Genomic DNA, 111,320 nt, shown 5'->3' on the forward strand with positions numbered 1-111,320 from the left:
ATGATCCGCCAGCCGCCGCGGCCCTCCGGCACGCCGTCGAGCGGTTTGTGCCGCAGCGCGCGGTACCAGCGCTGCACCACCAGCGGGAAGGCGAACAGCAGCGCGCCGAACAGCGCCGACGAGTGCGCCGCCAGCAGTCCGACGGCGGTCAGCGCGAGCACGTAGCCGGTGTCGAGGCCGGGCCGCGCGAGGAACCGGGCCAGCGCGACCACGGCCAGCGGCGTCAGCACGATCCCGAGCGCGAACGGCAGCAGCCCGCTGGACACCGACTCGTACGCGCCGGTGGTGGCCGCGGCGGCCACCAGGGCCGTGCAGCCCGCGAACACCGCGCGCCCGCCGAGCTGGCGGATCAGGGCGACCATCGACAGCGCGAAGATCCCGGCGACCGGCATGGTGATGGCGTTCAGCGTGACCGGGATCGTCGTGCCCGAGATCGAGTACACGAGCGAGCCGACCAGGTGATACGCGTTCGGGTAGAACGAGCCGTCCGGGTACCAGTTGACGGTGCCCATGCCGGTCAGCGAGCCGTCGCCGGTCTCGGCGATGTAGCGGATGCCGTTCGCGTGGAACACCGTGTCCCAGCGCTGGAACACCGCCGTCGTCCCGCCGCGGGCCGAGAGCACCACGAGGATCGAGATACCGACGGCGAGCGCGACACAGGCCGCGACGGCGTAGTGCGCGCGCGGATGCCACTTCGTCGGCGGCTCCTCGGCGCCCGGCTTGATCCAGCCGCGGCTCTGCCCCAGCTTGCGCAGGCCGAAGCCGATCCCGGCCAGCACGGCAGTGACGCCCGCCACGGTCAGGGGGTTGTACGACACGCCAGCGAGTGCCAGCCACGGACCGGCCAGCCCGGTTACCGTGTAGGACAGCAACGGGGCCAGGCCCGCCAGGGCCCAGCCGCGCAGGCCCGCGGCCCGGCCGACGAGTCCGCCGGGGACGGCCAGCACGGCAAGGTACGTGATAGTCGCACCGAAGTACGACCAGAAGGTGTCCGGAGTAGGCACTGCTTCCTAAAATGTGTCTGTCGAAGGTGAAAACCGGTGCTCGGTGCAGGGCACGGAGGTGACCTGCGTACCCTCGATGCCCGTGAGCGCGCACACGAACCCCGACAAGATTACTGAAGCCGATTTCGCCGGCTACGACCTCATCGTGGTCGGGTCCGGATTCTTCGGGCTGACCGTGGCCGAACGGGCCGCGGCCGAGCTCGGCAAGAAGGTCCTCGTGCTGGAGCGGCGCCACCACCTCGGTGGTAACGCCTACTCCGAGGCCGAGCCCGAGACCGGGATCGAGGTGCACCGCTACGGTGCGCACCTGTTCCACACCTCGAACAAGCGCGTGTGGGAGTACGTCAACCGCTTCACCGAGTTCACCGGCTACCAGCACCGGGTCTTCGCCAAGGTCAAGGACCAGGTCTACTCGTTCCCGATGAACCTCGGCCTGATCAACGAGTTCTTCGGCAAGTCGCACACGCCGGACGAGGCCCGTGAGCTGATCGCCAAGCAGTCGTCGGAGTTCGAGACCGCGAACGCGCAGAACCTCGAAGAGAAGGCGATCTCGCTGGTCGGCCGTCCGCTGTACGAGGCGTTCATCCGCGGCTACACGGCCAAGCAGTGGGAGAACGACCCGAAGAACCTCGGCGCCGACATCATCACCCGGCTCCCGGTCCGCTACACCTTCGACAACCGGTACTTCAACGACACCTACGAGGGTCTGCCGGTCGACGGCTACACCGCGTGGCTCGAGAAGATGGCCGAGCACGAGAACATCGAGGTGCGGCTGAACGTCGACTACTTCGACGTCCGCGAGCACATCCCCGCCGGCACCCCGACCGTCTACACCGGACCGCTGGACCGCTACTTCGGCTACTCCGAAGGCCGGTTCACCTGGCGCACGGTGGACTTCGAGTCCGAGGTCGTCGAGACCGGCGACTTCCAGGGCACCTCGGTGGTCAACTACAACGACGAAGAAGTGCCCTACACCCGGATCATCGAGTTCCGGCACTTCCACCCGGAGCGCAAGCACTACCCGAACGACAAGACGGTCGTGTTCCGCGAGTACTCCCGGTTCGCCGGCGAGGCCGACGAGCCGTACTACCCGATCAACACCCCGGAAAACCGCGAGAAGCTCGAGGCCTACCGCGAGCTCGCGAAGACCGAGGCCAAGGAAAAGAACGTGCTGTTCGGCGGCCGTCTCGGTACCTACAAGTACCTCGACATGCACATGGCCATCGGCTCGGCGCTGTCCGCGTTCGACAACAAGATCGCGCCGCACCTGACCGATGGCGCGCCTCTCGATGGGTCCCTCGATGCTTGAGAAGGGCGCTCCCACCGGCGAGGTGGCGGTTCTGTCGAAAGCTCAGGGCGTCCTGAAGAGCGACGTCACGGTGAAGGCGGCACGGGGTCTTTCGCACTTCGGCGAGCACAGCGCGGGATGGTTCGCGCTGGGCCTCGTCGGGGCCGCTGTCGACAAGAAGCGCCGCAAGGACTGGCTGGTCGCGGCGGTCGGCGTCGTCGGCGCGCACGCCGCGTCGATCGCCGTGAAGCGCGTGGTCAGGCGGCCGCGACCGGACCACCCGAGCGTCGAGGTCCTGGTCTCCACGCCGAGCAAGCTGAGCTTCCCGTCCTCACACGCGACCTCCACGGCGGCGGCGGCGGTGCTCTACTCCGGATTGACCGGGCGTAACCTGGTCCCGGCCCTGGTACCGCCGATGCTGGCCTCCCGGCTCGTGCTCGGCGTCCACTACCCGACCGACGTACTGGCCGGAGCGGCCCTTGGGGGCGTAATCGGCGGCTTGATACGTAGGAAGCTGAAGCGACGATGAGTGAAACGACCGAGAAGGCAGATTCGAAGCCCGACGACGCAGATCCCGTGGCCGGGGCCGCCGAACCGAAGAAGATCGCCGGCGGTCTCGTCGGCGGCATCATCAAGACGGCACGCCCGCGCCAGTGGGTGAAGAACGTGCTGGTGTTCGCCGCACCGTTCTTCGCCTTTTCGAAGTCGACGGACCGGACCGGCCTGCTGGTCGCCGCACTGATCGCCTTCGCGGCGTTCTCGCTGGTGGCCTCCTCGGTCTATCTCATCAACGACGCGGTCGACGTCGAGGCGGACAAGGCGCACCCGACCAAGCGGAACCGGCCGATCGCGGCCGGGATCGTGCCGGTCCCGGTGGCCTACGTCTCGGCGGTGGTGTTCTTCGCCCTCGGTCTCGGCATCTCGTTCTTTGCCAGCTGGCAGCTCGCTGTCGTGCTGGCGGTCTACGAAGCCGTCCAGCTCGGTTACTGCTTCGGGCTCAAGCACCAGCCGGTGGTCGATCTGGCCATCGTCGGCTCGGGCTTCCTGATGCGGTCGATCGCCGGTGGTGTGGCCGCCGGTCTCGCGATGTCGCAGTGGTTCCTGCTGGTCACCGCGTTCGGCTCGCTGTTCATGGTGGCGGGCAAGCGCTACGCCGAGATCATGCTCTTCGAGCGCACAGGGGCGAAGATCCGGTCTTCGCTGAAGAAGTACTCGGCGAGCTACCTGCGGTTCGTCTGGGCGACGTCCGCGGCGATCCTGATCATGTCGTACTGCCTGTGGGCGTTCGAGATCCGCCAGGTGGAGCACGACTCGGTCTGGGCGGTCGTCTCGATGGTCCCGTTCGTGGTCGCCGTCCTGCGCTACGCCGTCGACGTCGACGGCGGCAACGCGGGCGAGCCGGAGGAGATCGCGCTCAAGGACCGCGTGCTCCAGGTGCTCGGCGCGAGCTGGGTGGTCACGCTGTTCCTGTCGTTCTATCTCTGATTCGACAGCTTCGGCACAGCGCATCCACAGGTTGCGCACGCATCCTCGGTGATGGGAGCGGGCAGTGCGCCCGCTCCCATCGACCTAGGAGCGAAAGATGAGTGACCCGCAGCGGCCGTCCGAAGACGAGGACAAGACGGTCGAGCAGCCCGCGGTCGGTGACGAGACCGCGAAGAAACCCGTCGAAACCCCGGCGGAGACCACCGCCGAGACTCCTGCCGCCGCCCCAGCCGGGCCGCCGCCGGGCTGGGTTCCGGCTCAGCAGGCTCCGCCCGCGAAGGGTGGATTCCGCCGCTTCGTGGGGCACCGCGCGACGCAACTGGTCGCGGTCGGCCTGATCGGCTTCCTGCTCGGTGGGGGGATCATCGGCACCGCCGTCGGTCTCGCCGTCGCCAGGCACGACGACCGGCCGGGGATCTCCCGCGATCACCGTGGTCCGGGCGGTCCCGGAGCGCACCGGGACTTCCGCGACGGCCCCGGCGACCGTGGTTGGCGTGACGATTCCCACCGAGGGTAGATAACGGAATCATCACGGCACCGTGTACGGTGCTTGTGATGCGAAGCGCCTCCGCTGAACTTCCCCAGGCTCCCGGTGCGCTGCCGGGAGTCGCCCTCCTCGCCCGCCCCTGGGTCCTGCCCGCCGGGGCGGCGGTGGCTTCGGCCCTGGTGTTCGTGCTGGTCAGCGGGCATTTGATCGACGACACGTACATCACGCTGTCGTATGCGAAGAACCTCGCCTTCCACGGCCATTGGGGCCTGATCGAAGACGGCACCGCCAACACCGCGACGTCGCCGCTGAACGTCCTCGTGCTTGCGCTGGTCACCTTCATCGTCCGTGACGCCGTCTTCGCCGCCGGGATCGTCTTCGTCGCCAGTCAGGTGGCGCTCGTCCTCGGTCTGCGCCGGATCGGTACCGCGACCGGTCTTCCCGGCGGGTTCGCGCCGCTGGCGCTGGGCCTGCTGCTGGTGAACCCGCTGCTGCTGTCGTCGGTCGGCCTCGAAGTCGCTCTCGGCGCGACGGCTGTCGTCTGGCTGATGGTGTTCCTGCACGAACGCCGCCCGGCCGCCGCGGGGGCGGTGATCGGCCTGATCGCGCTGATCCGGATCGACCTGCTCCTGATCGCGTTCGTGCTGTTCCTCGCGCGCCGCGAATTCTGGGTGGGCATCTGGCGCATGACGTTCGCCGCGCTCGCGGTGATGCTGCCGTGGTTCGGGTTCAGCTGGCTGGTGCTGGGTTCGGCCGTGCCGGACACCCTGGTCATCAAGATCATGCAGCGTTCGTGGGGACCGTTCAGTTTCACCAACGGCCCGCTGCTGTACTGGCGCAACTTCCCGCTCGAGGCGACACTTTCCTTTCTGCCGCTCGTGATCGGCGGGCTCGCCGGTCTACTGTGGACGTTCCACTACCGGCGCGGTTCGGATCGGGCGAAGCGTCTGCTGCCGTTCGCGACGCTCGCGATCGCCGGTGCGGCGCACTATCTGGCGTACTGCTGGCTGAACGTCCCGCCGTACCACTGGTATTACGCGCCGAGCATCGTCGGCGCGACGGTCTTCCTCGCCGCGGCCGCCTGCGCTGTCCCCGGCCGGGCCCGGCTCGGCGCGGGGATCCTCGCCGGCGCGTTCCTGCTCGCGAGCGTCGTCTCCTACGCGACCCCCGAGCTGCCGCGCCGGTTCGCGCCCATCACCAGCAACCACGCCGCGTCCGACGAATACCGCCAGATCGGCACGCAACTGGCGCACCTGATCAAGGGACGCAAGGTCGAAAGCGCGGGCGAGGTCGGCGCGCTCGCCTACGCCTGCGACTGCGACATCGTCGACCAGTTCTCCGACCGCGGCTCGGTCGACCCGGCGATCATCGAGACGAAGAACCGTAGCGGCGAACTCGGCAAGGCGCTGCTGGCGGCGAACTTCCGGTTCTTCGACCACAGCGTCCCGCCCGCGACCCCGGACCTGGTGCTGACCACCACCCGTAAGACGCCGCCGTCGAACGCGCTGGCGACCTGGACGATCCACTCACCGTGGATGGGCACCCAGAAGCTCTACCTGCTCCCGGCCCGCTGACCTCGCTAGCGGCGTGAGTGGGCGCGGTCGGCTCGCGTGACCGCCAGCAGGTCCCGCTGGTAGACCACGGAACCGTCGGCGAAGACGAACTGAAGCACCGGCCGCGCCGGGAAACTCCGCCCCAGGTACTGCGCGGACACCGAACGCACCGCCCCCGACGGCATTTCGTCGTAGGTCCGAAAAGGCTGGGCGGGATCCTCGCCCTCCAGCAGCTTCGCCGGATACACGACGGCCAGCCGCCGGTCGGACAGCGTCAGCCGCGCCTCGCCGTGACCACCGGCGAGATGGTCCGCGAGACGCACGGCCGTCTGGTCCGCGGAGCGCGCGACGGCCCAGTAAGCGATCGTCGGGTCGTCGGTCCAGTCGTCTTCGAGGACGTCCGGCGCGGGCAGTGGCCACCGTGTTTTCCCTGTCACCGCAGGGGTTTCTCGCGACGGCGTATAGGGCAGCGTGAGCTCGCCGTCCAGCAGGAGACCCACGTAACCGTGCGCGGGCGGGCAGCCGACGATCAGGCGTTCCCCGGGCGCGAGCCAGAACTGGTGCAGCTCCCGTTCGACGATCTCGTCGACGGTCTTCGCGGTCAGCGGCGTGTTCTCCATCAGCTCACCGTCACCGAGTGCAGCCAGGCGAACTGCCGCGGATCGTCGCAGTCGAACAGGAAATCCATCCCCGATCCGTCCATAAAGGACGCGCGAAGACACGGGCGCCGCTTCTTGCCGTGCTCGGCCACCGCGAAACCGGCGATCGACTCGCGCGGGATCTCGGTGCGCGGCACCATCTCGTGCCGCGCGATCGGGACGCCCTCGGCGTTCTCGCCATACGTCTTCGTCGTCATGATCGCGGCGATCTCCTTGCCGGTCTTCACCACGCCCTTGCCGAATCCGATCGCCTTCGACATGAACGTCTTTTCGGCGGGCTTCGGCGGTTCCGGCGGGACGACCTTCTCCAGCACCAGCAGCCGCGTGCTTGTCAGCGCCCAGAGCCGCGAAAGCGAGCCGCTGGTGGACAGCTCCCGCACCGCCGCGTGCGCGATGCCGCCCTGCTCACCGAGCACGATGACTTGCGGTGACGGCGGATTCGACGCGCCACTGTCGTCGCCACCGCCCAGCGCGGCGCCGACCATGTCGCCGGCGAAGTTCGCCGCGCCCGAGCCGAGTTTGCCCAGCACGCTCTTCTTCGGCACACCCCAGGGATCGAGGCCGCGTACGTCGTAGTTCAGCGTGCGGCCGTACGCGGCCCACAGCAACCTTTCGCCCGGGTGCAGCGAAGGCAGGGCCTGCGACGCGGCCCCGAGCGGGTAGCCGAGATTCATTCTTCGATCGTGAACCCTCTGTCGGTCGCCGCGCGGCGCTCTTCTTCCGACGACGAATCCTGCGACTCGTTGTAGCCGGCCTTGACGCCTTGCTCGACGCCCAGTTCGCCCAGGTTACCGGCACTGCCGCGGAAGGCGGCCTTGCCGACGCTGGTCGTCCCGCTCATGCCCATCGCCCGCAGCCCGGCCTCGGTGAGGTTCGTGGTGAGGGCGTCCGAGCCCTCGCCGCCGACGCCGAACCGGTCCGCGAACTTGTTGGCGGTCTTGGAGGCCCCGGTCGCCGGGTTGGCCTTCGTGACGATCTTGGCGAGGGGGTTCTTGTCGATCTGGTCGGCGAGCCGCTTCTGCAGCCAGTTGCCGTCTCGCAGGCCTTCAGCACGCTCGACGACCTTCTTGAGCGGCCCGTTGCGGAGCATCTTCAGGATGTCTTCGAGCTTCTCGATCAAGGGCTTGAGCTTGCCGAGCAGCTGCTTGACCTTCATCCCGAGCCGCCCGCCGGTCACCGCGACCTGACCGGCCGTGGCCGCGCCCGCCGCGCCGACCGAGGCGCCCGCCGTGATCCACGAGGCGGCCAGCGCGGCCAGCCACTCGATGATCAGGCCCATCACCAGTTCTTGGATGATGTCGATGACGATCTCGACGAACGCGTCGAACAGGTCGGCGGCGATCTCCAGGATCTGCTGCAGCCCGCGGACGTCGTTCGCGAACGCCTTGGCGCCGCCCGAGAACTCGGTCATCTGGCCGCGGAAAGCATCGCCCGCGTCGCCCTTCCAAGGCTCCTTGGTGGCCTCGGCCCGCTTCTGCTCGTGCTCGGCGACGCCGTCGAGCCATTTCGCCGTCTGTTCCCAGCCCTTGGCGGTGCTGCGCATCTGCTCGGGGTCGCCGATCGCGGGCTCCAGCACCAGTTCGACCAGCGGGCTGATCACGATCCCGATCAGGAAGCCGAGTCCGTTGTCCAAAAAGGACTGTCCGGGGCTCATCACGAGCTGGAGCTGTTCCATCCGCGCGTGTACGGCCGCGATCGCGACGTCCGGCGGGCTGCTCGCCCTGGCGACCTCCGAAGACGTGCTGACCCACGAGCTGCCGTAGCCGCCGTTCTGCTCCCAGTACCCCTTGCGGCCGGAGTCGCCCGCGCTGTTGAGGTCACCGAGGCTGCCGGGGCCGCTGCCGCCGTCGTCCAGTCCGGCGCCGAGCCCGGTGATGGCTTCGGCGGTGCCCTGGTTGTGGTCGACGTAGGTCTTCGCCGCGGTGGTGGTCTTGTCGGCGATCTGGTCCATGAAGGACTTCGCCTGCTCGGCGAGGTCCTGGCACTCCTGCAGACCCTCGAAGTACTTGAACGCCATCAGCTCGCCGAGCGGGCCGAAGCAGTCGTCCGAGACCCTGGCCTGCTCCAGCAGGCTCGCGAGGCTGCCGAAGTTCCCCGATGCCTCTTTGGACCCCGTCGCGTGCGCGGTGAGGGCGTCGGTCTGTACGCCGAAGCCGGTCATGAGTCCCTCCGCAGGATCGGGCCGCCGAAGTCTTCGTCGTCGGAGGGAGCGGGGCGCGCCGGACGCTGGGTGCGGACGGGCTGCTGTTGCACGGGCGAAGCCGGTCCGGCGAGGGATTCCGCGGGCGGGGGAGCACTCGGCCCGAGCGGTTCGACATGGGCGTTGAACGCCTCTTTGAACTGTTCCGCGCGGTCGCCGAGGATCGGCTGGACGGCCTGCTGCATCGCGGCCGCCGCCTGCTGCGTCGCTTCCCTGATCGCTTTCAGGATGTCCTGCTGCAGCGCGGTGTGCGTGCGGTTCATCGCCTTGGGGGACAGCTGGAGTCCCAGCAGCGCGCCGGACGGGGCGACGGTCACCGTCACCGAGCCGTCGGCGTTGCGCGCGGAACCGCGCAGCCCGGCGATCTTGTCCTTCAGTTCCGCTGCTTTGGCGGCCTGCTCCTGAAACGACCGGATGGCCGCGTCGAGCTTGGCTTCCTGGTCAGCCATCAGTTCCTCTCAACCCGGGGACGGACGGGATCGTGTCCGTGCACCCGGGTGAGACGAAGGGGGTAGTGCGCTCGTTCCCTAGATCGGCAGTTTCCGGAAGATCGGCCGGGGGATGTGCCGCAGGGCCGACATGACCAGGCGGAACGGCGCGGGCGACCACACCAGTTCCTTGCCCGCGCGGGAGGCGGCGACCGAGGTCTCGGCGACCTGCTCGGCGTCGACCGTCAGCGGGGCGTCCTTGAGGCCTTCGGTCATCTTGGTCCGGACCTGGCCGGAGCGGACGACGGTGATCTGCACGCCGAACTCGGCCAGCGCCTCGCCGAGGCCCAGGTAGAAGCCGTCGAAACCGGCCTTGGAGGAGCCGTAGACGAAGTTCGACCGGCGGACCCGCTCACCGGCGACCGATGACAGCGCGATGATCTTGCCGTGCCCCTGCTTCTTGAGCTTGTCGGCCAGCGCGACGCCCACCGAAACCGCGGCCGTGTAGTTCACGGTCGCCGCCTCGACGGCCTTCGCATGGTCCTGCCACAGCTCTTCCTGGTCGCCGAGGAGGCCGAACGCGACGACGGTGACGTCGATGTCGCCGCCCTCGAACGCCTTGTCCAGCACGGCGGGGTGGGTGTCCGTCGCCTTGGCGTCGAAGTCCACAGTGGATACCTCGGCGCCCTTGTCCTTCAGGCGCTGCGCGGCCGCGTCGAGCCGGGAGGACTGGCGTCCGGCCAGCACGACCCGGAGGGGGCGCTCGGCCAGGTACTTCTCCGCGATCGCGAGCGCGATGTCGGAGGTGCCGCCGAGCAGCAGCAGGGACTGGGGGTTGCCCACAGCGTCGATCACAGTTCCAACCTTCGGGACATGTCAGAGGCGAAAACGCCTTCGGGGTCAATGGAAGCGCGGACCTTGCGCCATTCCTCGAGCCGCGGGTACATCTTCGCGAAGTTCTCCGCGGAGGTGCGCGAGTCCTTCGCCGTGTACAGACGGCCGCCGATCGCGAGCACGTCTTCGTCGAGTTCCTGGCAGAACCGGCTCAGCCCGTCCTTGATCGGGAAGTCGAGGCAGACCATCCAGCCGGGGTGCGGGAACGACAGCGGCGCCGCGTTGCCCTCGCCCATCTGCTTGAACACGTTGAGGAACGACACGTGCCCGGAGTCCGCGACCTTCTGGATGATCCGGCGCAGCGGCTCGTGCGCGTTCAGCGGCGTGCTGAACTGGTACTGCAGGAAACCCTTGGTGCCGTACGCGCGGTTCCACTCGCCGAAGAGATCCAACGGGTGATAGAACGCCGTCAGGCTCTGGATCTGGTCGCGCGCGTTCTTCGCGGTCTTGCGGTAGTACAGCTCGCCGACCATGGAGAACGACAGCTTGTTCGCCAGCCCGTTCGGGAACACGTCCGGCAGGGTCGCGAGGGTGCCCGGGTTGAACTTGAGCGGGTCGGCCCGCAGCTTGGGCGGCAGTTCGTCGAGTTTGGCGAGCGAACCGCGCTGGAAGGCGGCGCGGCCGAGCTTCGCACCTCGGGAGATCGAGTCGAACCAGCCGGACGAGTACGTGTAGTTGTCCTCGGAGCCGTCGGTGACCAGCGCCAGGGTCTCGTCGAGGTTCGCCGTGCGCTGGATGTCGGCCTTGAAGTAGGCCGTCTCCGTCTTCGTCATCTGGATCTTGGCCCGGACGATGATCCCGGTCAGGCCGATGCCGGCGACGGTCGCCCAGAACAGCTCCGAGTCGGGGCCGTCCGGCGTGATCGTGCGCACCTGCCCGTCGGCGGTGACCAGGTCCATCGACACCACGTGGTTGCCGAAGCTGCCCGCCGAGTGGTGGTTCTTGCCGTGGATGTCGTTGGCGATCGCGCCGCCGATGGTCACCTGGCGCGTACCCGGCAGCACCGGGACCCACAGGCCGTACGGCAGGCCCTCGCGCATCAGCTTGTCGAGGCTGACCCCGGCGTCGAGGTCGACGATGCCGGAGTCCGGGTCGATCGAGTGGATGCGGTCCAGCGCGGTCATGTCGACGACCAGGCCGCCCGCGTTCTGCGCCGGGTCGCCGTAGGACCGGCCGAGACCGCGCGCGATGACGCCGCGTTCCCCGGCCTGGGTCACCGCCTTGGCGATGGCCTCCACGTCGGGGGTGCTCAGGACGTCCGCGATGCTCGGCGACGTCCTTGCCCAGCCCATGAGCGACTGCCGCTGTGTCGTTGGCCGCTGTGTCTTGGGTGATTGGGTCACGCCGACCAGGGTAACCACGCCGAACACTGCCCGGAACGTGACCCTGAAGTGCTCGCTTCTACACTTTGGGCACCAGCCCCAGCAGTTTATGAGGTAGAGCAGTGGTGGCGACCGACCCGCAAGCCGGTTCGACGGCGGCAGCGCCGTCCTCTCCTGGGCTGCTCGGGCAGCTCATCCGCTTCGCGCTCGTCGGCGGCTTCTGCGCCCTGGTCGATTTCGGCGTCTACCAGGGGCTCCGTGCCCTGGGAATGGACGCGACGCCGTGGGTGGACGTCGCCCGCGCGTTCAGTTTCATCGTGGGCACCACGACGGCCTTCTTCCTGAATCGCAAGTTCACCTTCGCCGGTGGACGCCAGGAAGGCGCACGTCAGATCGGTAGCTTCGTACTCCTGTACGCCGTGACTTTCCTCGTCGCAGTCGGCGTCAACCGCACGATGCTGCACGTTCTGCCGGACTCGGCCTGGAAGGCCACTTTCGGTTGGGTCGTTTCGCAGGCAACCGCGACCGTGATCAATTTCGTCATGCTCAAGTGGGTCGTTTTCCGTGAGCCCCGCGCCACCGCCATAAGCACAGAGGAGAACTGAGGATTCATGCCCGGTAAAGCCGCCGTCACCGGAGAGGCCCCGAGCGCCATGGTGAGCACTATCGACGACACCCGCTTCGCGGAACGCACCCCGCAGGGCCGTCTCACCGCGCAGCGCGGGCTCTATGCCGGCCCGGCCCCCATCGTCAGCAAGGACCTCTACGCCGAACTCGAATGGGGCAGTGCCGTGCGCGAACGCGCGGGCATCGCCATCGAGCCGGCGTCGAAGGTGTCCGGCAACACCTACTTCGGGCGCTTCCCCGCGAGCTACTGGCAGCGCTGGACCGACGTGACCGAGGTCGCGGTCGAGGCCGTCGTCACCGGTGACGGGCAGCTGTCCGTCGGCGCTTCCGACATCGAGGGTGACGCGCGTGTGGTCGCCGCCGAGATCGTCGCGGGCGCGAAGCAGCGGAAGGTGACGCTCACCGCGAAGCTCGACAAGTTCTACGACGGCGGCGCGCTCTGGCTCGACATCGAGACCGAGGGCGGCCAGTCGCTGCGCGTCGAGAACGTCCGCTGGACGGTCGAAGCGCCGGAGAAGATCCGCCCGACCGCGGTGACCATCTGCACGATGAACCGCGCCGACGACTGCCTGTCGAACCTGCAGGCGCTCGCCGCCGACGTCTCCTCGCTGGAGACGCTCGACGCGATCTACGTCGCCGACCAGGGTACCGACCTCGTCGAGTCGCGCGATGGCTTCGAGCAGGTCACGAAGGACCTCGGCGACAAGCTGCACTACATCAAGCAGCCGAACCTCGGCGGCGCCGGCGGGTTCACCCGCGGCCTCTACGAGGTCGCCGGGCACACCGAGACCGAGCACGCGAACGTCCTGTTCATGGACGACGACGTGCTGCTCGAGCCGGATCTGGTGATCCGCATGACCGCGTTCTCCAACCGCACGGTCAACCCGGTCATCGTCGGCGGGCAGATGCTGAACCTGCTGCACCCGAACCAGCTGCACGTCGGCGCCGAATACGCCCGGCTGAACACGCTGGAGCCCGGTCAGCCGGTCACGCACTCGCTCTCGACCGCCGACCTGCTCGGCGTCGACGAGGAGACCCTCAAGCCGAACCGCCAGGAACGCCGCCTCGACGCCGGGTACAACGGCTGGTGGTCGTGCCTGATCCCGTACGAGGTCGTCAAGGCCACGGGCTACCCGCTGCCGTTCTTCTTCCAGTGGGACGACGCGGAGTACAGCTACCGCGCACGGGGCGCGGGCTTCCCCACGGTCACCCTTCCGGGCGCCGGCGTCTGGCACGCCGACTTCCACTGGAAGGACTGGGACGAGTGGCACCGCTACTTCAACCTGCGGAACTCGATCATCACCGCCGCGCTGCACTCGCCGTTCAACCTGAACCTGCTCTCGCGCGTGCTCATCGCGCAGCTGGTCCGGTACCTGCTCGGCATGCAGTACGGCCTGTCCGCCACGCTGATCAAGGCCGTCGAGGACTTCCTCGAAGGGCCGGAGGTCCTGCGTGACGGCGGCGTCGCCGCGATGAAGGAGATCCGCCGGATCCGCGACGAGTACCCCGAGACCAAGCGGCACAAGGCCACCGACGTCCCGGGTATCGCGTCGAACGACATCGGCATCATCAACAGCGCGCCGCGGCCCAGCATGCAGCGTCTGGTGCTGATCAAGCGGATCCTCGACCGGGTGCTCGGCCGCAGCCGTCACTCGCTCGGCGCGATCCCGATCGACGAAGCGCACTGGTGGCACGTCGCGACCTTCGACACCGCCGTCGTCACCGACGCTTCGCAGGAGGGTGTGCGGGTCCGCTCGTACGACCGCGTGAAGATGTTCGAGCTGGCCCGGAAGGGTGCGAAGACGATCCAGCGCCTCCGCAAGGAAGGCGCGGCGGTGCAGGAGCAGTACAAGCGCTCCATGCCCGAGCTGACGTCGCGGGACAACTGGAAGCGGCTCTACGAGCTTTAGTCCGCTTCGCTTCAGCGAGTGAGATGAACGGGACTTTCATGGCAAAATTCGCCATGAAAGTCCCGTTCATCTCGTTTTTGGGCACCCCACGGCAAGGTGAAGTAAGGGTAGCCTTACTCGTATGACGGATCCGGTCGCCCGAGCCCAAGCCCTCGCCGATGACGTTCTCTTCCCGGCAGCCGCCGAAGTCGACCTCAAGGGCGAAGTCCCTTCGAGCCACTTCGACGCCCTCGCCGCCGAAGGCTTCTACGGCCTCGCGGCACCCAAGGAAGCCGGCGGCCCCGGCGTCGACCTCCCGACGATCGTCGGAGTCCTCGAAGCCCTGGCGGGCGGCTGCCTCAGCACGATGTTCACCTGGGTCCAGCACCACGGCCTGGTCGCCGGGCTGTCTCTCACCGACCGCGCGGACCTGCGCGAGCGCTACCTCCCGGCGCTGATCGCCGGCGAACTCAAGGCGGGCGCCTCGTTCGCCGCGGTGATCCCGACCCCGCCGAGGCTGCGCGCGGAACGTGTCGAGGGCGGCTACCTGCTCGACGGCGAGGCCCCGTTCGTCAGCGGCTGGGGCGTCATCGACCTGCTCCAGCTCTGCGCCAGGGACGGCGACACCGTCGTCAGCGCGATCATCGACCCGGTGGCGGGGGAGCAACTGGAGGTCCAGCCGCTCGACCTCGTCGCGGCGCAGGGCACGTCCACCGTGCACCTGGCCTTCACCCGCTACTTCGTGGCCGACGACCGCGTCTACGGAAAGACCCCGCACGCCGACTTCGTCGCGGGCAACACCTTCCCGTCCCGGCTCAACGGCTGCGCGCCGCTCGGCCTGGCCGCCCGCGCCGCCCGGCTCGTCGAAGACCTCGGGAAGGCCGACGTCGCCGCCGGGATCAGGGCCGAGATCGTCGCCGTCCGTGAGCGGCTCGACGCGGCCCTCGCCGACCCGCCCGCACTGCCCGCGGCCCGGGCGGCCGGCGCGGAACTCGCGTTCCGGGCCGCCGGCGCACTGGTCGCGGCCAACGGCAGCACGTCGGTCCTCGCCGGACGACACCCCCAGCGGCTCGTCCGGGAAGCCACCTTCCTGCTCGTCGCCGCCAGCCGCCCGGAGATCAAGTCGGGACTCCTGGAGCTCTTCTCGCGGGACTAGTGGAGCCCGAACACCCGGGTCTTGCGGTTCAGGTCGTCGATGTAGGCGGCCGCGACGTGGGTGAAGTTGATCGCCACCTCGGAGTCGTCACTGGTCTGGATCGTCTGGACCGAACCGGTGCGGACGAAATGTGAGAGGTCCTTGGTCAGCCGTTCGGTTTCTTCCGTCGTGAGCGCGAAGAGCAGCGGCTCCCCACCGGTGGCGAGATGGAGCACGAGCGCGGGTTTCTGGTCTGCCATGAACCCATGGCACCAGCCTTGATCACGGCCGGGCAAGCGGGTTCGCTCCGGGCGTACCGGGCGCGTGGACTACGTTCATCCCGACGAACAAGACACCCGCGGGGGGAAAAGGCGATGCCGCATTCGTTCTCGCTGTCGCTGGCGGCGGTGGACATCCTGCTCGAACACGGCCGGTTCGGCCCGGCGCCGGTCCCGTTCGACGTCCCGCACATCGGCACCACGACCGATCAGCGCGCGCTGGTGCGCGACGCTGTCTTCCGCGATCTCGAAGGCCGCGGCCTGATGCGCGGCGGCAGACTCGACGCCGACGTCGAACTCGCGATCGCCACGTTCGTCAAACCGCAGCTCGCCGTCTGGGCGGTCGCGCAGCTGGAGAAGGACAAGCAGCTGTTCGCGAGGTCGGCGACGAACGGCCAGTTCGCGGTCGTCGTGCGCCAGGAAGAAAACCTGCTCGTGTTCGAAGAGACCAGGCCGACCGCGATCGTCGCGTCGATTGTCGACCTGCTGCCGCTCACCCCGGCGGGACCGGGCCAGTCCGTCACCATCGCGAAGCCGGCGAGCGCGCCGAAGCGGCCTCGCAACGACGACGCGTACGACCCCTTCGCCAAGGTCAGCGGGCCCCGCTCCCACGGGTCGAACCCGCAGCAACGCCACGTGGAGCGGATCTTCGAGAAGTCGAAGACGCGGGTGGGCCAGTTCAGCGTGTTCATCCGCGGCGGCCAGGTCTTCCCGCCGCTGGCGTGGTTCGACACCGAAGCGGGCCGGTTCATGATGACCTCGCGACAGGCGGCCGACGGGCAAAGTTGGCTGACCTATGCTCCGGCCGACAACGCGAGGATCGCGCAGCAGCTGTATGCCCAGCTCGAAGGCCAGTTCTGAACCAGCGGGAACCGGTCTGACGACCGTTTCGTCACAGTTCGGGCGCGTACTGCGATGATCGGCGAATAGGCTCGATCCTCGTTGCGCTGAGTGTTCGGCTAGTAGACTGCCGGGCGGTACGCACGGGCGAGCAGACGATGCAGTGGGGCGGACGATGGCTTTCGAAGCGGACGGCGGACAGGCGGCACCGAACTTCTCGATCGGCGCGGCCGTGGGCGCGGCGGCCAACTACGTCGCGGCGGGTGGCCTGAACCAGGCCGCGATCGCCAAGGTCAGCGCCGAGACGCAGAAGCTGGTCTCGGCCGCCAAGAGCGGCGGCTTCAAGATCAGCGAAGAGGGCGTCAAGCCGCTTCGTGAAGCCCTGGCGAACATGTCGGAAGAGCTCAGAGAGCTGAAGATCAAGACCATGGCGCTCAACGACGCGCCGCAGCTGGGTGGCCACCCCTACGGCAAGGCTGTCGCTGCCCACGACCACAAGGGCGCCGCCCAGTCGGCCAACTCCGCGAGCGCGGTCATCGGACAGTTCGAGCAGGTGGTCAAGGACGCCGACGAGGCGCTGGCCAGGGCCGCCGGACTGTACAAGGGTGTCGAAGACCAAGCGATCGACGCCACCAAGAAGATTCAGGCCTGAGGACGATGAAGAAGCTCTACGTGGTGCCGCTCGCCGCGGCCGCCCTGGTACTGACCGCGTGCTCCGGCGAGAAGCCGGGGAACGCCAGTCCCGCGCCGTCGGTCCCTCCCGCGCAGTCGAGCGCGTCCAGCGCCCCGGCCACGTCCGGTGGGAACACGGCGTCGATCGACCCGTGTTCGCTCGTCAGCGCGGCGGACTTGGCGTCCTATGGCACCTTCAAGCCGCCGACCAGCGAAAACGCGGGCGGGGCCCGTCTCTGCACGCTGAGCAAGGAAGCGGCGACAGTCGCCGAAAGCCTTTCGATCGGTGTCGGTGTCCGTGACACGCAGGGTCTCGACACGGTGAGCGACGCCGGCAACGGCAAGACCAACGGCAACGTCAACGGCCGCAAAGCGGTACTCGCACCCAGGCCTCCGGGTGGGTGCCTGATGGCTCTCGAACTTACGGCGTCGGCGCGGGTCGACGTCCTGATCGCGGGCGAAGACACCGAGAAGGCCTGCGGGATCGCCGAGAAGGTCGCAGACCTCGTCGAACCGAAGCTTCCGAAGGGCTAAGGGGGAATCAGGATGACCACGAAGACACCGAACCTGAGCGAGAAGCAGGTCTCCGACCTTTCGCCCGCGGCGCGTGACACGTACTTCCAGCAGAAGGCCCAGGAGGGCGTCGACCCCAGCGACGGCTGGCTTTTCGGCGCGGTCAAGCAGTTCATGGCCTCCGGGAAGGCGCACCAGCAGTCCCAGGAGGTCGGCGACAAGAACGTCGATCAGCTGACCAAGGACGGCGAGGTCAAGTACGTCGAGGGGCTGGAGCCGTCGAACGCGGATTACCAGGGCTACGACCACGACAAGCTCGAACAGTTCGTCAACAGCAACTTGAACGTCGAGCAGGTCACCGAGGTCTCCACGGCGTATCACGACCTGCACAAGGCGTTCAACACCTTCTCGACGACCATGGACAAGGCGGTCGGCTCGTCGCAGGGCACCTGGGAAGGTGACGCGGCGGGCAACGCGCAGGGCTACTTCAAGAGCCTCAGCAAGTGGTCCGAGGCGAACTCCCAGAACGCGAAGCTCGCCTCCGAGACGATCTACGACCAGGGCACCGCGGCTTCCACCGTGAAGAACACGATGCCCAAGCCGATCCCCTTCAACTGGAAGGAAGAGGTCGGTGGCTGGGTGACGTCGAACCCGTTCAACCTGGGCGACAACATCGACAAGTCCATCCAGAAGCAGAAGGACAGCCAGGACGCGCACACCGAGGCCGCCTCGGCCATGCACAACTACGACAAGGCCCTGTACGACGCCGCGTCGAAGCAGCCGTCGTTCGCCGAGCCGCCGAAGTTCGGCGTGGACGGCGGCGGTAACGGTGAGGACCCGGGCAAGTCCGGTCGCTACGAGGTGCCGCCCGGCTCGAGCACCCCTGGCTCCAACCACCCCGGCAACACCTACATCCCGCCCGGCAGCGGTGGTGGAGGCAACGGCGGCGGTGGCGGCGGAGGCGGTGGCTCCGTCATCCCGCCGGGCTCCGGCAACATCCCCGGCCCGGGCAGCAGCACGGGTGCGGGCAGCATCCCTTCGAGCACGACACCGTCGGGCTTCCTGGGCAACCAGCCGCCGGTCAGCACGCCCGGCCCGAACAACAACATGAACGGCATGCCGATGAGCCCCATGCCGATGTCGCCCATGATGGGCGGCGGCATGGGTGACTCGGAGTACAACGGACGAGGCGGCCGGAGCGGCGGCGGTAGCGGCTTCGGGCCCGGTGGCGGTTCGGGCTCGACGCCCGGTTCGGGTTCCGCGTCCGGCGCGGCCCGTCCCGGTGGTGTCGGCGCCGCCGAAGCGGCGGCAGGCCGCGGTATGGGCGGCCTCGGCGGTGGCGCCGCCGGCCGTGGCGGACCCGGTATGGGCGGCGGCATGGGTGGCCGCGGTCAGCAGTCGGAAGGGGACGAGGACACCGAGCACCAGCGTCCGACGTACCTCGTCGAGGGCGACCCGGACGAGGTCTTCGGCACCGACATGCGCACCGCGCCGCCGGTCATCGGCGAATAGACAGACGAAAAAGGGGCCCCTCGCACGAGCGAGGGGCCCCTTTTTCGTCTGACTCAGTAGCGGTAGAACTTTTCCTTGCGGCCCTGGCGCACCAGCTTCAGCCACTGCAGGAAAGCCTTGGGGTCCCGCTTCACCCCGACGAAATACAGCCCGAACCGCACCACTTCGAGCGCGCCGATCTTGCGCATGCCCGGCTGCGACAGCAGGTATCCGCGGTTGCGGTAGGTGTAGTAGCGCTTGACCTCGTTTTCCGGGTCCTGCGCGTGGAACCGGCCGCCCAGCATCGGCTTGAACTCGTCCGAGCCGTCCGGGTGCAGGTACGCGGTCTTCAGCGAGGTGCCGAACGGCAGCCCCGAACGCACCAGGCGCCGGTGCAGTTCGACCTCGTCGCCGCGGAAGAACAGCCGCAGGTCCGGCACGCCGACGACGTCCAAAGTGGACGCACGGAACAGCGCGCCGTTCATCAGCGAGGCGATGCCGGGCAGGAAGTCGACGCCCAGTTCCGACGACGAACGCTTCCAGGTCAGCCCACGCCGCAACGGGAACGCGAGCTTGTCCGGCGCGTCGATGTTGGACACCACGGGGGAGATCTCGGCCAGATCCCGCTTTTCGGCCTCGTCCAGCAGGATCGCGAGGACGTTCTCGTCGGCGGGACGGCCGTCGTCGTCGGCCAGCCAGACCCAGTCCGCGCCCAGCGAAAGCGCGTGCAGCATGCCGAGCGCGAACCCGCCCGCGCCACCGAGGTTGCGGTGCGAAGGCAGGTACGTGAAGGGAAGCGGGTAGCTCTCGACGATGTCCCGCGCCGACTTGTCCGGCCCGTTGTCGACCACGACGAGGTGGTCGACCGGCCGCGTCTGCGCGGCGATCACCTTGAGCGAGTCCGCGAGCAGTTCCCGCCGATGGCGCGTGACGACCACGCCGACGACCGCGCCTTCGGGCAACTGCCGGGTCTCGCTGGTCATCCTTGACCGCCGTTCGTCAGCGACACCGTCTCGGGTTCGACGCCGAACCGCTCCAGCGTCTCCTTGCTCATGTTCTCGAACGGGTCGCGCCCCTTGTAGCCGGTGAGCACGTCACGCAGCGAACCGCGCTGCTTGACGTGTCCCTCGTCCATCCAGATCGCGGAATCGCAGAGCTCGAAGAGGAACTCGTCGGAGTGGCTGGCGAACACCAGGATGCCGGACCGCTTCACCAGATCCTTCAGCCTGTCCTTGGCCTTGTTGAGGAACGCCGCGTCGACCGCGCCGATGCCCTCGTCGAGGATCAGGATCTCCGGGTCGATCGAGGTGACCACACCCAGCGCCAGCCGCACGCGCATACCCGTGGAGTACGTCCGCAGCGGCATCTGCAGGTAGTCGCCGAGTTCGGTGAACTCCGCGATGTCGTCGATGCGGGCTTCCATCTGCTTCGCGGTCATCCCGAGGAACAGACCGCGGACGATGATGTTCTCCAGCCCGGAGATCTCCGGGTCCATGCCGATGCCGAGGTCGAAGACCGGCGCGATCTTGCCCGAGATCTTCGCCGAGCCGCGGGTGGGCTCGTAGATCCCCGACAGCAGTCGCAGCAGGGTCGACTTCCCGGCACCGTTGTGGCCGACCAGTCCGACGCGGTCGCCCTGCTTCAGCGAGAGCGTCACGTCGTGGAGGGCTTCGATGATCGGCACCTTGCTCTCGGTGCCGATCTTGCCGCCGACCTTGCCCAGCACGCGCTTCTTCAGCGAGCGGGTCTTCGCGTCGAAGATCGGGAAGTCGACGTAGGCGTTGTGCACATCAATGCTGACCATCTGTCACACCCAATAAGAGACGCGGGAACGGTAATTGCGCATCGCGACCAGCGCGAGGATCCAGCCGATGACGGTGATGCCGAGCACCACGTACCAGCTGTTGATGCTGACTTCCTGCCCGATCAGCGGCGCGCGCACGATCTGGATGAAGTGGAACAACGGGTTGCCGTGGACGAACGGCAGCGCCCACGAGGTGTTCGCACGGGCGCCGCCCGCCAGCAGTTGGTCGATCGGCCACACGATCGGCGTCAGGTAGAAGAGCAGCTGGATGATCGAGCTGATCACCTGCGGGATGTCGCGGTAGCGGGTCGAGATGATGCCGAGCAGCAGCGTGACCCAGCCGGCGTTCAGCGCGAGCATGAAGAAGCCGGGGATCGCGGTGAGCGAGTACCAGCCGATGCCGGGGTGGCAGATGCCGGAGTAGCCCGGATTGCAGTTGCCGGTGTTCAGTGAGTACGGATGGTTGAGCGCGGTGTAGAAGATCGCCACGACGATCACGTAGACGATCAGGTTGTGCATCAGCATCAGGGTCTGACGCCACACCGTGCGCAGCACGTAGACCGACAGCGGCGCCGGGAGCTGTTTGATCAGCCCCTCGTTGGAGATGAAGGTCTCCATGCCCTCGGACAGGCAGCCGCTGATGAAGCCCCAGATGATGAACCCGGTGCTGATGTAGGGCAGGAACGTCGCCGTCGGCATGCCGAACAGCTGTGAGTACAGGAGTCCCAGGCCCAGCGCGATGACACCCTGGCTGATGGTGATCCAGAACGGGCCGATCACCGAGCGGCGATAGCGCTGCTTGATGTCCTGCCAGCCGAGGTGTCCCCACAGCTCTTTGGCGGCGAACCCGGTCTTGATGTCGGCGAACGCCCGCGAAAAGGTCTTGCTGTCCGAAATCGGCGGAACCGAGGTCGGCGCAGCACCGTCGGGGGCGTGAACCGTGCTGGTGGCATGCACGGGAACGAGGGTACCGATGGGGCCGATCGGGCCTGGGCCGCCCCGTCCCGACCACGGAAAGCTACCGTCGGCTTCGCACCCGAACGCGGTGCGTGTGCTGGTACTTTGTGCCCTCATGACTGCTGCACTCGGCGACGCGAGCCTGATGGTCAATCTGCTCGCCGCATACGCCGACCGGCCGGAGCCCCGTTCGGTGGCCGTGGTCGGGAATCAGCCGCTGCCGCCGGACTCCCGGCGGGCGAAGGCCATCGACGCCTGCGACCTCGTGATCAGGGTCAACGGCTTCGTCGTGGACGAGCCAGGCGGCCCGGAAGCCGTCGGCAGCCGGGTGCACGTCGTCGTGTTCAACCGCGCCGTCCGCGCCACGAAACACGTCTTCCGTGACTACCGCAAACGGCTCTATCTGCTGGTCGAGCCGGGGCGGATGCACTGGGAGCCCGAAGACCTCCCGGGCTGGTGGCCCGGCGACCTCGGTTACGTGCCGGTGCCGAACCGCGAGGTCGTCCTGCCGCTCTCGGACGCGCTCGGCCTGCCGAGCCGCGAACAGGGCCTGTGGTCGACCACCGGGACGCTGGCCGCCTGGATCGCGCGCACGTCGTTCCCGCACGCCAACCTGGTCCTGTCCGGCTTCTCGTTCATCGACAACCCGGACCAGACTCACTGGGAGCACGCGGCGGGCGATTCCTGCATCGTCGGACCCGAGCACCAGATCGCCGCCGAGGGCAGGCTGCTGGACTCCTGGACGAAGACCGGCGAAACCGAACTCCTGCGCTGAACCGCAGCCAGCTCACCCCGAGAAGGAACCACCCATGGCAGTGCAGAAAATCCGCAGCGGAGTGATCGGCCGGATCGCCCGGCTCATCGACTTCCGGATCGACGAGCGGCTCCGTGACCTCAACGGGCGCGTCAACGACCTCGAACACGCCACCGCGGACCACCGCCGACGGCTCGACGGCGCGGAGGGCAGCCTCGAGCACACGCGCGGCGACCTGCGCTGGACCCGCGCCGAGCTGGACCGCCTGATCCCGAGCGTCGCGGCCCAGGAGGCCCAGCTGGAGGACCTGCGCGAGTCGCTGTCGCTGCCGGCGCACGCCGACAAGCCCGAACTGGCCGAGGCGCGCAGCCTGATCCAGGAGATCCAGCGCCAGCACGCCCAGATCCGCGTCCGGCTGGCCGGGATCGCCCGCTACGAGGACCGGCTGCGCCGTCTCGAGGATCAGCAGCGCGAGACCGTCGACCAGGTTCAGTGACCGTGCTGGCCCGCGAGGCCACGGAGGCCGACGCCGGGCTGCTGCTGGACTGGCGGAACGACCCGCGCACCCGCCAGGCCTCGCGGTCGACCGGCGTCATCGCGCTCGACGAGCATTCGGCCTGGCTGCGCGGTGTGCTCGGCTCGGCCGAAAGGAAGCTGTACGTCGTCGAACTCGACGGGATCCCGGTCGGCACCGTCCGGTTCGATCGCGAGGACGACGGCGTCTGGGAGGTCAGCATCACCCTCGCGCCGGAAAGCCGGGGCCGCGGGTTGTCGGGCTCGGTCCTGGCGGAGGGCGAGCGGGCTTTCACCGCCGGTCACCGAGCGCGGGTCGTGGTGGCGGCCGTGCACCAGGACAACGCGGCTTCGGCCGCACTCTTCGACCGGGCCGGATACGCCGAGACCGCGCCTGGCGTCGACGGTTTCCGGCGGTTGAGTAAGACTGTGTCCTGACCAGACCGTCGTCAGGGAGGCGTTTCGTTTGATGTCCGCACAGGAAGTCCGGATCGGCGCGCACCGCATCGGAGCCGGGCATCCGCCGTTCGTCATCGCCGAAATGTCCGGTAACCACAACGGTGAACTGGACCGGGCCCTGGAGATCGTCGACGCGATCGCCGAAACCGGCGCGCAGGCGGTCAAGCTGCAGACCTACCGGCCGGACACGATCACCATCGACGTCGACACCCCCGCTTTCCGGGTCAGCGACTCGCATTCACTGTGGGGCGGCGAGAACCTCTACAAGCTCTACGAGCGTGCCCACACCCCGTGGGAGTGGCACGAGCCGCTTTTCGAGCGCGCCCGCGCCCGCGGTCTCGAGATCTTCTCCAGCCCGTTCGACCCCACCGCGGTCGACCTGCTGAAGTCGCTGGACGCGCCCGCGTACAAGATCGCGTCGTCGGAGATCGTCGACCTGCCGCTGATCGAACTGTGCGCGAAGACCGGCAAACCGCTGATCATCTCGACCGGGATGGCGAGCGTCGCCGAGATCGACGCGGCCGTCCGGACGGCGCGTGAGGCGGGCAACGACCAGCTCATCGTGCTCGGCTGCACCGCCAGCTACCCGGCGTCGCCCGCCGAGAGCAACCTGCGTGGCCTGCCCGTCCTGGCGGGCGTGACCGGAACGCTCGTCGGTTTGTCCGACCACACGCCCGGCATCGGCGCCCCTCTCGCCGCCGTCGCGCTCGGCGCCGTCGCCATCGAAAAGCACGTGACGCTGGCCAGGAACGACGGCGGCGTCGACTCGGAGTTCTCGCTGGAGCCCGCCGAGCTGGCCGCGTTGGTGACCGAGTCGCATCGCGCGTGGGAGGCGCTGGGCGCCGCCGTGATCGGGCCGCGCGAGAGCGAGAAGGAAGGCCTGCGGCTCCGGCGTTCCCTTTACGTCGTCGAGGATGTGCGCGCCGGGGACACCGTGACGCGGGAGAACGTCCGCTCGATCCGGCCCGCCGGTGGGCTGGCGCCCGCCGAGATCGTGAACGTGCTCGGCCGCACGTTCGCTTCCGACGTCCCGAAGGGCACCGCGCTCACCTGGGGCCTGATCTAGCGGAATTGTCGGGGTGGGCTGGCACCATCGCGCGGTGACCACCTCGTTCGCCGAACTGCTCGGCCCACCACCTCCCGATCCGATCCCCGTCGATTGGCCGGGTGTCGAAGCCTGGCTCGGGCTGCGTTTGCCGAGGTCCTACAAGGCCTTGGCTGACACCTACGGCCCGATTTTCGTCGGGAGGCGCCTCTGGCTGGAGGTTCCCGCCGCCCGCGACGATCGCCGCGATTACGCGGACGCACTCGCTCACATGCACAAGCTCTGCGGCGCGTCGTCGATGGATCTTCCCGTCGAAGACAGGCCTCGATTCCATCCGAAGCCGGGCGGCCTGCTCGCCTGGGGTAGCACTACTTACTCGGAACATCTGTTCTGGGACACCGGAGCTTCGGACGATCCCGAGCGCTGGCCGGTCGTGGTCGCCCAGTTGAGTGCGCTCGACCAAAAGGGGAATCCTTGGCTCGACCTGGAAATGCCCTTCGACGAGGCGCTGGCCGCCATCGTCCGAACCGGAGTCCGGCTCCCCGCCGGTGCCACACTGGGGCCGTTGGCGCCGTCGGTCGAGCGGAGCCACGCCTTTCTGCAAGCGCGTCCCTGGGTCGTGCCGCCACCTCCTGAACCGAAAGCTCCGGATCCGCGAAGGCTCGCCGCGTTCACCCAAGGGACCGGGTTGGACGCCTTGTGTGAGTTGGTTCCGCCTCCGGAGGTGCCCTACCTCGGCGAGGGTTCGTGGGACGAACTCTTCGAGCGGCTCGGCACGCGGCTGCCCACCGAGTTCGTCGCCTTGATGGAGCGATACGGCTATGGATACTTCGCCGATTGGCTGCAGGTTCCCGCGCCACTTCGCTCCGACCATCTAGGACTGGCCAAGTCGGTGGAAGAGTCCTTGTACAACTATCGCGACCTTCGTGCCGACGCCCCCGACTACCAGCCACTGGCCGTGTGGCCGGAACCTGGCGGCTTCCTTCCGGTCCTGGACACCCAGGGCGGAGACGAAATCGGATGGCTCACGCTGGGCGAGCCGGACGAGTGGCCGGTCATCGTCTATCCGCGCCACAACGACCAAGGGCCGCCGCTCGCCGGACGGCTCACCGATCTCATCCTCGAGTGGCTTCGCGGCAACTTCACCACGGACGGCTTCGTCAGGCTGTTCGTGGATGAAGACGATCCCTTCGAAACGATCCGTTTCGAAGGGACGAGTCCCGCCCCCGAGCGCGTCTAGCCGAAGAAGCCGTGGACCTCGTCGATGACGCGGTCCACGTCGGCGTCGGTCAACGCCGGGAACAGCGGCAGCGAAAGCTCCTGGCTGTAGTACAGCTCCGCGTTCGGGCACATCCCGCGCTGGTACCCGAGGTCTTCGAACACCGGGTGCCAGTACGCGGGGATGTAGTTGACCTGCACGCCGATCCCCTTGCCTCGCAAGTGATCGAACAGCGCGCGGCGACGTCCTTCGAGGACTCGCAGCGGGTACAGGTGCCACACCGGGTCCGCGCCTTCGCGCACGGCAGGCGTCAGGACACCGTCCAAAGAGGACAGTGCCGCGGTGTAGCGCGCGTGGATCTCCGCGCGCCGCTTCTTGAACTCCGCGAGCCTGCGCAGCTGACTGCTTCCCAAAGCGCACAACACATCCGGCAGCCGGTAATTGAGGCCGAACTCGTGCACCTCCTGGTGCCACGCGCCCTCATCGGGATACCGCTGCGCCGCTTTGTCCCGCACCAGCCCGTGGTTGCGGAAGCCGCGGGCCCGCGTCAGCAGCTCGTCCGAACCGGCGATCACGGCGCCGCCTTCGGCCGTAGTGAGGTTCTTGGTAGGGAAGAAGGAGAACGTCGTGAGGTCGGCGAGCGAGCCGACCGGTTTCCCTTGCCAGCTCCCGCCGACGGAATGCGCGGCGTCCTCCAGCAGCAGCGCGCCGTTGCCGTGCGCGATGCGGCCGAGTTCGTCCAGCTCCGCCGGGTGGCCGGCGTAGTCCACGGCCGCGACGACCTTGGTCCGCGAGGTGACGGCCGCCGAAGCCGCCGCCGGGTCGAGGTTGCCGGTGTCCGCCTCGACGTCGGCGAACACGACCTTGCCGCCGAGGAGCGCGGCCGTCGCGGCGGTGGCGACGAACGTCATCGGCGAGGTGACGACCTCGTCACCGGGGCCGATCCCGGCCGCCGCGTACGCGACGTGCAGCGCGGCCGTGCCCGAGGTGACGGCCACCGCGGGCGTGCCGCCGGTGTGCTCGGCGAGGTCTTCTTCGAAGCGCGTGACGGCGGGACCGGTGGTCAGCCAGTCGCCGCGCAGCACTTCGGTGACCGCGGCGATGTCCTCGTCCGAAACGGACTGACGGCCGTAAGGGAGAAACTCAGCCATACTGCTCGACCAGGCTGCGCAGCTCGTCCGCGTCGAGCCACAGGTCGTTGGTGTCCGAGCGGTAGGCGAAGTTCTCCGGCACGGCCTCGCCACCCGACGGCGGCTCGTAGCCCCAGCCCGCGATATGCGGCTGGACGACGTAGCGATCGCTCAGCCGCAAAGTCCGGCGGGAGTCGTCGGGGGCGATCATCTCTTCGTGCAGCTTCTCGCCGGGCCGGATGCCGACCTCGTGCATCGGCGAACCGGGCGCGATGGCCTGCGCGAGTTCGACCAGCCGCATGCTGGGGATCCGCGGCACGTAGAGCTCGCCGCCGTTCATCTGGTCGAACGAGTCGATCACGAACTGCACGGCCTGCGGGAGCGTGATCCAGAAGCGGGTCATCTCCTTGTGCGTGATCGGCAGCGACTCGCCCTTGGCCGCGAGCGCGCGGAAGAACGGGATCACACTGCCGCGGGAGCCCATCACGTTGCCGTAGCGGACCACGGAGAACCTGGTCGGATGCGTCGCGGCGTAGTGGTTCGCGCTGATGAACATCCGGTCGGCGCACAGTTTCGTGGCGCCGTAGAGGTTGATCGGGCTGGACGCCTTGTCGGTCGAGAGCGCGACGACCTTCTTCACACCCGTGTCGATCGCGGCCTCGATGACGTTCTGCGAGCCGACGACGTTGGTCTGCACGAATTCGAACGGGTTGTACTCTCCCGTGTCGACCTGCTTGAGCGCGGCGGCGTGCACCACGTAGTCGACGCCGTGCATCGCGCGCTCGAGGCGGCGGCGGTCGCGGATGTCGCCGATGAACCAGCGCAGCCGAGGGTCGTTGTCGAACTGCTGCCGGGCTTCGTACTGCTTGAGCTCGTCGCGGGAGAGCACGACCAGCCGTCGCGGGTTCAGCTCGGCCAGGGCGTAGGTGATGAACGCCTTGCCGAACGAACCGGTCCCGCCGGTGAGCAGGATGCTGGAGCCATCCAGCTCGGACATCGTTGACCTCCGCGTTTCGGTGCTACTGCCGCACGACATCATGTCACCCATGGATCCAGACCCCGGGGCCCACGTGGTCAACGCCGTCATCCAGGCACGCGCGTCGTCCACCCGGCTGCCTGGCAAGGTGCTCCGGCCGCTGGCGGGCCGGAGCGTGCTCGGCTGGGTCGTCCGCGCCGCCGCGAGTTCGCCGGGAATCGACAACGTCGTGGTCGCGACCTCCACGGAGGCCGACGACGACCCGGTGGCCGAAGAGGCCGCCCGGCACGGCGCCCTGGTCGCCCGAGGGCCGCTCGACGACGTCCTCGCGCGCTTCGCGGTGGCCATCGAGTCGTACCCGGCCGACGCCGTCGTGCGGCTCACCGCCGACTGCCCGCTGCTGGACCCGGCGCTGATCGGGCAGCTCGTCACGTTGTGGCGAGCGCGGCCGTCGCTGGACTACTTGAGCACCACCCTCGTGCGCACGCTGCCCCGAGGCTTCGACGCGGAGCTCGTGCGCGCGGAAGTGCTGGCCGAGCAGGTCGAGACGGCTCGTGGTGCCGACCGGGAACACGTGACTTCGGGCATCTACTCGCGTCCGGAGACGTACTCGTGCTCCGGCGTCGTGGTGAGTCCGCCCGCCGACGACCTGCGCGTGACCTTGGACACCGCTGAGGACTGGTCGGTCATCGAAGGCGTCGTGGCGGAACTGGGGGATCGCGTCGGCGACTGGCGCGAGGTGGTCGCGGTGTTGCGCTCCCGGCCCGACCTCGCGACGCTCAACCAGCATGTCGAGCAGAAGAAGGTGGCCAGGTGACGAGGCTGGTGCTGCGGGCCGACGCCTCCGGGACGATCGGCGCGGGCCACGTCTCGCGCATGGTCGCCTACGCCGAACGCGCGGTCGCGCGAGGCTGGGAGGTCGTGTTCTCGGGTCAGGTGGACAACGCCGAATGGCTGGCCGCCCGGTTCGACGAGCTGGCCGTTCCGGTGGTGCCGTCCGTGCCCTTCGACGGCTTCGACGCGGTGGTCGTCGATCACTACGGCCTCGGTGAGCTGCATGAAGAAGTGAACGGCGCGGGTGCGCTGCTGGTCTCCGTCGAGGACGACGTGTTCGGTCGGCGCGAAGCGGACCTCGTCGTCGACTGCGGTTTCGCGCCCGCGCCGAGGCCCGACGACGGCTCCGGCGAGCTGCTCAGGGGCGTGGCTTACGCGCCGATGCGAGACGTCGTCCGGGCCGCGCGCGAGAAGCGTCGCGGTCGCGAAGGGGCCGAGCGGCCGCACGTGACCGTGGTGCTCGGCGGCGGGACCGAGTGGGCGGGCACGGTCAGCGCGCTGCTGCACGCCCTGCGCGACACGGGGCTGCCGTTCGTCGCCGATGTCCTCGTGCGCGGCGAACCGGTCGTCCCGGAAGCGCTGCCGGGGCAGGAGTTCCGCGTTCAGCCGCCCGGACCGGGGCTGCTGGACCTGCTGGTGGAGACGGACGTCGCGGTGAGCGCGGCCGGTGTCACGCTGCTGGAACTGTGCTGTCTCGGTGTGCCGACCGGTGTCGTGAAGCTGGTCGACAACCAGGAGACCGGCTACCGGGGCGCGCTGGACCTCGGGCTGGCGGCCGGGCTGGGGAGCGCGGCGGCGCTGGACGAGGACGCCGTCGAGACGCTGCGGACGCTGTTGAGCGACGAGGAGGTGCGGCGGCGGTTCTCGGAGACGGCGTCGTCCGTTGTGGACGGCCACGGCGTGGACCGCGTGCTGGACCGGTTGGACACGCTCGTCGCGCAGGGGAAGTCGTGACTGTGAGCAAGCACTTCCGCGAGAGACTGCTCGAAATCATCGCGGACAAGCGCTACGACAAGTGCCGTCCGCTGCTCATCGAGGAACTTGAGCGGACTCCTCGTGAGGAGCTGTATCAAGAGCTCCCCGATCTCATGATGTCTCTTCGCGCCGAGGGACGAGAGGACGACGTTGCCGAGGTCGCCGAGCTGATGACGGATTGGGCTCCGCCGGAACGCCGGGTTTGACCCCGTTCGAGGACCGCATCTGTCCTCGATCCTCCCTACCGTCGTCCCCATGACCGACGAAATCACGCCGTTCAAGATCGCCGTCCCGCAGCGCGACCTGGACGACCTCGCCGCCCGCCTGGCGAACACGCGCTGGCCCGACGGGATCGACGGCGTCGGCTGGGGGCTCGGGACGCCGCTCGGGTACCTCCAGGAGCTCGCCGAGTACTGGCGCCTTCGCTACGACTGGCGCGCCCACGAGGAGCGCCTCAACGGTTTCCCCGGTTTCCTGACGAACATCGACGGCGCGAACGTGCACTTCCTGCACGCGCGGTCACCGGAGCCGGACGCGATCCCGCTGGTGCTCACGCATGGCTGGCCGGGGTCCATAGTGGAGTTCCTCGACGTCATCGGCCCCCTTTCGGACCCGCGCGCGTACGGCGGTGACCCCGAGGACGCGTTCCATGTCGTCGTGCCGTCGCTGCCCGGGTTCGGTTTCTCCGGGCCGACGACCGAGGCGGACTGGGGCCCCGACCGGATCGCCGGCGCGTGGCCGGTGCTGATGTCGCGGCTCGGGTACGAGCGGTTCGGGGTGCACGGCGGCGATTGGGGCGCGATCGTGTCGCGTCAGGTGGGTGTCCGATGCCCGGAGCGGGTGATCGGCGCGCATCTGACGATGCTGCCGAGCGCGGTGCCCGAGTCGGAGGCTGATCTCGAAGGGCTCACCGGCGACGAGCTCGCGCGCGGTGAGGCGGCGCTGGCGCGCGGGCGGGAGTTCCAGTTCGGCGAGCTGGGCTACGCGATGATCCAGGCGACCAAGCCGCAAACGCTTGCCTACGGGCTCACCGACTCCCCGGCCGGCCAGCTCGGGTGGCTGGTGGAGAAGTTCAAGTCCTATTCGGACTCGCGGGACGTTCCGGAGGACGCGATCGACCGTGACGATCTGCTCACCAACGTGATGCTCTACTGGCTCACCGGCACGGCGAACTCGTCTTCGCGGATCTACGCCGCGTTGGGCTCGGCCTGGGGCGCGGAGCCGCCGAAGTCCACTGTGCCCACTGGCGTCGCCGTGTTCCCGAAGGACACCGGGCTCCCGATCCGCCGTCTCGCCGAGCGCACCGACAACATCGTGCACTGGTCCACTCTGGACCGTGGCGGTCACTTCCCGGGGCTGGAGGTGCCGGACCTGCTCATCGGCGACCTGCGGACGTTCTTCCGCCCCCTGCGCTGACCCCCCGGGAGTGTTATGAGTGCGGCTTTCATCGCAAAATTTGCGATGAAAGCCGCACTCATAACACTTGTCAGAGGTACTGGCCCGGCCCGTGCGCGTCGCCACCGGCCGCGGGCCCGCCGAAGGCACCGCCCGCGGAAGGACCGGCCGGGAGCCCGCGCCGCATCTGCTCCAGTTGCACCCGCGCGGCCATCTGCTGCGCGAACAGCGCGGTCTGGATGCCACTGAACAGCCCTTCCAGCCACCCGACCAGCTGGGCCTGCGCGATCCGCAGCTCGGCATCGGACGGCGTCGAGTTCTCGGTGAACGGGCGCACCAGGCGTTCCAGCTCGTCCTGGAGCTCCGGCGCCAGCGCCTGCTCCAGCTCCCGGATCGAGGTCTGGTGGATCTCGCGCACGCGCGTGCGGCTGGCGTCGTCCAGCGGCGCGGCGCGGACCTCCTCCAGCAGCTGCTTGATCATCGTGCCGATCCGCATCACCTTGGCGGGTTCTTCGACGAGGTCGCCGAGCGATTCCTCCTGAGGCGAGTCCTCGTCGGAACCGGAGGCGAGACGTGCGGTGCCGACCGGGACGCCGTCGGGACCGACGACCACCACGTGGGGTGAGGAGTCTCCGCCGCCGTCACCGGGGGTGGTCGATTCGCGGGAAACTGGGTCGGTCATGTGCTCCATCCTGGCCTACGTCGGGCGCGAAGCGCAGTGTGGTTTTCGGCGCCGTCTCCGAGCGTAGCGGGAATCGTCGCGCCCCGTGGTCGGGCACCCAACCCCGGGTAAAGCGCCAAACCGCACGTCCGTACGGTGTCCCCATGGCGTTCGACGTCGCTCGTATCCGTGGGTTGTTTCCCGCGCTGGGTGACGGCTGGATTCACTTCGACGGCGCCGCCGGAATGCTCGTACCTGAACAGGTCGCTTCGGCCGTGTCGACGGCCATGCGTGCTCCGGTGTCCGGGCCGGGTGGAGCGTTTCCGGCCTCACAGCGTGCGGAAAGTATTGTCACGGCCGCTCGCCGGGCGGTCGCCGACCTGGTCGGCGCCGACCCGGCCGGAGTCGTGCTCGGACCCAACGCGCCCGACCTCATCCGCCGCCTGGTCGACGCGATGGCCGATCGCTGGACGATCGGCGACGAGGTCGTCGTGTCCCGGCTCGACGAAGAGGCCAACCTCGCGCCGTGGCGCCGCGCCGCGAAACGCGTCGGCGCTGTCGTGCGCTGGGGCGAGATCGACATCGAGACCTGCGAGTTGCCCGCCTGGCAGTACGAGAACCTCGTCTCCGCGCGCACCAAGGCCGTCGCGGTCACGATGGCGTCCGGTTCGGTCGGCACCCGGCCCGACGTCCCGACGGTGATCGAGTTCGCCAAACGCGTCGGCGCGCTGGTCGTCGTCGACGCGACGTACGCGGCGCCGTTCGTGCCGCTGGACCTCAACGCGCTCGGCGCCGACGTGATGGTGGTTTCGGCGCAGGCCTGGGGCGGGCCGTCGGTGGGGGCGCTGGTCTTCCGCGATCCCGAGCTGCTCGAACGCCTGCCGTCGGTCTCGCTCGACCCGGCCGCGCGCGGCCCGGCCCGGATGGAACTGGGCCCGCACGCGTACCCGTTGCTGGCGGGCTTGATCGCGTCGATCGACTATCTGGCCGGTTTGGACGACGCGGCGATGGGCTCGCGGCGCGAGAAGCTGGTGACGTCGCTGGGTTCGGCGAAGTCGTATCACGCGGGACTTCTGGCGCAACTGTCCACAGAGCTGCGTTCGCTTCGGCACGTGATGGTCATCGGTGACGCCATGCGCCGGATCCCCGCGCTGGCCTTCGCCGTCGCGGGCAAGAAGTCGCCCGAGGTCGCGGAGTACCTCGCGTCCCAAGGGCTCTGCGCTTTCGCCGACGACGGCACGAGCGGGGTCTTCGGATCACTGGGCGCCGCCGAAGTCGGCGGCGCCGTCCGCATCGGACTCGCGCATTACTCGAACGTCTTCGAGGTCAACCAGCTCGTCCGGGTGCTCGAAGAGATCCGCTAGCCCGGACCCCGCCCCGCCACCACCCTCAACGGACAGGCTGCGCCTGACTCGTCAGGATTTAGCGGCGAGGAGAACCTTGCCGAAAACCGTGCCTTCTTCCAACGCACTGTGCGCCGAAGCGGCCTCGGCCATCGGCACGACCTGACCGACGATCGGCTTCACCGAACCCTGCGCCACCAGCGGCCACAGCCGCTCGCGGACGTCGGCGACGATCGCGGCCTTCTGCTCCAGCGGCCGCGACCGCAGGCCGGCGCCGTACAGGCTGGCGCGTTTGCCCATCAGCTTCCCGATGTTGAGCTCGCCCTTGGCCCCGCCCATCATGCCGATGACCACGAGCCTGCCGTCCATGGCCAGCGCGTCGAGGTTGCGGTCGAGGTACTTGGCGCCGATGTTGTCGAGGATGACGTCCGCGCCGCCGGTCTCGGCGCGCAGGACCTCGACGAAGTCCTGCTTCTTGTAGTTGATCGCGATGTCGGCGCCGAGCTGGCGGCAGCTCTCCAGCCGCTCGTCCGAACCCGCTGTCACCGCGACCGTCGCGCCGAGCGCCTTGGCGACCTGGATCGCGTGTGTGCCGATCCCGCCCGCGCCACCGTGGACGAGCAGCACCTCGCCTTCGGACAGCTTGGCGTGCATGACGACATTCGCCCATACCGTGCACGCGACTTCGGGCAGTCCGGCGGACGCGAGCAATTCGACTTCGGCGGGCAGCGGAAGCAGTTGTCCGGCCGGTACGGCGACCTTTTCCCCATAGCCGCCACCGGCGAGCAAAGCACAAACCTCGTCCCCGATTCGCCACCCTTCGACGCCTTCGCCGATTTCGGCGATCGTGCCCGAACATTCGAGCCCGAGAATGTCGCTCGCACCAGGCGGGGGCGGATAGTGGCCTTGGCGTTGCAGCAGGTCAGCACGGTTGACGGCACTCGCGGCGACATCGAGGACGACTTCGCCTTCACCCGCCACCGGATCAGGGACCTCGGTCCATTCGAGAACATCGGGATCGCCGGGCTCACGGATGGTGATCGCGTACATACAGACGACCCTATAACGGTGATGGGAAGTCCGCCGAACGTCGGTTGACCTATGACCTAAACCACACAAAGGTGACGCTCATGTCATATTCGCGAAGAAGCATTGTTCCCTCGATCGTGGTGATGGCCACCGCCGCGCTCACGGTCGGAATGGCTCCCGCTGCGACAGCCGCGCCGAAGATCGACGGCCCCGCGCTGGCCAAGCAGCTCGTCAACAAGGTCGATGGCGCCAATGTGAACCGGCACCTGATCGCGCTGCAGCGGATCTCGGACGCGAACGGCGGCCGTCGCGCCGCCAGCACCGAGGGCCACAAGAAGTCCGCGGAGTACGTCGCCACGAAGCTGGAGCAGGCCGGCTTCACGGTCACGCGGCAGGAGTTCCCGTTCACCTACGCGGAGACCCTCGCGGAGAAGCTGACTGTCGCGGGCGCCGATGTCCCGATCATCATCATGTCCTACAGCCCGTCGACGCCCACCGGCGGAATCACCGCCCCGCTCGCGGTGGTCCCGGTCGACGACACCAGCGGCTGCGAAGCCGCCGACTACGCCGGCGGGGTCACCGGCAAGATCGCGCTGATCCAGCGCGGTGGCTGCTCCTTCGCGCAGAAGCAGGCGACCGCCGCAGCCGCGGGCGCCGTCGGCGCGATCGTCTACAATAACGTCCCGGGCCCGGTCAACGGCACCCTGGGCGACCCGGCCGCGGGCAAGATCCCGACCGGCGGCGTCACCCAGGCCGACGGCCAGGCGCTCGCCGGCAAGGCCGGTACCTCGGTCACCCTCGACCTGCGTGCCTTCCAGGAGGCGCGGACCAGCTACAACGTCATCGCCGAGACCAAGACCGGTCGCAAGGACAACGTCGTGATGCTCGGCTCGCACCTCGACAGCGTCACCGAGGGCCCCGGCATCAACGACAACGGGTCCGGTTCGGCCGCGCTGCTGGAGACCGCGCTGCAGCTGGGCAGCAAGGCCAAGGTCAACAACGCAGTCCGCTTCGGCTGGTGGAGCGCCGAGGAGTTCGGTCTCGTCGGCTCGACGTACTACGTCAACTCGCTGACCTTCGAGCAGCAGCTCGACATCGCGCTGTACTACAACTACGACATGATCGGCTCGCCGAACGCGGCGTACTTCGCCTACGACGGTGACGACTCCGACGTCACCGGCGCGGGCCCCGGCCCGTACGGTTCCGGCGAACTCGAGAAGACCCTCGTGGACTACCTCCAGCAGGGCAAGGGTGTCCCGGTCGAGGGCACCGACTTCACCGGTCGTTCCGACTACGGCCAGTTCATCGCGGTCGGCATCCCGGCCGGTGGCCTGTTCACCGGTGCCGAAGGCGTGAAGACCGCTGCCCAGGCAGCCAAGTGGGGCGGTAGCGCCAACGTTCCTTACGACAAGTGCTACCACCAGAAGTGCGACAACCTCGGCAACATCGACCGCGTCGCGCTCGACCGCAACTCCGACGCCGTCGCTTGGGCGCTGGGTGTCTACGCGACCAGCACCGAGAACATCAACGGTGTCCCCGGTGGCAAGGCCGCGAAGGCGAAGGCCCTTCGCGCGGCCGAGCGGTCCAAGCAGCGGAGCCTGACGGCTTCCGTCCACGCTGACGACCACGGTGTCGCCGCCGCGTAGTAGCTGAACCGCGTAGTAGCTGAAGAGCCTCGTGAGTGGCTAGGACGGTTCTAACCTTCCTAGCCACTCACGAGGACTGGACCGAAGCGGCACCGCCGCTTTGGCCGCCGGCAGTAGTAGCAAGTACGTGAAGGCCCCCTTCATTGCGCTAGGCGCGGTGAAGGGGGCCTTCACGTACTTTGGGGAGGGGGCCTCCACGGACCGGCGCTGCGAGGCGAAAGGCCCCTTCAGCCCAGGCTGTTGGTCGCGAAGGTGTCGCACCGCGCGGGCTGGCCGGTCTGGAAGCCGGTGGTGAACCACTTCTTGCGCTGGGCCGAGGTGCCGTGGCTGAACTTCGACTCGTCGACCCGCCCGCCGCCGAGCTTGGACTGGATGTAGTCGTCACCGATCCGCGAAGCGGTGTCCAGCGCGGAGTTGATGTCCTGCTGGCTGATCTCGCTGAGCAGTGGCCGCCCGGTCTCGGTCGGTGTGGTGGTGGCGTGGTTCGCCCAGACGCCGGCGTAGCAGTCGGCCTGCAGTTCGAGCCGCACCGAACCCGACGTCGGCCCGCTCCCGGTGCCCTTTTTGGACACTCCGGTGAGGTTCTGCACGTGGTGGCCGTATTCGTGGGCCAGCACGTACGCCTCGGCGAACGGCCCGCCGTCCGCGCCGAACTTGGTGCGGAGTTCGTTGAAGAACCCGAGGTCGATGTACACCTCGGAGTCGCCGGGGCAGTAGAACGGCCCGACGTCGGAAGTCGCGTTGCCGCAGGCCGTGTTCACGCCGCCGTTGAAGAAGTTGGTGACGGCCTTGCGGTAGGTCGACCCGGAGCGCTGGAACTCTTGGCCCCAGTAGTCCTGGATCGAGTTGATGACGCCGACGATCGCGCAGTCGTGCTTCCGGTTCGCGTCCGCGCCGGTCTTGCACTCCTGTGACAGCGACGTGTTGTCCATCTGCTGCCCGGAACCCACGGAGCCCAGGCCGCCGAGCCCGCCCGAGGACGGGTTCAGGCTCACGCCGCCGAACTGGGAGATGAGGAAGTAGATGACGAGGCCGACCACGCCGAGCCCGCCACCGCCGAGTGCCACCCGGCCGCCGATCCCGCCACCGCCACCGCCGCCTCGCAGGTCCTCGACTTCGGAGGTGTCCAGGCCCGCGCCTTCGTCGAATCGCACGGGGGAAGCGTAGCCGGAGAAGCCCGGATATGCCTGGGTGCGGCCACTTGGCGTGGCCGCACCCAGAACTACCGAGGTTGTCTTGTCCTGATCGCCGGTTGGCCGCGATCACCGGGCCGGCGTCCCGCGCTGCCGAGGCGGTCGAAGAGGCCGCGAACCCGAAACAGGCTGGAGTGACGCCGAATGCGCGAGAATTGTCGAGCGCATGTGAGATGCCCGCGCTCGTCGCTGTTCACAGTCGCGACCGACCCGGTCCTTTCCGTTCCGGTCGCGGGGACACAGCAGGCGGTCAACCGCGAGAATCACCCGCCATACCACCACCTGACCTTTCCCGGCTGGGAGCAGGTCCGGCGACCTTCCGAGGAGTTCGCCTGGTACTTGCCCGAACCATCCGCTGACAAGCAGAATGCGCCTTTTCGCGCCGAGTCTCAACCTTTTCGTAACCCTCCTTCGGGCGAATGTTCCCCCGGATTTTTCAAGGCCGAAAAGTGACCGGCGGGTATGCGCCTTGTGCGATCAACGATCTACCCTGCGTGGATGGCGGTGGAGCAGAAGGAAGTGCACTGGCTGTCCGAGTCCGAGATGGTCGCTTGGCGCTCGTACATCGTCGCCACCATGCGGCTGCGACAGCGCCTGCATCGCGAACTCTCCGAGCGCCACGACGTCTCACTCGCCGACTACGAGGTCCTGGTCTGCCTTTCGCTCCAGCCCGACAACCGGATGCGGATGACGGAGCTGGCGAGCATGCTCGGCTCGACCAAGAGCAGGCTTTCGCACCAGATGGTCCGGCTGGAGGCCGAGGACATCATCCGCCGCACCCGCGACCCGGCGGACAAGCGCGGTGTCGTCGCGGAGCTGACCGAACGCGGCGCGGAACTGCTGGGGGGCGCGGCGCCGACACACGTCGAAGGTGTCCGGGAGCACCTGATCGACTTGCTGAGCCCTGAGGAGCAGCGGGTGCTGGCGCGGGCTTTCGGGCGGGTGCTGGAGCACCTGTCGGAGATCGACGGGCTCCCGCGTCTGCCGCCGGTCACTTCTTGAGGGCGTTGATCCGCGCGGCCTGACGGGTCAGGTGGGCGCGCTCGGCGAGGTTGGACGCCTTCTCGGCGGCCTCGCCGTAGAGCCGCGCCGCCGTCGCCAGGTCGCCGTCGCGCTCGTGGAGGTAGGCCGCCACAGCCGCGTGCCGGGGCAGCGCGCTGTCCAGTTCCGCGAGCGCGGCCAGCCCCGCGCGCGGCCCGTCCGCCTCGCCGACGGCCACCGCGCGGTTGAGCCGCACGACCGGGCTGCCGGTCAGGTTCGCGAGCTCGTCGTACCACTCGACGATCTGCACCCAGTCGGTCTCTTCGGCGGCGGGCGCGTCGGCGTGGAGTGCCGCGATGGCGGCCTGTGCCTGGAATTCGCCGAGCTGATCACGGGCCAGCGCCGCCTGCAGGATCTCGACGCCCTCGGCGATCAGGCGCGTGTCCCACTTGCCGCGGTCCTGTTCGGCGAGCGGGACGAGGTCGCCGTCGTCCGTGGTCCGGGCGGCGCGACGGGCGTGGTGGAGCAGCATGAGGGCGAGCAGCCCCCGCACTTCGGGGTGGTCGATCGAGGCCGCGAGCCGCCGGGTGAGCCGGATGGCTTCGGCGGCGAGGTCGACGTCGCCGGAGTAGCCCTCGTTGAAGACCAGGTAGAGCACGCGGAGCACGGTGGCGACGTCGCCCGCCTGGTCGAAGCGCACTTCCGAGACGGTGCGCTTGGCCCGGCTGATGCGCTGCGCCATGGTCGCTTCGGGCACCAGATACGCCTGGGCGATCTGGCGGGTGGTCAGCCCGCCGACGGCACGCAGGGTGAGCGCGACCGCGGACGACGGCGTCAGCGACGGGTGCGCGCAAAGGAAGTAGAGCTGCAGCGTGTCGTCCACCGCGGGAGCGGGCCCGGGCTCCGGCTCTTCGTCGACGGTGTCCTCGCGACGGCGCCGGGCGGCGTCGGACCGGGCGACGTCGAGGAACTTGCGCCAGGCGACTGTGACGAGCCAGCCCTTCGGATCCTTCGGCCGGTCACCGGGCCAGACGCGGACGGCCTCGATCAGCGCTTCCTGCACGGCGTCCTCGGCCGCCGCGAAGTCGGCTCCGCGGCGGACGAGGATCCCGAGGACGTTCGGTGTGAGGCCCCGGAGCAGGGCCTCGTCCAGTTCCGTGGTCACTCCGTGATGATGAGCGGTTCGCCGAACAGTGGACGCAGTTCGAGCCATTCGTGGATCGGCTTCCCGCCCGCTCCCGGCGCGGCCGACAACTCGCCCGCCAGTGCGACGGCACGCTCGTAGCTGTCGACGTCGATCACCATCCAGCCGGCGATGAGGTCCTTGGTCTCGGCGAAGGGCCCGTCGGTGACCGGCGGCTTGCCCTCGCCGTCGTAGCGGACGAAGGTGCCTTCGGGGGCGAGAGCCCGCTCGTCGACGAACTCGCCGGTCTCGTGGAGCCGGGTCGCGAAGTCCCTCATGTACTGGATGTGCGCGGTGATCTCTTCCGGCGCCCACTGGTCCATCGGCACGTCGTTGACCGCCGCCGGAGCGCCGCGGTAGTGCTTGAGCAGCAGGTACTTGGCCATGGTGAGGACTCCTCGATGGGTGGTGCGGCCATTGTGGCCGCGTTCATCGCCGGGACGGAGCAGGACACGCGTTCTCGACATCCGCAATGCGACCTTGAGTGACGACAATTTTCATCCGACCTCAAAGGTGATCGCCGCAAGATCCGTTCGAGTGAATATGGCATTCGACGTCGAAAAGCAGTCTGCCGGTCCTTCTGCCTGGTGGTCTATACATCTGACCTCTAGCGTTCTTGTCGCGACAGTTCGAGAAGTGTGCGTTCTCCATCGCGAAAGGAAAAGTCCTTTGTCCAGAGCAAAACGGCGCTACGCCGGCCTGCTGGTGACCGCCGGCCTCATCTGTGGCCTGCTCATCGGTGAGACCTCCGGGGCCGCCGCCACCGACGACTTCACCCCCTCCGCCGCCAGGGACCACAGCCGGCCGTTGCCGCCCGGCGCGACCCCGGTGGCCCCGCTCGCCCTCTCCGTCGCCCAGGCGCAGATCGCCGCCAACCCGGTGATCTGCGAGGGCGACGGAGTCTCCGGCAAACGCATCGAGCTGGTCTACGTCCGTGAGGCCGGTCAGCCCGACCGGTACGCGACCGTCGCACCGTCCCTGCGCGCCTACGCGTCCGGGATCGACGACGGCTTCAACGACAGTGCCGCCGTGACGGGCGGCAGCAGGCACATCCGGTACGTGACGACGGCCGGCGCGGGCTGCCAGGTCGCCGTCGCCACCCTCGTGGTGCCCGACGGCACGTACCAGTCCGGCGCGATCCGCGACCGCGCCATCCAGGCGGGCTTCTACAACGCCGACCGCGACTACGTCCTGTTTTCCGACAACCCCCTCACCTGTGCCGGCACCTGGGGCGACAGCGACGACCAGCCCGGTCCGGCCAACGCCTTCAACAACGGCAGGCACTACACGGAGATCGCCGTCCCCTGCTGGGGCGTCAACGCCACCGCGCACGAACTGGGCCACGTGCTCGGCGCGGTCCTGCCCGGGGCCCCGCACTACCAGGGCGGCGGGCACTGCTCCCAGGAATGGGACCTGATGTGTTACGGCGACACCCAGTCCTTCGACTGCCCGCAGCGCGATTCCGACCGGCTGATGGACTGCGGCAACGACGACTACTTCAGCACGAACCCCGTGCCCGGCAGCTGGCTCGCCACGCACTGGAACGTCGCCAACAGCGCCTTCCTGATCAAGAAGGACACCCCCGACAACGACGACGGCCACGCGCAAGGCGGGAAGACCTACGTCATCACGGGAGCCAACGGCGACGCGATCGACGTCATCGGTTCTTCGACCGGCGGCCTCGTCAACCTCAGCAAGCGGGCCCGGACCGACTCCACGAGCCAGAAGTGGATCCTCGGCTACAACACCGGTCTGCAACTCGTCAACGCCAACAGCCAGCTGTGCGCCGACAGCGCCCAGAGCGGGACGGCGCCCGGAACCCAGATCCTCCAGTACAACTGCAACGGCCAGAACGGCATGCGGTGGGCGTTCCAGCCGCTGGGCAACGGCAAGGTGGCGATCTTCAACTACCTGACGGGCTACGCGATCACCGACGGCGGCGCGTATCCGGCGCCTCTCGTCCAGCAGCCCTACACCGGGGCGGCCAACCAGCAGTGGACCCTGAACCCCATCGCCGACCCCGGTCCGCAGACGGGCAAGAAGTACTACCTCTCCGTCGCCACCAACGGCGACAGCGCGGCCGTCGTCGACGGCTCGTCGTCCGCCGGCGCGAAGATCACCCACGTGGCCAGACAGAACGACAACGGCCAGAAGTGGAACCTCACCGACGCGGGCGGCGGGTACTGGAAGATCGTCAACGAGCGGAGCGGCCAATGCCTGCGGCCGGTCTCCGGCAGCACCGCGGAAGGCGCGCAGCTCGAACAGACGCACTGCGGCTCGTCCACGAATCAGCAGTGGAAGCTGCTCCGGAGTGCCGACATGCGCTACGGGCTGGTGAACCGGGCCAGTTCGTTCGCGGTGCGGCAGGTCAACAACGGCACGGCCTCGATCCTGGAGCAACGGCCCTTCGTGGGCGGCCGTAGCGACGAGACCGTCTGGGCTCTCGTGCCCGCGTGACACGAAAAGCTCCCCAGGTCCGCGGACCTGGGGAGCTTTCGGTTTCAAGACTGGCGGTAGCGGTGGGATTCGAACCCACGGAGGACAGAGCCCTCGCATGTTTTCAAGACATGTTCCTTCGGCCGCTCGGACACGCTACCGCTGTCGAGGGTATCCGACAGGTCTTTGCCTGAATGCTTCGGATCTAGTCGAAGTCCCAGTCGGTCAGGATTCCGATGAAGAGGAAGAAGCCCAAGAGCAGGACGATGATCGCGACGCCGATGTAGCCGATGATGATCGCCGCGAGCGCCATGCTCTGGCCGCCCGCTTCCCCGCGTTTGGCCTTGGAATACGCGATGTGCCCCATGATGACGCCCGCGATCGACGGCAGCCCGCTGCAGGCGACCAGACTGGCGATCGACACGACCAGCGCCGCGATCGCCAGGCCCTGCTCCTGCGGCGGCTGCGGTGCGCCGTAACCGTATCCATGACCTGGCTGCGGGTACGGCTGGCCGTACGGAGGTTGCCGGCCGTAGGGCTGCTGCTGACCGTAGGGGTCCTGCGGATATGTCACCGGCTCACCGTAACCGCCGGAGTTCAGGAGGCCTGACTCTTCTCGGCTTTCGCGGCGATTCGCGCCTGGACCTCGGGACGGCGCAACGGCGGCACCGTCGTCGGTGGCTGACGGCGTGCGGGCAGCTCGGAGAGCAGCCGCCGGGTGATCGCGGTGATCTCGGCGACGGCGGCCTCGAACGGTTCGCGTGTGGCGTCGGAGAGGCTCTGCACCCCGGACACCTTGCGGACGTACTGGCGGGCGGCGGCCTCGATCTCGTCCGGCGTCGCCGCCGGCTCGAGGCCTCGAAGCGTGGTGATGTTCCGGCACATGCCCCGATCGTACGTCCGCCCACCGACGTTTCCGGGCGGTTCGATCACACAGTCGGTTAGAAGCTGCCCCGGTTCGTTGACGCCGAAAAACGTGCGAAGGCACCCTCGGCGGAGTGCCCCTCAGACCTCGCTCTCTTCGCCGTGCGCCCGTCGAGCCGATCGCCGAACCGGCCGTACCCTCCCCGATCCCGGAACAGGTCTGGCAGCGCGTCCCGATCGACGCCCTGATCGACGTCGTCACCGAGATCTTCACCGCGCATGACCTGCCGTGGTCCCGCGCCAGGATGGCCGCCGAGGCGTTGTGCCACGGCGATCTCACCGGAACCCCGGAAACGGGTGTCGCCGAGCTGGCCAGGCTGCATCTTCCGATGCTGGTCGACGGCCTGGTCCGGCCGCGGGCCGAACCGCTGATGATCGCCGACCGCGGCGCCGCCGCCCTGATCGACTACCGCCGCGCGCCGGGCCTGTGGGCCGTCGGCGACGCGATGGACAGGGCGGTGTCACGGGCGGGCCGGTACGGCGTCGGGCTGATGTCGGTCCGCGGTGTCGGGCCGTTCGGCCGCGCCGGGCACCACGCCGCGAGGGCGTTGCCGCACACCATGATCGGGCTCGTCATGGCGGCGGGCGGGGAACGCGGGACGGCCGCGAACCCGCTCGGCATGGCGGCCCCCGCCGGCGCGTACCCCGAATTCGTCCTCGACATGGACACGCTCGCCGACGTCGACAGTGCCGCCGTCGCCGGTTTCGCGCTGCTGGTCGAGATCTTCGCCGGGGTGCTTTCGGGCGTCGGCGACCACGATCACGACACCGGCCTCATGGTGATGGCCATCGCCCCGACGACGCTGCGCAGCGCCGACGGGTTCTACAAGGCCGCGAGCGCGTTGTTCGGCAGCCTGCTCGGCTGGGAGGGCGGGACCCCGGTCCGCTACCCCGGCTGGCGCGAGGCGCAGTACCTCGAACAGTGCCAGGCGCTGGGTGTCCCGCTGAACGAGCCGGTGCACCGCGAACTCGAAGACCTCGCGAAGGCGCTTCGCCTGGCACCGCTGAAGGGCCGCTAGGCCAGGACGACGCGGCCGCCTTCGCCGCCGACCTCCACGACGTCGCCGTTCGTCAGCTGGCGGCCGCGCCGGACCTCCACCTCGCCGTTGACAGTGACCTCCTCGGCGTCGAGGAGGTCTTTGGCGTGCGAGCCGTCTTCGGCCAGGTTGGCCAGCTTGAGGAACTGGCCGAGGCGGATCGGCTCGCCGGTGATCGGGACGTCGTGGATGCTCATGGGGAGATCATCCCCGTGCGTCCATCTTCCGGTACAAGGTGGCGACGTCGGTGTCGAAGTAGCTGCTGTAGGAGGTGTCCGGGTCGTCCCCGCCGTACAGATAGCCGCCGATCACGCCGACGACGGTGCCGAGTTCGGTCTCCGGGTCGGGGTCGACCACCCACGGGCCGCCGCTGGTGCCGGTCGTGAAGCCGGGGCAGCCGACCCGCATCTGGTAGGTGTCGGCCTGGCTGCTGGTGCCGTGGCAGACGACCGGCGCCTCCCGTTCGTCGGGATATCCGGTCAGGGTGATCGGGTGGGCGAACCCGCCGCCGGTCAGCAGGGTGTTGGCGCCTGTGACGCTTTCGAGGGTCTTCGTGGTGCCCGCCTGACGCGCGGTCGCGAACCCGACATCCAGGTCCGGATCGGACGAATCGGCCCAGCCGTCGGGAACCTGCGGATCCGAGACGTCCCAGTAGCCGTAGGGCGCGACGCCGTCGTGATAGGCGGGCGCGAACGAGATCCCCGTGGCGTACTCGCCGCCTTCGCCGTCGTGAAGGCAATGCGCCGCCGTGACCAGGAGGTCTCCCGGGCCGCTGTGCACGACGCTGGCCGTGCAGAAATGCGAACCGTCGAGGAAGAGCGCGCCGATCGCCGGGTTGTACCGCGGCGTGGCGGGGGCGGCCGCCACCGTCGCGGCGGTGTCTCCGGGCTCGGTCTCGGCGGGTTCGGACGCGGCGGAACAACCGGTCAGAACGACGCAGAGCACGAACAACAGGGCGCGGCGCATCGTCTTCCTTCCGGTGGTCCACGGCTGTCCTGGTTGCAGATCACCATAAGCGGTCGGCGAACACAGCCCGAATCGATCAACGCACAGCAAGCTCACAGCCGTAGTATGTGTTACTTCCGGTAACAGTCGAACTTGGGAGCGGGTATGAAGGCGTTCACGGACAAGGTCGCGGTGATCACCGGCGCGGGCTCGGGGATCGGCAGGGCACTCGCGATCGAACTGGCGGAGCGGGGCGCGCGGCTGGCGCTCTCCGACGTCGACGCCGTCCGTGCGGCCGGCACCGTCGCGTTGTGCGAGAAGGCGGGCGCGACCGCGAAAGCCTACGAACTGGACGTCGCCGATCGTGACGCCGTCCTCTCGCACGCCGAGGAGGTCGCCGTCGATTTCGGGGGCGCCAACCTCGTGGTGAACAACGCCGGGGTCGCGCTCGGCGCGACGGTCGAGGAAATGACCTGGGACGACTACGACTGGCTGATGGGGATCAACCTCGGCGGCGTGGTCAACGGCACGAAAGCCTTTCTGCCGCAGTTGATCGCTTCGGGTGACGGGCACATCGTCAACCTTTCGAGTGTGTTCGGCTTCATCGGCGTGCCCACACAGAGCGCCTACAACGCGGCGAAATTCGCCGTGCGCGGGTTCACCGAGGCGCTGCGGCAGGAAATGCTGATCGCCCGGCATCCGGTCGCCGTCAGCTGCGTGCACCCCGGTGGCATCAAGACGAATATCGCCCGCGACGCGCGGGGTGGCGCCGAGCGGAACATGGGCAAAGCCTCCGAGGGGTTCGAAAAGATCGCGAGGACGACACCGGAGAAGGCCGCGCAGACCATCGTGCGTGGTATCGAACGAGGGACGGCGCGGATCCTGATCGGACCGGACGCGTATGCCATCGACGCGATTCCCCGCGTACTCGGATCCTTTTACCAGCGGCCGCTCGCGCTGCTGGGACGCTGGGGAATGAAGCGCCTCTGAGAGAATGGGAAGCCCCTGAACGGAGTAACTCTCCGTGGTCCGGACGGCTCGGTATAACTCGATCGGGGTGCGTTACTTACGGCGGCGTCGGAAATGCACCACAATGCTCAAGTTCGTGATTCCGCTTCCGGAGGTCCCCATGCCGCGCGCCGCCCAGCGCCGTCCGTCGACCGATGCCGCGCTCTGCGCGACCGTGCCCGTCGAGACAGCCGAGTTGCTGGACCGGACGGGGATCATCGCGGCGAGCCTGCCGAAACGGCGGCGCAGTCCGGAGAACGAGATCGAGCCCGAGCCGATGCCGGTCCGCAACCCGGTCTGCGAACCGGTCGTCGACAAGGATCTGCGGCCCAAGGCCGTCGTCATCCACCGTCGCGCCAGGGCCTGGCTGGTCGGCGGGGCCGGGGTGGCGCTGCTCGCGATCGGCTGGTTCGCCGGCACGTTCAGCCTCGCGCCGGTCGACGACACCGCGTTGCCCGAGCGCCCGTTGCCCGCCGTGGCGACCCAGCCCGCCGCGCCACCGCCGGTCGTCCAGCCCACGCCGCAGGCCGCCCCGGTGACCGTCTACGTCCCGGTCACCGTGAAGCAGCAAGTGCCCGCGACGACGAAGAAGAAGCCCGCCAGGGAGCAGGTCGTCGCGCTGCCGCCCGCCGAGCCCCGGCCGACGGAGCAGCCGCGCTCCGACATCACGGCGCAGAACAAGGCCACACAGGGCCTCCGGGACATGATGGATCCCGCCGTCGCCAGTTCGCTGGCGATGGAAATGGCGCAGGGAATGATGGGGTACAGCGCCGGCCGCTGACCACGCGCGACCGTCTCTCCACAGTGGACACTGGCCGAGGTCGTGGGCCGGATGGCCGCTGACACTGCGGAAGTGATCGACTACCGTGAGCCAAGGGGAGGGCTCATGGAGAAGGGGGATCCCGCACGGAACACCGCGTTCAAGGCCGCTTTCGCGGTCGGTGAGTTCCGTGCGTTGTGGGCGGCCGAGGCGCTTTCGCAGGCCGGTGACCAGCTGGCCAGGGTCGCGTTGTCGGTGCTGGTCTGGGAAAGAACGGCGTCGGCGGGGCTGACCGGGCTCACCTACGGGTTGACGTATCTGCCGACGCTGATCGGCGGCACCCTGTTCGCCGGATTGGCGGACCGGTACTCGCGGCGGACGGTGATGATCGTCTGCGATCTGCTGCGCGCGGCGCTCGCGGCGTTGATGGCCGTGCCGGGGACGTCGTTGCCGGTACTGGCCGGGCTGCTGGTGATCCTGACGATGGCGGGCGGTCCGTTCCGGGCGGCGCAGCTCGCGTTGCTCCCGGACGTCCTCGAAGGCGACAGGTACGTCGCCGGGCTCGCGGTCCGCACGATCACCATCCAAACGGCACAGCTGGCCGGATTCGGCGGAGGCGGGCTGGTGATCGGGCTCGTGACGCCCTACTGGGGGCTGGTGATCGACGCGGGGACCTTTGTGGTCTCGGCGCTGCTCGTGTCCACAGGGGTTCGTCGCAGGCCACCCGCTGTCACGGAATCATCGGTGAAAAGCCGTGTGGCAAGGGCTTTCAGTGGCGAAGGCGCCAGAGAACTGTGGCGGAGCAAGGGAATCCGCCTGCTGTTCGGATTGAAGATGCTTGCCGGTTTCGCCATCGCCCCGGAAGGACTCGCGGCCCCGCTCGCCGTCGGTCTCGATGCGGGAAGTTTCGCGGTCGGCCTTATTCTCGCGGCGGATCCGGTGGGTTCGATAATAGGATCGTGGATCTTCACGAAATGGGTTCCGGCGCGGCGGAAAACGCGAATGGTCGGCGTTCTCGCGCTCGCATCCGTCGTTCCTTTGCTTTTTGTCTTCTTTCGCCCGTCATTGCCTGTCTGCCTTGCCCTGATCGGGCTCAGCGGGGCCTTCGCGGCGCCGTACCACCTGCAGGCCGTCGCACTGATGGCCCGCGCGGTGCCGGACGGCGTCCGGGCGCAGGTGATGGGCCTGACCTCGACGAGTTTGGTGACAGTGCAAGGAATTGGGATCATGCTCGCGGGCGGTCTCGCCCAGCTGACCGGTCCGTTCGTGGCCGTCGGGGTGGCCGCGGCGGTCGCCGTCGCCTCGGCGGGCCCGATGGCGATGGCGTGGAAACGCACCATCGCCACCGGGTCCGATGTGTGGCTCCCGGCCGGGAGCCGGACCGGCTGAATTCGTGGGATCAGTCCTCGCGACCGTTCATGATGATCCTCCCTCCCACTGCTCCATCTGTGTGTTCCGGAATTGACTCGAGCCACCCTCAGTACTACCTCGGATACATTGAAATGTGTACGGAAGGGGGACCGGTGACGATGATTATGGGGGATGTGGAACTCGCCGGAGAAGGGGCCGGTACACGTCTGAGAGCCTGGGTCCGACACTGGGAGTTATGGTCCGGACCACGTGGCGTACCTGCGGTTTTTCTTATGATGGAAGGGCTTGCGGCCGCAGTCGCCGTAATCGCCTTGCTCCGATCGAACTACACGACCACGGAATTCGTCCGATTTGGATCACTGCTCGGCCTCGCTTTCCTGCAGGCCGAGCTTTCCCGTTCGGTAGAACGGTTGCGGCGGACTCTTTGTGACCGACCGCACATCAACATGACTTCGGTGTGGACTTTCGCGGGGGTGCTCGTCCTGCCGTCGGGGCTCGCGCTCGCCCTCGGACTGCTCATCTACCTGCACCTTTGGCTGCGGGTGTGGCGGGGGATGAGCCACCGCCCGGCCTACCGCGTCGTGTACTGCGCGGCGGCGATCGTGCTCTCCTGCCTGGCATCGGGGGCGATCGTCGCGGGCTGGAACGGCCTGCCCGTCGGGTTCGCCGGCTCGCTGCGGATCGTCGAGGCGGCGGCCGTGTTCACCGTGGCCAACGCGTTCATCGTGGCGCTTTCGGTCTACCTGCACACCGGCGGCCGGTCGCCGCGTTCGCTGTTCGGCACCGGCGACGACAACCTGCTGGAGGTCACCACCCTGGTGCTCGGGACCTCGACCGCGCTGGGCATCGTGCACGCGCCCGCGCTGGTCCCGTTCGTCCTGCTGCCCGTGCTGGTGCTGCACCGCAGCGTGCTGGTGCGGCAGCTGGAGATCGCGGCGAACATCGACGGCAAGACCGGGGTGCTGAACGCGCACGCGTGGCACGTGCTGAGCGAACGGGAGCTTTCGTCGGCGGCCAGGGCGAAGAGCAAACTCGGGGTGCTGATGCTCGACCTCGACCACTTCAAACAGGTCAACGACGTCTATGGGCACCTGGCGGGCGACGTCGTGCTCAAGGTCGTCGCGACGACGATCTCCGAGCACGTCCGCGACTACGACTCTGTCGGGCGCTTCGGGGGCGAAGAGTTCGTTGTGATGCTGCCCGGTGCGACGGAGACCGAGGTGCTCCCCGTGGCCGAGCGGGTCCGGCAGGCGGTGATGGCGATCGAGGTCGAGGTCGCGACGGCGTCGGGGCCGCGGATCGTGCGAGGGCTTTCGGTGTCGATCGGCGCCGCGGTCTACCCGGCGGGCGGGATCGTGCTGGAGCGGCTGCTGCACGTCGCCGACTCCGCGCTGTACCAGGCGAAGAACAGCGGCCGGAACCGCGTCGTCTCGCTCGCCGCCGCCTGACCCGCGACGAGGTCAGTCGGTGTCCATCGCGTTGGGGTCCTTCTTCTTGCCGGTGTCGAGAGGCCCGAAGCCGCCGGCGTCCAGCTTGTCCCAGTCGGCCTGGGTCGGCTTCTTGTACGTCTCGTCGTGGATCCGCGAGACCTCGTCCTCGTAGCTCTCGCGGTTCTGCCGCTTCATCTCTTCGGGCCAGTCCCCGTCCCGGATGGTGTCCCGGGACATGTGCAGTTCCTTGACGTCGTGGCTGGACAGCGGCGGGGTGGTCGCGGTCGTCCCGGGACCGGTCGAGTAGGTGAGGCCCTTCCCGCTGGCGTGGGCGTCGTCGATCATCTTGTGATACGAGTCGTCCGCCATCTTGCCGTCGAGGGTGTTGTTGGTGTTCTTGAACCCGTCCCGGTACGCGTAGTCGAGCTGGTTGAGCTGGATCGCGGTATTCGGGTCGCCGCCTTCCAGTGCGTTGCGCTCGGCGTCGCGGTACTCCTGGCTGTTCTTGAAGCCGCTCGGTTTCGCCGAACCTGCCGTCAGGTCCTGGTCGCCCTTGTTGCCGGTACCGATATGCGAGGAGTGCGCGGGCTTGGCCTCCTGGTAGGCCCAGGCGTGGTTCTCCAGGTTCTTCTGGTCGTGGCTCGAACCCCGGGCGCCGCCACTGCCGCGGCCGATCGCCTCGTAGGGGATCGGGTGCTCGGACTCGTGGGACTGCCCGGAGACCTTGTCCCGGCCGTCGGCCTTGAGGTCGTTGTCGTACTTCCCCGTGAGCCGGTTCTGCTCACGGGTCTTCGCGCCGTGCGTCCCGTCGGCGTAGCTCTGCCGTGGCTGCCTCGGCTTCTTCGGCCCAGGCGTCGGTTTCGGCTTGCTGACCCGGTTGCCCGGCGACTTCTTCTTGCCGAGGGCGGCCTTGGCCAGTGCCTTGGGGCAGGGGCCCACCTGCGGTTTCGTCGCGACGAGACCGAGCGGGTCGATCATGTCCGTCGGGTTGCCGACGTAGGCCAGCGAGTCCGACGCCGGTTCGAGGCCGAGCGGGTCGTGCGAGAGGTACCGCCCGGTGTCCGGGTCGTAGTAGCGCTTGAAGTTGTAGTGCAGCCCGGTTTCCGGGTCGTGGTACTGGCCGGGGAAGCGCAACGGCGTGTACGCCTGCCCCGGCGGCGAAAGCACCTTGCCCCACAACGAGGTGTGCAGATGCCAGGCGACGTTGCCCGCTTCGTCGAGCAGTTCGCTCGGCGAGCCGACGAGGTCGGTGACGATGGCGTGGAAGCGGGCGTCCTGTCCCGGGATCCGTTCGATCTGGGTGATCGGCCGTTCCGTGCCCGGTTCGCAGTCCCAGACGACGGCGGTGCCGCCTCGGATCTCCTCGGCGAGGTTCGAGCCGTCCCAGGCGAAGTCGATCTGTTCGAGGATCCGGCCGTGGAGGTCGAGGTGCTGCTTCGCGATCCGCCGCCCGAGCGCGTCGTAGTGGTAGAGCCACCGCTCGCCTTCGGGCGTGACGACGCCGGTCAGCCGGTCGTCGGAGTTCCACTGGTAGGTCCAGTCACGCCCGAGTTCGCGCCGGGCGATCGTGCGGCCTTCGGTGTCGTGCAGGTACGACGTCGAACCGGCACCGGTCAGCAGGGTGCCCTGGTACTGCCGCGGTCCGACGGCGGGATCCGCGCCGGGCCAGCCCGCCCGCGTGATCGCCCCGGCGAGGTTGTAGCCGTAGCTCTCGCGCCAGCCCTGCCCCTGGATGTCGATGACCCGGCCCGCGCGGTCCACCCGCAGCGACCGCGGCCCCGAGATCAGGTCCGAGATCGACGAGACGAGCCCGTCCCGCAGGTAGCCGTACTCGCGGTGCTGAACGACACCCCGGCCACTGGAAACGGTCTGGGAGGTCAGCCTGTCGGAGGCGTCCCAGCCTTGGCGCAGCTCGACCGGCGTGCCGTCGAGGCGTCGCAGCACTTCACGACCGGAGGGGTCGTATTCGAAGCGCAAGGTACGCCCGGCGGTTCGCAGCGCGACGGGACGGCTCGCGGCGTCGTAGGCGAAGAACGACTCGGCGCCCGACGGGGTGCGGCGGCTGACCCGGCGGCCGGCGGCGTCGTACTCCGAGCGGACCGCCCTTCCGTTGAGGGATTCCGCGACGATCCGGCCCAGCGCGTCGTAGGCGATGGTGACCTCGGAATGCGCGTTGCGCGCCGAAGTCATCCTGTCTGCCGCGTCGTAGGTGAACGTGGCGACGTCGTCGCCCGCCCGGCGGCCGACGACCCGGCCGAGCGCGTCGCGTTCGATGGCGACCGTCTGGCCGAGACCGTTGGCGCGCGACACCAGTTGCCCCGCGGCGTCGTAGCCGTAGCGGGTGGTGCGGCCGTTGAAGTCGGTCTCGCCGATCAGGTTCCCGGCGGGATCGTAGTCGTAGCGCCAGGAAAGGCCGTGTTCGTTGGTGACCGACACCAGCCGCAGCTCGGTGTCGTAGGCATAGGACAGCCGATCGCCGTCCGGGCCGATTTCGGCGGTGGGCAGGTCGAACTGCGAGTACTCGGTGCGCACCGAGAGCCCTCGGGCGTCCACCGCTTCGTCGATGGAGCCTTCGGTGGTGCGGTTCCAGCGCCACACGGCGCCGTCGGGTTCGATCTGCTCGGCGATCTCACCGAAACCGTCCCACTTCGTCCTGGTGACCTCGCCGAGCGGGTCGGTGACCGAGGTGGTCTGCCCGAACGCGTCGTAGGTGTACCGCGTGACCCCGCCGAGCGGATCGGTGACGGAGACCGGCAGGCCCGCCGCGTCGGACTCGATCAGCGTGACCCCGCCGAGCGCGTCGGTCACGACCGCGACGTTGCCCGACTCGTCGTACCCGTAAGTGGTGGTGGCGCCGGTCGGATCCGTGGCGCGGACGACCTTCCCGCGCGCGTCGTACTCGCGGCGCCAGAGGGCGCCGTCCGGTCCGGTCATGCTTGTCCACCGGTTCAGCGCGCCGTACTCCGCGAGCGCGCGGCCGCCGTCCGGCTGGATCACGGCGACGACGTTGCCCTCGTCGCCCGTTTCCCACCGCGTCGTGCGGCCGAGGGCATCGGTGCGGCTGAGCAGCTTGCCGAAGCTGTCGAGTTCGTACCGCGTGGTGTTGCCCAGCGGATCGGTCTCCGCGACGACCCGGTGCAGTTCGTCCAGCTGGTAGCGGGTGACGTGGCCGAGGGAGTTCGTGACCGACGTGACCAGGTTTTCCCGGTCGTAGGAGATGTCGACGTCGAGGAAGCCACCGGTGCCCTGCGCGCGTACGACACGGCCGTCGGAGTCGAAGCCGTACCGGTACGAGCGCCCGTTGACGTCCTCCCAGCGCACGATGCGGCCCGCGGCGTCATAGGTGAACCGCAGAGGTGAACCGGCCCCGTCGACGATCTCGACCAGGCGGCGCCGCTCGTCGTACCGGTAGCTCTGGATCGTGGTTTCCGCGCCGGGCAGGCGAAGCGCGGTGACGAGACCGTCCTTCGACTCGACGAGCAGGCGGTATCCCGCGGTGTGCTCCAGTTCGCGGGGGACGCCGTTGTCGTCGTAGCGCAGGAAGATCCGGTGCCCGTCGCCGACCGCGATCCCGCGCAGGGGAAGCGTGTCCCCGTCGCCGGAGAAGAGCAGCATTCCGTCCGGAGTGGACACGACGTAGCCGTGTTCCACTTTGGACAGTGCGAGTCGCTGCCCGAAAGCCGGGTACACGGGGGCGTCGGACAGGGGGACCGGGTACGTCAGTAGCGACCCGTCGGCGAGCGCGAGATGCAGGCCGTCGTCCTCGACCTCGATCCGCTGGTCCAAAGTGGACGCCCACGACGAGCCGAAGAACCGGCCGAGCGAATACGACGACAGATGCGTCCGCGACACGGTCATCGGCAGGACACCGGCGAACACGACGTCGTCCTGCGTCAGCATCATCGAGCCGGTCGCGACGTCGACCGGGTCACCGCAGCCCTTGCGGTTCTTGGGCGGGACGCCGTTGCCCGGATCGTTGTTGTTGTTCTTGATCCGGTTGTCCGGCTCCGGTTTGGGGGCGCCGCGGTCCTTGGGCGGCGGTGGCGGCGGACTGCCGGACGGCGAGGTCGGCCCGTCCGGCGTCTCGTTCTTCGGCGGAGGCGGCGGCGGGTCGTTCTTGGGTGGCGGCGGAGGCGGCGGATCGTTCTTCGGCGGCGCGCCGGACGGCGACGTGCCGCCGCCCTTGTCGCCGTCGGGACTGCCCTTGGGTGTCGTGCCCTCGTCCAGCTTGTTCGGCTTGGGCGCGGGCGCGCCCTTGCCGGGCTGCAACTTCTTCAACGCCTTGGCCGCGTCGGCGAACAGGTCGTCCGCCCGCTTCAGCAGTGGTATCAGCGCTTTGAGCGCCTTGACGGTCTTCTTCGTCAGGTTCGCGATCTTGCTCGCGGTCTTCGCCACGGCGTTGACCACCTGCGGGACCACCCAGGTCAGCCCGATGCCCAGGGTGAACAGCACCTGCAGCGCCCAGCTGATCATGTGCCCGATCAGCTCGGCGATGATGTCGCGCACCAGCGCGCGCACGGCGGCGACCACCTCGCCTGCCGTCTTCACCCCGCTGGAGGCGCCTTCGCAGCCCGCCTTCGCCGCGTCCAGCAGCGTGGCCGTGTCCTTGGCCCGGTCACGGTAGGTGTCGGCCGCGATCCCCGTCCAGCTCTGCAGATCGGCCGAGACCATCCCGGCCAGATCCGCGCCGACCGCGCCGAGTTCGGTCGCGATGTTCTTCCAGGTCTCGGAGTTCGCGGTGATCTCGTCGACGTCGCCCGCCAGCGCGTCGAGCGCGTCCTTGAGCGGGCCGACGTGCTCCATCAGCCAGCCGACACCGTTCGCGAGAATGGCGCCGAAGGGGTCCATCGCCATCGACAGCGCGTCGAGCGCGGTCCCGACCGCGCCCAGCGCCACCGAAGCCCAGTCGCCGCTTTCGATGGCCGACTTCAGATCGAACGCCGATTCCAGGAGAGAGGAGCCGGAGTAGGCCTTCGTCGAGTCCTTTACGTCAGCGACCAGCGGGTTACCCAAGACAAACCTTCTTCGATGTTCGGGAACGACGGACTCACCAGGGTGAGTTGCCCTCGTCTTCCGGTGCTTCGTGACGCTTCTCGCGAGGCGCCTGCGGAGTCTCGGCGGATGGCGGCGGAGCCGGCGGATCGTCCGCCGGAGGCTCTTCCTCCTCGATCTCCGGGAAGCGGCTGCGCAGGGTGCCGATCATCAGCGACCGGGTCTCCTGGTCCTCGTCGCCGAGCGTTTCCTGCATGACCTCGGAGACCTGGTTCGCGATCCCGGCCTGCGCCTGGTGCATGGTCGCGAGGATCTGCCGCGACAGCTCCTCCAGCGGGTACGTCCTCGCCTTGTTCCCGAATTCGAGGCCCGTCACGCCGCCGTCCGCCCCGACGGTCACCTTGACGGCGCCGTCGGAGCTGGACGCGGACAGCCGCAACTGCTCGGTCCGCTCCTGGGCGGCCGCATAGCGCTGAGCCTTGTCCTCGAGACCTTGGGCCCACTGGTCCATCCGGCGTTCCGCCTCGTCGGGGTCCCGGATGAGATCCCCGAGCTCGTTCCCGCTCGTCACTTCTTTCCTCCGATGTCCAAGGCCTTGAAGTCGGCCTTGAACGGTTCCGCGTTGGTCGTGTCACCGTCCACATAGGACTTGGCGGCGGTGCGGACGTTGTCCGCCGTCGACTGGATGCCTTCGCCCGCCGCCTTGATCGCCTCCGCCGCGCGTTCGCCCGTCGGGTTGATGATCGGCGGCAGGAACGCGCACAGCAGGCCGTACGCGTCCGCCGACATCGCCGAACTCGTCGCGCCGTGCGCGGTGTTCAACCGGTCCACGAGCCCGTCGAGATGGCTCGCGTGCGCGGTCAGGTCGTCCGGCTCGACCTCGAACGAAGCCGCCGTCACTTCCAGTCCTTGTTCTGCCAGTCACCGATCACCGGCGGCGCGACGATTTCGTCGGCGGCGAAGAACGACGGGTCGTCGGATTCGACGTAGTCGGCGACCTTGTGTTCCTTGTCCTCCTGGCCTTGTCCCTTGCCGCCACCGGCGCCCATGCCGCCCATCGCGCCCATGCCGGCGCTGCCCGGCTTGCCGTTCGCACCGGCGCCGGCCGCACGGGCCGCGGCCGCTTCGGCCTCCATCGCGCCCGCGGCGCCGCCCATGCCGAGCGCGCCCGTCGACCTTCCGGCGCCACCGAGACCACCGGCGCCCGAGCCGCCGGCACCGCTACCGCCACTGAAGCCACTGCCGCTGCCACCGGTGCCGCCACTGCTACCGCCGAAGCCGCTGCCGCCGGTGCCACCACCCGGGATGTCCGGGATGTTCGGCATCTTCGGCGGGGTGTACGGCGTGGGCTTGTAGGAGGAGCCGGGGTCCGGGAAGTTGGGGATGTTCGGGCGGCTGATCGGCGGCATCCTCGGCGGGATCGCCGACGGTCCGCCGCTGGTGGGCCCCTGGATGTTCGGCATCTGGATGTTCGGCGGGTTGTACGGCAGGCCGCCACCCGGGCGCGGTCCGCCGCCTTCGGGAATGGGGATGTTCGGCGGGGTGAACGACGGCGGCGAGACGGACGGCGGGGTGTAGCCGGTGGTGTGCGTCCCGTCGCCGATGTCCGGCGGGTTGAAGCCCGGCCTCGACCCCGGCGGGTTGTAGTTGCCGCCGGTCGGCCCGTTCGGGATGGTGGGCATGACCGGGTTCGTGACGGGACCGCCACCAGGGCCGCCGCCACCGGGGAAACCACCACCGGGGAAACCACCACCAGGGCCGCCGCCGGGGAAGCCACCACCCGGATTACCGCCGGGGCCACCCCCGCCCGGTCCGCCGTTCGGCGCGTTGAAGGGGCTCATGCCACCGGGGCCACTTCCCGTGCCGCCGGGTCCGCTCTGAGGCGACCCGTCGAGCGAAGCGGCGATCGTGCCGTCCGAGCCCACGTTGAAGGGGCTGGGGCTCTGCGTGCCGTCAGGGCCGTTGGGCGACATCCGGTCGCGAAGTGTCGCGGGTTCGGCCCCGCCACCGCCGGCGCCGCCACCGGACATGGGGGTGCCCCGCAACTGCGGGGTCGCCTGCGCCGACCGCAGCTTCGGCGGAGCGGGGAACGCCGGGGTGGCGATCGCCGAGCCGACCGTGGTGTCGAAGTCGGTCATCACCTTCGCGGCCTGGTCGCGCGCGTCCTGCTGCTTCTTGAAGGTGCCGAGGTCTTTCCCGAGCTGCGCCATGTACTGCTGCGGGTCTTTGATCGTCTGCAGGTTGGCGTTGGCCTCCTGCACGCTGAACGCCACCGGCGGGTTCGCGTTCATGAGCTTCTGGGTCTCGTTGAGCGTCTGCGAGTGGATCTGCTGCTGACGGCCGGTCAGCGTCGCGCCGTTCGCGGTCGAGCCGAGCCACTTGCCGACACCGGCGAGGTGTTCGCGGGCCGCGTCGCCGCCCTCGCCCTCCCAGTTGGCCGTGCTCGCGTTGATCGCCTTCGCCAGGTTGCGCTGGTGGCCCGCCAGGTCGTTGCCCGCCCGGACCCACTCCTCGGAGGTCTCGCCGACCGCCGCCGGATCCGCGTTGTCCGCGATCGCGGACTGCATCTGCTCGTGGGTGGCGTTGCCCCAGACCGTGGACGGCGGGTCGCCGGGCTTGCGCATGTCCAGGTCCTTCGAGAGACCTTCGCGCGCCTTCTCCAGCTGCCCCTCGTACATCTTCTGCGTGAACTTGTCCTTGAAGCCGTTGAGCGCGGTGTCGCCCCAGCCGAGGAGGTTGAAGATGACGTCGGTCCCGGCGCTGGCGCCCGCCCGGATCTCGTCACCGGAGGCGGCCTTGTCGGCCAGCGGCCCGACGTAGTAGCCGGACGACGAGTCGGCCGTGACGTCGTAGAACGGGCTGTCCTTGTCGTACTCCTTGGACGTCGGGTCGGAGACCTTCGCCGTCTTTTCCGCGGATTCGCTCACAGGTCTCTTCTCCTAGAACTCGGTGTCGATCCGCTTGAGATCACGCTGGTTCTCGTTGTCGCGTTCCCGGTAGTTCTTCTTGGCGAGTTCGATCGCCTCGACGTAGGTCGGGAACTCGGCGCGCGCGGCCTCGAGCTGGGTGAGCAGGCCCTGCGCGTCCGTCGCGGTGCCGTGCATGTGCTGGGACACCCACTGCGCGGTCGCGGTCGAGCTCATCTGCGGCGACTTCTGCAGCTTGGTCAGCGCGCTCCAGCGCTCTTCGAGGCTGTCGATCACACCTTGGAGTGAACGGATCATCTCCTGGCCGGTGTTCTCGTCGACGGCGAAGCCGCCCTGCACCGCCATGCGCTTCAGCTGCGCGCCCGCGAGGGGCGTCATCGCCTTGAACTTCGCTGTCGGCTGTAGTTCTTGTGCTTCCTCGGTCAACGGAGGATCCTCTCGCCGGGTTCAGGAAGGTCAGTAGATGTCAGCGATGGCATCCCGGATCGCGTTCGCCACGCCCGACTGACTGGCCGGGTCGTAGTGACCGATCACGGCGCCTGAGGCTTCGTCGGTCTCTGTCCAGACTAGGTACCGGCCGTCTTCGGTGTCGAGCCAGCTCAGCGGCGTCGACCGGAGACGCTCGCCACGGCGGCCGATGCCGCTCACGATGATGTATCCGCCGCCGAGGCGGGTCCCGGACAGCACCCGCTCCAGGACTTCGAGGTCGCTCTCGTCGTTGCGCGGGGCCGGGGCGTCGGTCCGGGCGCGGACGACGCCGGTGAACTGGAGGTTGCCGAACGCGTCGGTCTCTTCCTCGTCGAATTCGGCTTCGGCCTGGCGGCGCGCGGTCATCGCGGAGACGGCGCGCTCCTCCTTCTGCACGATCTTGCGGCGGCCTGTCGACGCGGGCCGCATCCGCGGCAGGACCCCGGAGAGCACCTCGACCAGCTCTTCGTCGGAGAAGAGCGCGAACTGCAGCTCGTCTTCACCATGGGCCTGCGTGATGCCGAGCGCCTGCCTGCCGTCGGTGAGGGTGAGGACGGCGATGTCCTGGCCGATGCCGTCGATGCCGTTGACCGAAATGGTGATCCGGTGATTTCCCAGCAGCGCGAACGCGGTGCGGACGGCCTGGCTCAGCTCGCCGTTGACCGACAGGCGGCGCTGTTCGAGATCGGCGTAGACCTTCCGGATGATCGCGGTGTACCGCTCCGGGTCGATCGAAGTGTTGCGGACGCGCAACGGAAACAAGCGGACATCGACGCCCAGCGCCTGCCCGACCACTGTCGCCTCTACCGTCCCCAGCGCGAAATCGGCTCGCTCAGCCATGCTTCTGCGCTACTCCCTCGCGGGGGCCGTGCCCCGTCACGATCGGCTGACCTGCAGAGAGGGGGCCGACTTTGTTAATGGCCAAAACAAACTAGCACAGCGCATGACTGTACGGAACCACACGAACACCGCTGAACCCGATGGAATGGATCACAATGCCCGATCGGGCACTTTTCTTGCCCCTAAAGGAATAGCGGCCGCTCACCGCGATGCTACCGGTCGGCCGCCGCGGGTGCGTAAGTCGTCATCCGGCGGGCCACATCCGTCCGCGAACGGGACCCGAGTTTCCGAAGAACCTTCGCGACGTGTTGTTCCACTGTCCGCGGCGAAAGGAACAGTCCGTCGGCTATCTCCCGGTTCGTCCGTCCGTCGGAAAGCATCCTCGCGACCTCGAGCTCACGGGGTGAGAGCTCCTGGCCGTAGCCGCGCCGCCCGCGTTGTGAGGGCGCCCACGCGCCGTGCTCCCGCAGCTGGTGGCGGCACCGGCCGGCGTCCCTCGTCGCGCCGAGCCGCTCGTAGGCCTCGGCGGCCGCCGTGAGCTCCTCGATCGCCTTGCTGTCGCCCGCCGTGACCCGGCCCGCGGTCAGGCGGCCCGCGGTGAGACGGCCCGCGGTGAGACGGCACAGCGCGGCCCGTTCCCGGGCGCCGATGGCCTGGTACGGCATCGGCAGCGCCTCATAGCCCGCCGCCGCCTCGTCGAAAACCGTTGCCGCGGCGGGGTGTTTGCCGCGCGCGTCGAGCAGAATCGCCTGGCCCGCCAGCAGCGCGACCCGGGAGACCGGCGAGTCCTTGCCCCCGACGCCGCGGGCGAATTCCTCGACCACGGCGTCCGCCTCCGACCAGCGCCCGGCCCGCGTGTAGGCCTCGGCAGCGGCGGGGACCAGCGCCGCCGCCCACACCCAGACACCCTTGCGCCGGGCCGCCGCGACGGCGTTGTCGGCCGCCGCGCAGGCGCCGTCGACGTCGTCCGTCGCGAGGAGCACCCTGATCAGGACACCCGCCGCCGAAAGGACGACCGGGATGGGCCCGTGTTCCGGCGCGTGCACGCTCGCCGCGGTCAGATGTCGTTGCGCGGCGGCGAATTCGCCGCGGACGGCGGCCAGTCCGCCGAGGACGAGCGAGGACTCCATGACGATCGGGCCGAGGTCGGGGTAGGCGTCGCGGAGCTGTTCGGTGGCCTCCGCCAGCCCGGACCAGTCGCCGCGCACCCAGTCCAGCCGCACGCGGGTGCCCTGCGCGAGGCCTGCCGCGTAGAGCGCGCCGGCGTCGGTCGCGCGGCGGATCCCTTCCGTGACCAGCTTTTCCGCCCTGGCCAGGTGCCCGGCCCAGGACTGCGCGTCGGCGAGGTTGCACCACAGCCTGGCCAGCTGGACACGTTCGGCGACGCTGCCGCCCTGATCGGACATTTCGGTGAACTCGGTCCAGGCCGAGCCGTCGCCGATATGCGCCTGGCCGGAGATCCGGTCGCCGAGGAGCGCGAGCCGCAGCTCCGGGTCCTCCAGCCGGTCGAAGACGTCGCGGGCCCGGTCCATCCAGGCCTCGTGCCAGGACAGCGGGGTCAGCCCGTCGATCGGCTGGGCGAGCAGGTTGATCCCGCGGGCGGCCAGTTCCGGCTCGTCGACCAGTTCGGTGATCGCCTTCTCCACCTCGACCCGGCCCCGGCCGAGCCGCCCGATCGTGCGGACCAGCAGCATCCCGAGGCTGAGCCGGATCGTCCCGCGCACGCTCGGGCGCAGGTCGGTGAGGTCTTCGAGGATCCGCTCCAGTGTCTCGATGACGTCCGGGCGGAAGCCGCGCAGCGCGACCTGGCTGAGCTTCGTGGCCAGCCGGGCGATGTCGTCCTCGCCGAGCCCGGCCTCGGTCAGCACGGACTGGAGCAGGTCGATCGCGCGCGACGTGTCGCCGTGGACGATGGCCTCGTCGGCGGCGGCTTCGGCGTAGTGGCGCCACTGTTCGGTCCGGCCCGCCGCGCGCGAGTGGTTCGCCAGCAGGGTCAGCGGCGGGACAGCCTGCCCGGCGAGCACCTGGATGGCACGCGAATGCAGCAGGGTCCGCTCCGGACCGCTGATGGTGTCGTAGACGGCCTTGCGGGCCAACGGATGCCGGAAGCCGTAACGGTCGCCACCGAGTTCGCCGAGGACCCCGCCGTCCAAAGTGGACAAAAGGGCCGAGCGGAGCCCGTCGCCGGTGAGGCAGGCGAGCTCGCCGATCACCGAGGGTTCGGACGGGACGGCGAGCACCGCCGCGGCACGGGCCAGCCGGACAGCGGGCTCGGGCAGCGCGTCGAGCCGCTCGGTGATGGCCTCGCGCAGGGAGATCGGGACTTCGAGGCTCTCCAGGAGCCGGTCCGAGAGCACTTCGCCGATCGGCAGCCGTCCGGCGGCGTCCCGCAGCGCCCGCAGGGTCTCCTCGACCACGAACGGGATCCCGGCGGTGCTTTCGTGGAGTTTCGCGGTGAACGGCGCCGAAACCCTCGGCAGGTCCAGCAGTTCCTCCGCCAGCTTCCCGACGGCCTCGACGTCGAGCGGGCCCAGCGTCACGCGGGCTGTCTGGACGTTCGGCGGGGTGCGGAACGGGATCCCGGCGTTCCCGTGCCTCGACGGGGAGCCGGTCCGGTAGGCCGCGACGACGGCCAGTTCGGCGGGCATGGCCGCGGCGAGGAACCGCATCAGGTCACGGGTGCCCTCGTCGGCCCACTGGAGGTCGTCGATCAGGACGAGCGCGGGGCCGCAGGCGATCAGGAGTTCCCGGACGGCGCGGAACTGGCGGTGCCGTTCGGCGCAGCGGTCGGTGAGTGGTTCCGGTTGGGGTGGAAGGCTTTCCGCGAGTTCGGGCAGCAAGGGTCTCAGTACCCCGGCGACCGGGCTGAGCGGCCCGAGCGGACGGTCGCCCGCCGAACGCAGCGCTTCGAGCACCGGTCCGAACGGGAACGGCTCGCGCATCGGCTGGCAGGCGCCCGAGAGCACCCGGGCGGACGCGAACTCACGGCGTCCGGCCAGCTCTTCGAGCAGCCTGCTGCGGCCCATCCCGGGTTCGCCTTCGATCAGCACGGCGGCCGGACGGCGCAGCAGGATCTTCACGATCGCCGAGACCTCGACGTCGCGGCCCACGAGTGCCGTCGATCCGGCGCGGACCGAAACCGAGGTCGGGCGAGGGGTGGCAAGCCACATCATGCGCTCCTCGGTAGGGAGTTCCCGGTGAGCCCGACACGATCTTGTGCGTTGTCCTGCGGAGCCTAAGCACTGCCTACCCGGCCGTAAACCACCCAACACGGCCTTACCGGGCATCCGGTTAGGCCGTCCGCCGACGCACCGTCACCGGTTGGACGAAGGATCGTCGGTTGGAAAATCACCGGACGCCCGAAACGTCGGCGAGAAACCCGATCCGGCGATTCATCCCACGTTCAGGGGGTGGCAATGACTACGCAAGGTATTCACTCCGAAACCCTACTTACGGACGTGTCCGTACGGGTGCCTGCTCTAGGTGACCACCCCTGGAGCAGCGGATTCAGTCCTCGAAGAATGGGTATACCTATCCCGCGCCGATCCGGATTGCGGGCCTCGCCGGAGTCCAGAACTCTCACCCGTCGGGGGAGGGCTATCGCATGGCGAACCGGAGCCGTGCGTGATGACGAGGGAGAAGCATGAAGATCACGAAGCTCCTCGGTGTGGCCGCCACGGCAGCACTGGCCACCGGCGCGCTCGTCACGGGTACCCCCGCGGCGGCGTCCTCGGACACACTGCTCGACGCCACTCTGCTCAATCAAGAAATGGTCCCCGCCCTGCAACGGGACCTCGGCCTGACCGCCGGGCAGGCACTCGCCCGGATCCAGGGCGAGACCGCCGCCGGCGCGCTCGAACAGTCACTCGCCTCGGCGCTCGCCGGCAGTTTCGGCGGCGCGAGCTACAACGAGGCCACCGGCAAACTCCGCGTCGGCGTCACCGACGCCGCGAAACTGGGGCAGGTCGTCGCGAGTGGCGCGGAAGCGGAACTCGTGCGCTTCTCGGCCGCCCAGCTCGATTCCACTGTGGACAAACTGAACGCGGGTGAGCGCGCGGCGGACGGCGCGATCACCGGCTGGGGCGTCGACACCAAGAGCAACCGCGTGACGCTGAACGTCCTGCCGGGCAAGGGCGGCGTCGTCGGCACGTACCTGGAGAAGACCGGCGTGGACAAGGCCGCCGTCTCGGTGGTCGAGACCACCGGGGTGCCGACCCTGAAGTACGACGTCCGCGGCGGTGATGCCTACTACATCAACAACTCTTCGCGCTGCTCGATCGGCTTCTCGGTCAGCGGCGGCTTCCTCACCGCCGGACACTGCGGCCCGGGCACGGTGACCGGCTCCAACCGGGTCGCGATGGGCTCGTTCTCCCGCGTCAGCTTCCCGAGCAACGACTACGCCAGCGTCCGGGTCAACAGCAACTGGACGCCGCGCGGCGTCATCAACAACGGCACCCGCGTGAGCGGCTCGAACGTGGCGGCCACCGGCGCCTCGGTCTGCAAGTCCGGTTCGACCACCGGCTGGACCTGCGGCACCGTCGGCGCCAAGAACCAGACCGTCCGTTACTCCGAAGGCACGGTCTACGGCATGACCGCCACCAACGTGCACTCGCAGGCGGGCGACTCCGGCGGCTCGTTCATCGCGGGCAACCAGGCCCAGGGCATGTTGTCCGGCGGTAACAGCTCGGTGACGTACTTCTTCCCGGTCCGGTCGGCGTTGTCCGCGACAGGGACCTCCCTGGTCCTCGGCTGACCGCTTCCCGGTCACCGAGAACCACGGAAAAGGACGAAGGGCGGGCCGAGTGCCTCCAGAGCACTCGGGCCGCCCTTCGCCCCTTTTCCGTACCGCGGGAGCGGTGGCTGGGGGGTGGTTACACGTTGCTGATCTCCTCGATCAGCGCCTCGACGTCGAAGTGCTCGCTCTCGGAGCCGAACGGGACCAGCTCGTAGGTGGACTCGAGGAACGTCTCGACGTCCTCGCGCTCGAGCTCGAACGACGCGTAACCGTCGGGTGACTCGATTTCCAGCGTCAGCATCGCCTCGTCCTCGGAGAGGTCGGGGCGGACGCGGACGTCGCCGAGCCCGGCGGGGTCGGTGAGACCCGTGGCGAGCAGCTCACGCGCGAAGGTCCACTCGACCCACCGGCCGCGCTCGGTCCGGAACGCCACGGTGACCGCGAACGGCTCGCCGGCGTGGAAGGACAGGCGGGAGAGAACGGGCGTGCTGCTGTTGTTCAGCAGAACGAACTGGCTCTGGTGAATTGCGTCGGTGTGCACGGCCACTCCTCGGTGCTCTCGTGGTTCGCGCGGCGCGAACTTTTCGTCTCGGGGAGGAGATGGCCGGACGCGGGCCCGATGACGCGAACATCGCCACGTTCACGCTATCGGCTGCATATGTCCATAGTGGTGTAACGCCGGGCACAGACCCCTTGCGTTCGGGCCGATACCCGTGGTGACGAAGCTCCGAGCCCGCCCCGGGCGTTGCGCAGGGTGCAACGTTCCACTGAGGACTGTCCTCTTTGGATCTCCGGGCGCTCAGGAGTCCAGCGGCAGCGTCAGCCCCGTCTTGACCCGGTCCATCGCCACCGACGTCGTGAAGTGCCGCACGTTCGGGTTGTCGAAGAACATCCGCCGCGTGAACACCTCGAAGTCCGCCATGTCCCGGCAGGTCACCACGAGCACGAAGTCCGCGTTGCCGGTGACGTAGTAACACTGCTGGACGTTGTCGTCCGCGAGCACCTGCCGACGGAACCCGTCGAGCACCGCGAGGTTCTCCCGCTCCATCTCGACCATCACCACGAACGTCATCGACAGCCCGAGCGCCCGCGGCGACAGCACCGCCACCTCGCGTTCGATCACCCCGGTCTCGCGCAGCCGCTTGATCCGCCGCTGCACGGCGGCGGCGGACAGCCCGACCTTGGCGCCGATGTTCTCGGCGATCATGCGGGCGTCCGACTGCAGGCAGGCGAGGATGGCGACGTCCAGGCGGTCGAGGTCGGGTGTGTGCACCAAGCCAGGCTAACCGGACGACTCGCCGGGGCGCCTGCTCTTTGATCGCGCCGTCGAGCGGCGTGGATCACCCCATCGGGGAAGGTGGGATTCTTTGAATTGTGACCCGGGACACAACTGGCGGGTCTACTGAATGGTAGCGCTTACAAGTGAATGGCAGACCTCGCATTTACCCCGCGAAAGGATTTCTTGGTGCCCTCATCTCAGGCGGCCGTTCTCGCCGGTCTCGGCTCTTGGCTGCCTCCGCGCGTGGTGGGCAACGAGGAGATCGCCCAACGGCTGGACACCTCCGATGAGTGGATCCGCTCGCGGACCGGCATCGCCGAACGCCGGGTCGTCGACCCCGGGACGTCCACTGTGGACCTCGCGGTCGAAGCGGGGCGCCGGGCGCTGGCGTCGGCGGGGGAGAGCGAGGCCGACGCCGTCGTGCTCGCGACGTCGACGGCCGATCAGCTGTGCCCGGCCAGCGCGCCGCAGGTCGCGACCAAGCTCGGGCTGAACGGCGTCGCCGCGTTCGACGTCAACGCCGTGTGCAGCGGGTTCATCTACGGGCTCGCCACCGCCGCCGGGCTGATCGCCGCCGGGATCGCGCGCCGCGTGCTGGTGATCGGCGCGGACGTCTTCACCTCGCTCGTCGACCCCGAAGACCGCGGCACGGTGCCGATCTTCGGCGACGGCGCGGGCGCCGTCCTGCTGCGCGCGGGGGACGCCGACGAGCTCGGCGCGCTCGGCCCGTTCGACCTGCACAGCGAGGGCGAGCTCGCGGAACTGCTCTGGGTCGAGGCCGGCGGCGCGAAGAACCGCAGGTCGGAAGACCCGCGTGACCACTATCTGGTGATGCAGGGCCAGACCGTCTTCCGGCACGCCTGTGCCCGGATGGCCGAATCGGCGCGGGCGGTGCTGGATTCCGCCGGCTGGGTGGTCGGCGACCTCGACCGGTTCATCGGGCACCAGGCCAACATCCGCATCCTGCAGACCTGCGCGAAGCAGCTCGGGCTCGCGGAAGACGTGATGTATTCGAACATCGAGAAGGTGGGCAACACGAGCGCCGCGTCGATCCCGATCGCGCTGGCCGACGCGGTCAAGGACGGCTCGCTCCAGCCGGGGAACAGGGTCGCGATGGGGGCCTTCGGCGCCGGGCTCACCTGGGGTTCCACGCTGCTGCGCTGGCCGGACGTCATTCCGGGCTGAGCGCGCTCGCCTCCCAGGTCAGCGTCGGTTCCCGTCGTCCGCGCAGCTCCAGTTCCGCGGCCGGCTCCCAGTGTGAGCGCTCGCTCTCCAACGCGGCCTTGAGCACCGCTTCGCTCGCCAGGATCCGGCCCTCGGCGGCCTTGGCGTACTCGGTCAGGCGCGCGGCCTCGTTCACCGCGTCGCCGATGACGGTGTACTCGAACCGGCTGCTCGTCCCCAGCTGACCTGCGAAAACACGTCCGCTCGCGACCCCGATGCCGAGGTCGAGCTCACCGGTCTCCCGCACGGCGTCCCGGATCGCCCGTGCGGCCGCAAGCGCTGCCGTCGGCGCGTCCGCGAGCCGGGTCGGCGCGCCGAAGACACAGAGCGCGGCGTCACCCTGGAACTTGTTGACCAGCCCGCCGCGCGCCCCGACCGCGAGGACCACGCTGGTGAAGAACCGGTTCAGCATCTTCACCAGGTCCTCCGGCGGGGTGCGGCTCGCCAGGGCCGTCGAATCGACGACGTCGACGAACAGGGCCGTCACCTCGCGCACGTCACCCGACAGGGAGGCGCCGTACTCGAGCGCGTGCCGGGCGACCTCGTCCCCGACGTGCCTGCCGAAGAGGTCCCGCATCCGCTCCTGCTCGCGGAGCCCGGCGGCGAGGTCGTTGACCGAGGTCTGCAGCAGGCCGATCTCGCTGGAGTCGTCGACCTCGACCACGATCTCCTTGTTGCCGTGCGCGATCTCGTCGAGCGCGACCCGCAGCCGGTGCAACGGGGTCGCGACGGCCTTCGCGAGCAGGCCCGTCCCGATCGCGCCGACACCGAGCCCGATCACCGAAAGCAGGATCAGGCTCGCGACGTGGTCGCCCTGGCCGAGGTCCGGCGGCGTGGCCACCAGCAGCACCCCGAGGAACGGGACGCCGCTCGCCAGCGACCAGGTGACGACCACCCTGGTCAGCACGGTGACCTTGAGCGTCCCCTTCGGCGGGGTCACCTTGAGCGCGATCGTCATCACCGGGCGGGCGACCCACTCCGCGGCGAGATAGGTGAGGCCGACCGTGGTCAGCCCGCCGAGCCCGATGACCAGCGCCATCCCGAGCGCGTCCAGCCAGGACCCGAGCACCCGCGCGAGCGCGCCGAGCAGGATCGTGCCGATCAGCCAGAGCGTCCCGCTCACGATCCCCATGTCGACCGGGATCCGGAGCGCCCGCGCGGCTTCGGCCTTCGTCGGCGGGCGGCCGAAGACGAACCAGACCGCCGTGCGCCGCTGCAGCCACGCCGTCCACACGGTGCCGACCACCAGCGACAGCGCCACTATCCCGGCCGCGGTGACCCCGAGGATCCAGCCGCGGTCGCCGACCTCGCTCGGCAGGCCCTGCAGGAGCAGCAGCAACGCCACCACACCGGCACCGCACACACTGGACCCGAGGCCGAGCGCGGCGAACCCCAGGCTGGTCCTGAGCACCAGCCGGAACCGGCTCGACATCGTCTTCCCGCGCACCCGGTGATCGTATGACCTCCGCCGGAAAACAGTTCGCCAGTTCTCGCGCGCGGTGGTTACCGTGCGGGTATGGAACCGCTGGGCCAGGACGAGATCAGGGCGTCCTTCGTGAACTGCACGCGCGGCGAGGCCAAGGGCGTCACGCTGCCCGCCCGCCCCGACGAAATCCCTTGGGAGAAAAGGGAATTCCTCGGCTGGCGCGATCCGAAGGCCACCGCCAGGGCGTATGTCGTGCTGCCCTATCTCGGGGAAACCATCGGACTGTCCCTTCGCGCCGCGCCCCGGCCGAAGGGCCGTGTCCTGCTGAGCAACATGTGCGGCCTGTGCACGACGACACATCCGCTGTCCGGCATCGCGCTGTTCTCGGGGCGCCGCGCGGGGAAACCCGGGCGGGAGGGGAACACGCTGGGCATCTACGCGTGCACGAACCTCGCGTGCAGCCAGTACATCCGCGGCGAGCTGACGCCGGACGTGCCGCAGCCGGTGGAGACGCTCTCCCTCGAGGAGCGCGTCTTCCGGCTGGAGGACAAACTGCACCGGTTCGTGGAGCGGGTACTGGAGTCACGCTGACCCAGCGGCTGCTGCCCGCTTTGGACGGGCTCCAGCCCGAATCGCCACTCGCGACCGGCTCGGTGCTTTCGCTCCACCGCGAGCCGTCCACCTGATCACGCGCGTCGTCCACCCAGTCACGTGTGTCGTCCCTCCAGTCACGCGAAACCGCCCGGTGGTCGTGTCGCGAAAGCCACTTTCGGGGCATTGGACGTCGCGAAAGTGGCTTTCGCGACACCTTTTGGCGCTGACCCGAATCGCCACTCACGACCATCCGGACCACCTCGGTACCAGCCCTGGCCCCGCTTGAGCTACGTGACGGACCGGCCCCGCGAGCAACCGCACCCGGAATCCAGCAGGTACCCGGTGCACCCACCTCGCTTTCACAACGTCGGGATCCCCTGCCCGACCCTCAGGGCGGATCTCGCGTGATCAGGGACCGAACACGCGAGTTCCGCCTCCAGTCACGTGAGTTCCGTCCCTGATCACGCGAGTCACGCCTCCAGTCACACCGCTCAGAACCGGAACCGCAGGATCCGCCCCATCTTCTTGAACGCCGGGAACCGCCCCGCGACCCACAGCTGCGCCCGCAGCGACGTCGAAAGCCGGTCCTTCACCTCCGGCGTCGCGTAGTCCGTCGAGTCGAGCTTCGAGACCAGCGTCAGCCCGAGCCGTTCCAGCTCGGAGATCTCGTCGATACCCCAGTACAAAGTCGCGTTGGCCTTGCGGACCACGGGGTTCAGCTTCTGCAGCTTGATCCCCAGCCTGCTGAACGTGTCGAAGACCATTTCGCCGCCCTGCGGGAAACGCGCGATCAGCCGCCGCAGCAATTCCTCGCCCTCGGCGGGCTGCAGATACATCGTCAGCCCTTCCGCGATCACCAGACCGGGTTTGTCCGACGGGATCTCGTCGATCCAGCCGAAGTCCGTCACGGACGTGCCGATGGTCCGGTACCCGTCCCGCTCCGGGTAGATCCGGGCGCGCAGGTCGACGACCTCGGGGTAGTCGACGTCGAACCACCGCACCGAAGGCGGCGGGTCGAGGCGGTACACGCGGCTGTCCATCCCGCAGCCGAGGTGCACGACGGTCGCGTCCGGATGCGCCCGGAGGAACGACGCGGCCCAGTCGTCCATCGGCTTGGCGCGCAGCGCGACCGTCAGCCCGAGCTGGCCGTCGACGCCGAGCGAGCCGAAGTCGTAGTCGATCTGCTTGACGGCCTCGTCTGCGGCCTTGTCGCCGAGGATCGGCCGCTCGCTGCGGGCGTCGAGCGCCCGGCCGTACAGCGTGGCCAGCATCGTCGCCTTCTCTTCGGTGAACCGGACCTTCTCCACCGCACACCCCCATCAGAAGTTTCACAAACTTCTGAAAACAATACTCGCGCGGGGGCGGCCTGGCCATCAAGGAAGCGTTAATCCCGTGCCGTGTAGTCGTGGACGTAGGTCTTGGCGTCGAGCAGATGCCGCCGGGTGATGTCCCGTGCGGCCGCCGCGTCCGAACGGCGGATCGCTTCGAGGATCGCGCGATGCTCGTCGACGGCCTTGCGGATCTGTCCCGGAAGCCGCAGCGCCGCCCGCCGCTCCTCGCCGACCAGGGAGAGCACCGAACGCAGCAGATCGGTGACGTCGTCGTTGCCGGCGTTGCCCGCGATCACCCGGTGGAATTCCGCGTCGGCCGCGATCACGCGCAGCATGTCGCCGTCGGCCGCGGCCTGGTCCATCTCGTCGACGGTGCCTTCCAGTCGCTCCAGCACCCTCGGCGTGTGATCGAGCGCGAGCCGCTCGGCCAGCGTCGGCTCGACGGTGGTCCGCAGGTCGAACAGCTTCTCGACCAGTTGCTCGTGCTCGGAGAACCAGCCCCGGAGCGGCTGTTCGTCGAGGTTCTCGCGGACATAGGTGCCCGAACCCGGCCGCACCTGCACGTAACCGATGGAATCCAGCACCCGCAACGCCTGCCGCAGCGAACCGCGGCTGATCCCGAGCTGTTCGCAGAGCGCCCGTTCGGCGGGCAGTCTCGACCCGGCGGCGAGCTTGCCCGAATCGATCATCGTGCGCAGATGATCGACGGTCGCACTCCACACCTGCTCGCGCTCGTCGTCGGCCACGGGCCCATCCTCGCAGGTTCGCCGGATCGCCCGGAAATGTCGGTGGAGGGTGTCATCATCTGACGATGACTGGGGTGGCAGGGCTGATCAAGGCATGGGTGCACGGCTGGGCGCTTTCCCGCGGCGTGGGAATTCCGGTGGCCGAGCCGGACGGTTACCGGCTCGATGTCGGGCGCCCGGGGCACCGCGTGAGATACGTACTGGCCGACGCCGGGTCGGTCGAGAGCCGGGCCCGCGCGCTGACCGAGCCCGGGACTTGGCTGAAGGTGAGCGCTTCGCGTGAAGAGGTGGCGAAAACCGTTCCGTCGAGCTGGGAGGTCGGCCCACCGGAGTACCTGATGAGCGCTCCGCTCGCGGTGCGTCCAGTCATGGCCGCACCTGAGCCGTACCGGGCGGAACTGGTCGGCGACGGCGTGGTCACCGATGTGGTGGTGCGCGCCCGACGGCTCGCGCGCGGCCACCGGCCGGGTCGCGATCGCCGGCGGCACGGCGGTGATCGATCAGGTCGTGACGGAGCCCGAGCACCAGCGGCGAGGGCTCGGCCGGTTCGTCATGCGCAGGCTCGACGAGGTGGCTGTCGCCGCCGGGGCGGAGCGAGCGGTCCTGGTCGCGACGGAAGAGGGACGGGCACTGTACCTGTCGCTCGGCTGGACGGTGGACGCGGAGATCACCGCGGCTCATCTGCCGGAGAGAGAACCGAACAAGACATAACGGGCCCGCTGAATGTTCGACTAGACACATCCAGAGCGCGAAAGGAGGTAACGGTGCTTAGGGTGCGCAAGTGAGCGCTTTATGACGTGGTGGCACGCGGTAGTGATCTTCGTCGCGGGGCTCTGGGCGGGCACCATCAACACGGTCGTCGGCTCGGGCACGCTGGTGACCTTCCCGGTCCTGGTCGCGCTCGGCTACTCGCCGCTGACGGCGACGACGTCCAACGCGATCGGCCTCGCGCCCGGCACGGTCAGCGGGGCCATCGGCTACCGCGAAGAGCTCAAGGGCTACTGGCCCCAGGTCGTCAAACTCGCGGTGGCGTCGTTCTTCGGCGCGATCTGCGGGACGATCCTGCTGCTCTCGCTGCCGAAGGACGCCTTCGAGACCATCGTGCCCGCGCTGGTCGGGCTCGCGGTGGTGCTCGTGATCGTCCAGCCGCGCGTGGCCGCCTGGGTCGCGAAACGCCGCGAGGAGAACGGAAAGGTCCACAAGATCGGGCCGCTCCTGATCTTCTTGATCTTCCTCATCGGCATCTACGGCGGATACTTCACGGCCGCGCAGGGCGTGATGATGGTGGCCGTCATGGGGATGCTGATGTCGGAGTCGTTGCAGCGGCTCAACGGCGTCAAGAACGCGCTTTCGGCCGTCGTGAACATCGTCGCCGGCGCGATCTACGCCTTCATCGCGCCGGTCAGCTGGCCCGTGGTCGGGCTGCTCGCGGTCGGATCGGTGATCGGCGGCCAGCTCGGCGCGAAGATCGGCCGCAAGCTCTCGCCGAAGGTGCTGCGCGGCGTGATCGTCGTGATCGGCGTCGCCGCGATGGTGCAGCTGCTCCTCAAATAGGAAAGCCCGCACCCCGCGAACGGAGTACGGGCTTTCCCGAAGAGCTTTGTCAGCGCGGGAAATCCCCGGCCGCTTCGAGGAAGAGGTCGTTCTCCTCGGGCGTCCCGATGGTCACTCGCGCGCCTTCGCCCGCGAACGGGCGCACGATCAGCTTCCGCTCCAGCGCGTGCTCCGCGAACTCTGTCGTCCGCTCGCCCAGCGGCAGCCAGACGAAGTTCGCCTGCGTCTCCGGAACCTCGTAACCCTTGGCCACCAGCGCATCCCGCACGCGGGTCCGCTCCGAGATGATCTCCTTGCAGCGTTCCAGCAGTTCGTCGGCCGCGTCGAGGGAGGCGATGGCCGCCGCCTGGGCGATCATGTTCACCGAGAACGCGACGTAAACCTGCTTCAGCGCGACGGTGATCGCTTCCGGCGCCACCGCGTAACCCACGCGGAGACCGGCGAGGCCGTACGCCTTCGAGAAAGTCCGCAGGACAGCGACGTTGTCCCTGCCGCGCGCCAGTTCGACGCCGTCCGGCACCTCGGCATCGGTCACGAACTCCTTGTACGCCTCGTCGAGCACGACGAGCACACCCGCGGGCACGGCGTCGAGGAAGCGCTCCAGTTCCGCGCGCCGCAGGACCGTTCCGGTCGGGTTGTTGGGGTTGCACACGAAGACCAGCCGCGTCTTCGGCGTGATGGCGGCGAGCATCGCGTCGAGATCCAGCCCGTGCCCGGTCGTGAGCGGTACTTTCACGCTCACGGCGTTCGCCACCTGCGTGACGATCGGGTACGCCTCGAACGAACGCCAGGGGAAGATGACCTCGTCACCCGGGCCGCACAGGGCCTGGATCATTTGCTGGCAAAGGGAAACCGAACCGCAGCCGACGGCGATCCGCTCGACCGGCTCGGCCAGTTCACGGGCCAGCCGCTCGACGAGCGCGGACGCCGTGATGTCCGGGTATCGGTTGATGCCCTGTGCGGTCTCGGCTATGGCCTGCGCCACACTCGGCAGCGGTCCACCGGGGACCTCGTTGCTCGCCAGCTTGATCGCGCCCTGGATTGTCCGGCCAGGGACGTACTTCGGCAACGATTCGAGATCCGCACGCGGCGAAACAGGGGACATCTTCGGCGCTCCTACGTCTGGGGGACGGCTCCGACACCGTATCCTCCCGCGCCACGGCAAGCTCCGAATATTTACCTAAGAGTGGTCTGATGGAGGAATGACCCTGACGACCACCGTGGAACACCAGCGCGCCGACGGCCATACGCTGCGTCTGACCTTCGCCGAACCGGATGGCGTCGTCCGTGGCGGGCTCGTCGTGTTGCACGAGGAGACCGAAGAGGTCGAAGAGGGTTTGGAGCTGCTTCTGGCCGGTCTCGCAGGTGAAGGCTGGCTCACTGTCACCCCGCACCTCGATCGGGACAACCTCACGCAGCAGGATCTCCTCGAAGCCACCGACGCGACGCTTTCCTGGCTCGCCGAGCGCGGTGTCCAGGCGGATCTCGTCGGTGTCGTCGGTTTCGACCTCGGCGGGACGGCCGCGCTGGTCGTGGCGTCGAACCGCAGGCTGGGCGCGGCGGTCAGCGTCGGCGGGCAGGGCGTCACCGGGCTGCCGGTCCTCGTCGAGATCGCGGGACGGCTCACCAGCCCGTGGCTCGGCATGTACGGCGACGCGGGCGACGAAGCCGGAGGCGCCGAGGTCGAACAGCTGCGTGACGCGGCGGCCACGGCGAACGTCGCGACTAACGTCGTGCACTACCCGGGCGCCAACCACCGCTTCGACGCCGACCCGGACGCCGCGGCCGAGGCCTGGCAGCGCACGTTGAATTGGTTCGACGCCCACCTGCGCTGACTCCATCCGCGCTAACATCTCCCTTGAATGTGACAGGGGAGGGTCGAATGGCACAGTCACCCAAGGTACCCGCGACGCCACAAGCCGCGTTCGGAGCTTCGGCTCCGGCGCTGGCTCCGGTGGCGGGCAAGATCCGGGACGCCAAGACCGATGCCAAGAAGGGGACCGTCAAGGTCACCGAGGACGCCGCCAAGAAGCTCGTCGACGCGCTGCTGAAAGCGCGTCACGAGCTGAACGCGCTGATCAAGGACTCGGCGGAGTTCAAGGCGCCCTTGAAACTGGGCGACAACTTCGTCGGGCACACGATGAGCGAACGCTTCCAGGGCGCCGCGACCGAGGGGACCGAAGCCGCCGTGCCCGTCCTCGAGGACTTCGCCGTGGTGCTCAAGGACTTCCAGCTCACCGTGATGGCGGCGCGGAAGATGTACGTCGCCGCGGACGAGGCGGGCCAGGAACAGCTCGAGCAGGTCGCCCGCCGGTTCGACATGCAGGACATCGTCGAACACGAGCGGAAGGACGAGCACTGATGCGCATCCTGCCCGCGCCGTGGCCGCCGCCGGAGCCCGAGCCGCGCCCTGGCCCCGAGAGCCTCGTCGCCGACATCGACTGGATGAGTTACTCGCATCGCGAGCTTTACGAGATGGTCCACAACGACCTGGACCTCGCGAGCGCGGAAGCCGTCGCCGCGCACTGGGCGAAGATCAGCGCGTTCCTCGACAGGGTCGGCACCGAGCTCAGGGCGGCCATCGTCGCCACCGCCGACGGCTGGACGGGCGAGGGCGCGGACAGGGCCCGTGACGCCGCGATCAAGCTCGTCGAGTGGGCGGGCGAGACAGGCTGGCGCGCGGAGAACGTCGCGAACTGCGTGCGCCGCCAGACGGACATCGCCGAAACCGCGCGGCGCACGATGCCCGAGCCGCCGGGATCCGCGCCGCGGCCCAAGGCACCGGAGCGCCCGGGACGCCGTCCGATCCCGGTCTCCGATTCGACACAGGCCATGTCGGCCGCGTCGCCGTCGAAGTCCGGCTTCGCCGAGGCCGGGCGGATCGTCGCCGAACCCACCGACGAAAGCTCGCAGGACCTGCACCGTCAGGCCGCCGACGTGATGACGCGGATGCAGCGGAACTCCGGCGAGGTCTACGAGAACGTCCCTCGCTTCACCTCGTACGGCCAGCGGCCGCAGCTGCTCAAGACACCCGAAGAACCGACTCCGGAACCGAAGCCGAAGCCGGAACCGGTGCCAGTGCCGCCGCCGGACGACTCGACGCGCAGCAGCGGTACCGACGACGTCGCCCCGATCCAGGTGCGGGAGCCGATCGAGGCACCGCGCGCGCCCGGCGCGAGCAGCGGCACCTTCGCCCCGCCGCCCGGTACTTCCGGCGGGACCCAGGAGCAGCTCGGACAGGGCAGCCGATCCGGTGTCGGCGGCTTCGGGCCGTCGGGGCAGCCCGGCCAAGTCGCCGGGACCCGGGCCGCGGCCGCGGGCATGGGCGGCTTCGGCGGGATGCCGATGGGGATGGGGTCTCCGCAGGGGCGACAAGGCGAAGAAGACCGGCACAAGGCGCCGGACTACCTCGTCGAGGACGCCGATGTCTGGGGCCTCAGCGGGCAAGTGACCCCGCCGGTCATCGGCGAAGACCCGAGGGGCGGCCGCTGATGGACTGGATCCGGTTGCACGTCGGCGAGCTGTTCCTGCTCTGGTCGGCGCACGGACGCGACGAACTGCCCGCGGTGCTGGAGGTTCCGCACGTCGGGCGGACACCGGAGTTCCGCGCGGAACTGGTGGCCACGGCGAGCGGGACGCTGTCGGACCGAGGCCTCGGGACGGTCGAGGCGCCCGCGCCCGAACTGCTCCGGCTGCTGCACACCCTCGCGAACAGCGAACTGACGCTGGACCTGCGGCTCGACGGCGATCCGTCGTACCGGGCCGTCGGCTGCGTGTCCGATCGCGGCGCGGTCGCGATCGGTGTCTCGGGCACCGACGTCGAGCTGTCGGCGCTGCGGGAACCGCTCGTCGCCGCGACCCTGCTGCAGGCGTTGCCGCCGTGCGAGCAGGGGCGGGGCCTCTCGGTCAACCTGCGCGTGGACGACTACACGGCCGCGTGCGAGGCGGGGGAGCGCGACGGGCAGCCGGCGTTTTCCGACGTCCTGCGCGACGCCGGGCTGCGCGAACCCGAGGTCATCGTGATGGTGCGGATCGCGACGCAGCGGATCGGCAGCGGACGGCTCGGCGCGACCAGGAAGTCGTGGGAGGGCCGCTGGGTGCGCGGAGAGGGCACGTTGACCTGGGTGGACACCCCCGACGGGCGCTACGGCCTCCGCCGCGAACGCGGATGGCTGACGATCACCCCGCTCGACGCCGGGCGGCTCAAGACGATGGCGTACGAGCTGTTCACGGGGGCTCGCCAGTTCGGATGACTGGAGTTAGGTTCGCGGAGTGACGCACACCGCCGACGCCCCGGAAGTCCTCTGGCGCCCCGAGCCGAGCCGCCTGTCCGACACCAAGATCGACGCGTTCCGCCAGTGGCTGCGCACCGAACGCGGCGTGGAAGCCGACGACTACAACGCGTTGTGGGAGTTCTCCGTGCGGCGGGGGCCGGAGTTCTGGACGGCCGTCGGCGACTTCCTCGGCCTGCGCTGGCACGACCGGCCCGGTGAGGTGCTCACCGGCGAGATGCCGAACGCCCGGTGGTTCGAGGGCGGCACGCTGAACTACGCCGAGCACTCGCTCATGCCCGGCGTCGCGGGTGCCGCGAAGGCCGACGACGAGATCGCCGTGCTCTTCCACCGCGAAGACGGCCTCTCGTCGCAACTGACCTTCGGCGCCTTGCGTTCCGCTGTCGCCTCCGCGCGGGAGGGCTTGCGGAAACTGGGAGTGTCCAAAGGGGACAGAGTCGTCGCGCTGGCACCCAACTGCCCGCAGACGCTGATCGCCTTCCTCGCCACCGCGAGCCTCGGCGCGATCTGGTCGTCGTGCTCGCCGGACTTCGGCGTCCACGCGATCACCGACCGCTTCGTGCAGATCGAGCCGAAGGTGCTGATCGCGGTCAACGGATACGTCTACAATGGACGGTGGTTCGACAGCCGGCCGACGGTAGAGTCCTTGCGGGAGAGGATCTCCACGCTCGAAGCGACCGTGCTCATCGACTACGCCGGCGGCCGCCTCGACGGCACGCTCGACTGGGACACGCTGCTCGCCGACAACGACGGCGCGGAACTGGCCTTCGAGCCCGTCGAATTCGGGCACCCGCTGTGGGTCCTGTACTCCTCGGGGACCACCGGCCTGCCGAAGGGCATCGTCCACGGGCACGGCGGCATCACCCTCGAACACCTCAAATCCCTCGCGCTGCAAAACGATCTCGGCCCCGGCGACCGGTTCTTCTGGTTCACCACCACCGGTTGGATGATGTGGAACTTCCTCGTCTCCGGCCTGCTGACCGGGACGACGATCGTGCTCTTCGACGGCAGCCCCGGCAGCCCGGACCTCACCGTGTTGTGGCACTTGGCCGAACAGCACCGCGTCACCTACTTCGGCACGTCGGCGCCGTACATCCAAAGCTGTCTGAAGGCCGGGATCAAACCGGCCGAGCGCTACGACCTCACCGCGTTGCGCGTCTTGGGATCCACCGGGGCGCCGCTGAGCGTCGAGGGATTCCGGTGGATCGTCGACGAGGTCGGCAAACGAGTCCAGATCTGTTCGGTGTCCGGCGGCACGGACCTGTGCGCCGGGTTGGTCGGGTCGGCTCCGGACGTCCCCGTCTGGCTGGGCGAGCTTTCGGTGCGCGCGCTCGGCGTCGCCGTCGCCGCTTTCGACGAAGACGGGAAGCCGGTGGTGGACACGGTCGGCGAGCTGGTGATCACCCAGCCGATGCCGTCGATGCCGGTGTTCTTCTGGAACGACCCTGACGGCTCGCGGCTGCGCGAGGCGTACTTCGAGATGTACCCCGGGATCTGGCGGCACGGCGACTGGATCCGGCTCACCGGACGCGGCTCCGCGGTCATCTACGGGCGCAGCGATTCGACGTTGAACAGGGGCGGCGTCCGGATGGGCACGGCCGAGTTCTACCGGGTCGTCGAGGCGTTCGACCAGGTCGCGGACTCGCTCGTGATCGACACGTCGGCGGTGGGGAACGAGGACGGGCAGCTGCTGTGCTTCCTCGCGCTGGCCGAAGGCGCGTCGCTCGACGAGATCGAGCCCGCCCTGCGCAAGGAGCTGCGAAGGGCGCTCTCTCCGCGGCACGTGCCCGACCGGTTCATCCAGGTGAGCGCGGTACCCCGGACGCTCAACGGGAAGAAATGCGAGGTTCCGGTCAAGAAGATCCTTTCGGGGGTTTCACCTGACCGCGCCGTCAGCCGGGATGCGTTGCTGAACCCCGAAGCCCTTGTACCGTTCGTGGAGCTGGCAAGGAGCTGAACGTAGGGGCGGGACTTGGCGGGCGCGTGGCGGGTGGCGGGTGCCACCTCGGTAGTGGTGATCACCTGGGTGACGCGGCTGGCCGGACTGCTGGCCCTGGTCTCGGTGCTGGTCCCGGCCGGGCGGCGCACCCTGCGTGGGCGCGTCGCCACCTGGCTGGAACTGCCGCACGAGGCCACGGTCGGCGCGGCGACGGTCGCGCTGGTGACCGGTGTGCTGCTGGTCCTGCTCGCCGCCGGCCTCAAACGGCGGAAGCGACGGGCGTGGCAGCTGGCTGTCGCCGCCGCGGCGCTGCTGACGGTGTCGCACCTCGGGCTGCGGCACGTCCTCGGCCCCGGCCTCGTGTCGCTCGCGCTGCTGATCGCCCTGATCGCGACGCGGCGGTCCTTCATCGCGCTCCCCGATCCGGTGACCGGCCGGTGGCGCGCGGTGCGGGTCTTCCTGCAGCTGACGGTGGCCGGGGTCGCGATCAACTTCGTGCTGCTGTCGGTCGCGCGGGCGGTGGACCCCCTGGACTTCGGCGACCGGCTGGCGCAATCGGTGCTGGCGCTGGTCGGCGTCAGCGGCCCCGCGGTGTTCCGCGCGCTGTGGCTGGAAGACCTTTCGGCGGCAGTCGGCGTGCTGTTCGGCATCGCCGCGGTACTGACGGCGGCGTACTTCCTGCTCCGCTCGGCCGAACCCGCGCCGGAGCTGACCGACGACGAGGTCGAACGGCTCAGGGCGCTGCTGGACGAGCGGGACTCCCTGGGGTACTTCGCCCTGCGGCGGGACAAGTTCGTGGTCTTCTCGAAGTCGGGGAAGGCCGCGGTGACCTACCGCGTGATCGCCGGGGTCGCGCTGTGCTCGGCGGACCCGCTCGGCGACCCGGAAGCGTGGCCCGGCGCGATCGAGGAGTACCTGGACGTCTGCCGGCGGTACGCCTGGACCCCGGCGACCATGGGCTGCTCGGAACTGGGCGCGACCGTCTGGGCCCGCTTCGGCCTGGAGGTGCTGGAGATCGGCGACGAGGCCGTCGTCGACACCGAGACCTTCACCCTCGAAGGCCGCGTCATGCGCGGAGTCCGCCAAGCCGTCTCGCGCACGAAGCGCGCCGGCTACACCGTCCGCGTCCGCAAGGCCGAGGACCTGTCAGCCGGGGAACTCGACGAACTCCGTGCCCTCGCCGCCACCTGGCGCGGCACCGACACCGAACGCGGCTTCTCGATGGCCCTCGGCCGCATGGGCGACCCCGGCTCGGTCCTGGTGACCGCCGAACACGACGGCCGCGTGCGCGGAGTGCTCCAGTTCGTCCCCTGGGGCGAGAAGGACCTGTCCATGGACGTCATGCGCCGCGACCGGACCGCCGACAACGGCATCAACGAGCTGATGATCTCCGAACTCCTCCTGGCCACCCCCGCACGGCACGTCTCCCTGAACTTCGCCGCCTTCCGCGCCGTATTGGAACAAGGCCAACGCATCGGCGCCGGCCCCGTCGCCCGCCTTTCCGCCCGGACACTGCGATTCTTCTCACGCTGGATCCAGATCGAGACCCTCTACCGCTTCAACGCGAAGTTCCGACCGCGGTGGGTCCCGCGCTATCTGGCCTACCCCGCGGCCCGCGACCTACCCCGAGTCGGCATCGCCGTCTTCGAAGCCGAAGGTCTCGGCGGACGCCCATCCGGCCTGCTCAGAGCCCTGCGACGGATCTAAGGGGGGTCCCTTTCGCGGGGGTTCCCGGGGTGTGTAACCTATTTGAGCAGTGGTCGTTGGGCCTGGGAGGCTTCGCCTAGTCTGGTCTATGGCGCCGCACTGCTAATGCGGTTGGGGGTAACCCCCCCTCCCGGGTTCAAATCCCGGAGCCTCCGCTGGTGCCTGTTCCGGCAGGTGCTAGGTTGATAACTGAACAAGCGCCCGTAGCTCAGCTGGATAGAGCATCTGACTACGGATCAGAAGGTCAGGGGTTCGAATCCCTTCGGGCGCACGTCTGGTTGAGACAGCACTAAGGCCCTCCCGTTCGCGGGAGGGCCTTTTTGTCTGTCCGTTGTGGACTCTCAAGGAAGCCCTCGGCTATTCGGCGTCGTTGAACGCTGTTCTGGGTTACGCTGGAATACTTCCAATCGAGGGGACGCGATGGGGATTACGGCGGAGGCAGAACGACTTTCCTCGTTCGATGTCTGTTCAGGTGCGGGCGGGCTTGCACTGGGTCTCGAGCGAGCAGGGTTCGACCCCGTTCTGCTGTTGGACAATCGCGATGTGGCCTGCCGGACTCTGCGGGCGAATCGTCCTCGATGGGACGTCCTCGAACTGGATCTTCTCGATTTCGTCGCAGAGGAACACCAGCAGGTCTACGACGTCGATCTGCTGTCCGCCGGCCTTCCGCGGGTGAAGGCCTCGGCGACGGTCAACCGGACTCGTGGCAGTGATATCGAGCTCGAACTGCTCAAAGCGACGATCATGTTGATGCACGGGGTGCAGCCGCGCGCTTTGTTGGTCGAGAACGTTCCGGACCTCGTCACCAAGGACACTTACAGTGCGGTGCGGGATTTCGTCGGTGTGGAACTCGATCACCTGGGCTATCGGTACAAGTGGTTCGTGGTCAACGCGGCCGACCACGGTGTGCCTCAAAATCGTGCGCAAGGGATCCTGGTCGCGCTCAAAGGCGATGCCATGGATGCCTTCGAGGAACCCGAGCCGAGCCTGGAGTCGCCGGTGACGGTAGGTGACGCACTGGAAGCGTCGATGCAAGCGCGCGGGTGGGCCCAGGCGAGTGAGTGGGCCGAGCAGGCGGACAAGCTGGCGCCGACCTTGGTCGGCGGGTCCTGGGAACGAGGAGGCCCGGACCTCGGCCCCACGGGGTCGAAGCGGGCGTGGGCCAAAATGGGTGTGGACGGTGCCACGGTCGCCGACGAGGTGCCCGGGCCCGACTTCGTCTGGGACCCGGAGCTCGGCCGGGCAGGCATGGTCAAGCTGACTGTCGAACAAGCCGCTCGCCTGCAGGATTTTCCTCCGGAATGGCGGTTCGAAGGCAAGAAGACCGTTCGTTACCGTCAGGTCGGCCATGCCTCACCACCGCCCGTCGCACACGCGTTGGGACTCGCCATTCGTGCCGCGCTGACACGCGGTGGAGCCTGATGATTTCAAGGTCGTCGTACACGAGTTAAGCTTCCACCCCATGACCCCTGTGCAGCCGCAGCTGTTCACGACTGCGCAGATCCAGATGGTGGACCTGTTCGCGGGGCCTGGCGGGCTGGACGTCGCCGCACACTGGTTGGGTGTGCACGTCGACGGCATCGAGTGGGACGACAACGCCTGCGAGACCAGAAAAGCCGCAGGTCTCGGCACCAAGCATGCCGACGTCCGGGCCTACGGGCCCAAGGATTTCCCCGATGCCACCGTGCTCTCGGGCGGACCGCCGTGCCAGACGTACACCGTCGCGGGAGGCGGTGCCGGTCGCCGTGCACTGGACACGGTCCTCGGCTTCGTCGAGCGGATGGCCGCAGGCGAAGACATCAGCGCCGAACTCGAGAAGCTGCACGAAGACGACGAACGCGCAGGCGACGACAATCGTAACGGCAAGGAACGTTCCGGCCTGGTACTCGAGCCGTTGCGCTGGGCATTGGAAGCTCTCGACTACGAAATGCCTTACGAAGCCATCGTGCTGGAACAGGTTCCGACGGTCCTGCCGGTCTGGCAGGCATACGCCGATGTTCTGAAGGAACGTGGCTACAAAGTCGCCTGCGGTGTCTTGCACACTGAAGAGTTCGGAGTTCCGCAGACTCGCCGTCGCGCGATCCTCATCGCACGACTTCACGGCGAGGCTTCGCTGCCCACGCCAACGCACCGTCGGTACTACAAGGGCAAGGATCGGTCCGAGGGAGTAGCCGCTCTCAAGCCGTGGGTGACGATGTCCGACGCCTTGCGCGACAGGGACGAGCCGTTCGAAGTGGTGTCCAACTACGGAACCGGCGGCGATCCCAAGTTGAGGGGAAGGCGCAGGTCCGACGAGCCGTCTGCCACGGTCACCGGCAAGATCTCACGGAATCGGCTGTATTCGTCCGGCTGGCCCAAGCACGAGCTCGACCGGCTGACGAAAGAGGAAGCCGGGCAGTTGCAGACCTTCCCCGGCGATTACCCCTGGTCGGGCAAGGAGATCGCGCAGCAGGTCGGCAATGCCATTCCGCCACGACTGGCTGCCCACGTGCTTGCCGCGGCCCTGGGACGCAAGTTCAAAGCCGAAGACCTCGACAAGGCTGTCGCCGCGGATTGGGACCCGGGAATCTACGATCGGCCTTTGCTGCCCTCGACCCCTATCGCAACTCCATCCGAAAAGGACACTACTCCGGAGACTCGGCAACCTTCTTCCGTTGTCGCATAGGCGCTTCTTCGAGTAGCTGCCTGAACAGCGGCGTCAGAGCCTTGACAGCGTCTTCGTCGACCTCGCCGTCGTCCGGTCCGTCGGGAAGACGGTCCCAGTGCACCGGTGCCATGTCTTCGGCCTCGGCGATCCAGTCGTGCACCGCGTCTTGATCCACTGGCTCGTCAGGCGCCAGAACGTCGTACAGCAGCGTGCTACCCGCCGCGTTGACAGCGGACGACAACGCGTTGGCCCGGTCTCCCAGACGTGAAACGTTCGAGCGCTTCAACTCCTCGAGTACCCGAATGATCGCGATCGAGGTCGGGCGGTGATCGATCACGTCCAGACGCATCGTCGTGTTCAGGACGTCTTGAACACTGCAGGCGACTTCCACCGGGCTGTAGTCGTCCGCGTTACGGAACAGTTCGGCCGCCCACCAGAGACGGGCGAAGGCCTGGGTGTAATGCGGGCCGCTGAACCGTGAGGCCGGTGTGATCTCGGTGCCTTTGTGGCGCCATACCACGTAATCCGGGGCCGCGATCATGGAGAGGAAGTTCCACAGGTGACTGTCGGCAGCTTCGGCCCTGGTCATCCGCAGGGTGGCGTGCAGTCTCGGTGCCAGCCAGCCATCGGCATCCGAAGGTCTTCCCTCGAAGCGTTCCATCGCGACGTCGAGCAACTCCCGGATCGGTGTGATCCTCCAACGGGCTCCCGTCGACGGAAGAGGGCTCGACGCCTTGCGAAGTGCGACCAGTGGCGGTTTTTCGTGCCCTGACTGCATGCCGCGGGTGAGGAACTTGGCGACTGCCGTATCCGCGAGAAGCCCCAGCTCGGGGGGCAGGTCGGTGATGGCTTCACGATTCATCGGTCGTGGCCCCTGTCTGACGTCGAACGGAGCGCACGGCGTTGGTCAGCTTTCTGGTGATCTGGCTTCGTCTTCCTGCCGCGTACTGGACGCTCGTCTGGAGTTCGGACCAACCGAACCCCTTGATGCGACGCTCGTTGATGTCGAAGAGCGCGTCCGTGAGCTGTCGTCCGGGCAGGACGTCCGGCAGCATCATCCGCACCACGGCTTCCCGCCAGCCGGCGGGCATCTGGGGCGTTCCGTCCTCGTCGAGGTCCAGATCGCTGATGGCCGTGTGGAACATGGCGGTCCACGCGTCCTGTGCGATCTGGCTCGCCGTCAACTCGCGCAGCAGCTTTTCGTCTCCGCCGGTGCCGTGCAACGTATCGATCAGTCCCTCGACCGCACCGGTGTTCAAATAGACCGTCGGGATGTCACCTGTCGTCTCGACTATCCATGGTGACTCCTTGAACGCCTGCAACCATTCGTGCGGTCCCTCGTGGAAGTCGACCTCCACGATCTCGATGTCGCGCTGCCGTACCGGGGTGGTGACCTTCAAGTCCACGAACCAGGCTTTTTCGGTGGCACCGATGAGGCGGCCTGCCATCCCGTCGAGCGTGGCGGCCACGGTGAGATCGAGCGTGGCACGGTTCAGGTGACGGGCGCGAGCCAGCTCGATGCTGCCGCGCCAGCTGCCGTCACGGCCGCGGACCAGCCGCGTCGTCGACCGTGCATTCGTTGCCTTCTCGGTGAGTACGGCCAAACACACCGGGTCGACCCACGGACCTTCGGAGAGCTCGTCTTCGGGCAGCTTGGCGACAAGGTGCAGTGTCGCGTTCTCCCATTTCTCCCGACCGGTCTGGTGCAACGCGACTGTTTGTTCCACTTTGGAAAGGTGCGAGTACGGCAGCTCCGTGCCGTCCACACTCACCGAGGTCACGTCGAGGCTCACGTCGCCGAGGAGCGTGAGGTAGGGAAACGCGGCCCTCATGCGGCACCGCCACGCGTCTTCTGGACGTCCACGACGAGTCGTGACAGGCGTCCCTGGACGGGGTGGCTCGTCGGATCCGTGACTCCGATGAACGAGGCCGATCGCGCCCCCGCCGGGATGACCAGGTTGCCGCTCTCCACATGGCAGTGTTCCGCTGCGGTCAGGAGGCTCCACTCCACGGCCGGTCGGCCGCCCGATCTGACGTCGAACTTGGCGACCGGTGTGAGCAACCACGGATCTTCCGCTTTGGGCAGCTTGAGGTCGACGCTCACATGCCAGGCGCCGGAGTCGTCCAGTTGCGCGTTGATGCTCCGGACCGTTGGCACGCCCTGCGCGCGCCTGCCGCCGGCGGCGGCGCCGTCGAGCTTCAGCAACTCCTTCAGGACACTCGGGCCACCCCGATGACCGATCTCTCGGCGCCCGACGAGCTCGCGAACCGCCTTGTCGATCTCTTCCAGGAATTCCTTGATGCGGCTCAACGCTCCGCGCTGGTACAGAGAGGTCAGTTCTTCCGTGCGATCCCACTTGTGGTGCTCGGGAGGCTCGGATGCCCGGAGGAACTGCTCGGCGAGATCGACGTCCTCGCCCTCGTTCTCGGTCGCATGGCCGGCGAGGAGGACGGCCTGGAAGGCGTCCGTGCCCAGGGGGAGATCCCTGGGGCGTCTGTCGATGATCGTCATGCGGTTGCCGCGCATGCAGACCACTCGGTTGGTGCGTTCCTCTCCCTCGGCACGAGTCAGCAGAAGGACGGCGGAGTGCCTCACGCCTTTGCCTTGGACTCGACTTTCGCCTTTCAGCGGCGTGACGAAAAGCGGCACTTCGACACTGGCGACCTGATCGCCCGCGGTCCGCTCTGTCACCGTCTCGTCGTCCAGGTACGCCTTGAGGGCTCTGCTCAGCGCGGGGTGGTGGGTATGCGGATTGACCTGTTGTTCGGGCACGAGCACCCGGCCGTTGCGCAAGGTCGTGACGCGGGCTTCGAGCAGTGCGCCGGCCCGGTCGCCGCCGATCATCGCCGCCCAGAAGCCATCGGCCAGCGATCGCACCAGCTTCTCGTGCATCTCCTCCAGCGACTCCGCGTCCCCGGACGCGTCGTGTGCGCCGACGATGAGGAACGAAGTGCCTGTTTCCGCGTTGGAGCGTTCAAGCTGCAGTCCCCGAACGGACTCCTCGTCCGCCCACCATGACCGGGAGACACCCTTGTGGCTCTGCGTGGTGTCCGGCTCCCCGAACCAGGCGGGCCCCGCGTAAGCCGTCTTGTCCACGGTTCGCCAAGGCAAGTCGAGCCTGCCGATCACACGACGTTCGGTCCGGCCCTCATGGGGAATCGACAGCGTCGAGTTCATCAAGACCAGACCGAAGCGGCTGGTGGCCCACAGAGTGACTTTTCCGAGTCCATAGGAACCGCCGGCTCGTTTGCCGGGCTGCTTGTGGCTGTCGAGCTGCCTCCGGACGACAGCCGCGAAGCGACCGTCGCTGTACTCGGGGCCGGTGAGACCGGCGGCGTTGTAGTCGTCCACCTTCAACAACAGCAGCGACCTGGTCCGGTCCAGGTCGTCCAGCGCCGCTCGCAGACTGCGGGAAACCTTCTGCTCCGCGGAAGCGGCTTTGTCGTAGTGCGGGCGTAACTTGTCCCACTGCAACGCTTCGAGGAACGAGTCGAGGTGTGCGCCGCTCAACTCGTGCAACGTGTAGTGGACCCGGACCGGCTTGGAAGGATCATGGCGTTCGTCGAGCGAGTTCTGGGTCGCCTCGCGGGCGAGGACGGCCAAGTCGGCGTTGAAGGCGAAGGCGGCGGCGTTGCCGTATTCACGTCCGCCGTCCGCATGCGCCGGCCTGTGGTGCCATTCCAGGGGGAGCTTGGCGACCACGTCCGCGGTGCGGTTGTGCAGAGAGGCCACGTCGATGCCGAGGAACTCGGCGATCCGTCGCTTGACTTCCTCGCGCGGTTCGGCGCGTCCGGTGATCCACGCGGATACGGCCGCACGAGTCAGGTCCAGATGCTGCGCGAGCTCGGCCTGGGATTTCGATGCCCGGCGCAGCTGCCGTCCGAGCCACGGGCCGAAGTCCTCGGCCTGGTGAGCGCTCATTCGTCCGATCGCCTTCCCTGGTGCCTGCGAGCGACCTCTCGACAGGAGGTCTCACGCAGTCTAACAGGCGAATTTGACACTTGCGCGCTGTCAATTTATGGTTGACATCACCTCGGTCGGCTGATGTAGTCCGACTGTACCGCTTCTCGTCTTCTCATCGCTCCGGCACTCCCTTCGGAGTGCCGACTTCACTTCGGGAGGGATCCGGGCCGCAGCAGAGTCATCCACATGCGAGTCAAGCGCGGCCTGCGGTCGGGGCCGTTGTTCGTCGTACCCGATTTGCGCGTCTTCCGCGCTAGTCGGGTGACAGTACGCCGCGCATTCGCTCGAATCCCGATCTGCTCAGGAACAAGAAGGACAGTGGCCGTGAACCTGTCCATCGAAGGAGTGAAGACGCAGTGACGATCGACCGTGCGGGCCCCGTGCTCGCCACGATCGCCAGACTCGACGGTCTGGCACTGAGGACCTATGCGCTCGACCCCGATCGCATCAAGGAGGACGCCAACGCCGAACGTCGTATCCACCAAGGCGGCTACGGGGAACGCCAGGTGTACGAGCTGGTGCAGAACGGCGCGGACGAGATGCGGGCGCCCGAACATCGGGACGGCACGATCCAGGTCGTTCTCACCGGAACCCACATGTACTGCGCGAACGACGGTGCGCCCATTTCCGAGCAGGGAGCGGACACCATCCTGCGCATGGGGGTGTCGCAGAAGAGCGGCGGTCAGATCGGCCGCTTCGGCGTCGGCGTGAAGTCGGTGCTGACCGTGACCAGTACGCCGCAGTTCTTCAGCCGGTCCGGATCGTTCGGGTTCGATGCGGAGCGCTCCGCCCAGGAGATCCTCAAGGTCGTCAACGACGAGCGGGCGGCGAACGGCGAGCAACTGCTCGAAACGGTGGGCGACACCCCGGTGCTGAGGCTGGCCTGGCCTCTGGACGAGGAGCATGAACGCTCACTCGACCCCGTCCTCGACGAGCTGATGAGTTCCGAGGCGGCGACCGTCGTCCGGTTGCCGCTGGTGCCCGGCGTCGATGATCTGCTCGGCAAGGACATCGTCGAGTTCCCTCGCCCGTTCCAGGTGTTCTCGCACCACGTCCACCGGATGGTGCTCGAGGATCGTCGGGAGTTGCCGGTCGTCCGTCGTGAAATCACCGTCGAGCACGACGGTGTACGGCACGTGATCCACGAGGCTCGTGGTGGCCGGAAATCACGCTCGGAGCAGTACCGCGTGTTCGCCCGGTCCCATCAGGTCAGCGAGCGCACGCGACTCGGCGCGGGCGAACTGCACGACCGGGTCGTGATCGACATGTCCTGGGCTGTTCCGGAGTACTCGGTCACGACGAACGACCGCGGACAGACCGTGTGTCAGGTGCCGCACGAGAGGGGAGAGTTCTGGGCCTCCTTCCCGACCGAGTACGCGACGACACTCAGCGGCGTCGTCAATGCCGCGTGGAAGACCAACGAAGATCGACAGCACCTCCTGTCCGGCAGCGACCTCAACCTCGAGCTGCTCGATGGCGCCGCCGACCTCGTGCTCTCCTCACTGCCGGATCTGGTGGTCGCGGAAGACCCTGCTGCGTACTTGCCGCTGCTGCCGGGACGTGCCAAGGAGTCGCCGAACTGGGCGTGTGAGCACCTGACCGAGAAGGTCTGGGCACTTGCCGCGGTCCGGCCTTCACTTCCCGATCAGGACGGGGTCCTGCGCAAACCCGCCGATCTGCGCGTTCATCCGGAGTTGAGCCAAGCGGTGCTGATGCTGTGGGCCGACTATCCCGGCAGGCCGACGAACTGGCTGCACAGGTCGGCGGACATCAGCGGATTGCGCCGGGGAAAGGTGAATCACGTCCTCGCGGCGGCTGGTGCGGAGCCGGAGAGTGTCGTCGCCTGGCTGGAGGCTCTTGTCGAGGACGGAACGCCGGAGGCTTCCGCCGCCGCCATCCGGATCGTGGCGCACTTCGACGAACTCGCCGCCGAAGACTCCAAGGTCGCGGCCGCGGCGCGGACGGCCAAGATCGTGCTGACCGAAGGCGGTGGGTTCGTCGCACCGACAGCCGGCCGCGTCTTCCGCATCAACGGTGAAGACGGTCTCTCGGATGACCTGGTGTACGTGGATCACAGGATCTCCGGTGACCCGGAGATCCTGCGTGACCTCGACCGACTCGGCATCCGTGAAGCTGACGCCGAAGGACGCTTTCGCAGCGTCCTCGACCAGGGGTTCTCCGGCTACGGTGCAGAACAGTGGACTCGGTTCTGGGAGCTGTTCCGCATCGCGGGCGGAGTGGACCTCGTGAGCGTGGTCCAAGACAAGTCGGCCGGGCTCCGGGTGATGACCGTGGCCGGGGTGTTCCGTCCGATCGAGGTCTGCCTCCTGCCGGGACCGGTCGTGCCGGAGGACGGCTCGCGTGACGCCCGCATGGCCGTGGACGTCCGGTTCCACACCGACGACTTGGCCGCCCTGCGGGAGCTCGGCATGACGGACCGGCCGACCCCCGGCCATCGGCCGCCGCGAAACGGCTGGTTCGAGGAGTACCACCAGTGGGCACACGGTGAGTACTGCCGGGAACTGAAGGCGACTGCGAGCAGGGTGCAGCTTCAGACGGTCGGTTTGACCGGCCCGCCGATCGCCGGACCACTGCACCTGTTCCACAGGCTGTCCGACGAAGGCAAGGCCGCGTTCCTGTCCGCGATGCCCGACGAGGGCTTGGTCGAATACTGGACGAGGCAGATCGGCACCAAGGTGAGCACCAGGGTGCGTGTGCTGTCGCCGGTCAACTGGCTGCTGCGAACCCACGGGATGGTCGAGACCTCGACGGGACTGGTCGCCGTGAGCGAAGCGGTCGGTCCCCAGCTGAGCGAGTTCGCGTCGGCGCTCCCCGTCGCGGAGATCAGCCCGGACCAGGCTCGACGGTTGGGGATGGTCGTGTCCGTCGACGACCTGGAGCCGTGGCGGTGGTCCCAGTTCCTCGGACGGGTGCGGGCGAGCACTGACGACAGGTTCGTCGGTCACGCGTATGCCCTGCTCTCGCGGTACGCCTCCGATCTCGTCGAGGGAGAAGAGACCATGCGCTGCCAAGTCGGCCAGGCGTGGGAGCTGCGGCCGCGTGGTGACATCGCGGTGGCCACGACCGAAGTCGAGTACGCCGAGCTTGTCCAGGAGTGCCATCCCGCTGTGCTGGTGGACTTCCCGGAGCAACTCGACCAGGTCGAGTTCATGGTCCGTGAGCTCGGCATGCGCCGGGTGGCCGATGTCGTCGAGAAGCGCCTGCGCGCGGTCTACAGCAGGCCTGCCACCTTGATGAGCGACGAATACCCGCCGCTTCGGCAGCGTCTGGGTGCGATGGCGGTCCAGGGACTGCGGCTGCAGTGGTGCAGTGAGCTCGAGGAGATGACCAGGACCCCTCAAGGCACGCGGACCGCCGCGCTGAGGAGTGCCCGGCAGGACAACACGGTGCTCGTTCCGGAAGACACGTCTTCCGAGGACGTTCTCGTCTTGGCAGACAAGGAATTCGGTTGGGACCTCGGCGTCGCCGGGTGCCAGAGAGTCCTCGAGGCACACCGCGATCAGCAAAAGAACAGTGCTGTCCAAGCACGCCTGGCGACGATCCGGGAAAGCGACAGTCTGGTCGAGAAGATCGTTCTCCTGGTGGGAGAGGACAACCTGCGCGAAGGGCTGCCGACTGGGCTGGTCGCGAGTGAAGAGTCGGAAACGGGGCGAGAGCCGGACGGCCACAGGCTGGCTCAGATGGCGTACAACGCGCACGACGACGGTGTGCTCCGGGTGCACGCGAGGGACATCGCCGAACGGTTCGAGACCGCTCCGACGCATTTCGACGGCGGTCCTGCGGCGCTGCGGTTCGTGACCGATCTCGGACTTCCCGACTCTTTCGCCGGTGTTCGGATCCCCGCTCCTCCCATGCGAGAGGAGGCCGACGGTCCGACGGCGTTCCCGGAGCTGCACGACTACCAGGAGGTACTCGCGGCCCGACTGACCGACTTGCTGCGGACAGCGGTGCCGAAGCGTGGAATGCTGAGTTTGCCGACGGCGGCGGGGAAGACCCGTGTCGCGGCCGAGGGAGCGATCCGATGGGTCCGGGAGGACGGTGTCCCGGAGGGGCCGATCCTGTGGGTCGCGCAGACCAACGAACTCTGTGAGCAGGCTGTTCAGTCCTGGAAGCACGTCTGGGAGAGGGTCGGTCCGGAACGGTCGCTGGTCATCGATCGCCTGTGGACGACGAACTCCGCGACGCCCGTGACCGGGCGGCCGCACCTTGTCGTCGCGACGGACGCGAAGCTGCGGAACTGTTTGGGCACGGACGAATACGCCTGGCTGCGCAACGCTTCGATCGTTTTCGTCGATGAAGCTCATGTGGCGATTTCCCGCGAGTACACGTCTCTCTTCGAGCACCTCGGTCTCACCCATCGTGAGACCGCGCGGCACCTCGTGGGCTTGACTGCGACGCCGTACCGCAACGACGCGGAGTTGACGAGGCGTTTGGTGCAGAGGTTCGGCAACATGCGGCTGGACGACGGGATCTTCTCCGGCGAGCCGATTCTCAGTCTGCAGGATCGCGGTGTGCTCGCTCGGGTCGAGCACCGCGAGCTGTCCGGCGCGAACATCCTGCTGGACCCGGGCGAGTTGGGCGGTATCAAGGGATTTCTTCCCCGAAGTGCGGAGCAACGCCTCGCCGAAGACGACGCCCGCAACAAGCTTCTCCTGGAGGAGATCACGGCTCTGCCGGAGGACTGGCCGGTCCTCGTGTTCGCGACCTCGGTCGGCCATGCCAAGTTCCTGGCAGCCAAGCTCGGCGACCGAGGTGTCCGATCCGCTGCGATCGACTCCGCCACGCCGACGCCGGAGCGGCGTCAGCGAATCGAGTCGTTCCGGAAGGGGCGGATCCGGGTTCTCACCAACTACGGCGTTCTGTCCCAAGGATTCGACGCGCCGGCGACCCGTGCCGTCGTCATCGCCCGGCCCGTGTACAGCCCCAACGACTATCAGCAGATGATCGGGCGAGGGTTGCGTGGTACCCGCAACGGCGGCAAGGACAGCTGCCTCATCCTCGATGTGCGTGACAACATCACGAACTTCCACCAGGACCTCGCGTTCACGAAGTTCGAGTATCTCTGGCAGAAGGGACATCAGTGATGGAGCAGGGGGAGGTCGGATTCACACTCACGCCTGCCCAGCGACGTGTGATCACCAGCGCACGGGACGCCAAATTGCTGGTCCCGGCGCAGGCGGGGGCGGGCAAGACCACCACGCTGGTCCACCGGGTCGAACACCTGATGAAGGCCGAGGGAGTCGGGGCTTCGGAGATCCTGATCTGGACGTTTTCCCGTGCTGCCGCTCGGGTCCTCCGCGGCCGGACAGGGCGGAACGCGGTCACCGGCAGACGGGTGCGTATCCAGACTTTCGACAGCTGGGCGTCGTCGCTTCTGTCCGAAGTGGGCTACCCGCCCGAACAGCTGGCAAGGGCGACGTTCGACGAGCGGATCGAGCTGGCCAGACAGGAGATCCTGGACGGTGCCGTCGAGAAGACCGAGCGCGGTAAGCCCGCTCACGTCATCATCGACGAGGTGCAGGATCTTGTCGGGCTGCGGCGCGACATGGTCGAAAGCTTTCTCGATCATTTCACGGACATCGGTTTCACCGTCGTCGGTGACACAGCCCAGTCGATCTACGGCTTTCAGGTGGCAGACCCGCGAGAGCGGGCGGACGAGACGGGCTACTTCTTCAGCTGGGTGCGTGGTTCCTTCGGGGATGAAGTCCACGAAGTGGTGCTCGACGACAACTTCCGTGCCCGTACCGTCGAGGCGCGGGTGGCGCTGCCGCACGGAGCGCACTTGTGGAACGATCACGAGGCGGTAGCCCGTCTCCCGCAGCTCCGATCTTGCCTCGCCGCCCTTCCGCTCTTCGGAAGGTTCGATACACCCTTCGCACAGGATTCCTTGCGGTACTTCGACGGGACGACGGCGATTCTGTGCCGTGACAACGCCCAGGTCCTCCTGATGGCCGAACAGCTGGTGAAGCTCGGGATACCGCACCACATCCAGAGGTCACCCAGGTCGGGCGCCGCGCCTGTCTGGGTGGCGGGGTTGATCGACGCCACAGGCATGGCGACGGTGAATCAGGAACGGTTCGAAGAGCTGTTGCCCGAGCTCAGGGTGCCCGGAAATCTCGACGTCGCCGAAACGTGGCGTACGTTGAGGACAGTCGCGGGAGCTGCTCGTAACCGACTCGACCCGGAAGCCTTGCGCAGGGCGACAGCCGACGGCAGACTGCCGGACGAACTGACGGCGTTGCCGTCCCGGTCGATCGTGGTGTCCACGGTTCATCGAGCCAAAGGACTGGAGTTCGACCGCGTACTGATCACAGGCTTCTCCGCCAAAGCGCAGCGCACGAACGACGAGACCGACCCGGCGGCCGATGCGCGGCTCCTGTACGTCGCCATGACACGTCCTCGCGACGATCTGTTTCGCGTCGAAGACCCCAACACCTGGGCATTGCGCAAAGGGGATCAGCTTTACAAGCCGATCGCGCGTTGGTTCGTGGCCGGCCGCGACAGGTGGGTCCGTGCGGGTATCGAGAGCTTCGAGACCGACGTGTGCCACGAGATCCCCGCAGGCGTACAGGGGCCGGGAACGGATCCGGTGGCTGCACAGAAGTACTTGCTCGATTCCGTTCGACCGGGGAGCCTGGTGAGTCTCGAAAGGCTTCACGACCTGCCACCGTCGGCCACCGAAACGCCGCCGTACGGGATCTTCCACGAGGGCATGCCCATCGGTGAGATTTCGAGAAGCTTCCGACATGACCTGTGGCGTCTGCTCAAGCAATCGGCCGGCTTTCGCGTGGAGCGCTGGCCGTGTCGGATCACCGGCCTGCAGATCGATTGCGTCGAGACGGTCGTCGGTCTCGTCGCCCTCACCGAACGCCACGGCCTCGGTGACCGCGGCGTATGGCTCGCTCCTCGTTTGTGCGGCCTCGGCCGATTCGACTGGACCCACGCCGAGCGACTCCCGGAAGGGCATGACCACTCGTGACCGCCTACCGCCACGCGGCGCACTATTCGCTGCGCACCGAACTTCGTGCCGCCCTGCGAGCAGACCTGCTCGGTCCGCAGGGAGGTGCGGAAGAGGTCCTGGCTTCCGATGCCCCCGTCACGGCGTACCCCATCGGAGTCCTGTTCCCGCAAATCGAAGAGTCGGACCAGCCTGCCGAAGAGGACGGGGTGGACACGCCGCCGGACATCGTCCGGGGGGATGACCCGGAACAGGGCGAAACCGACCTCGGGATCGCGCTGGCCAACCAGCGGAAACCATCGTCGATGGGCATGACGTTCGGAGTCGATGCCGACGTCGCGACTGTCGTGTACGCGAAGGTCCGAGTCGCGACGTATATACCCGAGGACGAAGACGGCAGGGTTGTCGAGCCGCATCGCGGCGAGGCTCGCAGCACCAAGGAGCAGCGGGAACGCTGGCGTCGTTTCCCTGCCGAGTTCGGCCCGGTGGAGATCGACGTCACGAAGCCCGGAATGCCCGAAAAAAAGCTCGGCAATGGACTGGAGTTGCGCACACTGGTCCGGCCTGCCGACGTCAACGGCGTGGTGTCCGTGACCGTGACCCTGGTCAATACGCGGCGTGTGGGTGTCTACGCCCTGCAGGACGCGGATTGTTTCTTCCAGCCGGAGCTGGAGGTGTTCAGCACGGGGGGAACGCGACCGTTCGTCGAGCGAAAGGCTTCCCTCGAAGCGGTCGACGACGACCATGCGTTGAGTCGGTTGTTGCATCGGCACGCGCCCAATTTCGCGACCGGGCACGGCTGCTCGGTCGCCTGGGATTGGACGGCTCCGCCGTTCCGGACTCCCATGCCCGCGCGTGCCGCGGTTTCGTCCGTCCGGACGGAGTTCATGCCCAGCCATGAGGTGTTGCTGACCGACTCGAACCCGGATATCGACGCCGAAGCACTCGGGATGCACCGGCTCGGACACGGAAGTGTCGAAGAAGTAGGTGAGGCTCTCGGCAGCCTGCTTGACGGGTACTCGAACTGGATCGAGGACCGTCGACAGGAGATGCTCGAGCTGGAGGGGACGGAATACGACAACGTCGCACGAGGGCAGATCGAGTTCTGCTCGCGAGCACTGGAACGCATGCGGCGCGGAGTCGCGTTGCTGGAGGACCCCGAACAGCCGCTGGCTTTCGAGGCGTTTCGTCTGGCCAATCAGGCGATGAGCCGCCAACGCGGCCGGGCGGACTGGATCGAAAAGGGGCGAGCGGGTTCGCCGGACCCCAAGGCGGGCCGGTGGCGCCCGTTCCAGATCGCGTTCATGTTGCTCTGCCTGGAAGGCATTGTCGATCCGGACCACGAGGACCGGGAGATCGCCGACTTGTTGTGGTTCCCGACCGGTGGTGGCAAGACCGAGGCATATCTCGGTCTTGTGGCGTTCACCGTCTTCCTCCGTCGCCTCCGCGACGGCGAGCACGGTGAAGGCGTGACCGTGTTGATGCGCTACACCCTTCGCTTGCTGACACTCCAACAGTTCGAGCGAGCAGCGGCGTTGATCTGCGCCATGGAGCGGGTTCGTGCCGAACGGAACGAGGGCGACCTCGGCACCACTCCCGTGTCGATCGGAATGTGGGTGGGGAAGTCGGCGACTCCGAACAAGCTCGACAGGGCCCAGGCCAGGCTGGACGAGCTACGGGCAAAGCCGGACAAGCCGCTGCAGAAGGAAAACCCGGTTCAGCTCCACTCCTGTCCGTGGTGTGGAGAACCCTTGAGCGCCAACGATTACCAGGTCCGTTCGCGATCGGTTCGCATGATCGTCCGTTGTCCGCACGGCGATTGCGAGTTCAACAGCGAGGCGGGCTTGCCTGTGCATCTCGTGGACGAGGCCGTGTACGACGCTCATCCGACACTCGTCATCGCCACCGTGGACAAGTTCGCCTCGATGCCGTGGAGGCCGGAAACGGCTGCCCTGTTCAACCGGGACCTCGGTACCGAGATGCGGAAGCCGGAGCTGATCGTCCAAGACGAGCTTCACCTCATTTCAGGGCCTCTCGGCACTCTCACCGGTCTCTACGAGACGGCTGTGGACGTCTTGGCCGACCGGCCCAAGGTCGTCGCTTCGACCGCTACGATCAGACGCGCGTCCGGGCAGGTGGGAGCGTTGTTCGACCGGAAGTTGGCCCAGTTCCCGCCCGCGGGTCTCGACGCACGGGACTCGTGGTTCGCGGTGGAGACTCCGCGGGCGGACAAGTCGTCACGTCGCTACATCGGATTGCTCACGCCGGCCACGAGCCAGGCGACGTTGCTCGTCAGGACCTACGCGGCACTGTTCCACGCCGTGTGGCGCACCACGGCCGATCCCGCGGTGCGTGATGCCTATTGGACGCTCGTCGGATACTTCAACAGTCTGCGACTCCTTTCGGCGGCCGAACTGCAGGTACTCGACGATGTGCAGGACCGGCTGGAGCTGCTGGCCAAGCGGGACGGTTCGAACAAGGCGCGAACCATGGAGGCTCACATCGAACTGAGCAGTCGCGCGGATTCGAGTGCCGTCCCCCACTATCTGAAACTGCTGAAGCGTGCGTGGCCGGCGAAGTCGGTCCTGGACTTCCTGCTGGCGACGAACATGATCTCCGTCGGGGTCGACATCGACCGGCTCGGGCTCATGGCTGTCATGGGGCAACCACAGACGACGGCCGAGTACATCCAGGCGACGAGTCGGGTCGGTCGCCTGCACCCTGGCCTTATCGCCGTCATGCTCAACTCGGCGCGTTCGAGAGACCGATCCCATTACGAGAACTTCCCGGGCTTCCATTCGGCTCTCTATCGCGAGGTGGAGTCGACGAGCGTGACACCCTTCTCGGCCCGGGCCCGCGACCGTGGCTTCCACGCGGTTGTCGTCGCACTCACCCGGCTGACGATCACGAAGGCGGCTCCCAACGAAGCGGCTGCCGACATCGAGTCGTTCCTGTCCGAGATCAACTCGAAGGTGCGACCCGCGATACTCCAACGAGTCGAGTCGGTCGATCGCAAGGAGTCGAGGGCGACGGAAGAGTGCTTCGACGAGTTCATCACCTGGTGGCGTGAGAAAGCAGAGGCCGAGCCGGGCCTGGTGTACGAGGCCAAGCGGGGAACCCGGCAGCCCTCACTGCTGAAGAGCTTTGACAGTGGCGAAGACGACAGGAGCTGGGACACGCTCTGGAGTCTTCGTGACGTCGATGCCGAGTCGACACTCTTTCTCGAGAAACGGTAGGGACGAACGATGACTCCTCCTCCATCCTCCAGAGGCCGTGGCTCCGGTGGTCCAGCGCACCCGCGGGCGCGCAAACTCGGTGCGGTGCGGCGTTCTCAGCTCGTCACCACTTACGGAATCGGAGCGATGATCGCGGTCGACAACGAGTCGTTCATCGTCTCCGGGATCGACTCCTGGAATATCGACGACGCACCGAAGATCGAGGAAGGCAGGCTCGCGAGCGTGCTCCCCGGTGTCGCGTTCTTTCGCTTGCCGCCCGCACCTGACCCCGAGTACGGGGTCGACGGTGTCCGGGTACGGCGATTCCCCGAGTTCTACTCGTGCTCGGATTGCAGTGCCCTCAGGCCCTACAAGGATTTCAATTGCCTGCCGGGACGCGCTCGCTGTCCCGACTGCGAGGAAGACCTGGTTCCCTCGCGATTCATTCTCGCGTGCGATGACGGACATATCGATGATTTCCCCTACTGGAAGTGGGTGCATCGGGGCAACGCGTTGCAGAGCGGCTTCTGCGGTGGGAAACTGGCGCTGAAGACGGAAGGCAGCGCCGCGTCTCTCCGATCTGTTGTCGTGAGCTGCTCGTGTGGCGTTCCGAGTGTTTCGATGGAGGGCGCGTTCCGCGTCAAAGCGCTGAAAGACCTGGGAATTCGCTGCGAGGGGCGTCGTCCGTGGCTCGGCGGGGCCAAGCCGCAGCCGTGTGCCCGCCACCCTCGGACCATGCAGCGAGGTTCCTCGTCGGCATGGCATCCGGTGATGCGAAGCGCATTGTCGATCCCGCCGTGGGGCGAGGGTGTCCACAGACTGCTCGAGCGGGAAAGGTTGATCGGAGATTCGGAAAGTGAAATCCGAAGGTACTTCGAGAAGTGGCCCGAGTACCTCAAGCAGGCGAAAACGAACCTCGACGAGGTGGTGGCCGTCGCTCGTGAAATAGCTGACAAAAAAGCGTCGAGCGGGATGGAAGTCGGATCGGAGGACCTTTACGTCGACCTGCGAAAGCAGGAATACGAACGTCTGCGCCACGGAAATCCGGAGCGACATTCCGCCGAGTGGCAGGATTTCATCTGCGAGCGAGCGGAAGGCGATCTTGCCCCGGTGCATGAACTGGGCATCGCCGAAAGCATGTTGGTGAAGCGCTTGCGTGAAGTTCGTGCGTTGCAAGGATTCACTCGTGGTGTTGCTCCTTTGGAAAGCGAACCCGATCAGCGACTTGCCGCACTGCACCAGTCCCAGGACATCAACTGGTTGCCTGCGATCGAGGTCAAGGGAGAGGGGGTGTTCCTCAGGTTCGACGAGGAACGGTTGCGGAAGTGGGAGATCAAGCCCGAGGTGGTCAGGCAAGTCGAGCAGATGCGGTTGAATCATCTCGCGCGTCTCCGCGAGCGAATATCAGCGGACTCGACGACGAAGACACCCGAATCACCTGTGTCTCCCCGTTTCGTGCTGCTCCACACGTTGGCACACATCCTGATCAACGAGTGGAGTCTCGACGGCGGCTACCCTGCGTCCGCTCTGAGGGAGCGCCTGTACGCGAGTGAGTCGATGGCCGGAATCCTTCTTTACACTGCGACCAGTGACTCCGCGGGCAGCCTCGGAGGCATTGTCGCTCAGGGGGACCCGAAGAGTCTGACCGAAACGCTGCGGTCCGCACTCGCTCGTGCTTCGTGGTGTTCGAACGACCCCCTGTGCATGGAGTCCGGGGCCAGCGGCGCAGACAGTGTCAATCTCGCGGCCTGTCATGCATGTGTGTTGCTGCCCGAAACGAGTTGCGAGCTGAACAACAGCTTCCTGGATCGCACGTTGCTCACCGGTGCGCCCGGCGGAGAGGTGCCTGGATACTTCCAGCACATCTCCCTGATGAATTGAGGTTTCAGCCCGGCCGCCTGTCGAGCACGATTTCGTGCACGCGGGCGGCCGCGGCTTCGACTGCTTCGTGTTCCCATACCCGAACGGCAAGCCATCCCGCTTCGGCAAGGCGCGTGTCGGTGTCGAGGTCACGTCGGCGATTGGTTTCGATCTTCGTACGCCAAAAATCGGCGTTGTTCTTCGGCCACGTCGCGTGCTCCGGACAGCCATGCCAGAAGCAGCCGTCCACGAAGACCGCGACCTTTGCGGGCCCGAACACGATGTCGGCTTCCCGGCGTACACCCTTCACGGGCCTGCGGTGGACGCGGTAACGCAACCCTCGGGAGAACAGGGCTTTGCGCAGTTCCGTCTCGATTCGAGTGTTGCGAGAGCGCTGTTTGCTCATCCTGGCGCGAACGCCCGTCGATGCCTTCAGCTTCACGGGTTCATACTCGCAACGCCCTGTTCGAGTTGGCCGGCGGGTTCCCGAAGACGCTGGTCAAGGTCTGCTGATCCGCCAGCCCACCGGATCAGCGCCACATGCGACGCTCCCAGGCAGGCCATGGCAGTAGCCCGCACCCGAAACTCCTCCTCAGGCGAAGGACAGCCGAGGGCCGCGACGATCGCGTCGGCCGGTGCGCGCTGATGGCCGACCTGTCGCAGCAGGTGGCCAGACCACGCCATCACCTCGAGCATGTCGAGCAGGTTCTCGGCAACGTCGAGCCTGCGGCAGCCCATCTGTTCGACCAAGTTCTGGAGGGAGCGGGGCACGCGGCCGGAACCCAAGCGTTGTATCGGAGGCGGCACGGGAACTCTTTTTTCAGCGGTCAAAAGGGTCGAAGAGCGATAGGATGTGTGTCGTGATGAACCAGGCCTTTCCCATCGCCAGCGCGGAGTTCAAGTTGAGCATCACGCGTGCCCTTGCCGACCAGCTTGCCGAAGCACTCGATTCTCTTCAGCCTGTCCCCTTGACAGAGGAAAACCTGAAGACGATTAGCGAGCGTCCAGGCGTCTACCAGCTATACCTGGAGGCGGACCTGGTCTACGTCGGGAAGTCGAGCACGAACCTCCAAGAGAGACTGCGTAACCATCTGCGAAAGTTGTCCGGACGTGTTCGTGTGGACCCGTCAGACGTGGGCTTCCTGTGTCTGTACGTCGACGAAGACCTTGAAGCCGCAGCGCCCGAAAAGCTCTTGATCAAAAAATATCGAGAAAACGAAGAGGTTCCATGGAACACCAATGGTTTCGGAAATAAGGATCCGGGGCGCAATCGGGATAATTCAATCGTCAAAGAAGGTCATTTCGACGCACTTTTTCCGGTGGACCTAGACAAGATTGTTGATAACGTTAGGCGTGGAAGGCAGCCGTTCGCGTCATATATCTCCTCATTGAAGACAAATCTCCCGTATTTGCTAAGGTATGCGAAGGAGCTGGAGCGCCTGATCGGGGAATGGATCGATGTCCCAGTCGAGGCTAAGACCGCCAGACAGTTGATCGAAGCGGCGGTGGCGGGCCTCCCGGAGGGATGGCAAGCGACCGCCCTGCCGGGATACGTGATCTTGTATCGGGAGGACTCGTCGTACAAGAGTTCCCTAGCGTCTTGGCGAAAGGAAGCTGGCGTTGTCTTGGAACTGCCCGGTGAGCATGTCTTCGGCGCCGAAGCACCGTCGATCTTCGAAGAAGCCGCCGAGGAATAATAGGACTCCTTCTCTGTGGTCGCGGGTAAATGGTTGCTAGCCCTCCGGTCTCCGAGCTGTCGCCTTCCTGAGGTTCATCTTCTCCCGTAGAATCAATGCTATCCGTCCGGCGGCCGCTTGAGGGTTTTCGTGTTCCCATACCCGGATAACCGTCCAGCCTGAATCAAGTAGGATGCTGTTGGTCTCGGAATCTCTCCTTCTATTGCCTTCGATCTTGGCAATCCAGAACTCCGTGTTCGTTCTGGATTGCCTATAGTGTTCCTGGCAGCCATGCCAGTAGCAGCCGTCAACGAATATAGCCACTCGTATTTTGGGAAAAAGAATATCCGCAGTCCTGCGAAGATTGGGGATCGGCTTCATTGAAACGCGATACCGAAATCCCATTTCGTGGAGTAGTGAGCGAAGTTGAAGTTCGGGCTTGGTGTCTTTACCTCGATTTCCCCGCATCGAAGATCTGACGGCGGGAGACGATGCCCAAGAGGATGACGGTGCGGGCTTGAGCGGAAGGCCTTTTTGTCTCGCCTTGGTCCAGGCCTCTGCGAGGTTCTCGGCTCTGCTGTCCTGTCCGACCTCGCCAATATACCGCGACACGGAACGGTTGCGATCCGACCATCGTAGGTAAGCTCGAATCCGTCGCGTGTTGGGTAGTAGTTTCAATTCTACGGATGCATGCGCGGTTCGGCCATCGGTCAGGGCGACAGAACGGTACTCGTGACCTCCTGCCGCCCGATCCTGTTCAGCGGTAGCCGCTCTGCGACTGCGTCCAGGACGCCCCTTCCAGGCTTTGGAAGGGGGCGGCTTCTCGCTCCATTTACTTTGTTTCGACTCAGGCGCCCGCGGCACAAGAACCTTCCGCCCCGTCTAGTGCGGCCGCGATGGCTTTGGCGAAAGTTTCGCCGAGTAGTACCGGTACCGCGTTCCCAAGCTGTCGCATCTTCTCGCCGCGGGGCCCCTGCAGGATCCACTTGTCGGAAAAAGTCATCACCCTGGCCGTCTCCCGGACGGTCATGTAGCGGTGCTTGTAGCGGTACCCGCCGGGACTGGTGGAATCCTTTACCCGTTCATCAGTAAGCATCACGGATTCGCCGCCGGGTACGCCATGTACTCCAGCTTTCACGGTTTTAGCCGGCCTATCCAGTAAATTTGGTGTGTGGCCGTCATAAATTCGCGCATCCGGCCATCCAATATGATCCGAGAAGCCGCCTAGATGGTATTCGGTTCGATCGAGCTTGTTCCAGGGAATCTTCGGGAGCGGCGGGGCGACCACGCCGTTCTCGTCTTCGATACCGTTCAGGGCGTCACGTAACGTACGCCAAGGAGACAAGCCATCATCCATAGGCAACGTGGCAGGCAGTCGTGAATCAACAAGATCGCGGACGTGGCCGGGGACTCCACTGTGGCGTTCCCAGTACTCGCCTGACGCGATAGACCTAAGCAGGGCCGCCTCGGAGAACCTCGGCGCGATCGATCGCTTGAACGATTCGATATCCACCCCGAGATCTGAGCGGAACGCCACGAGGATGACTCGATGTCTGATCTGAGGGACACCGTAGTCGGCCGCGTTGACAGGCGTCATCACGACCTCGTACCGCTTCGTCCCGTCGGAGGGGACACCGTCCGCCGCTTCGCGCAACACGGCGTCGTGGTCCTTCCAGGAGGAACCAGGCCGACGCTCGACGAAGGGCAACGCCAGCTCGCGCAGGATGTACTCGAAGTACGGCCGGAACGACGGCCGCAGGAGACCGCGGACGTTCTCGCAGAGGACGACCTTGGGCTGTATCTCCCTCACCGCCCTGAACATCTGGGGGAACATGTTCCTGCCGTCCTCGTCCCCTCTCGCCACCCCGCCCAAGCTGAACGGCTGGCAAGGAGGGCCGCCCGCCAGGACGTCCACCTGGCCATGCAGATACCGCATCGGCAGCTCCCCGACGTCCCTCTTGACCAGCGGCCAAGGGGCCCCCGGCCGCGGCGCCACCTCCTCGCCCCGCTCCTTCGCCCCGTTGGCCTCCAAGGTGTTGCATGCGTGACCGGGTAGCTCGTTGAGGAGAAGCGGTCGAAAGCCGGCGTTCTTGACGGCCTGCACGAGGCCGCCGCCGCCCGCGAACAACTCAACCGACGTTCGGTCTTGCGTAGGTTCTTTCCGCTCATCTGGCACTGGTAAAGCATACCGCGGAATAGATGATCTTCGCGGTCGACGCGCCAGTCTTGCCACTCTCGGATCGATGACCTTGTAGGCTGTCGCGGCTATGCCGGTCAAACGATTGAACCCGGGGGACGACGCGGCCGCCGACGCGGGCGCGGGCACAGGGGCGCCCGACGAAACGGACGCGCGGGCCGCAGCGGTGGAAGGCCGCCGTGACCGCATCTACGACCCCCTCCGCCGCGAGAACCTCGGCCGAAGCGTGCTTTGGGCACTCGTGGCCACGCCCGCTGTACGCCTGGGCGACGTGAAGCCATTCAAAGGATGCGGGATCTACGCCCTCTACTACGCGGGCGCCCACGAGCTCTACCGCGCGATATCGTCGGACCGGTGCGAAATCCCCATCTACGTCGGTAAGGCCGATCCGGCGGGCGGCCGGCGAGGGGTCGGCGTCGAACCCGCATGGGAAGGCTTCCCCCTCTGGCGCCGGATCGGAACGCACCGACGCAAACTCGCAGAGGCGGCCGACCTGGAAGTCGCGGACTTCCATATCCGGTACCTGCCCGCGGACGACCTCTTCACCCCCATGGCGGAACGACTGATGATCAACGATCTTCAGCCGGTCTGGAACGTGGCGATCGACGGGTTCGGCGTAAACCCGCAGGGAACCCCCCGTCAGACGAGCGGGGCCCGACCCCGGTGGCACGAGCTGCACAAAGGCGTCCCGTGGGCGGAGATGATGCGAAACCACCCCGATGGCGCCGACAAGATCAGGGCGGCCGTCCGAGTCCACCTGAAGGCCAACGCTAGGCCGGCGAGCAGTTCGACACCGGGGGTGCCTAGCGCGCCGGGCTCCACCGGCCTTGGACCGACATGACCCATCCGGCGACAGGGGGTCCGAAGCCGGCTTTGCATCCAAGTCGGCGAAGCCGGTCGACCGAGCGACCAGAGATCGATCGACGAGGTCTCGCGTCGCGGTGACGGGCTAATCACTAGAGCGATCATGACCAACGTCCCCGAAGACGCTGGTCAGAGCCTGTCGGATCAACCCCGGCAGGTCTCCCTTCCCGTCCGTCTCCGCCCACCGGAACAGCGCCACATGTGCCGCCCCCAGGCAGGCCATAGCCGTAGCCCGCACCCGAAACTCCTCGTCCGGCCCCAAAGCGGAACCGCCGAGAGCGGCAACGATCGCATCGGCAGTCGCGTACTGACTGTCCAGGTGACGCGCCCGCAGCGCCGGCACCGAGATCATCAGCCGTAGCCGCGCCAACAGGAACGCCTTCTCCTGCGCCGAACCGAGAGCGGCGGTCGACTCCAAAGCGCGCCCGATCCGCGCAGCCAGAGGCAAAGAAGCAGGCTGAGCAGTGACGGCAGAGGCAGTCACAGGGTCGTATTCGTCGTAGAGGACCAGGTCCTCCTTCGTCGGGAAGTGCCGGTACACCGTCATCGCCGAGACGCCGACGGCCGCGGCGACGTCGGCGACGGTGGTCGCGTCGTAGCCGACGTCGGTGAAGAGGCGGATCGCATGCGTCTGGACGAGAAGCCGGGTTTCGGCGCGCTGGCGGTCTCGAAGGCTCACGTGGTAGACACTATCAAAGTGTTAGTGGCTAACATCTGGGGTGAGCGATGAAGACAGCTTTGGTTACCGGGGCGTCCAGAGGAATCGGGGCGGCGATCGCGCGAAGGCTCGAACGAGACGGCATCCGGACGATCAAGCGATCAAGCAGTCAAGCGGATCTGGCACAGATGGAGGGCGTCGACAGAGCCCTCGAAGGTATCGACAGCCTCGACATCCTGGTCAACAACGCCGCAGCCGCACCACAAGGGCCCATCGAGACGGACACGCCCGAGAGCTTCGACCACCTCTTCGCGGTCAATGTCAGGGCGCCGTACTTCCTCATCCAACGCGCACCGATCAACGACGGCGGCCGCATCATCAACGTCTCCTCGGTCGCCACCAGGATGGCCAACCCGGCGCAGACGTCCTTCGCGATGACGAAGGGCGCGCTCGAGACGATGAGCCGCACCCTCGCCCACCAGCTCGGACCCCGCGGGATCACGGTCAACGTCGTCGCGCCGGGCGCCACCAGGACCGCGGACAACACCGAGATCTTCACGCCCGAATTGACAAACGCAATCACAAGCCTCACGGCTCAGCGGAGGCTGGGGGACCAAGACGACATAGCGGACGTCGTCGCGTTCCTCGCCTCCGACGACGCCCGCTGGGTGACGGGGCAGGTCCTCGACGCGAGCGGCGGGTTGTTCCTCGGTCCTCCGGCCCAAGGGGTTCAATAGGGCGGTGACGTGGTTCAGCGAGGACGAACTCCGCAGGCAGGCCGGTGACGTCTCCTTCGCGCGCGGGGCCAAGTACCTGGAGTCGGTCGAGGCGCTGGACGACGTCGCGGGCGGGGTCGCGGCGGTGGTCAGCGGCACCGACCGGTACACGGTCCGCTTGCGCAACGTCGGCGGCGAGCTCGTCGGCGAGTGCTCCTGCCCGCACGCGGCGGACGGCTTCTTCTGCAAGCACTGCGTGGCCGTCGGGCTGCTGGTCCTCGAGGGCGTCGCGGACGGCGGCGCGGCCGACATCCGCGGGTACGTCGAGACCCTGGAGCGCGCCGAGCTGGTCGAGCTGCTCGTCGGGCACGCGAACGAGGACCCGGTCCTGTTCCGCAAGCTCTCCCTCAAGGCGGGCCGCGAGGACCTCGACGCGTTGCGGCGGCATGTCGAGGGAACGTTGCGGTTGCGCGGTTTCGTCGGGTTCCAGGGCACGCTCGCGTACACGGGGAAGGTCCGCGAAGTGCTCGCCACCGCCAAGGAAGTCATGGACGCGCCGTTGCTGTGCCGCATCGTCGAACTCGTCACCGAGGCACTGGACTTCGCCGAGGACTCGTTCGGCGCGCTCGGCGCGGAGGTCCGCGCGGCGCTCGCGTTGTACGCGGAGGCCTGCGCGGACTCGCCGCCGGAGCCCAAGGAGCTCGCGGAGTGGTTGCTGCGCCTGGATCTCGACGGATCTGGCCGCGTGGACGTGAGCATCGCGGACTTCACCGCCGGGCTCGGCTTCGAGGGGCTCGCGGTGTTCCGCGCCGGTGTCGAGGAGCGGTGGCGGCTCGACGACGGCGAGGACCCGTACCGCAGCCGCAAACTCCAGCGGCTGCGCGAGGGATTCGCGGTGATGAGGAACTGGAAGGCCTAGTAACCTCGCCGGTGCCGGACGCCCGAATTGCGGTACAGCTCCTCCAGATCCCGTTGCCCCGCTTGATCGCCGGTGTCGGCGGCCGCCCGGAACCAGTGCTCTGCCTCTTGGAAGTTCCCGTGGTCGGCGGCGAGCCTGCCGAGGTTGGTGTACGCGGGGACGCTGCCGAGTTCCGCGGCCCGCCGGTACCAGGCGGTGGCCTCGCCGGGGTCGTTCCGGTCGTTGGCGAGCACGCCGAGATTCGTCATCGCCGCGGCGTCGCCCCGTTTCGCGGCCTTGAGGTACCAGCGTTCGGCCTCCTCAAGCTCGCCGCGCCGGTGCAGCACCAGACCGAGGCGGACGGCGGCTTCGGGGGCACCGGCGGCCGCGGCCGCGTGGAAGCAGCTTTCGGCGCGCGCGAGGTCGTCCCGGCGCTCGGCCTTGAGACCGAGTTTGACCAGCGACGTCGCGTCGGCCTCTTCGCCCGCCTTGCGCCACCACGGTTCCGCTTCGGCCCCCCGCCCGGTGTCGCACAGCAGCGCGCCGAGCGTGATCATCCCGTCGACGTCGCCCGCCTCCGCGGCCTCGCCCGCCCAGCGCTCGGCCTCCTGGAGCTCGCCGCGCCGGTGCAGCGCCCGGCCGAGTTCCGCCATCGCCTCGACCCGGCCCTCTTCGGCCGCCCGCCGCCACCAGTCCTCGGCGGCGTCCGGATCACCCCGTCGCGCGCAGAGATTTCCCAGATGCGCCATGGCATGCGAATCACCGGCCATCGCCGCCTCGCGGTACCAGCGTTCGGCCTGTTCGGGTACGCCGCGTTCGCGCAGGAGGTGCGCCAGGTTGCCCATCGCGACCCTGTCCCCGCCCTCGGCGGCCTTCCGGAACCACGCCTCGGCCTCGTCGAGGTCACCCCGCTCCAGCGCGGTGGATCCCATACGTGCCATGGCGATCACGTGTCCGCGCTCCGCGGCCTTCCGGTTCAGATAGTCGTCGACCCTGGTGTTCCATTTACGTTTTTCGGCGCCCACAAGCCCGCTCCTTCCGGCAGCGTCCCTGGGGTAGTCGCTGATCAGAGCGCCGATGTGACAACAACTACCTGCTGTCATCGCCGTGTCGCTCCCGGTTTCGTCACACGGGCGCGGCGATACTGAAGCACTCCCCATCCCCGTCGAGAGGAATCGCGCGGTGGCCACGCGTACCCGGCAGATGACCACGACCCAGCGTCTGCTCCTGCTGATCACCCTCGCCGCCGTCGTTCTCGCGGTGTTCTGGTTCGTCAGCGGCAAGGGCGACGCGCTGCAACCCAAGCCCGAGAACACGGCCGGCGCCGCGGACTCGCGTAAGCAGCTGGACGAGCTCACGGTCGCGCCGCGCGGTCCGATGGACGGCTACGACCGCAAGAAGTACCCGCACTGGGACAACCAGGGGAACAACTGCAACACGCGCGAGTTCGTGCTCAAGCGCGACGGCAAGGACGTCAAGGCCGGTTCCGACTGCGCCCCGACGTCGGGCAGCTGGACGAGCATCTACGACGGCGAGACCTGGACCAAGCCGACCGACGTCGACATCGACCACATGGTCCCGCTCGCGCAGAGCTGGGTCTCCGGCGCGAGGTCGTGGACGGACGAGAAGCGGCGCCAGTTCGCGAACGACCTGACCCGCCCGCAGCTGTTCGCCGTCACCGACAACGTCAACCAGGAGAAGAGCGACAAGGCGCCGGACCAGTGGAAGCCGCCGCTCGTCTCGTTCTGGTGCACCTACGCCACCGACTGGATCACCGTGAAGCACTACTACGGCCTCACGATCACCACCGCGGAGAAGACCGCGCTCGGAGACATGCTCGGTCGTTGCTGATCTCCCCGGCTTCGGCTTAGCTGGGGCGATGGCGACCTTCGTACTGATCCACGGCGGTGGCGGCAGCGCCTGGGACTTCCACCTCCTGGAGGCGGAACTGACTCACCGCGGCCATGACGTCGTGGCCGTGAACCTGCCGATCGAAGACGAGAAGGCGGGCTTCCCGGAGCACGTCGACGCCGTCGTGAACGCGATCGGCGACCGCGGGGACCTGGTGATACTGGGCCATTCCTACGGTGGCTTCACCGCGCCGATCGTCGCGGGGAAGCTCTCGGCGCGGCTGCTCGTGCTGCTGACCGCGATGATCCCGAAACCGGGCGAGTCACCGGGGGACTGGTGGGGCAACACGGGTTTCAAGTCCGACGAGAGCCTCAGCGAGGAAGAGCAGTTCTACAACGGCGTCCCCGCGGACATCGTCGCGGAGGCGGGCTCGCACGCCCGGAACCAGGTCAGCGCCGAATGGGGACAGCCTTGGCCGCTGGAGAAGTGGCCGGACGTCCCGACGAAGGTGCTCATCGCGCGCGAAGACCAGTTCTTCGCGCCTGAGTTCCAACGCCGGGTCGTCCAGGACAGGCTCGGAATCGCTCCCGACGAGATCGCCGGTTCGCATTCCGTGCCGCTGAGCCACCCCAAGCTTTTGGCAGACCGGCTGGAGTCCTACCTCAGTGTCTCCAGGTGAACCCGCGTCCGCGATCGACGTCGGCAGGGCGCGACCTGATCTTTCAGGTCGCGCAGGTGGAGAAGGCGCCCTGCCACCGCGATAGCGGGGCCTTCGGCCGGGGCGGGTTCACGCGTAGGGTCACCTTCTGGGCGAAGCCCTCAGCTCCGCCACCCGGCCCTCACCAGCGATCCAGGCGCATGACGTCTTCGAGCGGCTGACGCGCGGCGGGCTTGAAGGTGTCGCCGGTGTAGAACGCCGTCGGGATGAGCGCGGCCTGGTGCACGTTCTCCGGCAGACCGAGGATCTCCGCGGCCTCCTTCTCGTACGCGAGGTGCAGCGTCGTCCACGCCGTGCCGAGCGTGACGGCCCGCGCCGCGAGCATGTAGCTCCACACCGCGGGCAGCAGGTTCCCCCACAGCCCGGCCTGGTTGCCGGCGGGCAGCTCGGCTCCCGACGTCTCCAGGCACGGGATGACGAGCACGGGGACCTCGCCCATCCTGTCGGCCAGGTACTCGACGCTGGTGCCGACGCGCCGCTGCACCTTCGAGCGCGCCGGGTCGTCCGCGAACAGTTTCCCCGCCGCCCGCGGGGAATCCAGGTACTCGCGGCACGCCCGCTGGTAGAGCTTGCCGAGTTCGGCCCGCTGCCCCTGATCGGTGATCACGAGCCAGTGCCAGTGCTGCGTGTTCGACCCGCTCGGCGCCTGCAGCGCGACCTGCAGGGCGTGTTTCACCAGTTCGAGGGGGACCGGACGGGTCAGGTCCAGTCGTTTGCGGACGGTTCGGGTGGTCGTCAGCAGCTCTTCGGGCGTCATCCGGAGATTATGTCGTTATGATCCGCCCGTGGGGAGGCCGCCGCGCGAACGAGGGATGGGCACCTTGCTCCGGCATGTCCTCGAAATGACCGAGGCGGACGTCTCCGCGTTCTTCGAAGACATCGGGCTGGGGGACTACCGCCCGCGGTTCACCCCGTTCGTGCGCGCGATCGTCACGCACGGGCCGCTGCCCATCCGGGATTTGGCCACCGAAGTCGGCGTGACCCATTCCGCGGCCAGTCAGACGATCGCGCAGATGGCGCGTCAGGATCTCGTCTCGCTCAGGCCCGGGGTCACCGACGCCCGGCAGAGGATCGTTTCGCTCACCGAGAAGACGCTCCGGCTGATGCCGACGCTCGAAGCCGAGTGGGCGGCGACCAGCGCAGCGGCCGAACAGCTGGAAGCCGAACTGCCGTACCCGCTCAGAGAGGTGCTGGTCGCCGCCGTCGAGGCCTTGGAGCGGAAGTCGCTCCGGGACCGCATCGCCGAAACGGACGCCGCGCTCAGGCTCGGGCGTCGGCCCGGTGAAGAGTGAAGACCGCCCAGACGTACTTCCCGCCGTCGCACGGCTCGTAGCCCCAGGCTTCGGACAAGGCGTGCACCAGCTGCAGACCGCGGCTGCGCGCCGCCATCGGCGAAGGTTCCTTCAGCTTCGGCCAGTCCGCGCCGGAGTCGTAGACCCGCAGTGTGAGCCTGCCGTCGGCGTACTCGACGTCGAGCCTGTCCGGCTTCTCGCCGTGTTCGAAAGCGTTCGTGACCAGTTCGGAGGTCGCGAGCAGGACGTCGTCGACCTCCGGGCCGTCCAGGCCGAGACTCGCCAGGGTCGCCCGCACCGCTTGCCGCGCGACCGCGGGGGCCGTCACAGCGACCGGCAGGGGCAGGGAGACCACCGGCAACGAGCCCTCCGATCGCGTCTTGGACATCGTCATGGTTCCGCACCTCCCCTCACGAGAGACTCCCAGATCCGCTGTTCGCCTCCCAGATACCCACAAGGGTCAAGGTCGAATCAGGGTCCGTCCGTGAGTTCTGTCTCGGTCAGTCCTTCACGCAGTTTCTTGAGGGTGGAGGCCAGCAAACGCGACACCTGCATCTGGGAAACGCCGACACGGCGCGCGATGTCCGACTGGCTCATCCCGGACCCGAACCGCAGCGCGACGATCTTGCGCTCGCGATCGGGCAGCCGTTCCAGCATCGGCCGCAGCGCCTCGCGGAGCTCCGCCTGGCTCAGGTTGGCGTCCGCCTCGCCGAAGCGGGTGTGCGCCGAGTTCTCCAGGAGGTTGTCGAGCGAAGCCCCGTACCGGCCCTGGCCGGCGCGGAGGCCTTCGTAGACCTCGTCGATCGGGATGCCGAGGTGGACGGCGATCTCACTGGGCTTCGGCGCGCGGGAGAGCCGGACGGTCAGCTCCTCGCGCACGGCCGAGATGTTCGCGTTCAGCTCCTTGAGCCGCCGGGGGACCCGGACCGACCAGCTGTTGTCGCGGAAGTGGTGCCGCAGCTCACCGGAGATGGTCGGGACCGCGAAAGCCAGGAAGTCACTGCCCTGGCCCGGATCGAAACGGTCGACGGCGTGGATCAGCCCGATCGTCGCGATCTGGACCAGATCCTCCATCGACTCGTCCCGGTTACGGAACTTGCGCGCCAGGTTGCGCGCGAGCTCCAGATGCGCGCGCACCAGTTCGTCCCTCAGCCGTTCGCGTTCTGGGGCGTCCTGGGGCAGCGCGCACATGCGCTCGAACAGGGCCGGAACGTCCGCGCCGTCTTGCTCGACGGGTTCGGTCACGGCCGGGCCGCCTCGCTCTCCCGGATGAGCTCCACCCTGGACAGGTAGCCGCCGTCGGCCGGGGTGACGCTCCGCCGCGCGGACGTCGCGAGCGCGGTGAGCAGCTGCCAGGACAGACCGGTCTCGTCGTCGTGGTCCGGAGAGTCCGAAAGCACCGAGACGGTCACCTCGATCCGTCCGTCCTTCCACGAGAAAACGCAGTTCAGATGGCCGTCGGAAGCCGAGGGGAGCAGCATGGAGCAGGCCTCGTCCACCGCCATCCGGAGGTCCTCGACCGCGTCCAGGTCGAAGTCCTGGCGCATCGCGATGTCCGCGACGATCGTCCGGAGAGTCGGTACCACGTGCGGTACCGCGGCCGTGCGTACCTCGATGAGTTGAGCGCCCTCCCCGCTGGGCGGGGTGTTGTCCACCACGTGTGTTCCTCTCTCGAGCTGCGCTGCCGAGTCGTCGATTGCCCGGAGTGTGAGCAAACCAAACCCACGTTTGACTCGCGCAGGCGGCGGGCATGTAACCGGTGACAAACGATCTCCTGGAAAGGCGGGGACCGACGTGGCTGACGTGAGCCGGCTGCCCAACGTGGTGGCGGAAGAGTGGGATTGGCAGCTCCGTGGGTCGTGCCGAGGCGCCGACAGCAGCTTGTTCTTCCACACGGACAACGAGCGCGGGTCGGCCCGCGAGCGGCGCGAATCGCGTGCCAAGGCGATCTGCCACACCTGCCCGGTGCTGGCGCAGTGCCGCAAGCACGCGCTGGCGGTCCAGGAGCCGTACGGCATCTGGGGTGGTCTCGGCGAGATCGAGCGCCGTGAGCTGTTCCTCCGGGAACGCCGTGCCGGGCGTAAGGCATTGACGGCGCATTGAGCGCGCCCCGGACACCGGTCGGCGACGCGCGCGACGGCGATCGTGGCGCCCCGTCCGTACTGGGTTAGGGTTGGGACTGTCGTTGCGGGGACAGCCAAGCCAACCCGCCGAAGAAGAGCGTGCGTCCGTGTCCGGACTGGGCGCGGCCGTCGCTTGAGACCACAGGCGCGTTCCGGCGCTGAGCGTCGGTTCTCACCTGATGAGGAGAATGTGCATGCCCGCAGCGGACCAGAACACCACGCCGCCCGGTTTCAGCATCACGCTGGACGCCGAAGCGTCTGTACCGCGCGTGGTGGTCACCGGTGAGCTCGACCTGCTGACGAGCCCGCAGCTCCAGGAGACCCTCGGGGCCCTGATCACGGACAAACCGTCCGGCAGGGTCGTCGCCGACCTGACCGGCGTGACCTTCTTCGACTCCTCGGCGCTGAACGTGGTGCTCCAGGCGCAGCGCCAGGCCGCCGAGAAGGCTGTCGAGCTCGAACTGGTGCCCAGCCCGCAGGTGAGCCGCGTGATCGAGCTCACCGGCGTCGCCGAACACCTCAGCGTGTCGGAAGAGCCCCCCGCCTGAACCCCCGCTACGGTCGTGGGCTCGTGATCCGCGACACCTGGGGGCAGCAGCACGATGATGGGGCGGACGCATGCCCTGACAGGCTGGTGCGCGGGTCTCGCGCTCGCGCCCGCCGTCGGAGCGGGAACAGTGCACCAAGCGGTCGTGTTCGCCGCGACCACGGCCGGCTTCGCCCTCCTGCCCGACCTCGACCACCCGGGCGCCCGCGCGTCGCGGCTGCTCGGCTGGTTCACCGGCGCGATCTCCTGGCTGCTTCGCCGGGTTTCGGCGGCCCTCTACGCGCTGAC

At 67.9% G+C, this 111,320-nt stretch carries 106 protein-coding genes and 3 tRNA genes (2 of these 109 cut by a window edge); 59 read left to right on the forward strand and 50 right to left on the reverse strand.

The window, feature by feature from the left end; genetic code table 11:
• Window positions 1-1,004, reverse strand: partial view of a DUF6541 family protein gene (locus tag ACZ6YV_RS05245; protein ID WP_465508401.1) — the beginning only. The gene continues 1,006 nt to the left of window position 1, outside the view; 1,004 of the gene's 2,010 nt are visible here — the first part of the coding sequence; the start codon lies at window positions 1,002-1,004; its stop codon lies beyond the left edge, outside the window.
• Window positions 1,005-1,086: 82 nt separating this feature from the next.
• Here ACZ6YV_RS05245 and glf point away from each other — a divergent pair, with 82 nt between their 5' ends.
• The 5 genes from glf (at window position 1,087) to ACZ6YV_RS05270 (ending at window position 5,838) form a co-directional block, all read left to right on the forward strand.
• On the forward strand, window positions 1,087-2,313 hold the full coding sequence (glf, locus tag ACZ6YV_RS05250; RefSeq protein WP_378238151.1) for a UDP-galactopyranose mutase: 1,227 nt from the start codon (window positions 1,087-1,089) through the stop codon (window positions 2,311-2,313).
• Window positions 2,306-2,821 carry a phosphatase PAP2 family protein gene (locus ACZ6YV_RS05255; RefSeq protein ID WP_465508402.1) on the forward strand — a complete coding sequence of 172 codons (516 nt, stop codon included), beginning with the start codon at window positions 2,306-2,308 and terminating at the stop codon, window positions 2,819-2,821. The genes glf and ACZ6YV_RS05255 overlap by 8 nt, the downstream gene beginning before the upstream one ends.
• Window positions 2,818-3,777 carry a decaprenyl-phosphate phosphoribosyltransferase gene (locus ACZ6YV_RS05260; protein WP_378238153.1) on the forward strand — a complete coding sequence of 320 codons (960 nt, stop codon included), beginning with the start codon at window positions 2,818-2,820 and terminating at the stop codon, window positions 3,775-3,777. The genes ACZ6YV_RS05255 and ACZ6YV_RS05260 overlap by 4 nt, the downstream gene beginning before the upstream one ends.
• Before the next feature lie 97 nt (window positions 3,778-3,874).
• A complete protein-coding gene (locus ACZ6YV_RS05265; protein WP_465508403.1) occupies window positions 3,875-4,294 on the forward strand; it encodes a hypothetical protein in 420 nt (139 codons plus the stop codon).
• A gap of 38 nt (window positions 4,295-4,332) precedes the next feature.
• Window positions 4,333-5,838, forward strand: a complete 1,506-nt coding sequence (locus ACZ6YV_RS05270; RefSeq protein ID WP_465508404.1) for a hypothetical protein — start codon at window positions 4,333-4,335, stop codon at window positions 5,836-5,838.
• A 5-nt stretch (window positions 5,839-5,843) separates the two neighbouring features.
• Here ACZ6YV_RS05270 and ACZ6YV_RS05275 read toward each other — a convergent pair whose 3' ends face one another.
• The 6 genes from ACZ6YV_RS05275 to ACZ6YV_RS05300 form a co-directional block, all read right to left on the reverse strand.
• Window positions 5,844-6,437: a hypothetical protein gene (locus ACZ6YV_RS05275; protein ID WP_465508405.1), complete on the reverse strand. Its 594-nt coding sequence runs from the start codon at window positions 6,435-6,437 to the stop codon at window positions 5,844-5,846.
• Entirely contained in the window at window positions 6,437-7,150 is a 714-nt protein-coding gene (locus tag ACZ6YV_RS05280) for a hypothetical protein (RefSeq protein WP_465508406.1), read from the reverse strand. Before ACZ6YV_RS05280 ends, ACZ6YV_RS05275 begins: the two co-directional genes overlap by 1 nt.
• Window positions 7,147-8,637 (reverse strand): WXG100 family type VII secretion target, encoded by a 1,491-nt coding sequence (locus tag ACZ6YV_RS05285; protein ID WP_465508407.1) that lies wholly within the window; start codon window positions 8,635-8,637, stop codon window positions 7,147-7,149. Before ACZ6YV_RS05285 ends, ACZ6YV_RS05280 begins: the two co-directional genes overlap by 4 nt.
• Entirely contained in the window at window positions 8,634-9,125 is a 492-nt protein-coding gene (locus ACZ6YV_RS05290) for a YbaB/EbfC family nucleoid-associated protein (protein ID WP_465508408.1), read from the reverse strand. The genes ACZ6YV_RS05285 and ACZ6YV_RS05290 overlap by 4 nt, the downstream gene beginning before the upstream one ends.
• A gap of 78 nt (window positions 9,126-9,203) precedes the next feature.
• Window positions 9,204-9,959: a decaprenylphospho-beta-D-erythro-pentofuranosid-2-ulose 2-reductase gene (locus ACZ6YV_RS05295; RefSeq protein ID WP_465508409.1), complete on the reverse strand. Its 756-nt coding sequence runs from the start codon at window positions 9,957-9,959 to the stop codon at window positions 9,204-9,206.
• Complete coding sequence (locus ACZ6YV_RS05300; RefSeq protein WP_465508545.1) at window positions 9,956-11,290, reverse strand: FAD-binding protein; 1,335 nt, start codon at window positions 11,288-11,290, stop codon at window positions 9,956-9,958. The genes ACZ6YV_RS05295 and ACZ6YV_RS05300 overlap by 4 nt, the downstream gene beginning before the upstream one ends.
• Before the next feature lie 152 nt (window positions 11,291-11,442).
• Between ACZ6YV_RS05300 and ACZ6YV_RS05305 the strand changes: the two genes are divergently transcribed.
• The 3 genes from ACZ6YV_RS05305 to ACZ6YV_RS05315 all read left to right on the forward strand — a co-directional run bounded on the left by ACZ6YV_RS05305 (window position 11,443) and on the right by ACZ6YV_RS05315 (window position 14,992).
• A complete protein-coding gene (locus ACZ6YV_RS05305; protein ID WP_465508410.1) occupies window positions 11,443-11,925 on the forward strand; it encodes a GtrA family protein in 483 nt (160 codons plus the stop codon).
• Window positions 11,926-11,931: 6 nt separating this feature from the next.
• Window positions 11,932-13,857 (forward strand): glycosyltransferase, encoded by a 1,926-nt coding sequence (locus tag ACZ6YV_RS05310; protein WP_378238166.1) that lies wholly within the window; start codon window positions 11,932-11,934, stop codon window positions 13,855-13,857.
• Window positions 13,858-13,978: 121 nt separating this feature from the next.
• Complete coding sequence (locus tag ACZ6YV_RS05315) at window positions 13,979-14,992, forward strand: acyl-CoA dehydrogenase family protein (protein WP_465508411.1); 1,014 nt, start codon at window positions 13,979-13,981, stop codon at window positions 14,990-14,992.
• Here the strand turns inward: ACZ6YV_RS05315 and ACZ6YV_RS05320 are convergent.
• Window positions 14,989-15,231 (reverse strand): hypothetical protein, encoded by a 243-nt coding sequence (locus ACZ6YV_RS05320; protein WP_378238169.1) that lies wholly within the window; start codon window positions 15,229-15,231, stop codon window positions 14,989-14,991. The genes ACZ6YV_RS05315 and ACZ6YV_RS05320 overlap by 4 nt on opposite strands.
• A gap of 114 nt (window positions 15,232-15,345) precedes the next feature.
• Here ACZ6YV_RS05320 and ACZ6YV_RS05325 point away from each other — a divergent pair, with 114 nt between their 5' ends.
• The 4 genes from ACZ6YV_RS05325 to ACZ6YV_RS05340 all read left to right on the forward strand — a co-directional run bounded on the left by ACZ6YV_RS05325 (window position 15,346) and on the right by ACZ6YV_RS05340 (window position 18,786).
• Entirely contained in the window at window positions 15,346-16,110 is a 765-nt protein-coding gene (locus ACZ6YV_RS05325; RefSeq protein WP_465508412.1) for an ESX secretion-associated protein EspG, read from the forward strand.
• A gap of 154 nt (window positions 16,111-16,264) precedes the next feature.
• Complete coding sequence (locus ACZ6YV_RS05330) at window positions 16,265-16,741, forward strand: hypothetical protein (RefSeq protein ID WP_378238171.1); 477 nt, start codon at window positions 16,265-16,267, stop codon at window positions 16,739-16,741.
• Between the two features lie 5 nt (window positions 16,742-16,746).
• Window positions 16,747-17,295, forward strand: coding sequence for a DUF3558 family protein (locus tag ACZ6YV_RS05335; protein ID WP_465508413.1), 549 nt, complete (start codon window positions 16,747-16,749; stop codon window positions 17,293-17,295).
• Window positions 17,296-17,307: 12 nt separating this feature from the next.
• Window positions 17,308-18,786, forward strand: a complete 1,479-nt coding sequence (locus ACZ6YV_RS05340) for a hypothetical protein (protein WP_465508414.1) — start codon at window positions 17,308-17,310, stop codon at window positions 18,784-18,786.
• 53 nt (window positions 18,787-18,839) lie between these two features.
• On the opposite strand, the gene glfT1 is transcribed toward ACZ6YV_RS05340, so the two are convergent.
• Genes glfT1 through wzm form a run of 3 tightly spaced genes read right to left on the reverse strand, consistent with a single transcriptional unit; the run spans window position 18,840 to window position 21,526 of the window.
• Window positions 18,840-19,748 carry a galactofuranosyltransferase GlfT1 gene (gene glfT1, locus ACZ6YV_RS05345; protein WP_378238174.1) on the reverse strand — a complete coding sequence of 303 codons (909 nt, stop codon included), beginning with the start codon at window positions 19,746-19,748 and terminating at the stop codon, window positions 18,840-18,842.
• A complete protein-coding gene (gene wzt / locus ACZ6YV_RS05350) occupies window positions 19,745-20,569 on the reverse strand; it encodes a galactan export ABC transporter ATP-binding subunit Wzt/RfbE (RefSeq protein ID WP_378238175.1) in 825 nt (274 codons plus the stop codon). Before wzt ends, glfT1 begins: the two co-directional genes overlap by 4 nt.
• 3 nt (window positions 20,570-20,572) lie before the next feature.
• Window positions 20,573-21,526 (reverse strand): galactan export ABC transporter permease subunit Wzm/RfbD, encoded by a 954-nt coding sequence (wzm, locus tag ACZ6YV_RS05355; RefSeq protein ID WP_465508415.1) that lies wholly within the window; start codon window positions 21,524-21,526, stop codon window positions 20,573-20,575.
• Between the two features lie 145 nt (window positions 21,527-21,671).
• On the opposite strand from wzm, the gene ACZ6YV_RS05360 reads away from it, so the two are divergent.
• The 5 genes from ACZ6YV_RS05360 to ACZ6YV_RS05380 are packed head-to-tail and all read left to right on the forward strand — an operon-like array spanning window position 21,672 to window position 25,537.
• Window positions 21,672-22,301 (forward strand): hypothetical protein, encoded by a 630-nt coding sequence (locus ACZ6YV_RS05360; RefSeq protein ID WP_465508546.1) that lies wholly within the window; start codon window positions 21,672-21,674, stop codon window positions 22,299-22,301.
• Between the two features lie 34 nt (window positions 22,302-22,335).
• A complete protein-coding gene (locus ACZ6YV_RS05365; protein WP_465508416.1) occupies window positions 22,336-22,776 on the forward strand; it encodes a hypothetical protein in 441 nt (146 codons plus the stop codon).
• Entirely contained in the window at window positions 22,773-23,231 is a 459-nt protein-coding gene (locus tag ACZ6YV_RS05370; RefSeq protein ID WP_465508417.1) for a GNAT family N-acetyltransferase, read from the forward strand. The genes ACZ6YV_RS05365 and ACZ6YV_RS05370 overlap by 4 nt, the downstream gene beginning before the upstream one ends.
• A gap of 31 nt (window positions 23,232-23,262) precedes the next feature.
• Window positions 23,263-24,318 carry a pseudaminic acid synthase gene (gene pseI, locus ACZ6YV_RS05375; protein WP_465508418.1) on the forward strand — a complete coding sequence of 352 codons (1,056 nt, stop codon included), beginning with the start codon at window positions 23,263-23,265 and terminating at the stop codon, window positions 24,316-24,318.
• 34 nt (window positions 24,319-24,352) lie between these two features.
• Window positions 24,353-25,537 carry an SMI1/KNR4 family protein gene (locus tag ACZ6YV_RS05380; protein WP_465508419.1) on the forward strand — a complete coding sequence of 395 codons (1,185 nt, stop codon included), beginning with the start codon at window positions 24,353-24,355 and terminating at the stop codon, window positions 25,535-25,537.
• Here ACZ6YV_RS05380 and ACZ6YV_RS05385 read toward each other — a convergent pair.
• Together ACZ6YV_RS05385 and pseB are read right to left on the reverse strand one after the other, a co-directional pair.
• Entirely contained in the window at window positions 25,534-26,667 is a 1,134-nt protein-coding gene (locus ACZ6YV_RS05385; RefSeq protein ID WP_465508420.1) for a DegT/DnrJ/EryC1/StrS family aminotransferase, read from the reverse strand. The two genes, ACZ6YV_RS05380 and ACZ6YV_RS05385, sit on opposite strands and share 4 nt — an antisense overlap.
• Complete coding sequence (pseB, locus tag ACZ6YV_RS05390; RefSeq protein ID WP_465508421.1) at window positions 26,660-27,643, reverse strand: UDP-N-acetylglucosamine 4,6-dehydratase (inverting); 984 nt, start codon at window positions 27,641-27,643, stop codon at window positions 26,660-26,662. Before pseB ends, ACZ6YV_RS05385 begins: the two co-directional genes overlap by 8 nt.
• Window positions 27,644-27,692: 49 nt before the next feature.
• On the opposite strand from pseB, the gene ACZ6YV_RS05395 reads away from it, so the two are divergent.
• Genes ACZ6YV_RS05395 through ACZ6YV_RS05410 form a run of 4 tightly spaced genes read left to right on the forward strand, consistent with a single transcriptional unit; the run spans window position 27,693 to window position 30,847 of the window.
• Window positions 27,693-28,439: a cytidylyltransferase domain-containing protein gene (locus ACZ6YV_RS05395; RefSeq protein WP_465508422.1), complete on the forward strand. Its 747-nt coding sequence runs from the start codon at window positions 27,693-27,695 to the stop codon at window positions 28,437-28,439.
• The gene (locus tag ACZ6YV_RS05400; protein WP_465508423.1) at window positions 28,436-29,410 is read left to right on the forward strand and encodes a spore coat protein; all 975 of its coding nucleotides are present in this window, start codon (window positions 28,436-28,438) and stop codon (window positions 29,408-29,410) included. Before ACZ6YV_RS05395 ends, ACZ6YV_RS05400 begins: the two co-directional genes overlap by 4 nt.
• Window positions 29,407-29,637, forward strand: coding sequence for a hypothetical protein (locus ACZ6YV_RS05405; RefSeq protein ID WP_465508424.1), 231 nt, complete (start codon window positions 29,407-29,409; stop codon window positions 29,635-29,637). Before ACZ6YV_RS05400 ends, ACZ6YV_RS05405 begins: the two co-directional genes overlap by 4 nt.
• Before the next feature lie 49 nt (window positions 29,638-29,686).
• Entirely contained in the window at window positions 29,687-30,847 is a 1,161-nt protein-coding gene (locus ACZ6YV_RS05410; protein WP_465508425.1) for an epoxide hydrolase family protein, read from the forward strand.
• Window positions 30,848-30,917: 70 nt separating this feature from the next.
• On the opposite strand, the gene ACZ6YV_RS05415 is transcribed toward ACZ6YV_RS05410, so the two are convergent.
• Entirely contained in the window at window positions 30,918-31,517 is a 600-nt protein-coding gene (locus ACZ6YV_RS05415) for a bacterial proteasome activator family protein (protein ID WP_465508426.1), read from the reverse strand.
• 134 nt (window positions 31,518-31,651) lie between these two features.
• On the opposite strand from ACZ6YV_RS05415, the gene ACZ6YV_RS05420 reads away from it, so the two are divergent.
• On the forward strand, window positions 31,652-32,851 hold the full coding sequence (locus ACZ6YV_RS05420) for a cysteine desulfurase-like protein (RefSeq protein ID WP_465508427.1): 1,200 nt from the start codon (window positions 31,652-31,654) through the stop codon (window positions 32,849-32,851).
• Between the two features lie 51 nt (window positions 32,852-32,902).
• Here the strand turns inward: ACZ6YV_RS05420 and ACZ6YV_RS05425 are convergent, their stop codons facing one another.
• Window positions 32,903-33,880 (reverse strand): NAD(P)H-quinone oxidoreductase, encoded by a 978-nt coding sequence (locus ACZ6YV_RS05425; protein WP_465508428.1) that lies wholly within the window; start codon window positions 33,878-33,880, stop codon window positions 32,903-32,905.
• A gap of 80 nt (window positions 33,881-33,960) precedes the next feature.
• Between ACZ6YV_RS05425 and ACZ6YV_RS05430 the strand changes: the two genes are divergently transcribed.
• Entirely contained in the window at window positions 33,961-35,505 is a 1,545-nt protein-coding gene (locus ACZ6YV_RS05430; protein ID WP_465508429.1) for a M28 family metallopeptidase, read from the forward strand.
• A gap of 227 nt (window positions 35,506-35,732) precedes the next feature.
• Here the strand turns inward: ACZ6YV_RS05430 and ypfJ are convergent, their stop codons facing one another.
• Window positions 35,733-36,659 carry a KPN_02809 family neutral zinc metallopeptidase gene (gene ypfJ, locus ACZ6YV_RS05435; protein ID WP_465508430.1) on the reverse strand — a complete coding sequence of 309 codons (927 nt, stop codon included), beginning with the start codon at window positions 36,657-36,659 and terminating at the stop codon, window positions 35,733-35,735.
• Between the two features lie 537 nt (window positions 36,660-37,196).
• Between ypfJ and ACZ6YV_RS05440 the strand changes: the two genes are divergently transcribed.
• Entirely contained in the window at window positions 37,197-37,700 is a 504-nt protein-coding gene (locus ACZ6YV_RS05440; RefSeq protein WP_465508431.1) for a MarR family winged helix-turn-helix transcriptional regulator, read from the forward strand.
• Here the strand turns inward: ACZ6YV_RS05440 and ACZ6YV_RS05445 are convergent.
• Window positions 37,690-38,832 carry an RNA polymerase sigma factor gene (locus tag ACZ6YV_RS05445; protein ID WP_465508547.1) on the reverse strand — a complete coding sequence of 381 codons (1,143 nt, stop codon included), beginning with the start codon at window positions 38,830-38,832 and terminating at the stop codon, window positions 37,690-37,692. The two genes, ACZ6YV_RS05440 and ACZ6YV_RS05445, sit on opposite strands and share 11 nt — an antisense overlap.
• An 8-nt stretch (window positions 38,833-38,840) precedes the next feature.
• On the reverse strand, window positions 38,841-39,248 hold the full coding sequence (locus ACZ6YV_RS05450) for a YciI family protein (RefSeq protein WP_465508548.1): 408 nt from the start codon (window positions 39,246-39,248) through the stop codon (window positions 38,841-38,843).
• A 283-nt stretch (window positions 39,249-39,531) separates the two neighbouring features.
• On the opposite strand from ACZ6YV_RS05450, the gene ACZ6YV_RS05455 reads away from it, so the two are divergent.
• Entirely contained in the window at window positions 39,532-41,319 is a 1,788-nt protein-coding gene (locus tag ACZ6YV_RS05455; RefSeq protein ID WP_465508432.1) for an RICIN domain-containing protein, read from the forward strand.
• A gap of 51 nt (window positions 41,320-41,370) precedes the next feature.
• Here ACZ6YV_RS05455 and ACZ6YV_RS05460 read toward each other — a convergent pair.
• The 3 genes from ACZ6YV_RS05460 to ACZ6YV_RS05470 form a co-directional block, all read right to left on the reverse strand.
• A tRNA-Ser gene (locus tag ACZ6YV_RS05460) sits at window positions 41,371-41,459 on the reverse strand.
• Between the two features lie 44 nt (window positions 41,460-41,503).
• A complete protein-coding gene (locus ACZ6YV_RS05465) occupies window positions 41,504-41,872 on the reverse strand; it encodes a DUF4190 domain-containing protein (RefSeq protein WP_465508433.1) in 369 nt (122 codons plus the stop codon).
• Window positions 41,873-41,895: 23 nt separating this feature from the next.
• Window positions 41,896-42,183, reverse strand: coding sequence for a DUF2277 domain-containing protein (locus ACZ6YV_RS05470; RefSeq protein WP_465508434.1), 288 nt, complete (start codon window positions 42,181-42,183; stop codon window positions 41,896-41,898).
• 113 nt (window positions 42,184-42,296) lie between these two features.
• On the opposite strand from ACZ6YV_RS05470, the gene ACZ6YV_RS05475 reads away from it, so the two are divergent.
• Complete coding sequence (locus tag ACZ6YV_RS05475; RefSeq protein WP_378238193.1) at window positions 42,297-43,241, forward strand: Ldh family oxidoreductase; 945 nt, start codon at window positions 42,297-42,299, stop codon at window positions 43,239-43,241.
• Here ACZ6YV_RS05475 and ACZ6YV_RS05480 read toward each other — a convergent pair.
• Both ACZ6YV_RS05480 and ACZ6YV_RS05485 read right to left on the reverse strand, forming a co-directional pair.
• Window positions 43,238-43,456 (reverse strand): RNA-binding S4 domain-containing protein, encoded by a 219-nt coding sequence (locus ACZ6YV_RS05480; RefSeq protein WP_005149665.1) that lies wholly within the window; start codon window positions 43,454-43,456, stop codon window positions 43,238-43,240. The two genes, ACZ6YV_RS05475 and ACZ6YV_RS05480, sit on opposite strands and share 4 nt — an antisense overlap.
• A 7-nt stretch (window positions 43,457-43,463) precedes the next feature.
• Window positions 43,464-44,225 carry a trypsin-like serine peptidase gene (locus ACZ6YV_RS05485; RefSeq protein ID WP_465508435.1) on the reverse strand — a complete coding sequence of 254 codons (762 nt, stop codon included), beginning with the start codon at window positions 44,223-44,225 and terminating at the stop codon, window positions 43,464-43,466.
• Between the two features lie 144 nt (window positions 44,226-44,369).
• On the opposite strand from ACZ6YV_RS05485, the gene ACZ6YV_RS05490 reads away from it, so the two are divergent.
• The 4 genes from ACZ6YV_RS05490 to ACZ6YV_RS05505 all read left to right on the forward strand — a co-directional run bounded on the left by ACZ6YV_RS05490 (window position 44,370) and on the right by ACZ6YV_RS05505 (window position 48,791).
• Window positions 44,370-45,194 carry an SDR family NAD(P)-dependent oxidoreductase gene (locus ACZ6YV_RS05490; RefSeq protein WP_465508436.1) on the forward strand — a complete coding sequence of 275 codons (825 nt, stop codon included), beginning with the start codon at window positions 44,370-44,372 and terminating at the stop codon, window positions 45,192-45,194.
• Between the two features lie 115 nt (window positions 45,195-45,309).
• Window positions 45,310-45,993, forward strand: coding sequence for a hypothetical protein (locus ACZ6YV_RS05495; protein ID WP_465508437.1), 684 nt, complete (start codon window positions 45,310-45,312; stop codon window positions 45,991-45,993).
• Between the two features lie 105 nt (window positions 45,994-46,098).
• Window positions 46,099-47,361 (forward strand): MFS transporter, encoded by a 1,263-nt coding sequence (locus tag ACZ6YV_RS05500; protein ID WP_465508438.1) that lies wholly within the window; start codon window positions 46,099-46,101, stop codon window positions 47,359-47,361.
• Window positions 47,362-47,615: 254 nt separating this feature from the next.
• Window positions 47,616-48,791 (forward strand): GGDEF domain-containing protein, encoded by a 1,176-nt coding sequence (locus tag ACZ6YV_RS05505; protein WP_465508439.1) that lies wholly within the window; start codon window positions 47,616-47,618, stop codon window positions 48,789-48,791.
• 12 nt (window positions 48,792-48,803) lie between these two features.
• On the opposite strand, the gene ACZ6YV_RS05510 is transcribed toward ACZ6YV_RS05505, so the two are convergent.
• The 7 genes from ACZ6YV_RS05510 to ACZ6YV_RS05540 form a co-directional block, all read right to left on the reverse strand.
• On the reverse strand, window positions 48,804-53,786 hold the full coding sequence (locus tag ACZ6YV_RS05510) for an RHS repeat-associated core domain-containing protein (RefSeq protein ID WP_465508440.1): 4,983 nt from the start codon (window positions 53,784-53,786) through the stop codon (window positions 48,804-48,806).
• Between the two features lie 34 nt (window positions 53,787-53,820).
• A complete protein-coding gene (locus tag ACZ6YV_RS05515; RefSeq protein WP_465508441.1) occupies window positions 53,821-54,336 on the reverse strand; it encodes a YbaB/EbfC family nucleoid-associated protein in 516 nt (171 codons plus the stop codon).
• Window positions 54,333-54,665, reverse strand: a complete 333-nt coding sequence (locus ACZ6YV_RS05520; protein ID WP_378238203.1) for a type VII secretion target — start codon at window positions 54,663-54,665, stop codon at window positions 54,333-54,335. Before ACZ6YV_RS05520 ends, ACZ6YV_RS05515 begins: the two co-directional genes overlap by 4 nt.
• Window positions 54,662-56,692 carry a hypothetical protein gene (locus ACZ6YV_RS05525; RefSeq protein ID WP_465508442.1) on the reverse strand — a complete coding sequence of 677 codons (2,031 nt, stop codon included), beginning with the start codon at window positions 56,690-56,692 and terminating at the stop codon, window positions 54,662-54,664. Before ACZ6YV_RS05525 ends, ACZ6YV_RS05520 begins: the two co-directional genes overlap by 4 nt.
• A gap of 12 nt (window positions 56,693-56,704) precedes the next feature.
• Entirely contained in the window at window positions 56,705-57,118 is a 414-nt protein-coding gene (locus ACZ6YV_RS05530; protein ID WP_465508443.1) for a hypothetical protein, read from the reverse strand.
• Window positions 57,119-57,148: 30 nt separating this feature from the next.
• On the reverse strand, window positions 57,149-58,000 hold the full coding sequence (locus tag ACZ6YV_RS05535) for an ESX secretion-associated protein EspG (RefSeq protein ID WP_465508444.1): 852 nt from the start codon (window positions 57,998-58,000) through the stop codon (window positions 57,149-57,151).
• A 212-nt stretch (window positions 58,001-58,212) separates the two neighbouring features.
• Complete coding sequence (locus ACZ6YV_RS05540) at window positions 58,213-61,170, reverse strand: helix-turn-helix transcriptional regulator (RefSeq protein WP_465508445.1); 2,958 nt, start codon at window positions 61,168-61,170, stop codon at window positions 58,213-58,215.
• 473 nt (window positions 61,171-61,643) lie between these two features.
• Here ACZ6YV_RS05540 and ACZ6YV_RS05545 point away from each other — a divergent pair, with 473 nt between their 5' ends.
• The gene (locus ACZ6YV_RS05545) at window positions 61,644-62,753 is read left to right on the forward strand and encodes a S1 family peptidase (protein ID WP_465508446.1); all 1,110 of its coding nucleotides are present in this window, start codon (window positions 61,644-61,646) and stop codon (window positions 62,751-62,753) included.
• A 118-nt stretch (window positions 62,754-62,871) separates the two neighbouring features.
• On the opposite strand, the gene ACZ6YV_RS05550 is transcribed toward ACZ6YV_RS05545, so the two are convergent.
• A complete protein-coding gene (locus ACZ6YV_RS05550; RefSeq protein ID WP_465508447.1) occupies window positions 62,872-63,276 on the reverse strand; it encodes an SsgA family sporulation/cell division regulator in 405 nt (134 codons plus the stop codon).
• Window positions 63,277-63,534: 258 nt separating this feature from the next.
• Window positions 63,535-64,008, reverse strand: coding sequence for an Lrp/AsnC family transcriptional regulator (locus ACZ6YV_RS05555; protein ID WP_465508448.1), 474 nt, complete (start codon window positions 64,006-64,008; stop codon window positions 63,535-63,537).
• Window positions 64,009-64,161: 153 nt separating this feature from the next.
• Between ACZ6YV_RS05555 and ACZ6YV_RS05560 the strand changes: the two genes are divergently transcribed.
• Window positions 64,162-65,199 (forward strand): beta-ketoacyl-ACP synthase III, encoded by a 1,038-nt coding sequence (locus ACZ6YV_RS05560; protein ID WP_465508449.1) that lies wholly within the window; start codon window positions 64,162-64,164, stop codon window positions 65,197-65,199.
• Here ACZ6YV_RS05560 and ACZ6YV_RS05565 read toward each other — a convergent pair.
• A complete protein-coding gene (locus ACZ6YV_RS05565) occupies window positions 65,186-66,670 on the reverse strand; it encodes an adenylate/guanylate cyclase domain-containing protein (RefSeq protein WP_465508549.1) in 1,485 nt (494 codons plus the stop codon). The two genes, ACZ6YV_RS05560 and ACZ6YV_RS05565, sit on opposite strands and share 14 nt — an antisense overlap.
• Window positions 66,671-66,754: 84 nt before the next feature.
• Between ACZ6YV_RS05565 and ACZ6YV_RS05570 the strand changes: the two genes are divergently transcribed.
• Window positions 66,755-67,255, forward strand: coding sequence for an FBP domain-containing protein (locus ACZ6YV_RS05570; RefSeq protein WP_465508450.1), 501 nt, complete (start codon window positions 66,755-66,757; stop codon window positions 67,253-67,255).
• Window positions 67,256-67,749: 494 nt separating this feature from the next.
• On the opposite strand, the gene ACZ6YV_RS05575 is transcribed toward ACZ6YV_RS05570, so the two are convergent.
• The 3 genes from ACZ6YV_RS05575 to ACZ6YV_RS05585 form a co-directional block, all read right to left on the reverse strand.
• Window positions 67,750-68,565 carry a class I SAM-dependent methyltransferase gene (locus tag ACZ6YV_RS05575; RefSeq protein WP_465508451.1) on the reverse strand — a complete coding sequence of 272 codons (816 nt, stop codon included), beginning with the start codon at window positions 68,563-68,565 and terminating at the stop codon, window positions 67,750-67,752.
• Window positions 68,566-68,642: 77 nt separating this feature from the next.
• A complete protein-coding gene (locus ACZ6YV_RS05580) occupies window positions 68,643-69,335 on the reverse strand; it encodes a FadR/GntR family transcriptional regulator (protein ID WP_465508452.1) in 693 nt (230 codons plus the stop codon).
• Between the two features lie 154 nt (window positions 69,336-69,489).
• Complete coding sequence (locus ACZ6YV_RS05585) at window positions 69,490-69,705, reverse strand: hypothetical protein (RefSeq protein WP_465508453.1); 216 nt, start codon at window positions 69,703-69,705, stop codon at window positions 69,490-69,492.
• 53 nt (window positions 69,706-69,758) lie between these two features.
• Between ACZ6YV_RS05585 and ACZ6YV_RS05590 the strand changes: the two genes are divergently transcribed.
• Complete coding sequence (locus ACZ6YV_RS05590) at window positions 69,759-70,046, forward strand: GNAT family N-acetyltransferase (protein ID WP_465508454.1); 288 nt, start codon at window positions 69,759-69,761, stop codon at window positions 70,044-70,046.
• Between the two features lie 81 nt (window positions 70,047-70,127).
• Entirely contained in the window at window positions 70,128-70,889 is a 762-nt protein-coding gene (locus ACZ6YV_RS05595; RefSeq protein ID WP_465508455.1) for a sulfite exporter TauE/SafE family protein, read from the forward strand.
• Between the two features lie 49 nt (window positions 70,890-70,938).
• Here the strand turns inward: ACZ6YV_RS05595 and hisC are convergent, their stop codons facing one another.
• On the reverse strand, window positions 70,939-71,994 hold the full coding sequence (gene hisC, locus ACZ6YV_RS05600) for a histidinol-phosphate transaminase (protein ID WP_465508456.1): 1,056 nt from the start codon (window positions 71,992-71,994) through the stop codon (window positions 70,939-70,941).
• A 97-nt stretch (window positions 71,995-72,091) separates the two neighbouring features.
• Here hisC and ACZ6YV_RS05605 point away from each other — a divergent pair, with 97 nt between their 5' ends.
• The 10 genes from ACZ6YV_RS05605 (at window position 72,092) to ACZ6YV_RS05650 (ending at window position 81,492) form a co-directional block, all read left to right on the forward strand.
• Window positions 72,092-72,724: a dienelactone hydrolase family protein gene (locus ACZ6YV_RS05605; protein ID WP_465508457.1), complete on the forward strand. Its 633-nt coding sequence runs from the start codon at window positions 72,092-72,094 to the stop codon at window positions 72,722-72,724.
• Window positions 72,725-72,771: 47 nt separating this feature from the next.
• Window positions 72,772-73,251 carry a hypothetical protein gene (locus tag ACZ6YV_RS05610; RefSeq protein WP_465508458.1) on the forward strand — a complete coding sequence of 160 codons (480 nt, stop codon included), beginning with the start codon at window positions 72,772-72,774 and terminating at the stop codon, window positions 73,249-73,251.
• Window positions 73,251-74,381: a PPE domain-containing protein gene (locus ACZ6YV_RS05615; RefSeq protein WP_465508459.1), complete on the forward strand. Its 1,131-nt coding sequence runs from the start codon at window positions 73,251-73,253 to the stop codon at window positions 74,379-74,381. The genes ACZ6YV_RS05610 and ACZ6YV_RS05615 overlap by 1 nt, the downstream gene beginning before the upstream one ends.
• On the forward strand, window positions 74,381-75,142 hold the full coding sequence (locus ACZ6YV_RS05620) for an ESX secretion-associated protein EspG (RefSeq protein ID WP_378238222.1): 762 nt from the start codon (window positions 74,381-74,383) through the stop codon (window positions 75,140-75,142). The genes ACZ6YV_RS05615 and ACZ6YV_RS05620 overlap by 1 nt, the downstream gene beginning before the upstream one ends.
• Before the next feature lie 19 nt (window positions 75,143-75,161).
• Entirely contained in the window at window positions 75,162-77,138 is a 1,977-nt protein-coding gene (locus ACZ6YV_RS05625) for an acetoacetate--CoA ligase (protein ID WP_465508460.1), read from the forward strand.
• Window positions 77,139-77,171: 33 nt separating this feature from the next.
• A complete protein-coding gene (locus ACZ6YV_RS05630; protein WP_465508550.1) occupies window positions 77,172-78,827 on the forward strand; it encodes a phosphatidylglycerol lysyltransferase domain-containing protein in 1,656 nt (551 codons plus the stop codon).
• Between the two features lie 65 nt (window positions 78,828-78,892).
• A tRNA-Ser gene (locus ACZ6YV_RS05635) sits at window positions 78,893-78,982 on the forward strand.
• A gap of 42 nt (window positions 78,983-79,024) precedes the next feature.
• Window positions 79,025-79,098, forward strand: a tRNA-Arg gene (locus tag ACZ6YV_RS05640).
• Between the two features lie 149 nt (window positions 79,099-79,247).
• Entirely contained in the window at window positions 79,248-80,249 is a 1,002-nt protein-coding gene (locus ACZ6YV_RS05645) for a DNA cytosine methyltransferase (protein ID WP_465508461.1), read from the forward strand.
• 40 nt (window positions 80,250-80,289) lie between these two features.
• Window positions 80,290-81,492, forward strand: a complete 1,203-nt coding sequence (locus ACZ6YV_RS05650) for a DNA cytosine methyltransferase (protein WP_465508462.1) — start codon at window positions 80,290-80,292, stop codon at window positions 81,490-81,492.
• Here ACZ6YV_RS05650 and ACZ6YV_RS05655 read toward each other — a convergent pair.
• From ACZ6YV_RS05655 to ACZ6YV_RS05665, 3 genes are read right to left on the reverse strand one after another with little or no spacing between them, the layout of a single operon-like run.
• Window positions 81,452-82,336, reverse strand: a complete 885-nt coding sequence (locus tag ACZ6YV_RS05655; protein WP_465508463.1) for a DUF6339 family protein — start codon at window positions 82,334-82,336, stop codon at window positions 81,452-81,454. The genes ACZ6YV_RS05650 and ACZ6YV_RS05655 overlap by 41 nt on opposite strands.
• Entirely contained in the window at window positions 82,326-83,306 is a 981-nt protein-coding gene (locus ACZ6YV_RS05660) for a hypothetical protein (protein ID WP_465508464.1), read from the reverse strand. Before ACZ6YV_RS05660 ends, ACZ6YV_RS05655 begins: the two co-directional genes overlap by 11 nt.
• Entirely contained in the window at window positions 83,303-85,396 is a 2,094-nt protein-coding gene (locus tag ACZ6YV_RS05665) for a helix-turn-helix domain-containing protein (RefSeq protein ID WP_465508465.1), read from the reverse strand. The genes ACZ6YV_RS05660 and ACZ6YV_RS05665 overlap by 4 nt, the downstream gene beginning before the upstream one ends.
• Window positions 85,397-85,794: 398 nt before the next feature.
• Between ACZ6YV_RS05665 and ACZ6YV_RS05670 the strand changes: the two genes are divergently transcribed.
• The 4 genes from ACZ6YV_RS05670 to drmB are packed head-to-tail and all read left to right on the forward strand — an operon-like array spanning window position 85,795 to window position 97,513.
• Window positions 85,795-90,543 (forward strand): DEAD/DEAH box helicase, encoded by a 4,749-nt coding sequence (locus ACZ6YV_RS05670; protein WP_465508466.1) that lies wholly within the window; start codon window positions 85,795-85,797, stop codon window positions 90,541-90,543.
• Entirely contained in the window at window positions 90,543-92,438 is a 1,896-nt protein-coding gene (locus ACZ6YV_RS05675; protein WP_465508467.1) for a UvrD-helicase domain-containing protein, read from the forward strand. The genes ACZ6YV_RS05670 and ACZ6YV_RS05675 overlap by 1 nt, the downstream gene beginning before the upstream one ends.
• A complete protein-coding gene (locus ACZ6YV_RS05680; RefSeq protein ID WP_465508468.1) occupies window positions 92,435-95,653 on the forward strand; it encodes a helicase-related protein in 3,219 nt (1,072 codons plus the stop codon). The genes ACZ6YV_RS05675 and ACZ6YV_RS05680 overlap by 4 nt, the downstream gene beginning before the upstream one ends.
• A 9-nt stretch (window positions 95,654-95,662) precedes the next feature.
• Complete coding sequence (gene drmB, locus ACZ6YV_RS05685) at window positions 95,663-97,513, forward strand: DrmB family protein (protein WP_465508469.1); 1,851 nt, start codon at window positions 95,663-95,665, stop codon at window positions 97,511-97,513.
• A gap of 4 nt (window positions 97,514-97,517) precedes the next feature.
• Here the strand turns inward: drmB and ACZ6YV_RS05690 are convergent, their stop codons facing one another.
• The gene (locus ACZ6YV_RS05690) at window positions 97,518-97,898 is read right to left on the reverse strand and encodes a very short patch repair endonuclease (protein ID WP_465508551.1); all 381 of its coding nucleotides are present in this window, start codon (window positions 97,896-97,898) and stop codon (window positions 97,518-97,520) included.
• A gap of 32 nt (window positions 97,899-97,930) precedes the next feature.
• Complete coding sequence (locus tag ACZ6YV_RS05695; protein ID WP_465508470.1) at window positions 97,931-98,242, reverse strand: hypothetical protein; 312 nt, start codon at window positions 98,240-98,242, stop codon at window positions 97,931-97,933.
• Between the two features lie 113 nt (window positions 98,243-98,355).
• Here ACZ6YV_RS05695 and ACZ6YV_RS05700 point away from each other — a divergent pair, with 113 nt between their 5' ends.
• On the forward strand, window positions 98,356-99,189 hold the full coding sequence (locus ACZ6YV_RS05700) for a GIY-YIG nuclease family protein (RefSeq protein ID WP_465508552.1): 834 nt from the start codon (window positions 98,356-98,358) through the stop codon (window positions 99,187-99,189).
• 36 nt (window positions 99,190-99,225) lie between these two features.
• Here the strand turns inward: ACZ6YV_RS05700 and ACZ6YV_RS05705 are convergent, their stop codons facing one another.
• Together ACZ6YV_RS05705 and ACZ6YV_RS05710 are read right to left on the reverse strand one after the other, a co-directional pair.
• A complete protein-coding gene (locus tag ACZ6YV_RS05705; RefSeq protein ID WP_465508471.1) occupies window positions 99,226-100,032 on the reverse strand; it encodes a very short patch repair endonuclease in 807 nt (268 codons plus the stop codon).
• On the reverse strand, window positions 100,016-101,344 hold the full coding sequence (locus tag ACZ6YV_RS05710; protein ID WP_465508472.1) for a DNA cytosine methyltransferase: 1,329 nt from the start codon (window positions 101,342-101,344) through the stop codon (window positions 100,016-100,018). Before ACZ6YV_RS05710 ends, ACZ6YV_RS05705 begins: the two co-directional genes overlap by 17 nt.
• Window positions 101,345-101,435: 91 nt before the next feature.
• On the opposite strand from ACZ6YV_RS05710, the gene ACZ6YV_RS05715 reads away from it, so the two are divergent.
• Window positions 101,436-102,206, forward strand: a complete 771-nt coding sequence (locus ACZ6YV_RS05715; RefSeq protein ID WP_465508473.1) for an Eco29kI family restriction endonuclease — start codon at window positions 101,436-101,438, stop codon at window positions 102,204-102,206.
• Between the two features lie 108 nt (window positions 102,207-102,314).
• Here the strand turns inward: ACZ6YV_RS05715 and ACZ6YV_RS05720 are convergent, their stop codons facing one another.
• A complete protein-coding gene (locus tag ACZ6YV_RS05720; protein ID WP_465508474.1) occupies window positions 102,315-102,908 on the reverse strand; it encodes a TetR/AcrR family transcriptional regulator in 594 nt (197 codons plus the stop codon).
• 47 nt (window positions 102,909-102,955) lie between these two features.
• On the opposite strand from ACZ6YV_RS05720, the gene ACZ6YV_RS05725 reads away from it, so the two are divergent.
• Window positions 102,956-103,624: an SDR family oxidoreductase gene (locus ACZ6YV_RS05725; protein WP_465508475.1), complete on the forward strand. Its 669-nt coding sequence runs from the start codon at window positions 102,956-102,958 to the stop codon at window positions 103,622-103,624.
• A 4-nt stretch (window positions 103,625-103,628) separates the two neighbouring features.
• On the forward strand, window positions 103,629-104,522 hold the full coding sequence (locus ACZ6YV_RS05730; RefSeq protein ID WP_465508476.1) for an SWIM zinc finger family protein: 894 nt from the start codon (window positions 103,629-103,631) through the stop codon (window positions 104,520-104,522).
• Here the strand turns inward: ACZ6YV_RS05730 and ACZ6YV_RS05735 are convergent.
• On the reverse strand, window positions 104,519-105,526 hold the full coding sequence (locus ACZ6YV_RS05735) for an SEL1-like repeat protein (protein ID WP_465508477.1): 1,008 nt from the start codon (window positions 105,524-105,526) through the stop codon (window positions 104,519-104,521). The two genes, ACZ6YV_RS05730 and ACZ6YV_RS05735, sit on opposite strands and share 4 nt — an antisense overlap.
• A gap of 157 nt (window positions 105,527-105,683) precedes the next feature.
• On the opposite strand from ACZ6YV_RS05735, the gene ACZ6YV_RS05740 reads away from it, so the two are divergent.
• Both ACZ6YV_RS05740 and ACZ6YV_RS05745 read left to right on the forward strand, forming a co-directional pair.
• On the forward strand, window positions 105,684-106,352 hold the full coding sequence (locus ACZ6YV_RS05740; RefSeq protein ID WP_465508478.1) for an HNH endonuclease family protein: 669 nt from the start codon (window positions 105,684-105,686) through the stop codon (window positions 106,350-106,352).
• Window positions 106,353-106,380: 28 nt separating this feature from the next.
• A complete protein-coding gene (locus tag ACZ6YV_RS05745) occupies window positions 106,381-107,031 on the forward strand; it encodes an alpha/beta fold hydrolase (RefSeq protein ID WP_465508479.1) in 651 nt (216 codons plus the stop codon).
• Between the two features lie 160 nt (window positions 107,032-107,191).
• Here the strand turns inward: ACZ6YV_RS05745 and ACZ6YV_RS05750 are convergent, their stop codons facing one another.
• Window positions 107,192-107,827, reverse strand: a complete 636-nt coding sequence (locus ACZ6YV_RS05750) for a nitroreductase family protein (protein WP_465508480.1) — start codon at window positions 107,825-107,827, stop codon at window positions 107,192-107,194.
• A gap of 55 nt (window positions 107,828-107,882) precedes the next feature.
• Here ACZ6YV_RS05750 and ACZ6YV_RS05755 point away from each other — a divergent pair, with 55 nt between their 5' ends.
• Window positions 107,883-108,362 carry a MarR family winged helix-turn-helix transcriptional regulator gene (locus ACZ6YV_RS05755; RefSeq protein ID WP_465508553.1) on the forward strand — a complete coding sequence of 160 codons (480 nt, stop codon included), beginning with the start codon at window positions 107,883-107,885 and terminating at the stop codon, window positions 108,360-108,362.
• On the opposite strand, the gene ACZ6YV_RS05760 is transcribed toward ACZ6YV_RS05755, so the two are convergent.
• From ACZ6YV_RS05760 to ACZ6YV_RS05770, 3 genes are all read right to left on the reverse strand, one after another.
• Complete coding sequence (locus tag ACZ6YV_RS05760; RefSeq protein WP_465508481.1) at window positions 108,331-108,756, reverse strand: ATP-binding protein; 426 nt, start codon at window positions 108,754-108,756, stop codon at window positions 108,331-108,333. The genes ACZ6YV_RS05755 and ACZ6YV_RS05760 overlap by 32 nt on opposite strands.
• Before the next feature lie 77 nt (window positions 108,757-108,833).
• A complete protein-coding gene (locus ACZ6YV_RS05765) occupies window positions 108,834-109,607 on the reverse strand; it encodes a SigB/SigF/SigG family RNA polymerase sigma factor (protein WP_465508482.1) in 774 nt (257 codons plus the stop codon).
• Window positions 109,604-110,020, reverse strand: a complete 417-nt coding sequence (locus ACZ6YV_RS05770) for an anti-sigma factor (protein WP_378238239.1) — start codon at window positions 110,018-110,020, stop codon at window positions 109,604-109,606. The genes ACZ6YV_RS05765 and ACZ6YV_RS05770 overlap by 4 nt, the downstream gene beginning before the upstream one ends.
• Before the next feature lie 136 nt (window positions 110,021-110,156).
• Between ACZ6YV_RS05770 and ACZ6YV_RS05775 the strand changes: the two genes are divergently transcribed.
• From ACZ6YV_RS05775 to ACZ6YV_RS05785, 3 genes are all read left to right on the forward strand, one after another.
• Window positions 110,157-110,465, forward strand: a complete 309-nt coding sequence (locus tag ACZ6YV_RS05775) for a WhiB family transcriptional regulator (protein ID WP_016330769.1) — start codon at window positions 110,157-110,159, stop codon at window positions 110,463-110,465.
• A 214-nt stretch (window positions 110,466-110,679) separates the two neighbouring features.
• Window positions 110,680-111,033, forward strand: a complete 354-nt coding sequence (locus ACZ6YV_RS05780) for an STAS domain-containing protein (protein ID WP_378238240.1) — start codon at window positions 110,680-110,682, stop codon at window positions 111,031-111,033.
• 57 nt (window positions 111,034-111,090) lie between these two features.
• Window positions 111,091-111,320 carry the beginning of a metal-dependent hydrolase gene (locus tag ACZ6YV_RS05785; RefSeq protein ID WP_465508483.1) on the forward strand. Its footprint extends 556 nt past the window's final position, so the window shows 230 of its 786 coding nt (coding positions 1-230); it begins with the start codon at window positions 111,091-111,093; its stop codon lies beyond the right edge, outside the window.

This window comes from Amycolatopsis sp. NPDC102522 (assembly GCF_055584485.1).

Excerpts from the sequence above, each read along its gene's own strand:
- ACZ6YV_RS05255 (WP_465508402.1), top strand. The coding sequence starts at position 2,306 with ATGCTTGAGAAGGGCGCTCCCACCGGCGAGGTGGCGGTTCTGTCGAAA.
- ACZ6YV_RS05260 (WP_378238153.1), top strand. The coding sequence starts at position 2,818 with ATGAGTGAAACGACCGAGAAGGCAGATTCGAAGCCCGACGACGCAGAT.
- ACZ6YV_RS05265 (WP_465508403.1), top strand. The coding sequence starts at position 3,875 with ATGAGTGACCCGCAGCGGCCGTCCGAAGACGAGGACAAGACGGTCGAG.
- ACZ6YV_RS05270 (WP_465508404.1), top strand. The coding sequence starts at position 4,333 with ATGCGAAGCGCCTCCGCTGAACTTCCCCAGGCTCCCGGTGCGCTGCCG.
- ACZ6YV_RS05275 (WP_465508405.1), bottom strand. The coding sequence starts at position 6,437 with ATGGAGAACACGCCGCTGACCGCGAAGACCGTCGACGAGATCGTCGAA.
- ACZ6YV_RS05280 (WP_465508406.1), bottom strand. The coding sequence starts at position 7,150 with ATGAATCTCGGCTACCCGCTCGGGGCCGCGTCGCAGGCCCTGCCTTCG.
- ACZ6YV_RS05285 (WP_465508407.1), bottom strand. The coding sequence starts at position 8,637 with ATGACCGGCTTCGGCGTACAGACCGACGCCCTCACCGCGCACGCGACG.
- ACZ6YV_RS05290 (WP_465508408.1), bottom strand. The coding sequence starts at position 9,125 with ATGGCTGACCAGGAAGCCAAGCTCGACGCGGCCATCCGGTCGTTTCAG.
- ACZ6YV_RS05300 (WP_465508545.1), bottom strand. The coding sequence starts at position 11,290 with ATGGGCTGGGCAAGGACGTCGCCGAGCATCGCGGACGTCCTGAGCACC.
- ACZ6YV_RS05310 (WP_378238166.1), top strand. The coding sequence starts at position 11,932 with ATGCCCGGTAAAGCCGCCGTCACCGGAGAGGCCCCGAGCGCCATGGTG.
- ACZ6YV_RS05315 (WP_465508411.1), top strand. The coding sequence starts at position 13,979 with ATGACGGATCCGGTCGCCCGAGCCCAAGCCCTCGCCGATGACGTTCTC.
- ACZ6YV_RS05320 (WP_378238169.1), bottom strand. The coding sequence starts at position 15,231 with ATGGCAGACCAGAAACCCGCGCTCGTGCTCCATCTCGCCACCGGTGGG.
- ACZ6YV_RS05325 (WP_465508412.1), top strand. The coding sequence starts at position 15,346 with ATGCCGCATTCGTTCTCGCTGTCGCTGGCGGCGGTGGACATCCTGCTC.
- ACZ6YV_RS05330 (WP_378238171.1), top strand. The coding sequence starts at position 16,265 with ATGGCTTTCGAAGCGGACGGCGGACAGGCGGCACCGAACTTCTCGATC.
- ACZ6YV_RS05335 (WP_465508413.1), top strand. The coding sequence starts at position 16,747 with ATGAAGAAGCTCTACGTGGTGCCGCTCGCCGCGGCCGCCCTGGTACTG.
- ACZ6YV_RS05340 (WP_465508414.1), top strand. The coding sequence starts at position 17,308 with ATGACCACGAAGACACCGAACCTGAGCGAGAAGCAGGTCTCCGACCTT.
- glfT1 (WP_378238174.1), bottom strand. The coding sequence starts at position 19,748 with ATGACCAGCGAGACCCGGCAGTTGCCCGAAGGCGCGGTCGTCGGCGTG.
- wzt (WP_378238175.1), bottom strand. The coding sequence starts at position 20,569 with ATGGTCAGCATTGATGTGCACAACGCCTACGTCGACTTCCCGATCTTC.
- ACZ6YV_RS05360 (WP_465508546.1), top strand. The coding sequence starts at position 21,672 with ATGGTCAATCTGCTCGCCGCATACGCCGACCGGCCGGAGCCCCGTTCG.
- ACZ6YV_RS05365 (WP_465508416.1), top strand. The coding sequence starts at position 22,336 with ATGGCAGTGCAGAAAATCCGCAGCGGAGTGATCGGCCGGATCGCCCGG.
- pseI (WP_465508418.1), top strand. The coding sequence starts at position 23,263 with ATGTCCGCACAGGAAGTCCGGATCGGCGCGCACCGCATCGGAGCCGGG.
- ACZ6YV_RS05385 (WP_465508420.1), bottom strand. The coding sequence starts at position 26,667 with ATGGCTGAGTTTCTCCCTTACGGCCGTCAGTCCGTTTCGGACGAGGAC.
- pseB (WP_465508421.1), bottom strand. The coding sequence starts at position 27,643 with ATGTCCGAGCTGGATGGCTCCAGCATCCTGCTCACCGGCGGGACCGGT.
- ACZ6YV_RS05395 (WP_465508422.1), top strand. The coding sequence starts at position 27,693 with ATGGATCCAGACCCCGGGGCCCACGTGGTCAACGCCGTCATCCAGGCA.
- ACZ6YV_RS05410 (WP_465508425.1), top strand. The coding sequence starts at position 29,687 with ATGACCGACGAAATCACGCCGTTCAAGATCGCCGTCCCGCAGCGCGAC.
- ACZ6YV_RS05415 (WP_465508426.1), bottom strand. The coding sequence starts at position 31,517 with ATGGAGCACATGACCGACCCAGTTTCCCGCGAATCGACCACCCCCGGT.
- ACZ6YV_RS05420 (WP_465508427.1), top strand. The coding sequence starts at position 31,652 with ATGGCGTTCGACGTCGCTCGTATCCGTGGGTTGTTTCCCGCGCTGGGT.
- ACZ6YV_RS05425 (WP_465508428.1), bottom strand. The coding sequence starts at position 33,880 with ATGTACGCGATCACCATCCGTGAGCCCGGCGATCCCGATGTTCTCGAA.
- ACZ6YV_RS05430 (WP_465508429.1), top strand. The coding sequence starts at position 33,961 with ATGTCATATTCGCGAAGAAGCATTGTTCCCTCGATCGTGGTGATGGCC.
- ACZ6YV_RS05440 (WP_465508431.1), top strand. The coding sequence starts at position 37,197 with ATGGCGGTGGAGCAGAAGGAAGTGCACTGGCTGTCCGAGTCCGAGATG.
- ACZ6YV_RS05450 (WP_465508548.1), bottom strand. The coding sequence starts at position 39,248 with ATGGCCAAGTACCTGCTGCTCAAGCACTACCGCGGCGCTCCGGCGGCG.
- ACZ6YV_RS05470 (WP_465508434.1), bottom strand. The coding sequence starts at position 42,183 with ATGTGCCGGAACATCACCACGCTTCGAGGCCTCGAGCCGGCGGCGACG.
- ACZ6YV_RS05480 (WP_005149665.1), bottom strand. The coding sequence starts at position 43,456 with ATGAGCATCCACGACGTCCCGATCACCGGCGAGCCGATCCGCCTCGGC.
- ACZ6YV_RS05485 (WP_465508435.1), bottom strand. The coding sequence starts at position 44,225 with ATGCGCCGCGCCCTGTTGTTCGTGCTCTGCGTCGTTCTGACCGGTTGT.
- ACZ6YV_RS05490 (WP_465508436.1), top strand. The coding sequence starts at position 44,370 with ATGAAGGCGTTCACGGACAAGGTCGCGGTGATCACCGGCGCGGGCTCG.
- ACZ6YV_RS05500 (WP_465508438.1), top strand. The coding sequence starts at position 46,099 with ATGGAGAAGGGGGATCCCGCACGGAACACCGCGTTCAAGGCCGCTTTC.
- ACZ6YV_RS05505 (WP_465508439.1), top strand. The coding sequence starts at position 47,616 with ATGATGGAAGGGCTTGCGGCCGCAGTCGCCGTAATCGCCTTGCTCCGA.
- ACZ6YV_RS05535 (WP_465508444.1), bottom strand. The coding sequence starts at position 58,000 with ATGGCTGAGCGAGCCGATTTCGCGCTGGGGACGGTAGAGGCGACAGTG.
- ACZ6YV_RS05540 (WP_465508445.1), bottom strand. The coding sequence starts at position 61,170 with ATGTGGCTTGCCACCCCTCGCCCGACCTCGGTTTCGGTCCGCGCCGGA.
- ACZ6YV_RS05545 (WP_465508446.1), top strand. The coding sequence starts at position 61,644 with ATGAAGATCACGAAGCTCCTCGGTGTGGCCGCCACGGCAGCACTGGCC.
- ACZ6YV_RS05560 (WP_465508449.1), top strand. The coding sequence starts at position 64,162 with ATGGCAGACCTCGCATTTACCCCGCGAAAGGATTTCTTGGTGCCCTCA.
- ACZ6YV_RS05565 (WP_465508549.1), bottom strand. The coding sequence starts at position 66,670 with ATGTCGAGCCGGTTCCGGCTGGTGCTCAGGACCAGCCTGGGGTTCGCC.
- ACZ6YV_RS05570 (WP_465508450.1), top strand. The coding sequence starts at position 66,755 with ATGGAACCGCTGGGCCAGGACGAGATCAGGGCGTCCTTCGTGAACTGC.
- ACZ6YV_RS05585 (WP_465508453.1), bottom strand. The coding sequence starts at position 69,705 with ATGACTGGACGCACCGCGAGCGGAGCGCTCATCAGGTACTCCGGTGGG.
- ACZ6YV_RS05590 (WP_465508454.1), top strand. The coding sequence starts at position 69,759 with ATGTGGTGGTGCGCGCCCGACGGCTCGCGCGCGGCCACCGGCCGGGTC.
- ACZ6YV_RS05595 (WP_465508455.1), top strand. The coding sequence starts at position 70,128 with ATGACGTGGTGGCACGCGGTAGTGATCTTCGTCGCGGGGCTCTGGGCG.
- hisC (WP_465508456.1), bottom strand. The coding sequence starts at position 71,994 with ATGTCCCCTGTTTCGCCGCGTGCGGATCTCGAATCGTTGCCGAAGTAC.
- ACZ6YV_RS05605 (WP_465508457.1), top strand. The coding sequence starts at position 72,092 with ATGACCCTGACGACCACCGTGGAACACCAGCGCGCCGACGGCCATACG.
- ACZ6YV_RS05610 (WP_465508458.1), top strand. The coding sequence starts at position 72,772 with ATGGCACAGTCACCCAAGGTACCCGCGACGCCACAAGCCGCGTTCGGA.
- ACZ6YV_RS05615 (WP_465508459.1), top strand. The coding sequence starts at position 73,251 with ATGCGCATCCTGCCCGCGCCGTGGCCGCCGCCGGAGCCCGAGCCGCGC.
- ACZ6YV_RS05620 (WP_378238222.1), top strand. The coding sequence starts at position 74,381 with ATGGACTGGATCCGGTTGCACGTCGGCGAGCTGTTCCTGCTCTGGTCG.
- ACZ6YV_RS05645 (WP_465508461.1), top strand. The coding sequence starts at position 79,248 with ATGGGGATTACGGCGGAGGCAGAACGACTTTCCTCGTTCGATGTCTGT.
- ACZ6YV_RS05650 (WP_465508462.1), top strand. The coding sequence starts at position 80,290 with ATGACCCCTGTGCAGCCGCAGCTGTTCACGACTGCGCAGATCCAGATG.
- ACZ6YV_RS05655 (WP_465508463.1), bottom strand. The coding sequence starts at position 82,336 with ATGAATCGTGAAGCCATCACCGACCTGCCCCCCGAGCTGGGGCTTCTC.
- ACZ6YV_RS05660 (WP_465508464.1), bottom strand. The coding sequence starts at position 83,306 with ATGAGGGCCGCGTTTCCCTACCTCACGCTCCTCGGCGACGTGAGCCTC.
- ACZ6YV_RS05665 (WP_465508465.1), bottom strand. The coding sequence starts at position 85,396 with ATGAGCGCTCACCAGGCCGAGGACTTCGGCCCGTGGCTCGGACGGCAG.
- ACZ6YV_RS05675 (WP_465508467.1), top strand. The coding sequence starts at position 90,543 with ATGGAGCAGGGGGAGGTCGGATTCACACTCACGCCTGCCCAGCGACGT.
- drmB (WP_465508469.1), top strand. The coding sequence starts at position 95,663 with ATGACTCCTCCTCCATCCTCCAGAGGCCGTGGCTCCGGTGGTCCAGCG.
- ACZ6YV_RS05690 (WP_465508551.1), bottom strand. The coding sequence starts at position 97,898 with ATGAGCAAACAGCGCTCTCGCAACACTCGAATCGAGACGGAACTGCGC.
- ACZ6YV_RS05700 (WP_465508552.1), top strand. The coding sequence starts at position 98,356 with ATGAACCAGGCCTTTCCCATCGCCAGCGCGGAGTTCAAGTTGAGCATC.
- ACZ6YV_RS05715 (WP_465508473.1), top strand. The coding sequence starts at position 101,436 with ATGCCGGTCAAACGATTGAACCCGGGGGACGACGCGGCCGCCGACGCG.
- ACZ6YV_RS05725 (WP_465508475.1), top strand. The coding sequence starts at position 102,956 with ATGAAGACAGCTTTGGTTACCGGGGCGTCCAGAGGAATCGGGGCGGCG.
- ACZ6YV_RS05745 (WP_465508479.1), top strand. The coding sequence starts at position 106,381 with ATGGCGACCTTCGTACTGATCCACGGCGGTGGCGGCAGCGCCTGGGAC.
- ACZ6YV_RS05750 (WP_465508480.1), bottom strand. The coding sequence starts at position 107,827 with ATGACGCCCGAAGAGCTGCTGACGACCACCCGAACCGTCCGCAAACGA.
- ACZ6YV_RS05755 (WP_465508553.1), top strand. The coding sequence starts at position 107,883 with ATGGGCACCTTGCTCCGGCATGTCCTCGAAATGACCGAGGCGGACGTC.
- ACZ6YV_RS05760 (WP_465508481.1), bottom strand. The coding sequence starts at position 108,756 with ATGACGATGTCCAAGACGCGATCGGAGGGCTCGTTGCCGGTGGTCTCC.
- ACZ6YV_RS05780 (WP_378238240.1), top strand. The coding sequence starts at position 110,680 with ATGCCCGCAGCGGACCAGAACACCACGCCGCCCGGTTTCAGCATCACG.